This is a genomic window from Solibacillus sp. FSL K6-1523, assembly GCF_038005225.1.
GTDB lineage: Bacteria > Bacillota > Bacilli > Bacillales_A > Planococcaceae > Solibacillus.
This window is the reverse complement of record NZ_JBBOSU010000001.1, coordinates 2,820,560-2,935,902: the sequence shown is the minus strand read 5'-3', so window position 1 is coordinate 2,935,902 and position 115,343 is coordinate 2,820,560. Positions and strand designations below refer to the sequence as shown.

General features: G+C 37.3%; 116 protein-coding genes, 1 other RNA gene and 2 other annotated features (2 of these 119 running past the window's edge). Of the genes, 90 read left to right on the top strand and 27 right to left on the bottom strand.

From position 1 onward, the window contains the following. From MHI10_RS14170 to MHI10_RS14110, 13 genes are all read left to right on the top strand, one after another. Positions 1-1,288, top strand: the 3' portion of a protein-coding gene (locus MHI10_RS14170) for a carbon starvation CstA family protein (RefSeq protein ID WP_340786461.1). 164 nt of this gene lie to the left of the window's left edge; the window shows 1,288 of its 1,452 coding nt (coding positions 165-1,452); the start codon falls outside the window, past its left edge; the stop codon is at positions 1,286-1,288. 91 nt (positions 1,289-1,379) lie between these two features. Next, positions 1,380-2,465 carry a DmpA family aminopeptidase gene (locus MHI10_RS14165; RefSeq protein WP_340786459.1) on the top strand — a complete coding sequence of 362 codons (1,086 nt, stop codon included), beginning with the start codon at positions 1,380-1,382 and terminating at the stop codon, positions 2,463-2,465. A gap of 385 nt (positions 2,466-2,850) precedes the next feature. After that, positions 2,851-3,525, top strand: a complete 675-nt coding sequence (locus MHI10_RS14160; protein ID WP_340786456.1) for a M15 family metallopeptidase — start codon at positions 2,851-2,853, stop codon at positions 3,523-3,525. Then, a complete protein-coding gene (locus tag MHI10_RS14155; RefSeq protein WP_340786454.1) occupies positions 3,522-4,316 on the top strand; it encodes a M55 family metallopeptidase in 795 nt (264 codons plus the stop codon). Before MHI10_RS14160 ends, MHI10_RS14155 begins: the two co-directional genes overlap by 4 nt. 17 nt (positions 4,317-4,333) lie before the next feature. Continuing rightward, complete coding sequence (locus MHI10_RS14150) at positions 4,334-5,410, top strand: dipeptide epimerase (protein WP_340786452.1); 1,077 nt, start codon at positions 4,334-4,336, stop codon at positions 5,408-5,410. A gap of 53 nt (positions 5,411-5,463) precedes the next feature. After that, positions 5,464-7,314 carry a peptide ABC transporter substrate-binding protein gene (locus tag MHI10_RS14145; RefSeq protein WP_340786451.1) on the top strand — a complete coding sequence of 617 codons (1,851 nt, stop codon included), beginning with the start codon at positions 5,464-5,466 and terminating at the stop codon, positions 7,312-7,314. A 134-nt stretch (positions 7,315-7,448) separates the two neighbouring features. Further along, positions 7,449-8,393, top strand: a complete 945-nt coding sequence (locus MHI10_RS14140) for an ABC transporter permease (protein WP_340786449.1) — start codon at positions 7,449-7,451, stop codon at positions 8,391-8,393. Then, positions 8,393-9,367 (top strand): ABC transporter permease, encoded by a 975-nt coding sequence (locus MHI10_RS14135; protein ID WP_340786446.1) that lies wholly within the window; start codon positions 8,393-8,395, stop codon positions 9,365-9,367. The genes MHI10_RS14140 and MHI10_RS14135 overlap by 1 nt, the downstream gene beginning before the upstream one ends. A gap of 15 nt (positions 9,368-9,382) precedes the next feature. Continuing rightward, positions 9,383-10,429, top strand: a complete 1,047-nt coding sequence (locus MHI10_RS14130) for an ABC transporter ATP-binding protein (protein WP_340786443.1) — start codon at positions 9,383-9,385, stop codon at positions 10,427-10,429. Continuing rightward, complete coding sequence (locus MHI10_RS14125) at positions 10,422-11,378, top strand: oligopeptide/dipeptide ABC transporter ATP-binding protein (protein WP_340786440.1); 957 nt, start codon at positions 10,422-10,424, stop codon at positions 11,376-11,378. Before MHI10_RS14130 ends, MHI10_RS14125 begins: the two co-directional genes overlap by 8 nt. Further along, the gene (locus MHI10_RS14120; RefSeq protein ID WP_340786437.1) at positions 11,375-12,313 is read left to right on the top strand and encodes a S66 peptidase family protein; all 939 of its coding nucleotides are present in this window, start codon (positions 11,375-11,377) and stop codon (positions 12,311-12,313) included. The genes MHI10_RS14125 and MHI10_RS14120 overlap by 4 nt, the downstream gene beginning before the upstream one ends. Positions 12,314-12,316: 3 nt before the next feature. Beyond that, positions 12,317-13,090 carry a serine hydrolase gene (locus MHI10_RS14115; RefSeq protein WP_340786435.1) on the top strand — a complete coding sequence of 258 codons (774 nt, stop codon included), beginning with the start codon at positions 12,317-12,319 and terminating at the stop codon, positions 13,088-13,090. Between the two features lie 15 nt (positions 13,091-13,105). Next, a complete protein-coding gene (locus MHI10_RS14110; RefSeq protein WP_340786433.1) occupies positions 13,106-13,918 on the top strand; it encodes a C40 family peptidase in 813 nt (270 codons plus the stop codon). 259 nt (positions 13,919-14,177) lie between these two features. Here MHI10_RS14110 and MHI10_RS14105 read toward each other — a convergent pair whose 3' ends face one another. From MHI10_RS14105 to MHI10_RS14090, 4 genes are all read right to left on the bottom strand, one after another. Beyond that, positions 14,178-14,753 (bottom strand): hypothetical protein, encoded by a 576-nt coding sequence (locus MHI10_RS14105; RefSeq protein WP_340786431.1) that lies wholly within the window; start codon positions 14,751-14,753, stop codon positions 14,178-14,180. Between the two features lie 16 nt (positions 14,754-14,769). Next, positions 14,770-15,873, bottom strand: coding sequence for a flavodoxin-dependent (E)-4-hydroxy-3-methylbut-2-enyl-diphosphate synthase (gene ispG / locus MHI10_RS14100; protein WP_340786429.1), 1,104 nt, complete (start codon positions 15,871-15,873; stop codon positions 14,770-14,772). 128 nt (positions 15,874-16,001) lie between these two features. After that, positions 16,002-16,337, bottom strand: coding sequence for a hypothetical protein (locus tag MHI10_RS14095; protein WP_340786428.1), 336 nt, complete (start codon positions 16,335-16,337; stop codon positions 16,002-16,004). Between the two features lie 198 nt (positions 16,338-16,535). Beyond that, positions 16,536-17,045, bottom strand: a complete 510-nt coding sequence (locus MHI10_RS14090) for a DUF1189 family protein (protein ID WP_340786426.1) — start codon at positions 17,043-17,045, stop codon at positions 16,536-16,538. A 212-nt stretch (positions 17,046-17,257) separates the two neighbouring features. Between MHI10_RS14090 and MHI10_RS14085 the strand changes: the two genes are divergently transcribed. From MHI10_RS14085 to MHI10_RS14070, 4 genes are all read left to right on the top strand, one after another. Next, positions 17,258-17,737, top strand: coding sequence for a DUF456 domain-containing protein (locus tag MHI10_RS14085; RefSeq protein ID WP_340786425.1), 480 nt, complete (start codon positions 17,258-17,260; stop codon positions 17,735-17,737). 207 nt (positions 17,738-17,944) lie between these two features. Then, positions 17,945-18,550, top strand: coding sequence for a superoxide dismutase (locus MHI10_RS14080; protein ID WP_340786422.1), 606 nt, complete (start codon positions 17,945-17,947; stop codon positions 18,548-18,550). 177 nt (positions 18,551-18,727) lie between these two features. Continuing rightward, on the top strand, positions 18,728-19,168 hold the full coding sequence (locus MHI10_RS14075; RefSeq protein WP_340786419.1) for a DUF1801 domain-containing protein: 441 nt from the start codon (positions 18,728-18,730) through the stop codon (positions 19,166-19,168). An 83-nt stretch (positions 19,169-19,251) separates the two neighbouring features. Further along, positions 19,252-19,695, top strand: coding sequence for a universal stress protein (locus MHI10_RS14070; RefSeq protein ID WP_340786417.1), 444 nt, complete (start codon positions 19,252-19,254; stop codon positions 19,693-19,695). 49 nt (positions 19,696-19,744) lie between these two features. Here MHI10_RS14070 and crcB (MHI10_RS14065) read toward each other — a convergent pair whose 3' ends face one another. Beyond that, positions 19,745-20,089 (bottom strand): fluoride efflux transporter CrcB, encoded by a 345-nt coding sequence (crcB, locus tag MHI10_RS14065; RefSeq protein WP_340786414.1) that lies wholly within the window; start codon positions 20,087-20,089, stop codon positions 19,745-19,747. Positions 20,090-20,091: 2 nt separating this feature from the next. Next, positions 20,092-20,454, bottom strand: coding sequence for a fluoride efflux transporter CrcB (crcB, locus tag MHI10_RS14060; RefSeq protein WP_340786411.1), 363 nt, complete (start codon positions 20,452-20,454; stop codon positions 20,092-20,094). A 186-nt stretch (positions 20,455-20,640) separates the two neighbouring features. Here crcB (MHI10_RS14060) and MHI10_RS14055 point away from each other — a divergent pair, with 186 nt between their 5' ends. From MHI10_RS14055 to MHI10_RS14005, 11 genes are all read left to right on the top strand, one after another. Next, the gene (locus MHI10_RS14055; protein WP_340786409.1) at positions 20,641-22,851 is read left to right on the top strand and encodes a peptidoglycan D,D-transpeptidase FtsI family protein; all 2,211 of its coding nucleotides are present in this window, start codon (positions 20,641-20,643) and stop codon (positions 22,849-22,851) included. Between the two features lie 60 nt (positions 22,852-22,911). Then, positions 22,912-23,325, top strand: coding sequence for a response regulator (locus tag MHI10_RS14050; protein WP_340786406.1), 414 nt, complete (start codon positions 22,912-22,914; stop codon positions 23,323-23,325). Between the two features lie 250 nt (positions 23,326-23,575). Next, positions 23,576-24,538: a PstS family phosphate ABC transporter substrate-binding protein gene (locus MHI10_RS14045; RefSeq protein ID WP_340786403.1), complete on the top strand. Its 963-nt coding sequence runs from the start codon at positions 23,576-23,578 to the stop codon at positions 24,536-24,538. A gap of 75 nt (positions 24,539-24,613) precedes the next feature. Then, a complete protein-coding gene (gene pstC / locus MHI10_RS14040) occupies positions 24,614-25,558 on the top strand; it encodes a phosphate ABC transporter permease subunit PstC (RefSeq protein WP_340786401.1) in 945 nt (314 codons plus the stop codon). Between the two features lies 1 nt (position 25,559). Then, on the top strand, positions 25,560-26,438 hold the full coding sequence (gene pstA, locus MHI10_RS14035; RefSeq protein WP_340786398.1) for a phosphate ABC transporter permease PstA: 879 nt from the start codon (positions 25,560-25,562) through the stop codon (positions 26,436-26,438). A gap of 81 nt (positions 26,439-26,519) precedes the next feature. Continuing rightward, positions 26,520-27,263: a phosphate ABC transporter ATP-binding protein PstB gene (gene pstB / locus MHI10_RS14030; RefSeq protein ID WP_445683227.1), complete on the top strand. Its 744-nt coding sequence runs from the start codon at positions 26,520-26,522 to the stop codon at positions 27,261-27,263. A gap of 20 nt (positions 27,264-27,283) precedes the next feature. Then, positions 27,284-27,937, top strand: coding sequence for a phosphate signaling complex protein PhoU (gene phoU, locus MHI10_RS14025; protein ID WP_340789245.1), 654 nt, complete (start codon positions 27,284-27,286; stop codon positions 27,935-27,937). A gap of 129 nt (positions 27,938-28,066) precedes the next feature. Then, the gene (locus MHI10_RS14020) at positions 28,067-28,558 is read left to right on the top strand and encodes a sigma-70 family RNA polymerase sigma factor (RefSeq protein WP_340786397.1); all 492 of its coding nucleotides are present in this window, start codon (positions 28,067-28,069) and stop codon (positions 28,556-28,558) included. Continuing rightward, the gene (locus MHI10_RS14015) at positions 28,551-29,768 is read left to right on the top strand and encodes a hypothetical protein (RefSeq protein WP_340786395.1); all 1,218 of its coding nucleotides are present in this window, start codon (positions 28,551-28,553) and stop codon (positions 29,766-29,768) included. Before MHI10_RS14020 ends, MHI10_RS14015 begins: the two co-directional genes overlap by 8 nt. 227 nt (positions 29,769-29,995) lie before the next feature. Then, a complete protein-coding gene (locus tag MHI10_RS14010) occupies positions 29,996-30,424 on the top strand; it encodes a GatB/YqeY domain-containing protein (protein ID WP_340786393.1) in 429 nt (142 codons plus the stop codon). Between the two features lie 27 nt (positions 30,425-30,451). After that, complete coding sequence (locus MHI10_RS14005; protein WP_340786392.1) at positions 30,452-31,015, top strand: NUDIX hydrolase; 564 nt, start codon at positions 30,452-30,454, stop codon at positions 31,013-31,015. A 76-nt stretch (positions 31,016-31,091) separates the two neighbouring features. On the opposite strand, the gene MHI10_RS14000 is transcribed toward MHI10_RS14005, so the two are convergent. Continuing rightward, on the bottom strand, positions 31,092-31,961 hold the full coding sequence (locus tag MHI10_RS14000) for a hypothetical protein (RefSeq protein WP_340786391.1): 870 nt from the start codon (positions 31,959-31,961) through the stop codon (positions 31,092-31,094). A 145-nt stretch (positions 31,962-32,106) separates the two neighbouring features. Between MHI10_RS14000 and MHI10_RS13995 the strand changes: the two genes are divergently transcribed. From MHI10_RS13995 to MHI10_RS13980, 4 genes are all read left to right on the top strand, one after another. Then, positions 32,107-32,724 carry a nitroreductase family protein gene (locus MHI10_RS13995; RefSeq protein ID WP_340786389.1) on the top strand — a complete coding sequence of 206 codons (618 nt, stop codon included), beginning with the start codon at positions 32,107-32,109 and terminating at the stop codon, positions 32,722-32,724. Between the two features lie 291 nt (positions 32,725-33,015). Continuing rightward, complete coding sequence (locus tag MHI10_RS13990) at positions 33,016-33,237, top strand: phosphate-starvation-inducible protein PsiE (RefSeq protein ID WP_340786387.1); 222 nt, start codon at positions 33,016-33,018, stop codon at positions 33,235-33,237. A 223-nt stretch (positions 33,238-33,460) separates the two neighbouring features. Beyond that, positions 33,461-34,246: a hypothetical protein gene (locus MHI10_RS13985; RefSeq protein ID WP_340786386.1), complete on the top strand. Its 786-nt coding sequence runs from the start codon at positions 33,461-33,463 to the stop codon at positions 34,244-34,246. 164 nt (positions 34,247-34,410) lie between these two features. Continuing rightward, positions 34,411-35,610, top strand: a complete 1,200-nt coding sequence (locus MHI10_RS13980) for an iron-containing alcohol dehydrogenase (RefSeq protein WP_340786384.1) — start codon at positions 34,411-34,413, stop codon at positions 35,608-35,610. Between the two features lie 57 nt (positions 35,611-35,667). Here the strand turns inward: MHI10_RS13980 and MHI10_RS13975 are convergent, their stop codons facing one another. Beyond that, complete coding sequence (locus tag MHI10_RS13975) at positions 35,668-37,278, bottom strand: SH3 domain-containing protein (protein ID WP_340786382.1); 1,611 nt, start codon at positions 37,276-37,278, stop codon at positions 35,668-35,670. Positions 37,279-37,543: 265 nt separating this feature from the next. After that, positions 37,544-37,786 (top strand) — a binding site (T-box leader). A 111-nt stretch (positions 37,787-37,897) separates the two neighbouring features. On the opposite strand from MHI10_RS13975, the gene hisS reads away from it, so the two are divergent. The 4 genes from hisS (at position 37,898) to ssrS (ending at position 42,137) form a co-directional block, all read left to right on the top strand. Then, positions 37,898-39,166, top strand: a complete 1,269-nt coding sequence (gene hisS, locus MHI10_RS13970) for a histidine--tRNA ligase (RefSeq protein ID WP_340786380.1) — start codon at positions 37,898-37,900, stop codon at positions 39,164-39,166. A gap of 19 nt (positions 39,167-39,185) precedes the next feature. Next, positions 39,186-40,961, top strand: coding sequence for an aspartate--tRNA ligase (gene aspS, locus MHI10_RS13965; RefSeq protein WP_340786378.1), 1,776 nt, complete (start codon positions 39,186-39,188; stop codon positions 40,959-40,961). Between the two features lie 248 nt (positions 40,962-41,209). Beyond that, complete coding sequence (locus MHI10_RS13960) at positions 41,210-41,638, top strand: MarR family winged helix-turn-helix transcriptional regulator (RefSeq protein WP_340786376.1); 429 nt, start codon at positions 41,210-41,212, stop codon at positions 41,636-41,638. Positions 41,639-41,934: 296 nt separating this feature from the next. Continuing rightward, a non-coding RNA gene (gene ssrS / locus MHI10_RS13955) (6S RNA) lies at positions 41,935-42,137 on the top strand. Between the two features lie 152 nt (positions 42,138-42,289). Here ssrS and MHI10_RS13950 read toward each other — a convergent pair. Beyond that, the gene (locus MHI10_RS13950; protein ID WP_340786374.1) at positions 42,290-42,895 is read right to left on the bottom strand and encodes a copper amine oxidase N-terminal domain-containing protein; all 606 of its coding nucleotides are present in this window, start codon (positions 42,893-42,895) and stop codon (positions 42,290-42,292) included. Between the two features lie 313 nt (positions 42,896-43,208). Between MHI10_RS13950 and MHI10_RS13945 the strand changes: the two genes are divergently transcribed. Next, entirely contained in the window at positions 43,209-43,448 is a 240-nt protein-coding gene (locus tag MHI10_RS13945; protein WP_340786371.1) for a hypothetical protein, read from the top strand. A 55-nt stretch (positions 43,449-43,503) separates the two neighbouring features. Beyond that, a complete protein-coding gene (locus MHI10_RS13940) occupies positions 43,504-43,806 on the top strand; it encodes a YunC family protein (protein WP_340786368.1) in 303 nt (100 codons plus the stop codon). A gap of 59 nt (positions 43,807-43,865) precedes the next feature. Here the strand turns inward: MHI10_RS13940 and MHI10_RS13935 are convergent, their stop codons facing one another. Continuing rightward, positions 43,866-44,825: a c-type cytochrome gene (locus MHI10_RS13935; protein ID WP_340786366.1), complete on the bottom strand. Its 960-nt coding sequence runs from the start codon at positions 44,823-44,825 to the stop codon at positions 43,866-43,868. A gap of 300 nt (positions 44,826-45,125) precedes the next feature. Here MHI10_RS13935 and MHI10_RS13930 point away from each other — a divergent pair, with 300 nt between their 5' ends. From MHI10_RS13930 to MHI10_RS13880, 11 genes are all read left to right on the top strand, one after another. After that, on the top strand, positions 45,126-45,809 hold the full coding sequence (locus MHI10_RS13930) for a response regulator transcription factor (RefSeq protein ID WP_340786363.1): 684 nt from the start codon (positions 45,126-45,128) through the stop codon (positions 45,807-45,809). Between the two features lie 343 nt (positions 45,810-46,152). Beyond that, positions 46,153-47,760 carry a glutathione ABC transporter substrate-binding protein gene (locus MHI10_RS13925; RefSeq protein ID WP_340786359.1) on the top strand — a complete coding sequence of 536 codons (1,608 nt, stop codon included), beginning with the start codon at positions 46,153-46,155 and terminating at the stop codon, positions 47,758-47,760. 375 nt (positions 47,761-48,135) lie between these two features. Beyond that, complete coding sequence (locus tag MHI10_RS13920; RefSeq protein WP_340786356.1) at positions 48,136-49,059, top strand: ABC transporter permease subunit; 924 nt, start codon at positions 48,136-48,138, stop codon at positions 49,057-49,059. Positions 49,060-49,070: 11 nt separating this feature from the next. Beyond that, entirely contained in the window at positions 49,071-49,967 is an 897-nt protein-coding gene (locus MHI10_RS13915) for an ABC transporter permease (protein ID WP_340786354.1), read from the top strand. A 21-nt stretch (positions 49,968-49,988) separates the two neighbouring features. Further along, complete coding sequence (locus tag MHI10_RS13910) at positions 49,989-50,981, top strand: ABC transporter ATP-binding protein (protein ID WP_340786352.1); 993 nt, start codon at positions 49,989-49,991, stop codon at positions 50,979-50,981. Continuing rightward, on the top strand, positions 50,974-51,954 hold the full coding sequence (locus MHI10_RS13905) for an ABC transporter ATP-binding protein (RefSeq protein WP_340786349.1): 981 nt from the start codon (positions 50,974-50,976) through the stop codon (positions 51,952-51,954). Before MHI10_RS13910 ends, MHI10_RS13905 begins: the two co-directional genes overlap by 8 nt. A 3-nt stretch (positions 51,955-51,957) precedes the next feature. After that, positions 51,958-52,845: a sugar phosphate isomerase/epimerase family protein gene (locus MHI10_RS13900; protein WP_340786347.1), complete on the top strand. Its 888-nt coding sequence runs from the start codon at positions 51,958-51,960 to the stop codon at positions 52,843-52,845. Then, positions 52,842-53,903 carry a Gfo/Idh/MocA family protein gene (locus MHI10_RS13895; RefSeq protein WP_340786346.1) on the top strand — a complete coding sequence of 354 codons (1,062 nt, stop codon included), beginning with the start codon at positions 52,842-52,844 and terminating at the stop codon, positions 53,901-53,903. The genes MHI10_RS13900 and MHI10_RS13895 overlap by 4 nt, the downstream gene beginning before the upstream one ends. Positions 53,904-54,002: 99 nt before the next feature. Continuing rightward, positions 54,003-55,163, top strand: a complete 1,161-nt coding sequence (locus MHI10_RS13890) for an ROK family transcriptional regulator (protein WP_340786344.1) — start codon at positions 54,003-54,005, stop codon at positions 55,161-55,163. A 123-nt stretch (positions 55,164-55,286) separates the two neighbouring features. After that, on the top strand, positions 55,287-56,291 hold the full coding sequence (locus MHI10_RS13885; RefSeq protein WP_340786341.1) for an asparaginase: 1,005 nt from the start codon (positions 55,287-55,289) through the stop codon (positions 56,289-56,291). Positions 56,292-57,284: 993 nt separating this feature from the next. Next, a complete protein-coding gene (locus MHI10_RS13880; protein ID WP_340786340.1) occupies positions 57,285-57,449 on the top strand; it encodes a hypothetical protein in 165 nt (54 codons plus the stop codon). Positions 57,450-57,517: 68 nt separating this feature from the next. Here the strand turns inward: MHI10_RS13880 and MHI10_RS13875 are convergent, their stop codons facing one another. Further along, positions 57,518-58,027: a DUF3231 family protein gene (locus MHI10_RS13875; protein WP_340786338.1), complete on the bottom strand. Its 510-nt coding sequence runs from the start codon at positions 58,025-58,027 to the stop codon at positions 57,518-57,520. 355 nt (positions 58,028-58,382) lie between these two features. On the opposite strand from MHI10_RS13875, the gene MHI10_RS13870 reads away from it, so the two are divergent. After that, a complete protein-coding gene (locus MHI10_RS13870) occupies positions 58,383-59,144 on the top strand; it encodes a tRNA threonylcarbamoyladenosine dehydratase (protein ID WP_340786336.1) in 762 nt (253 codons plus the stop codon). Between the two features lie 93 nt (positions 59,145-59,237). On the opposite strand, the gene MHI10_RS13865 is transcribed toward MHI10_RS13870, so the two are convergent. Beyond that, the gene (locus MHI10_RS13865) at positions 59,238-60,695 is read right to left on the bottom strand and encodes a methyl-accepting chemotaxis protein (RefSeq protein WP_340786335.1); all 1,458 of its coding nucleotides are present in this window, start codon (positions 60,693-60,695) and stop codon (positions 59,238-59,240) included. A gap of 176 nt (positions 60,696-60,871) precedes the next feature. Between MHI10_RS13865 and MHI10_RS13860 the strand changes: the two genes are divergently transcribed. Together MHI10_RS13860 and MHI10_RS13855 are read left to right on the top strand one after the other, a co-directional pair. Then, positions 60,872-60,994 (top strand): hypothetical protein, encoded by a 123-nt coding sequence (locus MHI10_RS13860; RefSeq protein WP_340786333.1) that lies wholly within the window; start codon positions 60,872-60,874, stop codon positions 60,992-60,994. Positions 60,995-61,410: 416 nt separating this feature from the next. Next, positions 61,411-61,911, top strand: a complete 501-nt coding sequence (locus tag MHI10_RS13855; RefSeq protein ID WP_340786329.1) for a GTPase — start codon at positions 61,411-61,413, stop codon at positions 61,909-61,911. A 78-nt stretch (positions 61,912-61,989) separates the two neighbouring features. On the opposite strand, the gene MHI10_RS13850 is transcribed toward MHI10_RS13855, so the two are convergent. Then, positions 61,990-63,270, bottom strand: coding sequence for a replication-associated recombination protein A (locus MHI10_RS13850; RefSeq protein WP_340786326.1), 1,281 nt, complete (start codon positions 63,268-63,270; stop codon positions 61,990-61,992). Between the two features lie 117 nt (positions 63,271-63,387). Here MHI10_RS13850 and cymR point away from each other — a divergent pair, with 117 nt between their 5' ends. The 9 genes from cymR (at position 63,388) to MHI10_RS13805 (ending at position 72,033) form a co-directional block, all read left to right on the top strand. After that, positions 63,388-63,807 (top strand): cysteine metabolism transcriptional regulator CymR, encoded by a 420-nt coding sequence (gene cymR, locus MHI10_RS13845; protein ID WP_340786324.1) that lies wholly within the window; start codon positions 63,388-63,390, stop codon positions 63,805-63,807. 295 nt (positions 63,808-64,102) lie between these two features. Continuing rightward, on the top strand, positions 64,103-65,245 hold the full coding sequence (locus MHI10_RS13840) for a cysteine desulfurase family protein (protein WP_340789243.1): 1,143 nt from the start codon (positions 64,103-64,105) through the stop codon (positions 65,243-65,245). Positions 65,246-65,299: 54 nt separating this feature from the next. Further along, positions 65,300-66,421: a tRNA 2-thiouridine(34) synthase MnmA gene (mnmA, locus tag MHI10_RS13835; protein ID WP_340786321.1), complete on the top strand. Its 1,122-nt coding sequence runs from the start codon at positions 65,300-65,302 to the stop codon at positions 66,419-66,421. A gap of 57 nt (positions 66,422-66,478) precedes the next feature. Further along, positions 66,479-67,144, top strand: coding sequence for a tetratricopeptide repeat protein (locus MHI10_RS13830; RefSeq protein ID WP_340786318.1), 666 nt, complete (start codon positions 66,479-66,481; stop codon positions 67,142-67,144). A 159-nt stretch (positions 67,145-67,303) separates the two neighbouring features. Beyond that, positions 67,304-67,945 (top strand): ATPase, encoded by a 642-nt coding sequence (locus MHI10_RS13825; RefSeq protein ID WP_340786316.1) that lies wholly within the window; start codon positions 67,304-67,306, stop codon positions 67,943-67,945. Continuing rightward, positions 67,942-69,309, top strand: coding sequence for a hypothetical protein (locus tag MHI10_RS13820; protein ID WP_340786314.1), 1,368 nt, complete (start codon positions 67,942-67,944; stop codon positions 69,307-69,309). Before MHI10_RS13825 ends, MHI10_RS13820 begins: the two co-directional genes overlap by 4 nt. 73 nt (positions 69,310-69,382) lie before the next feature. Further along, positions 69,383-69,590, top strand: a binding site (T-box leader). A gap of 99 nt (positions 69,591-69,689) precedes the next feature. Continuing rightward, positions 69,690-71,084: an anthranilate synthase component I gene (trpE, locus tag MHI10_RS13815; protein ID WP_340786311.1), complete on the top strand. Its 1,395-nt coding sequence runs from the start codon at positions 69,690-69,692 to the stop codon at positions 71,082-71,084. Beyond that, positions 71,081-71,656 (top strand): anthranilate synthase component II, encoded by a 576-nt coding sequence (locus tag MHI10_RS13810; protein ID WP_340786309.1) that lies wholly within the window; start codon positions 71,081-71,083, stop codon positions 71,654-71,656. The genes trpE and MHI10_RS13810 overlap by 4 nt, the downstream gene beginning before the upstream one ends. A 2-nt stretch (positions 71,657-71,658) precedes the next feature. Beyond that, positions 71,659-72,033, top strand: a complete 375-nt coding sequence (locus tag MHI10_RS13805; protein ID WP_340786308.1) for a DUF5071 domain-containing protein — start codon at positions 71,659-71,661, stop codon at positions 72,031-72,033. A gap of 98 nt (positions 72,034-72,131) precedes the next feature. Here MHI10_RS13805 and MHI10_RS13800 read toward each other — a convergent pair whose 3' ends face one another. Beyond that, positions 72,132-73,589: a serine hydrolase domain-containing protein gene (locus tag MHI10_RS13800; RefSeq protein ID WP_340786307.1), complete on the bottom strand. Its 1,458-nt coding sequence runs from the start codon at positions 73,587-73,589 to the stop codon at positions 72,132-72,134. 443 nt (positions 73,590-74,032) lie between these two features. Here MHI10_RS13800 and MHI10_RS13795 point away from each other — a divergent pair, with 443 nt between their 5' ends. The 8 genes from MHI10_RS13795 (at position 74,033) to MHI10_RS13760 (ending at position 79,653) form a co-directional block, all read left to right on the top strand. Beyond that, positions 74,033-74,422: a GntR family transcriptional regulator gene (locus MHI10_RS13795; RefSeq protein ID WP_340786305.1), complete on the top strand. Its 390-nt coding sequence runs from the start codon at positions 74,033-74,035 to the stop codon at positions 74,420-74,422. After that, positions 74,419-75,108, top strand: coding sequence for an ABC transporter ATP-binding protein (locus MHI10_RS13790; RefSeq protein WP_340786302.1), 690 nt, complete (start codon positions 74,419-74,421; stop codon positions 75,106-75,108). The genes MHI10_RS13795 and MHI10_RS13790 overlap by 4 nt, the downstream gene beginning before the upstream one ends. Beyond that, positions 75,105-75,935: a hypothetical protein gene (locus MHI10_RS13785; protein WP_340786299.1), complete on the top strand. Its 831-nt coding sequence runs from the start codon at positions 75,105-75,107 to the stop codon at positions 75,933-75,935. Before MHI10_RS13790 ends, MHI10_RS13785 begins: the two co-directional genes overlap by 4 nt. 14 nt (positions 75,936-75,949) lie before the next feature. Further along, on the top strand, positions 75,950-77,152 hold the full coding sequence (locus MHI10_RS13780) for a hypothetical protein (protein ID WP_340786296.1): 1,203 nt from the start codon (positions 75,950-75,952) through the stop codon (positions 77,150-77,152). 226 nt (positions 77,153-77,378) lie between these two features. Then, complete coding sequence (locus MHI10_RS13775; RefSeq protein ID WP_340786293.1) at positions 77,379-77,516, top strand: hypothetical protein; 138 nt, start codon at positions 77,379-77,381, stop codon at positions 77,514-77,516. 94 nt (positions 77,517-77,610) lie between these two features. Next, a complete protein-coding gene (locus tag MHI10_RS13770) occupies positions 77,611-78,000 on the top strand; it encodes a sigma-70 family RNA polymerase sigma factor (protein WP_340786291.1) in 390 nt (129 codons plus the stop codon). Beyond that, the gene (locus MHI10_RS13765; RefSeq protein WP_340786288.1) at positions 77,993-78,334 is read left to right on the top strand and encodes a hypothetical protein; all 342 of its coding nucleotides are present in this window, start codon (positions 77,993-77,995) and stop codon (positions 78,332-78,334) included. Before MHI10_RS13770 ends, MHI10_RS13765 begins: the two co-directional genes overlap by 8 nt. A gap of 563 nt (positions 78,335-78,897) precedes the next feature. After that, positions 78,898-79,653, top strand: a complete 756-nt coding sequence (locus tag MHI10_RS13760; protein ID WP_340786287.1) for a hypothetical protein — start codon at positions 78,898-78,900, stop codon at positions 79,651-79,653. A gap of 247 nt (positions 79,654-79,900) precedes the next feature. Here the strand turns inward: MHI10_RS13760 and MHI10_RS13755 are convergent, their stop codons facing one another. After that, complete coding sequence (locus MHI10_RS13755) at positions 79,901-80,302, bottom strand: hypothetical protein (RefSeq protein WP_340786284.1); 402 nt, start codon at positions 80,300-80,302, stop codon at positions 79,901-79,903. 227 nt (positions 80,303-80,529) lie between these two features. Between MHI10_RS13755 and MHI10_RS13750 the strand changes: the two genes are divergently transcribed. After that, complete coding sequence (locus MHI10_RS13750) at positions 80,530-82,230, top strand: methyl-accepting chemotaxis protein (RefSeq protein ID WP_340786283.1); 1,701 nt, start codon at positions 80,530-80,532, stop codon at positions 82,228-82,230. A 286-nt stretch (positions 82,231-82,516) separates the two neighbouring features. Further along, the gene (locus tag MHI10_RS13745; RefSeq protein ID WP_340786281.1) at positions 82,517-84,694 is read left to right on the top strand and encodes a bifunctional diguanylate cyclase/phosphodiesterase; all 2,178 of its coding nucleotides are present in this window, start codon (positions 82,517-82,519) and stop codon (positions 84,692-84,694) included. 109 nt (positions 84,695-84,803) lie between these two features. Here the strand turns inward: MHI10_RS13745 and MHI10_RS13740 are convergent, their stop codons facing one another. Continuing rightward, positions 84,804-86,150 (bottom strand): GntP family permease, encoded by a 1,347-nt coding sequence (locus MHI10_RS13740; RefSeq protein ID WP_340786279.1) that lies wholly within the window; start codon positions 86,148-86,150, stop codon positions 84,804-84,806. Between the two features lie 13 nt (positions 86,151-86,163). Beyond that, positions 86,164-87,285 carry a glycerate kinase gene (locus tag MHI10_RS13735; RefSeq protein WP_340786277.1) on the bottom strand — a complete coding sequence of 374 codons (1,122 nt, stop codon included), beginning with the start codon at positions 87,283-87,285 and terminating at the stop codon, positions 86,164-86,166. Between the two features lie 118 nt (positions 87,286-87,403). Here MHI10_RS13735 and MHI10_RS13730 point away from each other — a divergent pair, with 118 nt between their 5' ends. After that, the gene (locus MHI10_RS13730; protein WP_340786275.1) at positions 87,404-88,477 is read left to right on the top strand and encodes a CdaR family transcriptional regulator; all 1,074 of its coding nucleotides are present in this window, start codon (positions 87,404-87,406) and stop codon (positions 88,475-88,477) included. 48 nt (positions 88,478-88,525) lie between these two features. Here MHI10_RS13730 and MHI10_RS13725 read toward each other — a convergent pair whose 3' ends face one another. Continuing rightward, complete coding sequence (locus tag MHI10_RS13725; RefSeq protein ID WP_340786272.1) at positions 88,526-89,074, bottom strand: glutathione peroxidase; 549 nt, start codon at positions 89,072-89,074, stop codon at positions 88,526-88,528. A gap of 320 nt (positions 89,075-89,394) precedes the next feature. On the opposite strand from MHI10_RS13725, the gene MHI10_RS13720 reads away from it, so the two are divergent. From MHI10_RS13720 to MHI10_RS13695, 6 genes are all read left to right on the top strand, one after another. Next, positions 89,395-89,625: a helix-turn-helix transcriptional regulator gene (locus MHI10_RS13720; RefSeq protein WP_340786269.1), complete on the top strand. Its 231-nt coding sequence runs from the start codon at positions 89,395-89,397 to the stop codon at positions 89,623-89,625. 2 nt (positions 89,626-89,627) lie between these two features. After that, positions 89,628-89,930 carry a hypothetical protein gene (locus MHI10_RS13715; protein WP_340786265.1) on the top strand — a complete coding sequence of 101 codons (303 nt, stop codon included), beginning with the start codon at positions 89,628-89,630 and terminating at the stop codon, positions 89,928-89,930. Positions 89,931-89,977: 47 nt separating this feature from the next. Beyond that, positions 89,978-91,282, top strand: a complete 1,305-nt coding sequence (locus tag MHI10_RS13710) for a serine hydrolase (RefSeq protein ID WP_340786263.1) — start codon at positions 89,978-89,980, stop codon at positions 91,280-91,282. 266 nt (positions 91,283-91,548) lie between these two features. Further along, the gene (locus tag MHI10_RS13705; protein ID WP_340786260.1) at positions 91,549-92,091 is read left to right on the top strand and encodes a DinB family protein; all 543 of its coding nucleotides are present in this window, start codon (positions 91,549-91,551) and stop codon (positions 92,089-92,091) included. A 151-nt stretch (positions 92,092-92,242) separates the two neighbouring features. Next, complete coding sequence (locus MHI10_RS13700) at positions 92,243-92,731, top strand: metal-dependent hydrolase (protein WP_340786259.1); 489 nt, start codon at positions 92,243-92,245, stop codon at positions 92,729-92,731. Positions 92,732-93,224: 493 nt separating this feature from the next. After that, positions 93,225-94,934, top strand: a complete 1,710-nt coding sequence (locus MHI10_RS13695) for a methyl-accepting chemotaxis protein (RefSeq protein ID WP_340786256.1) — start codon at positions 93,225-93,227, stop codon at positions 94,932-94,934. A 406-nt stretch (positions 94,935-95,340) separates the two neighbouring features. Here the strand turns inward: MHI10_RS13695 and MHI10_RS13690 are convergent, their stop codons facing one another. Further along, the gene (locus MHI10_RS13690) at positions 95,341-95,739 is read right to left on the bottom strand and encodes a TetR/AcrR family transcriptional regulator (RefSeq protein WP_340786253.1); all 399 of its coding nucleotides are present in this window, start codon (positions 95,737-95,739) and stop codon (positions 95,341-95,343) included. Between the two features lie 302 nt (positions 95,740-96,041). Here MHI10_RS13690 and kynU point away from each other — a divergent pair, with 302 nt between their 5' ends. The 3 genes from kynU (at position 96,042) to MHI10_RS13675 (ending at position 100,631) form a co-directional block, all read left to right on the top strand. After that, the gene (kynU, locus tag MHI10_RS13685) at positions 96,042-97,328 is read left to right on the top strand and encodes a kynureninase (protein WP_340786250.1); all 1,287 of its coding nucleotides are present in this window, start codon (positions 96,042-96,044) and stop codon (positions 97,326-97,328) included. Positions 97,329-97,355: 27 nt separating this feature from the next. Then, positions 97,356-98,750, top strand: a complete 1,395-nt coding sequence (locus MHI10_RS13680) for an amino acid permease (protein WP_340786247.1) — start codon at positions 97,356-97,358, stop codon at positions 98,748-98,750. A gap of 192 nt (positions 98,751-98,942) precedes the next feature. Further along, positions 98,943-100,631, top strand: coding sequence for a methyl-accepting chemotaxis protein (locus MHI10_RS13675; RefSeq protein ID WP_340786244.1), 1,689 nt, complete (start codon positions 98,943-98,945; stop codon positions 100,629-100,631). 173 nt (positions 100,632-100,804) lie between these two features. On the opposite strand, the gene MHI10_RS13670 is transcribed toward MHI10_RS13675, so the two are convergent. Next, positions 100,805-101,539 (bottom strand): glucose 1-dehydrogenase, encoded by a 735-nt coding sequence (locus MHI10_RS13670; RefSeq protein WP_340786240.1) that lies wholly within the window; start codon positions 101,537-101,539, stop codon positions 100,805-100,807. Between the two features lie 123 nt (positions 101,540-101,662). After that, positions 101,663-102,133: a glutathione peroxidase gene (locus MHI10_RS13665; protein ID WP_340786238.1), complete on the bottom strand. Its 471-nt coding sequence runs from the start codon at positions 102,131-102,133 to the stop codon at positions 101,663-101,665. Positions 102,134-102,390: 257 nt separating this feature from the next. On the opposite strand from MHI10_RS13665, the gene MHI10_RS13660 reads away from it, so the two are divergent. After that, positions 102,391-103,242, top strand: coding sequence for a DegV family protein (locus MHI10_RS13660; protein ID WP_340786234.1), 852 nt, complete (start codon positions 102,391-102,393; stop codon positions 103,240-103,242). 50 nt (positions 103,243-103,292) lie between these two features. On the opposite strand, the gene MHI10_RS13655 is transcribed toward MHI10_RS13660, so the two are convergent. Beyond that, positions 103,293-104,507, bottom strand: coding sequence for an MFS transporter (locus tag MHI10_RS13655; protein ID WP_340786231.1), 1,215 nt, complete (start codon positions 104,505-104,507; stop codon positions 103,293-103,295). A 129-nt stretch (positions 104,508-104,636) separates the two neighbouring features. On the opposite strand from MHI10_RS13655, the gene MHI10_RS13650 reads away from it, so the two are divergent. Further along, positions 104,637-105,512, top strand: coding sequence for a LysR family transcriptional regulator (locus MHI10_RS13650; protein ID WP_340786230.1), 876 nt, complete (start codon positions 104,637-104,639; stop codon positions 105,510-105,512). 295 nt (positions 105,513-105,807) lie between these two features. Here the strand turns inward: MHI10_RS13650 and MHI10_RS13645 are convergent, their stop codons facing one another. Both MHI10_RS13645 and MHI10_RS13640 read right to left on the bottom strand, forming a co-directional pair. Next, positions 105,808-106,287 carry a hypothetical protein gene (locus MHI10_RS13645; RefSeq protein WP_340786229.1) on the bottom strand — a complete coding sequence of 160 codons (480 nt, stop codon included), beginning with the start codon at positions 106,285-106,287 and terminating at the stop codon, positions 105,808-105,810. After that, positions 106,284-106,748, bottom strand: a complete 465-nt coding sequence (locus MHI10_RS13640) for a hypothetical protein (protein WP_340786227.1) — start codon at positions 106,746-106,748, stop codon at positions 106,284-106,286. Before MHI10_RS13640 ends, MHI10_RS13645 begins: the two co-directional genes overlap by 4 nt. Before the next feature lie 278 nt (positions 106,749-107,026). Here MHI10_RS13640 and rpmG point away from each other — a divergent pair, with 278 nt between their 5' ends. From rpmG to MHI10_RS13620, 4 genes are all read left to right on the top strand, one after another. Then, complete coding sequence (gene rpmG / locus MHI10_RS13635) at positions 107,027-107,176, top strand: 50S ribosomal protein L33 (RefSeq protein WP_053582877.1); 150 nt, start codon at positions 107,027-107,029, stop codon at positions 107,174-107,176. Between the two features lie 233 nt (positions 107,177-107,409). After that, entirely contained in the window at positions 107,410-107,973 is a 564-nt protein-coding gene (locus tag MHI10_RS13630) for a 5-formyltetrahydrofolate cyclo-ligase (RefSeq protein ID WP_340786224.1), read from the top strand. Between the two features lie 18 nt (positions 107,974-107,991). Continuing rightward, complete coding sequence (locus MHI10_RS13625; protein ID WP_340786221.1) at positions 107,992-108,204, top strand: YqgQ family protein; 213 nt, start codon at positions 107,992-107,994, stop codon at positions 108,202-108,204. 504 nt (positions 108,205-108,708) lie between these two features. Continuing rightward, positions 108,709-110,607, top strand: a complete 1,899-nt coding sequence (locus tag MHI10_RS13620; protein ID WP_340786220.1) for an LTA synthase family protein — start codon at positions 108,709-108,711, stop codon at positions 110,605-110,607. A 92-nt stretch (positions 110,608-110,699) separates the two neighbouring features. On the opposite strand, the gene MHI10_RS13615 is transcribed toward MHI10_RS13620, so the two are convergent. After that, positions 110,700-110,876 (bottom strand): DUF2759 domain-containing protein, encoded by a 177-nt coding sequence (locus MHI10_RS13615; RefSeq protein WP_340789241.1) that lies wholly within the window; start codon positions 110,874-110,876, stop codon positions 110,700-110,702. A gap of 186 nt (positions 110,877-111,062) precedes the next feature. Here MHI10_RS13615 and MHI10_RS13610 point away from each other — a divergent pair, with 186 nt between their 5' ends. Beyond that, positions 111,063-111,716 carry an MBL fold metallo-hydrolase gene (locus MHI10_RS13610; protein ID WP_340786219.1) on the top strand — a complete coding sequence of 218 codons (654 nt, stop codon included), beginning with the start codon at positions 111,063-111,065 and terminating at the stop codon, positions 111,714-111,716. Between the two features lie 149 nt (positions 111,717-111,865). On the opposite strand, the gene MHI10_RS13605 is transcribed toward MHI10_RS13610, so the two are convergent. Next, positions 111,866-112,108 carry a DUF2626 family protein gene (locus MHI10_RS13605; RefSeq protein WP_340786217.1) on the bottom strand — a complete coding sequence of 81 codons (243 nt, stop codon included), beginning with the start codon at positions 112,106-112,108 and terminating at the stop codon, positions 111,866-111,868. Positions 112,109-112,362: 254 nt separating this feature from the next. Then, positions 112,363-113,061 (bottom strand): helix-turn-helix transcriptional regulator, encoded by a 699-nt coding sequence (locus MHI10_RS13600; RefSeq protein ID WP_340786215.1) that lies wholly within the window; start codon positions 113,059-113,061, stop codon positions 112,363-112,365. Between the two features lie 221 nt (positions 113,062-113,282). Here MHI10_RS13600 and comGA point away from each other — a divergent pair, with 221 nt between their 5' ends. Both comGA and comGB read left to right on the top strand, forming a co-directional pair. After that, entirely contained in the window at positions 113,283-114,293 is a 1,011-nt protein-coding gene (gene comGA / locus MHI10_RS13595) for a competence type IV pilus ATPase ComGA (protein ID WP_445683226.1), read from the top strand. Continuing rightward, positions 114,274-115,343, top strand: partial view of a competence type IV pilus assembly protein ComGB gene (comGB, locus tag MHI10_RS13590; protein ID WP_340786210.1) — the 5' portion only. Its footprint extends 7 nt past the window's final position; only the first 1,070 of its 1,077 coding nucleotides appear in the window; the start codon lies at positions 114,274-114,276; its stop codon lies beyond the right edge, outside the window. Before comGA ends, comGB begins: the two co-directional genes overlap by 20 nt.

Sequence of the window (115,343 nt, the reverse complement as noted above, 5' to 3'; positions counted from 1 at the left end):
AATTCAGTTGTTAAACATTGCGGGAACAGGCCCGGTATTTGGTCCAATTGCAGGGGCGCTTTATGGTCCAGTTGCATTTGTTTGGATTGTAGTAGGCTGTATTTTTGCAGGAGCGGTGCATGATTATTTAACAGGAATGATTTCTATTCGTAACAAAGGGGCGCATTTACCGGAGTTAGCGGCAAAGTTTTTAGGAAAGGTAATGAAGCACGTCGTCAATGTGTTTGCACTTTTATTATTACTTTTAGTCGGCACAGTATTTGTATCTTCACCGGCTATGCTTATTCATACTTTAATCGATGGTAAGGTTGCTTTAGGAATTATTGTTGCAGCAATTTTTATTTATTATATTTTGGCAACGTTATTACCGATTGATAAAATTATTGGTCGCTTCTATCCGTTTTTTGGGGCTCTGTTAATCATTTCTGCTGTAGGTATTGGTATTATGCTAATTGTTACAGGTGCACCAATTCCTGAATTAACATTGCAAAATATGCATCCAGGTGCATTACCTGTTTTCCCACTGCTATTCTTTACGATTACTTGTGGTGCATTATCTGGTTTCCATGCAACACAAACGCCGATTATTTCACGTACGACACAAAATGAAAAACAAGGTCGTAAAATTTTCTATGGCATGATGATTGCTGAAGGAATTATTGCAATGATTTGGGCAGCGGCATCTATGAGTCTATTTAATGGCTATGGTGGATTAAATGAGATGATCGCAACAGGTGGTCCAGCATTAGTAGTAAATGAAATTTCATTAACGCTCTTAGGTGCTATTGGCGGAACGTTGGCTGTATTAGGTGTAGTTGTTTTACCAATTACTTCGGGAGATACAGCATTCCGTGCAGCGCGTATGATTATTGCGGATTATTTTAAGTTCCCGCAGATGAAGATTCTTAGTCGTATTTGGATCGCTTTACCGTTATTTGCTCTGTCGTTTGCGTTAACAAAAATGGATTTTAATATTTTATGGCGCTATTTCTCGTGGGCAAACGGTGTAACAGCAGCGATTGCTTTATGGGTGGGAGCGATGTATTTATTCTTGAAGGGTAAAAATCATTGGATTTCAACAATACCAGCAATCTTTATGACGAGCATGTGCTTTGTCTATATTGTTTATGAACCGACAATGGGCTTTGGTCAATCCTTAACGACTTCCTATATTGTCGGCGCTGGGTTTACTTTAATTGTTACAACGATCTTCTTTGTAGCAGCATTTAAGAAGCGCGGCACAGAATTTGAGTTGGATATTGACGTTTCAAACTATACAGCAAAATAATCAGTCTGTTCAACTAGGAGCTACCTGTGTAATTGGTAGCTCCTTATTTAGGAGAATTCTAATTACATAGGAATAAGGAGTGTTGAATTATATGAAAGCAAGGCAGCATGGCATAAAAATCGGACAGTTAATGCCTGGGAACAAAAATTGTATTACAGATGTAGTTGGTGTAAAAGTGGGGCATGTCACATTAGATCATCCGATAAATGATGATGGAGACGTGGCTTGTACCGGAGTCACGGCGATTTTGCCACATGGCGGTAATTTATTTCGCCAAAAGGTAACGGCAGCGAGTTATGTGTTAAATGGTTTCGGAAAAACAACAGGGCTTGTGCAAGTGAATGAGCTTGGCGTAATTGAGTCACCGATCATGTTAACGAATACATTTGGGGTACCGGCTGTCACACAAGGAACGCTCCAATATTTATTAAGTCAAAATGAAGAAATTGGCTTAACAACCGGCACCGTTAATACTGTCGTAGGGGAATGTAATGATAGTTATTTAAATTCCATTCGCCGGTTCCCAGTTACGCCAAACCACGCGATTGAAGCGATTCAATGTGCAACGGAAGGTACGACGGAAGAAGGAGCAGTTGGAGCAGGAAAAGGAATGATTTGCTTTGGTTATAAAGGGGGGATTGGTTCGTCTTCTCGTCTTGTTTCGTTGGAAAATACCAATCAATCTTATACAGTCGGTTGCCTTGTATTAAGTAATTTTGGTACGAGCAGTGAATTTATGAAAGAGCGTTATAAGAAAAATTGTACACAAGAAAATTCCACATTAGTACCTACGGATGGGTCGATTATCATCGTACTTGCAACGGATGCACCACTGAGTAGTCGACAGCTAACACGTGTTATAAAACGTTGTGGCATCGGGCTTGGTCGTATAGGGAGTCATTTTTCGAATGGCAGTGGTGATATCGTTATTGGCTTTACAACGGCACATGACATCCCACATCAAACGGATAATCATATAGAATCTCGTATACAAATTCGAGAGGATCATCCGATTATGAATCAATTGTTTATGGCAGCAGCTGAAGCGACCGAAGAAGCGATACTCAATTCATTAGCGCAAGCAACTACAACAGTTGGACGCCACGGCAATCAAGTTGAGCGATATATTTTTGACTATATAGGTTCAACTTATGAAACTAACATCCATTTAGAATGAATATTTAAATCAGGATACGTCGCCTCCCACGGCAGCGACGCACTCAATTGAGGAAGCTTTTATTAGAACGGAAAAATTTAATTTAGGGCTGGCCTTGCACAAAGCACACAGATGAGTCGTACAGATTTGTACAACAAAGCTGTGCGCCTCATGTGCTTAGCCAGCCTACACAAGTAAATACTTAATTAGAAGCTTTATTAGAAAACGCATATAAAGAAAAAACTACCAAAATAGTGTTAGTTATGATACTTTTATTAATAACTGAAAATTATAAAACTTCGGAAATTTCAATTCTTTATATATTTTCACAGGGACGGGGTGCATAACGATCTTAGAAAAACTATTAAAACCTATTCAAATTAAGAGCTCATCTAATGAAAAACCAGTGATTAAAGAAACAAATGAGCCGCTAGTTGAGTTGAAGCCGCTAAAAAATCGTTTATTTATTCGGTCCAGTTATTATGAACAGCAAATACCGAATAGTTTACAAGCGATTTATTTACGCCAAGGTGCTACTGAGCGATTGTATGAAGCATTAGCTCATTTGCCTGAACAATTTAGTCTCATCGTGTATGATGGCTTCCGACCTTTGCAAGTGCAACAGTTTTTATTTGATCAAGTACAGCAAGAAACTGCTTTGACCAATCCTAGTTGGAGCGAAGAACAAGTTCTAAAAGAAACATTAAAATATGTGGCTTATCCGAGCATTGAGGAAGGGTATCCAGCACCGCATTTAACAGGTGGTGCTATTGATTTAACTTTGGGGGATCCTGATGGCAATCCACTCGACTTAGGGACAGCTTTTGATGAAACAAATGCGAAATCTGCAACCGCTTATTTTGAGGGGCATGCTGAGGAAAATCTGGCTGCGGTTAAAAATCGTAGACTGCTATATAACTGCATGACTTGTGTAGGTTTTGAAAATTATTCCGAGGAATGGTGGCATTATGACTTTGGCAATGTGACGTGGGCAAGGAAAGCACATGAATCGACTGCCAATTACGGTGCTATCATTGCGACGATTGAAAAAAATGAACTGAAGGAGTATCGATACAAATGAAAGTATATATTAGTGCAGACATTGAAGGCATTACAGGGACGACACATTGGAATGAAACCGAGTTAAATCATCCGGAGTATCAGTATTTCCAACAGCAGATGACAAAGGAAGTACTTGCTGCGGTTGAAGGTGCAGTTGCAGGGGGCGCGACAGAAATTTTACTGAAAGATGCGCATGATTCAGCACGTAATATACTTTTAGAAGAGTTACCTGAAAATGTGAAAATCATTCGCGGTTGGACAATGGATCCGATGTGTATGGTTGCAGGTTTAGATGACACGTTTGACCGTGCCATTTTTATCGGTTATCACAGTGAAGGTGGCAGCGAGCATAATCCACTAGCACACACATTAAGCCTCGTTGCAGATATAAAAATAAATGATCAATATGCAAGTGAATTTATGATTAATACATATGCTGCTGCTCTTCATCAAGTACCAGTTGCCTTTGTAAGCGGGGACCGGGCGTTAACAGAGCATATTGCGAAAATAAATGATCAAATTGTCACATATGCAACGAAGGAAGGTATTGGTGCAGCTACGATTAATGTGAGCCCACAAAAAGCACTAAAAGAAACAAGGAAATTAATCGAACAAGCTATGCACGTGGAACGCGAAAGCATCCAAGTGACACTGCCTGAGAAATTTGAAATTGAGATTATTTACAAAGATCATATTAAAGCGTACCGCAATTCATTTTATCCAGGCGCTAAATTTAAAGCACATAATACGGTGTTGTTTGAAACAACTGATTTTTATGAAGTGTTACGAATTTTACAATTTCTAACATAAATATAGCAGGTGAGAACATGAAAATTACAAAAGTTAAAGTCGGTTTCGTCGAGGCGCCTCTTATTACACCATTTAAAACGGCTTTACGTACCGTGCATACGATAAAAAATGTGGCGGTGAATATTTACACAGATGATGGGCAAGTCGGTGTGGGAGAAGCAGCTCCTACCGCGGTCATTACGGGAGAGACCATTGCGTCAATCACGCATGCAATTGAACATGTCATAGCACCAGTCATTATCGGAATGGATATTAAAGAAATATCACTTATTTTAGATCGCATGGAGCAAAGCTTGTATAAAAATACGAGTGCAAAAGCGGCAGTAGATATGGCACTTTATGATTTATGGGCGAAAAAACAGAGGGCGCCACTTTATCAACTTTTAGGTGGATACCGTCATCAATTAACGACAGACATTACGATTAGTGTGAATGATAGTGAGGAAATGGTGCGAGACAGCTTACATGCCGTACAGCGCGGCTTTTCAATTTTAAAAGTAAAGGTCGGAAAAGATGCAAGGACCGATGTAGATCGTGTTGTCGCGATTCGCAATGCTGTTGGACCAAATGTTGTGTTACGTGTAGATGCAAACCAAGGATGGACGCCAAAGGAAGCAGTTCGAATTATCGGTCAGTTGGAGGATAAAGGGGTCAATATCGAGTTGGTCGAGCAGCCTGTCCATTACAGTGATCTATCAGGTATGCACTATGTTACAAATCATACGCAAACATCCATCTTAGCAGATGAAAGTGTTTTTTCGCCAAAGGAAGCACTGACACTCATTCACATGGGGGCAGCGGATTTAATTAATATTAAGCTAATGAAAACTGGCGGCATTTTCCAAGCGCAAAAGCTATGCAATATTGCAGAAGCGAGCGGAATCGAATGCATGATTGGTTGTATGCTTGAAACGAAAATTAGTGTTAGCGCCGCCGCTCATTTTGCTGCAGCAAATAAAAATATTACGATGGTCGATTTAGATGGGCCGAGCCTTTGTGTTGAAGATCCAATTGATGGTGGTCCAATTTTTGAAGGGGAAAAAATTCAAATGACGGATGAGCCGGGATTAGGATTTTTAATAGAAAATTCTTAAGGGGGATTCACTTGCAGGGCGTTTTAAAAAAGGGAGAACTAGGGGGTTTTTATGTGAAAAAATATTTATTGTTTTTAACATGTATGTTTGTACTTGTTTTAGCCGCTTGTAGTGATAAAACAGAATCGGGTACAGAAGGGGATTCAAACAAAGATTCAAAGCCGGTAGAATATAAAACGGTTTATTCTGGAGAAATTAAAACGCTTAACTATTTAAAAACGTCAGATACAAACGAATTCGCAGTGGCAGCAAACTTAGTAGACGGATTAATCGAATACGATGAGTATGGCATTGTTAAACCAAGTCTTGCAGAAAGCTGGGAATCAAATGCGGATGCGACGGTTTGGACTTTTAAACTACGTGAAGGCGTAAAGTGGATGACGCATGACGGCAAAGAATATGCCGATGTAGTCGCACAAGATTTCGTAGACGGATTAAATTATGTTTTAGATGCAAAAAATGAATCATCGACATCTTGGATTGCCACAGTTGTTAAAAATGGTGATGCTTTTAATACAGGTGCAATAACAGATTTCTCTCAAGTAGGTGTAAAAGCACTAGATGATTACACACTTGAATATACATTAGAGGGATCAACACCTTATTTCTTATCCATGTTAAATTATGTATGTTTCTTCCCAGTTAACGGCGCATTTTTAGCTGAAAAAGGGGAAGGTTTTGGTACGACACGCGAAAACTTCCTATATAATGGCGGGTATATCTTAGATAAATTCGAGCCACAAAATGAGCGTGTATTAGTAAAAAATGAAACGTATTGGGATAAAGATCAAATAAAAATTGACCGCATCCGCTACAAATACAATAAAGAAGCTGCAACGGTAGCACCAGAGTTATTCCTGCGTGGCGAAATTGATGCAGCGGCTGTACCAACTTCGATTTTAGATCAATGGTTAAATGATGAGGACAAGAAAAACTTAGTGCGTCAAAATACAAATAATTTCTATTCATATTTCTATGCATTAAACTTCAATCCACAATATGATGCAGAATTTGATCCGGAAAACTGGAAAGTTGCAGTAAATAATAAAGATTTCCGTAAATCGATTTACCATGCATTTGACCGCGTATCGGCAATGCTAACAAATGAACCATACAATCCAAAGGACTTAATATCAAATACAATTACACCGAAAAACTTCGTGGATGTAGATGGGGTTGACTATACACAATTAGAGCCATTAAAAGCGATTACAAATGAGGATTCATTCAATGCTGATGTAGCAGCAGAATATAAAGAAAAAGCAATGGCAGCATTAGCTGGAAAAGTAACATTCCCAGTTAAAGTCGTAATGCCTTATAACTCAGGAATGCCAGAGTGGGCAAATCGTTCTCAAGTGATCGAGCAACAAGTGGAAAAGTTATTAGGTACTGATTATGTAGATGTTGTCATTGAAGCAGGTCCATCAACAGGCTTCTTAGGTGAAGTACGTCGCCCAGGTAAATTCTCGATTATCGAAGCAAACTGGGGTCCTGACTTTGCAGATCCATCAACTTACACAGATCCATTTACTGAAGGTGGCACATACAACAAGCCAGAGCTTGCTGAAGGGTACCAAGAAGCAAATGGTAAAAACACATACCAAAACTTAGTAGATGCAGCAAAAGTAGAAGTAAATCCAGATAAACGTTTTGAGTTATTTGCAAAAGCAGAAGCGTTTTTAATTGAAGAAGCATTCGTTATCCCGTACGCAGTAGGTGGCGGTGGCTATGTCGCTTCTAAATTAAATCCATTCGAATCACAATATTCTCCATTTGGTGTAACGATGGAGAAATTTAAAGGTCAAACACTCCTAGAAAAGCCAATGAGCAATGAAGAATATAAATCTGCTAAAGAAGCGTGGGAAAAAGAGCGTGCTGAAGCTTTAGCAAATGCTTCAAACTAATCATAGTGAGAGCAGATTTTGTTGTAAGGACAGGAGATGACAGAAAATATTTTTTCTGCATCTCTTTTCTTATTTCAGAGCATAAGTTGTGAAGAGAACCTACAAAAAAAGAGAGTAGCGAGGAGGCGTTTACAGTGCTGAAATACATAGGAAAAAGATTAATTCAATCCATATTTACGTTATTTGTTATTATCACAATTGTTTTCTCCCTATTACGATTAATGCCTGAAGAAGGCTATTTAGGGGCAGCTGCTGAAAAAATGTCAGAGGCCCAACAGGAAGTCTACTTAACAAATTTAGGTTTAAGAGATCCGTTAATTGTCCAATTGGGGAATTTTTATAAAGATTTATTTCAAGGGGATTTAGGAAAGTCCATTACGTATCGTACGGATGTTCCAGTAGTAGATATTATTCAGGATAAAATGATGTATTCGATTTTATTTGGATTAGGTGCGGTAGTTCTTTCTTTATTAGTTGGTGTGCCACTCGGTATTTTAATGGCACAGTTTAAAGGGCGCTGGCTCGATCGGTTAGGAACAGGCTATATCGTCTTTGTTGTGGCGGTTCCAGCGATGGTGTACTTCCTTATGATTCAAATGTATGTGACGGGCTGGTTCGGCTGGCCGATGTTGTTTGATGAATACAATCCAATCAGTTTTATTTTACCACTCGTTTCAATGGCACTCGGTCCTATTGCGTCCTATGCGATGTGGATGCGTCGTTATATGGTGGATGAATTAAATAAAGATTACATTAAGCTTGCTCGTGCAAAGGGTGTGAAGGAACGTACGATTATGTTCCAACACGTATTGCGAAACGCCTTTATTCCAATGGCACAATATTTGCCGGCGACGATTTTATTTACGATTACCGGCTCGATTTATATTGAATCGTTGTATTCGATTCCAGGAATGGGTGGGCTATTGGTAGATGCGATTCAGCGCCAAGATAATCAGGTTGTACAAGGACTCGTTATTTTCTTTTCATCCCTTGGAATTATTGGCTTAATTTTAGGGGACTTATTAATGGCCATTGTAGACCCTCGTATTAAATTAGGGAAAGGGGACAGTGTACGCTAATGGGCTTATATACGAAAGAGATTCAGAATATTTCGGATAAATCGAATGAAACATTATTTGACTTTGCAGTGGCAGATGATTCAAAAGCAGAAGAAACGGCTTACTCCAATTATTCCTATTGGCGTTCTACATGGCGCTCTTTTCTAAAAAATAAAGTAGCAGTTTTCTTATTGTTTATGGTTGTTTTTATCATCGGTTTTACACTCATACAGCCGTATTTACCAAATCAAAAGTCACCAACTGAAATTTATATTAATCCCGACACAGGCATGCAAGATCGAAATGTCGCACCGAATGAGGAATATTGGTTTGGCACGAACTCAATTGGACAGGATTTATGGTCGCGTATTTGGGACGGGACACGAACGTCATTATATATCGGCTTTGTTGTTGCGATAGTCGAAGTGATTGTCGGCTTTACAATTGGTGCATTATGGGGCTTCTCAAGGAAACTCGAAATGCCGTTTACGCAGCTATACAATATTGTCGATAATATTCCAACAACGATTGTCCTTATTTTAATGTCCTATATTTTAAGACCAAGCGTTTCGACGATTATTATTGCGATGTGTATTACCGGTTGGGTAGAAATGGCGCGCTTTTTACGGAATCAGATTGTGATTTTACGTGACCGTGAATATAACTTAGCATCGAAAACATTAGGTACTCCTGGATATCGCATTATTTTGAAAAACTTATTGCCGTATTTAATCTCAGTCATTATGTTACGCATGAGTTTAGCAGTGCCATTTGCGATAGGAGCGGAAGTATTTTTAACGTATATCGGACTGGGGCTACCAGTAAGTGTACCATCATTAGGAAATTTAATTAATGAAGGGCGCGTACTTATGATGTCCCCGGATTTACGCTATCAATTAATTTTCCCAAGTATTGTTCTTAGTATTATTACAATTGCCTTTTATATTATCGGGAATTCATTTGCAGATGCTGCAGATCCAAAAAATCACGTGTAAGGGGGATGGCGAACGATGGAACAACAGCCTACATTATCAATACAAAATTTAGTCATAAAATTTAAGTTGCGCGGTCAAACATTAACGGCCATTCGAGATATATCACTTGATCTATATAAAGGAGAAAGCCTGGCAATCGTAGGGGAATCTGGATCGGGAAAATCGGTGCTAGTGAAGTCGATTATGGGCTTACTTGATAAAAACGGCTATATAGATTCGGGGAAAATTTTATATAACGGATATGATTTAGCGAAGTTTAAGACTGAAAAGGATTGGCTGAAAATTCGTGGTAAGCAAATCGCAATGGTGACGCAAGATCCAATGACGAGCTTAAATCCATTAAAAACAGTAGGCAAGCAAATTGAAGAAAGTGTCGTGCTTCATCAAAATTTAAAGGGCAAAGAAGCGTACGAAAAAACATTACAGCTTTTACGAGATGTCGGCATTCATGATGTGGAAAGACGCTATAAACAGTATCCACATGAATTTTCGGGTGGGATGCGTCAACGGATTGTCATTGCAATTGCGGTCGCCTGTAACCCGGATGTATTAATTTGTGACGAACCGACGACAGCACTTGATGTAACGATTCAAGCACAAATTTTACAGCTATTAACGAATTTACAGCAAAAATATGGGTTATCAACGATTTATATTACGCATGACCTTGGTGTCGTTGCAAAGGTAGCAGATCGCATTGCTGTCATGTACGCAGGAGATATTATTGAAGTGGGAAAAACCGATGAAGTATTTTTTAATGCGAAACATCCATACACATGGGCATTAATTTCATCGCTCCCTCAATTAGGGGTGAAGGGAGAAGAACTTTATTCGATTAAAGGGACTCCACCGAACTTATTTAAAGAAATAAAAGGAGACGCTTTTGCACCGCGTAATCAGTATGCGTTAAAAATTGATTTTGTCGAGCGACCGCCTTTCTTTAAAGTAACCGACACCCATTTTGCAAGAACGTGGCTGCTCGATTTAAAGGCACCAAAAGTTGAGCCCCCCGAGGTGTTGCAAGCATTTTTTGAAGAAGGGAGGCGCTATGTCAATGAGTAAGCATACAAAAGAAAAATTAATTGAAGTAAAAAATATTGATATTATTTTTGGCGGTGGAAAAAAACATTTTAAAGCAGTAGATGATGTGAGTTTCGATATTTATAAAGGGGAAACATTTGGTTTAGTTGGGGAATCTGGCTCGGGAAAAACGACAATCGGTCGTGCGATTATGCGCATTAACCCTGTTTCTAATGGCGAAATTCTATTCCATGGACAAAAAATAAATGGGCGTATTCCAAAAGCTTGGGATAAAGAAATTACGCAAAAGATTCAAATGATTTTCCAAGATCCAGGTGCATCACTTAATGAACGTGCCAAAGTGGACTATATCATTTCAGAAGGATTAATTAGCAATAAACGCTTTAAATCTGAAGAAGAACGCATGCAAAAAGTGAAAGATGCATTGCTTGAAGTAGGCTTATTGCCAGAGTTTGCATCGCGCTTTCCACATGAGTTTTCAGGTGGGCAACGTCAGCGTATCGGCATTGCGCGTGCGCTCGTGATGGATCCAGAATTTATAGTAGCGGATGAACCCATTTCTGCACTTGACGTTTCAATTCGTGCACAAGTGCTAAATTTACTTTCAAATTTACAAGAGCAAAAGGATTTAACGTATTTATTTATTGCTCATGATTTATCGATTGTACGTTTTATTACAGATCGTACAGCGGTTATTTATAAGGGGAAAATTGTGGAGCTCGGTGAAACAGAAAAGCTCTTTAATCATCCGCTTCATCCGTATACGAAAGCATTGATCGCGGCTGTTCCTGAACCGAATCCGCATAAAGAGCGCAAAAAAACGTTGCAAGTGTATGATCCAACACAGCATCGATATGAAGAAGATCCACCACAATTTGTGGAAATTGATGCAGGACATTTTGTTTTAGCGAATAAGGAAGAACAGGCGAGCTATCGTGAGCAGTTAGAAAAGAGGGGGAATCTTGTATGACAATGGTTATTCCAAAATCATTAAAAAAAGGGGATACGGTCGCATTAGTCAGTGCTTCTGGAGCAACGCCACCGGAGAACTTACAGCCTGCGATTGAAGCGGTTGAAAAACTAGGCTTTCACGTCGTTGTAGGTGAAACATGTCGGGCACGCCACGGTTATTTAGCGGGTAGCGATGAACTGCGTGCAAAGGAACTGAATGCGATGTTTGCCAATCCTAAAATTGATGGCATTTTCAGTATTCGTGGGGGCTACGGGGCAACGAAAATATTACCGAAGCTTGATTTGGAAACGATTAGGGAAAATCCAAAAGTATTCGCTGGTTATAGTGATGTAACAGCATTACATATTGTAATGAATCAACAATGCAATTTGGTTACGTACCATACACCGATGCCATCGACCGAATTTATTCGTGAAAAAATGGATGGCTACACATGGGATTATTTCATTAACAGCGTGACGAATACGCAGGGGAGCGACTATCAATTGGCGAATCCACCAGGAGAAGAAATGGTTACAGTTGTTCCAGGTACTGCGACAGGGCAATTAGTTGGTGGGAATTTAACGCTCGTAGTCGCTTCATTAGGTACGCCGTATGAGATTGACTTACAGGGCAAAATTTTGTTTTTAGAAGATATTGAGGAAAATGAACAACGTATTGATCGCATGCTAACACAATTGCAATTGACAGGGAAGTTAGAGGGCTTAGCAGGTATTCTGTTAGGTGCATGGACGGATTGTGGTCCTCCAGATCCAAAGCACCCAGAAAATAGTTTGCGTTTAGAAACGATTGTGGATGAAATTTTAACACCTTTAAATATTCCGATTTTAATGAATGTAACGTGTGGGCATGTATTACCAACGATGTCTTTACCACTTGGGAAAACGGTGAAGGTCGATGCAACAACAAAAACGATTACGGTCATGGATTAAATGATGTATAAAAACCAGCTGCAACAATTACTTGATGAAATTCCGTATCGTGTGCATGTAATTGTCCAAGAATATGAAACGAATCATTCGCTTGTAGAAAAAAATGCAGAAGCCGTTTTTTCAAGTGCGAGTGTCATTAAAGTGCCGATTTTGATCGCGGTATTACATCATCTTGAAAAAACGAATGGACAGCTTTCACAAGTTGTGCCAATCATAGATGCCAATATTGTTGATTTTAGTTTACTAACCGAGCAACAGCAAACGACGGCTACACTGCATGAACTACTACTTTGGATGATTATTACGAGTGATAATACGGCAACAAATGTGTGCATTGATTTTATCGGGATGGGCGCTCTAAATAATTATTTTCAGCAAATTGGGCTAAAATCGACATCAGTTCAGAGGAAAATGATGGATTTCCGGCGCCAACAACAAGGCTTTGATAATGTCACAACGGCTCGTGATATGCAGCATTTATTTCAACAAATTTATGATGGGACATTGCTCGCACCTAAGTGGAATAAAGTGGCGCTCAATATTTTATTGCGCCAAAGAAGTCATGAATCATTAAAACGATATTTAGATGATGATGTTAAAATTGCGCATAAAACGGGTGGTTTGGACACTGTAGATCATGATGTCGGCATTGTTTTTACGGATCAGGTGGATTATTTTATCGGCGTGTTTTTGACAGAGGTTACGGACAATGAGAAGGCGAAGCAATATATCGGACAAATTTCTAAAATCGCGTATACGCATTTTCAAAATGGATAGGGGGAACTTACTAAAATGAATGCTCTTATAAAAGTAGCTATTGCCAATTTGCAAGTAGAACCAAATACACAATCGGAAATAGCGGATGAAGCTTTATATGGAATGCCAGTTGAAATAATAGAACATATTGATGAGAAATGGGCGAAAATTCGAACATTTTATCGTTATGAAGGCTATTGTTTAAAAGAAAATATAGAAGATGATCAAGCGTTAAAAAACACGTGGATTGAACAAGCAAAACATGTGGTTATTCAAAGTTTTGCAGATGTTTTAGTAAATCCAATCATTCAAAGTGCTAAAATCATCACGTTACCACGCGGTGCTTTTATTCAAGAGATTGAAGATGCCGAAATAGAAAGTGACTGGACAAAAGTGCGTTTAGTTACGGGGGAGATTGGTTATGTACGAAGTGATTGGGTGCAAGAACGCACGCATGTGTACACTTTAAATCAAGCGTTATTCCGTGAGCAAGTAATCAAGACAGCCTTTAGCTATTTGGGTTCACCTTATCGCTGGGGTGGGAAAACGCCAGCTGGGATTGATTGTTCAGGACTTTGCTCGATGGCTTATATGTTAAATGGTGCGTATATATACCGAGATGCGAAAATCCTCGACGGCTTCCCGTTAAAGGCAATCGATCAAAAAGACATGCAACGCGGTGATTTACTGTTCTTCCCAGAGCACGTGGCGATGTATATTGGGGATGATCGTTACATTCATTCATCACTTGGGGGCAATGAAGTAAATGTCAACAGCTTAAACCCGGAGCATGAAAATTACCGGAAAGATTTAGCGACGACGATTACTGGTGTAGGGAGTTTGTTTTAGGGTATTTATAATCAAAAAGAAACAACTCAAGTTCCATGTGAACTGAGTTGTTTCTTTCGTTTAGTGCGTAATCAATTACGCCTCGGCGTAATTACGTCCAGATTTTTTCGAGCTCGCTCGAAAAACTTCCCTTAAAAATCTATGACATCCGCCGGGGCTTAACTTGATTCAGCAGGGGTTTGAACCCCCACTGAATAGAATTGCCTTTTTGGCATTCATCCCCCCACTTATCGAAGTAGGGGATTTCTGCTGAATTAAGTTAAAAGTTTTTAGAAATCCAATGATTTGCTTCTACCCAATTATTTACGCGGATAACGTTCGTTGGAACCGCTTGTTGGTTATAAGGGGTATTAAATAGAATTACGGGAATGTTTAATTCCTCTGCGATTTCTACAGCGTTATCATGCTTATCCTCAAAGAAAGCTTCTACTTGATGCTTTTTGGCAATCGCAATTTTATTATGACTGCCGATAAGCTCAATATGATCGTATGGCACTTCAAATTGATTGAACCAATTTTGCGTTACGTCGAACACATTCGTCCCGCGTGCTGAAATATAATAAAGCTCATACTTCGGCTGCCACTGCTGTAAAATTTGTAGTGCATTTTCAGCTAACTCACTTACCTCGTACATAAATGGCTCATTTTCCTTAAACCAAGCTTGGAATTCATCACGGTTTACAGGATGCGGAAAACCACTTAAAAAGTCATATTCTGTTACATCTGCTAATTTCATATTAATGTTATATTGCTTATTAATATGAGGGAGTAATGTTCCGGGACAAGTGACGGTCCCATCAATATCAATGCCAAATCGATGTTTTAAAGTAGACATTCCCTCATCTCCTAATCTACGCATTCGCCTCGGCTTCGCGTTTTTTAGCCATTTCATCTGCTAATTTATCAATTTCTTTTTTCAGTTCTTCTACCATTGTTTCCTCAGGCACTTTACGAACTGTTTTGCCCTTCATGAATAACAGTCCTTCACCACGTGCACCGGCAATACCGATATCCGCTTCACGTGCTTCACCTGGACCGTTAACTGCGCAGCCAAGTACGGCTACTTTTAAAGGCACATTTAATTTAGAAATATATTCTTCTACTTCATTGGCAATCGAAATTAAGTCAATTTCAATACGTCCGCAAGTTGGGCATGAAATTAATGTTGCCATATTTGAAGCTAAGGCGAATGATTTTAATAATTCACGTGCTACTTTAATTTCTTCCACTGGATCAGCTGAAAGAGAAATACGTAATGTATTACCAATTCCTTTTGATAAAATGGCACCTAAACCAGCTGCCGATTTTACAGTACCAGCAAATAATGTGCCTGATTCTGTAATCCCTAAGTGAAGTGGGTAGGCAAAAGCTTTAGCTGCTTTTTCGTACGCTTCAATCGCAAGGTTTACGTCTGATGCTTTCATCGACACGATAATATCGTGGAAATCTAAGTCTTCTAATATTTTAATGTGATGAAGTGCGGATTCGACCATACCATCAGCTGTTGGGTAGCCGTACTTTTCAAGGATATGACGCTCTAATGAACCGGCATTTACCCCAATACGAATCGGAATGCCTTTTGCTTTAGCCGCGTTAACAACCGCCTCGACTTTTTCGCGACGCCCAATATTACCTGGGTTAATACGAACTTTATCAATGCCGCCTTCAATTGCTTTTAATGCTAATTTGTAGTCAAAGTGAATATCCGCAACAAGTGGGATATTGATTTGTTTTTTTATTTCTGGAATCGCATCTGCAGCACGCTCATCAGGAACAGCGACGCGTACAATTTGGCACCCAGCTTCTTCTAAACGTTTAATTTCAGCGACAGTCGCTTCAACATCATGTGTTTTTGTCGTACACATACTTTGAATTACGACTTCATTATTGCCGCCAATTGTTAAATTACCGACACGCACAGGACGCGTTTTTGTTCGGTGAACGATTTCACTCATGAAAATTCTCTCCTTCTCAGGCTTGTGAATGTGTAGTTGAATGGATTCAACTATTCTTTTTGTAAGCCGTCACTGTCCCTTATTTTATCAGTGTCTGATTGTAAGGACAAGGAAGAACCGCTACGATTTCAATTTGTGCAATTTTTTTTCGCAATTGTTTGCATAGGCATTAATATTTGTTCTCCTGGGACGAGTGATTGAAGTTGTAAGTGTGGGTTGAGTTGATAAAATTTTGCAAGGCGATCTGGGTAAGTCATTTTAGTCGGAGAAGGGGTTGCTGCAAAAAGGCTGTACATCGTATCACCTTCCATTACTTGCACAGTCACATATGTAAGTTCCTCTCCATTTTTGCATTCTGAAGTCGGCTCATAAAAGGATGCGAGTGGCAATGTGCCTTCCTGTAAATCGATCTTAATAACAAAGGCAATGGCAACGATGATGATCGAGGCAATTAGAAATCGCAAAAAAATCCCTCCGTCCCTCTTTTTCATAGAATCAATTACGCCTCAGCGTAATTGCGTCCAGATTTTTTCGAGCTCGCTCGAAAAGTCCTTTAAAAAATCTGTGACATCCGCTGGGGCTTAACTTGATTCGGCAAATATATTTGCTGAATCAAGTTAAAACTACCTTATAATCTATATATGTGAGACAGAAGGATTCATTCATTTTTTTTCTAGTGGATATTTCGTTAACGCGAAAATAATAAACGCCATCGTAATAAAAATGCTAATAAGTGTGAGGACTGTTGATGAAATTGGTAAGAGACTACCAAACATTGAAAGTAAAGTTGCCCAAGTGCTAGCAAAAACAGCTGTACGCCACACTTGACGGTATTCACCACGGCGTTTCATCGGCTTTACTAAAAATTGGCCAGCAAGCGCATATAAACTAACTTTCATAAAATAAATAGCTGTGCTCATCACAAATAAAAAAACAACTGCAATCGGATAAACAATCCATTGTATGTCCGCAACGTATTGTTCTATGTCAGCATAGCTAAATACAGCATCGGCCCCAGTATTCACAAATTGACCAAACGAAAATGCCGTTAATAATGTAATGAGCAAAAACGCAAATTGCATCACTTTTCCGATAGATAAAATGCGATAAGCCCCTAATTTTTTAGGGTTCGTTAAACTATCGATTAATAATTGCATGTGAGAAATTTTCATATGTAATAGCTCCTTTGAAAAGTATTTTAACACGAAAAATTATAGTTTTGTAGAGTCATAAATTATTCGAAAGCTACCTAAAATAAAATGACCCTCAGAACTAAATGAAACTTTTAACTCCCATATCCCGTATATTTGTAAAGGATTTGAATAGGTAAAAGTAAGGAATTAAAAAAGAGTAATTTTCAAAAGTAGAAAGGAAGTGTTGTAGTTTGGACATTGTAGCATGGATTATTATTATCGCGTTATTTGCCATCGCGTTTATTGGACTCGTCTATCCGATTATCCCATCGGTCATTTTTTTACTGGGTGGTTTTATCGCGTATGGCTTGTTTTATAGCTTTGCTGATTTACCGTGGTGGTTTTGGTTAATTGAAATTTTATTCGTCGTTTTATTATTTGTTGCCGATACAATATCTAATATAATTGGTGTCAAAAAGTTCGGTGGATCAAAAGCAGGTATGTGGGGAAGTACAATTGGCTTGTTAATCGGCCCTTTTGTTATTCCGTTTGCGGGAATTATTGCAGGCCCATTTTTAGGCGCAATTATTGGAGAGCTCATTGTGGAACGCACATCAATTCAACAAGCGATTAAAGTAGGAGTCGGATCAGTCATCGGATTTTTAACATCAGTCGTAACAAAAGGTATCGTTCAGGTAATTATGATCATAATATTTATTGTTGCTATTTGAGGTGCGATTATTTGAAAAGATGAGTTGCTTTATCGTACACTAGATATGGAAAACATTACTAGAGTACAGCACAGCAAAGAATTACAGTGCTTCCGTCAAAAGACTGAAATGTTAATATTACTATTTTTTTCGTTGAATGAAGCACGTATATTTGATAACCTAGTAGTGTAATCAACATTAAATATTTGTTCCAGGGAGGAAATTACAATGGCTTTCGAATTACCACAATTAACTTACGCGTACGATGCATTAGAACCACATATTGATGCAAAAACAATGGAGATTCACCACACGAAACACCACAACACTTACGTTATGGGTTTAAACGCAGCAGTAGAAGGTACTGAATTTGCAGGCAAAGATCTGATCGAGTTAATCTCAGACATCGATGCTCTTCCAGCTGACAAACAAACTCCAGTACGTAACCACGGTGGCGGACATGCTAACCACTCATTATTCTGGGAATTAATCGCTCCAGGCGGTTCAACTACTCCAGTAGGTGAAGTAGCTGCTGCAATCGATGCAAAATTCGGTTCATTTGACGCTTTCAAAGAAGAGTTTGCTAAAGCTGCAACAACTCGTTTCGGTTCAGGCTGGGCTTGGTTAGTAGTTGACGGTGACTCAGTTGCTGTAACTTCAACGCCAAACCAAGATTCTCCATACATGGAAGGCAAAACGCCAATCCTAGGCTTAGACGTTTGGGAGCACGCTTACTACTTAAACTACCAAAACCGTCGTCCAGACTATATTGGTGCTTTCTGGAACATCGTAAACTGGGATGTAGTAGAAGCTAAATTCCAAGCTGCGAAATAATAAAAATTACTTTTGCAATTTTGATTATTTCTGTACTGAAAGCGAAGCGGCAGGTACAAAATAATAATTAAATTAATTCAAAGGCATGTTAAGTTTAACTTAGCATGCTTTTTTCTATGCCTTTTTTTACTGTTATACTATAAAATATGTACAAATAATCGAAAATGAGGTGGCACCATGTTTGAAGAATTTATCGCTGAAATAGATGAAAAGTGGCATGATGCATTTGTAAAGTTAATGACAACTGTAGATGAAAATTTACCTGACGGATTTGAAAAGACACGGGATCGAAATATGATTGCCTATAGTGTACCGCTCACAACTTTTCCAAAAGGTTATCATTGTACACCAGGTGAACCGTTACCATTTTTAAGTATCTCCCCACAAAAACGCCATTTAGCGCTTTATCACCTTGGTATTTATGCTGATCCGGAGTTGTTACACTGGTTTCAAGAGGCTTATCAAGAAATTGTACCGACGAAATTAAACATGGGGAAAAGTTGCATTCGGTGGACATCTACAAAACATATCCCTTACGAACTAATCGCAGAACTTTGCCAAAAAATGACGGTTGAAAAGTGGATCGCGCTATATGAAATGCAACTTGCGAAAAAATGATTTTACAACAATGGTTTCAATTTCAATAGAAATAGGGTATTTATAATTAACCGCGTTCAAATAATTTTGAGAGGGGATAAAAAATGACATTAACATACAAAAATATTTTAGTCGCCGTTGATGGTTCAAATGAAGCAGAACTTGCATTTCAGCGTGCCATTCAAGTAGCGATAAATAATAAAGGCGCAAAGCTTTATATCGTACATGTTATTGATACACGCTCATTTGCGATGTATGAATCCTATGACAGAAGTATCGCAAAACGAGTTGTTGAATTAGCAGAAGATATGCTTTCTAAATTTGAAAACAATGCGTTACAAGCAGGCGTTTCAGAGATTCATAAAATAATTGAGTATGGTTCCCCAAAGCAAATGATTGTCAAGGAACTACCCCAAAAACATAATATTGACCTGATTATTTGTGGTATTTCTGGAATGGGCGGCGTTGAAAGGTTTTTACTCGGCTCTGTCTCAGAAGGTATTGTCCGCTATGCCCCGTGCGATGTATTAGTCATCCGAAATATGTAAAGGAAATACGTGCTGCTCTTCATTAGAGGGCAGCACGCATTTTGTTGACTCAATTGCTTAATTGAAAGCCAATCATAGCAAATAAAATACCAAGTAAAACAGAACTTATCAAATACAAGAGCGCTCTTTTCACTTCATTTTTTTCAAGTAATTGAATGATATCAAATGAAAAGGTGGAAAAAGTCGTAAATGCACCTAAAAAACCAATGACCGCAAAAAGATGAACCGATGTTGAAAAGCCTTGTCCGACAGCAAATCCAATAAGAAATGAACCTAAACTATTAATTAAAAAGGTCGCAATTGGATAAGCTGTATTAAAAATCGATTGAATGAATTGGCTTAACCCGTAACGCGCAATTGCCCCGAAAAAGCCACCAAGTGCAACAAAAATCAAACTTATTTCCCCCTTTTGGCAAATCGAAATCCGGTATAACTTGCCAATACGCAACCAATGCTACTGCAAACGATATAAATAAGGGCGCTTCCATACAATTTTTGCTCTAATAACAAAAAAGCTTCCAAACTAAATGTAGAAAAGGTCGTAAAACCACCTAAGAAGCCTGTCGTTATCGTTAATTTTACTAGTGGATTGCGAAAGATTGTTTGTCGTGTAAGTAAATAGGCTAGCAAAAAACTTCCTACTAAATTAATACTTAATGTCATGTACGGGAAGCCATTTGAAACAATTAGCCATCCACTTAATGAATAGCGCACCAATGCACCGAAAGCGCCGCCAATCCCAACTGCTAAAAAAGTCAATTACTCACCTCAAATAAACGATTTTTTTATTAGTGTGAACGAATCTATCTAAAATGGAAACCTTTATTTTTTTCAAACCGTCTTAATGTAAACTACGCCCTTTTTTCAAAGCAATCACAGTGTTATACTAAGAGGCATGACTATGTTATAAGTTTAAGGGATTACAATAAGAAAGGGGAGTTTTTATTGCGAAAAATACCGCAAAATCGTACATCGAATCCAAAGGCAATGTATCGCGCAAGTTTAACTTTTCGAATGAACGTCCTTTTCTTTTCAATATTTTTACTGTTTTCTTTATTAATTTTCCGTCTCGGTTATTTACAAATTGTCAAAGGCGAAGATTATGTACGTGAATTAGAGAGTAAAGAAGAAGTACGGGTAAATACAAGTGTACCGCGTGGCCGAATTTTTGACCGCTATGGGCGAATATTAATTGATAATCAGCCAGAAAATGCAATTACTTATACGAAAATGCAAACGACAAAACAAGCGGATATGCTCGATGTTGCGAAAAAGTTAGCCCATTTAATCGAACAGCCTACTGATAAAATAACGCAGCGCGATCAATTGGACTTCTGGATCCTTCTAAATAATGAAGATGCGAAAGCAAAAGTAACAGATGAAGAAATGGAAGAGTTTAGAAATGAGCATGAAGAATTAGATAAAAAGGAATTTAATGCAGAGTATGATCGACGAATTCGTGAACGTATAACGGATGCAGAGCTTGCCCAGATGACAGATTTTGAACTGGAAGTGTTAGCGATTTATCGTGAAATGATGACTGGGTACAATTTATCTCCGCAAATTATTAAAGGGGAAAATGTGACGGCCGATGAATTTGCACGTGTTTCCGAAAATTTAACGGACTTACCAGGTGTGAATACGACAACGGACTGGAAGCGTGTTCGATTGTCCTCGCTAGCCATTTTAGGACGAACGACGGTGCCGAGTAAAGGGGTACCAAAATCTGCTTTAAATCACTATTTAGCGCGCGATTATTCACGAAATGATCGGGTTGGAGAAAGTTATTTTGAAGCACAATACGAAGAAATTTTACAAGGCGAAAAATCAGTCGTTAAAAACTTAACGAATAAAAAAGGTCAAGTCGTTGAAACGGTTACAACTTATGACGGTGAGCCCGGAAAAGATTTAGTTTCGACGATTGACATTGAACTACAACAAAAAGCGGATGAAATTTTAGAACGCCACTTACTAGATTTAAAAGCTAAAGGCGGCTCCGATTTATTAGATCGTGCTTTCATGGTTGCTATGAATCCAAAAACAGGTGAACTACTATCCGTTGTTGGAAAGAAAATTGAAAAGGATAAAGAAACAGGCAAGCCGTATATTGTCGATTATTCTTATGGTACTTTTACAACTGCATATGAAGCGGGCTCTGTTGTAAAAGCTGCAACGGTTTTAATGGGCTATAATGAGGATGTCATTACACCGGGAACAAGAATGCTCGATGCGCCGATGCGAATCGGGAATATTACATTAAACACTTTATTCAATAAACATGGCAGTGTTATTTTAGATGATTTAACCGCGCTAGAGCGTTCTTCTAATATTTACATGTTTAAAATTGCGATGGGTGTCGGTGGACGAACGTATTCACCAGGCATGCGATTTAGTTTACCAAAAGGTACATTACAAACGATGCGTAATGAATATGCACAGTTTGGATTAGGTGTCCCTACTGGTATTGATTTACCTGGGGAGGCGATTGGTTATCAGGCGGACCCAGATACAGATGTTAAGTTACTCAACTTAGCAATTGGTCAGTTTGATACGTATACGACAATGCAATTAGCGCAGTATATTTCGACGATTGCCAACGGTGGTTATCGCATACAACCACGTATGCTGAAGGAAATTCGTAAACCATCTAAAGACGGCGAAAATTTAGGCCAAATTGTTGATGAAGTTACTCCAACGATTTTAAACCGTATTGAAAATAGTGAAAAAGAAATTCAACATGTTCAAGAAGGTTTGCGTCGCGTTTATGCTGGTGCGAATGGTTCGGCACGTAGGCAATTTGCTACAGCAGGATATACAGGAGCTGGTAAAACGGGAACAGCCGAAGTAGTTTATTACGGACCTCAAAAGGAAAAGTATGGAACAAATACGATTAATATCGTTCATGTAGGTTATGCACCGTTCGAAGATCCAGAAATTGCATATGCGATTCTTTTCCCATGGGCAACGACGATTTTTGATAATAACTACTTACCACAGGCGAATTTAGCAGCGAGAGAATTAGTGGATTCATATTTTGAATTAAAGCAAAAATACGCCGAAGAAGGATTATCTGCTAGTAAAGTAGAAAAACCAATTATTAAAGATTCCGATGAAAAGTTAGAAGAGACAGATGAAGTAAAAATAGTGACTGAGTAAAATTTAATCCCGTAGTGAATAGCGCTACGGGATTTTTGTTTGAGGAATGGGAGATTAAAGATGAGAAATAAAATATCGCACGGAATCGTTTTTTTAGGTGCTATTAGTAATGCCATTATATTAGCATCTATGAATATATCCATTTGGATTATCATTTTAACAACGGTTATTTATGTTTTTATTTTTGAATTAATTATTTATTCATTAGGACCGCGTTTAGTGCGTGCTGAGCGGGAACGTAATGTGACGACATATCCTTTTTTACGTGAGCTAGTAGGCGCGAAAAAAGCAACTGTAACATTAAAGGATGGCACTATTATTTACAATGCTAAATTTGAAGGCTATGCAAATGTAAAAGATGCAAAAACAATTTTAGTACATATTGCGACAATCAAAACAAAAAAGGAACCATCAAAAATACAAGAACAAGAAATCAAATTAGCCGATATTGCTAGTGTGAAGAAAATACAATAGAGACTATTTTCCGAAAGTCTTAAAATCTGGAATCCACCACTTTGAATGTTAAAGTGGTGGATTTTTAAGGTGTAAGAAACAAATTATCATGTCATCGAATCCCTCCGAATAACAATTCCCCCCTCTCCATTTACAATTCGAACAATCCTTTACATATCCTTAACGAATCAAATACATCCTCTCAACAAATTGTCATTATAGTGAGAACTGTAAGAAAAATTCATTTTAAAAACAAGCGGAGGAATTACAAATGAAAAAGTGGCAGTACTTAACATCAACAGCATTACTTGGCTCAGCATTACTATTAGGTGCGTGTGGTGGAGAAGATGATACAACACAACCAGCAAAAACAGGTGCAGATCAAGCGCAAGCAGGTGATGCGCAATTAGCAGGTACAGTTGCAGGTGATGGTTCATCTACGGTAGCCCCAATTACAGAAGCGTTAGTTGAAGAATACGCAGGAGTACAAAAAGATGTACGCGTATCTGTTGGTGTATCGGGTACAGGCGGCGGATTCGAAAAATTCATCAATGGTGAAACAGATTTCACAAATGCATCTCGCCCAATTAAAGATACGGAAACAGAAAAGTTAGCGGCAGCAAACATTGATTTCACTGAATTTGAATTAGCCTACGACGGTTTATCAGTAGTAATTCACCCAGAAAATACATGGGCAAAAGAATTAACAGTCGATCAATTAAAGAAAATTTGGGTTGAAGACGGTACAAAGAAAAAATGGTCAGATATTGAACCTTCTTGGCCAGCAGAAGAAATCGTATTTTACTCACCGGGTGCTGACTCAGGCACATATGACTACTTTGATGAAGTTATTTTAGACGGTGAAGATATTGTAAAAAATGCGACTTTATCTGAAGATGACAACGTATTAGTACAAGGAATTACAGCAGATAAAAACGCAATTGGTTACTTCGGCTATGCGTATTACTTAGAAAACAAAAACAAGTTACAAGTCGTAACAGTTGATGGGGTAGAGCCGACGAACGACACAATCGAATCAGGTGAATATTCACCGTTATCTCGTCCTCTATTCATTTACTTTAAAAACAGTGCAATTAAAGATAACGAAGCAGCTTATGACTTTATGAAATTCTCTTTAGAGCATGCAGGAGAAATGGCTGAAGTCGTTGGTTATGTAAGTCTACCAGAAGAAAAATATGAAGAAGGCTTAAAAAAATTAGAAGGTTTAAAATAAATAGCTAGATAAAAGTGTAGGGTAGATGTCCTGCCCTACATTTTTCCTCTTCATGAAGGAAGGAGTATTTGATACATGACTTCTAAGCAACATGAGTCATCACCAGTCCAACAGCTGATTGCACAGTCTCGCAATCGCAAAGGAAAGAAAGTAATCGAAAAAATAATACCAATTGGCCTTTTTTTAGCAGCATCCATTTCGGTACTTACGACTTTTGGGATTGTTTTCACATTAATATTTGAGACAGTAGAATTTTTTACACGTGTATCCATTACGGATTATTTATTCGGTAAAGAATGGCTTCCGTTTTCAGGGAAAGAGCCACTTTACGGAATATTACCACTTATATTAGGGACGTTTAAAGTAACATTAATTGCTATTTTAGTCGCTGTTCCATTTGGTTTAGGTGCAGCTATTTATTTAAGTGAATATGCTTCTGAGCGCGTTCGCAAAACGATTAAACCAATATTAGAAGTGCTAGCAGGTGTTCCTACTATTGTTTATGGGTTCTTTGCATTAACATTTGTTACACCGATTTTACAAGCTCTTATTCCTAGTTTAAAAATATTTAATGCAGTAAGTCCAGGAATTGTGGTCGGCATTATGGTATTACCGATGATTGCTTCGATGTCTGAAGATGCGATGAGCTCTGTCCCAAAATCAATAAGAGAAGGGGCACTTGGTTTAGGCGCTACGAAACTTGAAGTATCACTAAAAGTTGTTTTACCTGCTGCATTATCAGGTATTATTGCATCGATTGTACTTGCTGTGTCTCGTGCAATTGGGGAAACAATGATCGTATCATTAGCAGGCGGATCAACACCGAGATTTGATTTTGGTGTGACGGATTCGATTCAAACGATGACAGCTTACATCGTACAAGTAACAACGGGTGATGCTGGATACGGTACGACGATTTATTACTCGATTTATGCAGTAGGTTTCACATTATTTATCTTTACATTAGTCATGAACTTACTAGCTAGCTATATTTCAAAACGATTCAGAGAGGAGTATTAAAATGCGCTATTTACAACAAGAACATGTGATGAAGCGAATGAATAAGCGCCTCGTATGGAATCGGGTTTGGAAAGGTGTATTTATTGCGGCGACAAGCTTTGCATTAATCGCACTCGCTATATTAATATACCGAATTTTTTCACAAGGAATGGGTTATTTAAACTTCGACTTTTTAACAAACTTTGCATCGCGTATTCCTGCAAATGCAGGGATTAAAGCAGCATTAGTCGGATCGCTTTGTTTAATGGCAGTCGTAGCGCCTGTTTCAATCATTTTAGGTGTAAGCACAGCCATTTATTTAGAAGAATATGCAAAGAAAAATAAATTGAATGATTTTATTCGCATGAACATTTCTAACTTAGCAGGTGTTCCGTCGATAGTCTTTGGATTACTTGGTTTAACGATTTTCGTTCGTATGCTTGGTATGGGGAAAAGTATTTTAGCGGCAGGATTGACGATGAGTTTGCTCATATTACCGGTCATTATCGTAGCGGCACAAGAGGCTATCCGTGCTGTACCGAAAGAGCAACGGGAAGCTTCGTACGGGATGGGGGCAACAAAATGGCAAACGATTATTCGTGTTGTCATACCAGCAGCCATACCAGGTATTTTAACGGGGAGTATTTTAGCGCTATCACGTGCCATTGGGGAAACGGCACCACTTGTTGTTATCGGGATTCCAGTTATCCTACAATTTTTACCGACAAGTATGCTCGATACATTTACTGCATTACCAATGCAAATTTTTGACTGGGCAAAACGTCCACAAGAAGAGTTCCAGTACGTAGCATCTGCGGGGATTATCGTTTTAATGGCAGTACTGATCTTTATGAATTCTATTGCGGTTTTCATTCGAAATAAATTCCAAAAACGTTATTAGGAGATGGAAAAATTGGTTCAAATGTTAGAAAAACAACAATCGAAAAGTCCAATTATTCAGCTAAATGAGCGTTCGTCTGTTATGGAATCAAAGGGCTTCAATCTTTGGTACGGAGAGCATCATGCACTGAAAGATATTAATTTAAATATGAAGGAAAATGAAGTAACGGCGATTATTGGTCCTTCAGGCTGCGGGAAATCAACGTATATAAAAGCGTTAAATCGTATGGTTGAGCTTGTTCCGATTGTTCGTACAAATGGTGAAGTGAACTATCGTGGGCGTAATATTTTCGAAAAAGGTTATGAAGTTGAGGAATTGCGTACAAAAGTAGGGATGGTTTTCCAAAAGCCAAATCCGTTTCCGAAATCGATTTATGACAATATTGCCTATGGACCACGCATTCATGGCATTAAAAATAAGAAAATTTTAGATGAAATTGTTGAAAAGTCATTGCGCGGGGCAGCGATTTGGGATGAAGTAAAGGATCGTCTCAATCAAAACGCATATGGCTTATCAGGTGGGCAACAACAGCGTATTTGTATCGCACGTTGTTTAGCAATTGAGCCAGACGTTATTTTAATGGACGAGCCAACAAGTGCACTTGATCCGATTTCAACATTAAAAGTTGAAGAGCTTGTGCAAGAAATGAAAGAAAATTATTCGATTGTTATAGTTACGCATAACATGCAGCAGGCAGCTCGTATTTCAGATAAGACGGCATTTTTCTTAAACGGGGAAGTCATTGAATTTGACCAAACCGATACAATTTTCTCAACTCCGAGCGATCAACGTACGGAAGATTATATTTCTGGTCGATTCGGCTAAGGGAAAGGTGAGTGGAAACAATGGTTCGTGAGCGTTTTGAACATGATTTAATTGCAGTACAGCAAGAGTTAATGGAGCTTTGCGATAAAAGTGTCGATGCATTAGAGCTTTCATTTAAAGCGTTTATGACGAAAGATATTGATTTAGCGTTAGCTGTCATTGATATGGATTCGCAAATTAATCATTTAGAGGAAGCGATTAATGACCGTGTAATATTGTTGCTTGCTAAGCAGCAGCCGGTCGCTACGGATTTACGCCGATTAATTGTTGTCATTAAAGCAGCTTCCGATATGGAGCGAGTAGGTGACTATGCTGTAAATATCGCGAAAGATACGATACGCATCGGAAAAGATCCATTTATCACAAGCGTCGAGCCGATAGAAGAAATGTTCCATAAAACGGTGTCGATGCTACGCCATATTATTGAAGCATTCATTGAAGAAAATATGGTAAAAGCAAAGGAAATTGCCGAGCTAGATGATCAGGTCGATGAACTATACGGCAGTACGATTAGTCAGTTAATGAAGCTCAACGTTTCGAATGAGCATGTCGCACAAATTACGAATTTATCGTTCATTTGCCGCTATGTAGAACGTTGTGCAGACCATGCAACGAATATCGCCGAGCATTTATTTTACTTAGTCAAAGGCAAGCATTATGAATTAAATAATTGACGGACTCAAGTATAAGGGGATATTTCTTCTTATGCTTTTTTGTTTTGCATGTAAACTAATAGAAAATACATATTTTTGAAACGTACGGCCTGTGACAATCGTTTAACAAGTAGGAAGGGGGAGACAGATTTGGAATTAGAGCAAATTATCGAGGAATACAGCAATCATTTATTACGACTTGCCTATTTTTATACGAAAAATCAAGCGGCTGCTGAAGATGTTGTACAAGATGTACTAATCAAATTTTATCAATCTAATTATGAAGAACGTGGACAAGTAAAGGCATATTTAACGACGATGACGATTAATAAAAGCAAGGACTACTTAAAAAGTTGGGCATATAAAAAAATTCAATTGCAAACAAAATGGTGGATGAAAACGTCGGACCCAGATCATGTTGTGCAGCAAGAGGAACGTTCAAAAATTGGGGCGGCCATTTTAAAACTTCCATTAAAATACCGTGAGCCAATCATTTTGTACTACTATGAAGAGTTGCCAATCCAGCGAGTAGCGGAACTGTTGGAGTTACCAGAAAACACAGTGAAAACCCAATTACGACGCGCACGCGAGCAGTTACGACCTACATTAGAAGGGGAATGGGAGGTGCTGAACCATGAATGATTATAAACGTGCTTTAAATGAAGTGGCAGGGGATATGAAAGAGAGTGAACAACGGTTAAAGAATAAATTACTGCATAACAAATCACCAAAACGAAAAAAGCCATTTTATTTGGTTCCAGTGGGTATTACAGCACTATTTATGATGTTAATGGCGAGTTGGTTTATGATAGAGGTCAAAGTCGATACGAAGCAGGCGAATTCAAGCATTGAGGAAAATATGATTTTATTTGATTTTTATATTGCAGGGGAGCAACTATCGTTCAGGGAGAGTGGCTTTAGCAGCTATATACAAGCACTCGGTGTTTTTGAACTTGCAAAAAAATATAAGCTGTCTTATACCGACGAAGAATACAAAAAACAATTTGATCAATACAGCCAAGACCAAGATCCAGAAAATATAGGGCACCAACTATTAGAGATAGCCAATATTAGTCAGCTCCAATTTGAGGAGCGACTATTTCCAATGCTGATTGAATTAAGAATTTATCGGGATAAATTGAAGGAGGTATGGTATGAAAAATTCCCAGTCATGAATGATTTGATTGTCGAGGCATATACAACCCAGCAAGCAGAGCTTTATATGGAACAGCATTTTGCAAAAGAAATCGAACAGTTTCAGCAGGAGCATCAAATAGTAAGTATGGCCTATGGAACTATGCCAATAACTGGTGTTGTCGCGGCGGTAAATGAAAATGTGTTTTATTTTATTAAAAATATGACTGCTCAGGAACTTGCGACACTTTCAGAAGAGCAAATATTTAATCAGCCTGAAGATAAGCTAGCTACTTGGATGATGAATGGTAAAGAAGTACCTGTGCAAGTGGGGGACTATATTAAACTGAAAAATTATGGTACGAGTGCTGCGGATGATGAAAATGAGCTCGCAATTTCGGTCAATGAAGATATTGAAGTACTTTTACCTAATGAACGGGCAAGTGAAATCCAAGAAGTGACATTTGCAGATGATGCACGCCAACAAATGGAAGACTTACTTGAAAATGCTGCTTGGGAAGATCTTAATTTTACCCCTATTAAAATTTATGACAAACCAAAATACATCGTCCACGTTAATGATGCTTCCTATACAATTTGGGAAAATGCAAGAAAACAATTCATCGTAATGCCATTTGGTCAACCTAAAGTTTGGATCATGTATCAAAAGAGTAGCAAACAATTGAAAGCACTAATCGAAGAAAATGTCACAAAGTAATTTATTCCATGTTTAACTTGATTCAGCGGGGATTTATCCCCCCGCTGAATCAAGTTAAAGCTTCCGGCGGATGTCACAGATTTTAAGGGGAGCTTTTCAAGCAAGCTCGAAAAAATCTGGACGCAATTACGCTAGGGCGTAATTGATTTTTCGTGCTACAATGTGAAAGAGTAAAGTAATAACAGGCGGGGATCATATATCACCCGTAAGCAGAGGAGCAAATAAACATGATGAAAACAGAAGTATTTGAACAATTAAAGCAAGCGATGAGAGATAAAGACGCTTTAGCAAAAGGTGTTTTAACATTAGTGAAATCGGCATTGGATTTAGCGGAAAAGGAAAAAGGGGCGGCGCTTTCTCCAGAAGAAGAAATCGCTATAGTGAATCGTGAAATTAAGCAAACGAATCAATCACTTGAAGGCGCACAAAAAGCAGAGCGTGCGGATTTAATTGAAAAAGAGGAAGCGAAATTAACGATTTTAAAAAATTTCTTACCGAAGCAATTTTCAGAAGATGAGATCATTGCGGCGTTACAAGAGGCGGGAATTGCTGCTGGCATGAGCATGGGGGATGCGATGAAAATTGCGAAGCCATTATTAGTAGGAAAAGCAGATGGTGCGGCTATTTCAAAAGCAGTGAAAATGTTAATTTCTTAATAATCATTCATACTAGGAGGGTTCCTTATGAATTTACATGACCAAATTACATTATATGAACCGTATAATGAGCAGGAAAAAAAGGATCGCGAGTTAATTTTACGGGCAATGGATACATCTGTGGATGTGTTAACGCGCAATAATGAAATTCTTCATTTTACGGCATCAGCATTCGTATTTAACCGTGCACGTACACATGTCCTTATGGTGTATCATAATATTTATCAATCTTGGAGCTGGACTGGTGGGCATGCGGATGGCGAATCTGATTTACTAAAAGTTGCTAGGCAAGAAGTGATGGAGGAAACAGGTGTTTCAAAGGTTAACGTCTTAACAGAACAAATGATTTCTTTAGATATTTTGACAGTTATCGGACATGTGAAAAATGGGAGCTATGTAGCACCTCATTTACATTTGAATGCAACGTATGTATTTGAGGTGGCAGACGATGAAAGTTTACGTGCAAAGCCAGGTGAAAATAGCGCGGTCGGATGGATTCAAGTAGATGAATTAGCAGAAAAATGTGCTGAGAAGCATATGGTACCTCTGTATGAAAAAATCATTCGAAAAGTAAAAGAATTAGAACTTTAAACGAAAAAAGGTATTTTGACATAAAACATCAAAATACCTTTTTTCGTTTTTTTTAGTAGAGATCTATTGCTGTTATTTAGGCATTCATACCTTCTTCAAAATTCACTTTTCGAATACGCATTTGATCATGAAAGCGTCGTGCATCTCGGTAAGTTAGTGTCCGTGCCGGTGTGCGTAAATCGTCTACATTCATTTGGAAATGTTCAATGCGGCCCTTTGGCAAATAAATTAACCGCTGGAAAGGATTAATTGCAAGTGCATTTGAATATTTACCAAAGGCAGTGAGATTATGTCCTGGGTCAAAGTATAAATTAAGTAATGCCCGATTATGAGCGATTGCATGAGGGGTATCGCAGCTATACCAAACGTCCTTAAATGTAACACCAAGCAATACAACATATTCCAAAGCCTCTTGAATAGGAATTTGAATCGCATCGCCAGTCTTCTCATTATGGAGTTGATAAACTTTTATATTTGAATCAAAAGCATATAGCTCATGATAAATGAGAGGAATAACCGGTATTTTTACTCGATCCTTTAATACTAAGTTTAAAGGTGGTTTTTTTGCAGTTAAAAAAACATGGTTTCTTGAAAAATAAGAAAGATCTTTTCCAATTACCTGCTGGAATTGTGTATTTTCATTAATCACCGCATAATACATGTCATAAAATTGGACAATGCGAAATTTGTTTTTGTCATAGGGGCTCGTATGGATATAATCGATGCATGATTCTATTGTGTCAAAGCCTTCATAAAAATGATAGCTGTTATAAATAGATAACAGCCATTCACGGCACAAGCTATCTTCTGTTTCGAAACCAAGTGTTTCACCGGCAATTGATCTGGATGTAATTAATTTTCCGTCAAAAAGTCGTAAAAAACGAATCTCAATTAAATGTTGAACAAGGCGGATATCATAGTCCACCTGTGAAATGTTTGGTAACAATTATATCTTCCTTTCAAAAATTACTAGGCATGTATCATTATAGCATATCTGTTCATTCAAACTATTGAAAAGACTTCTATTCTATGTTAAAATTATCTCGAATTAAAGATAAAAAAATACGAGATAATATAGGTGGGATGAAATTATGGAATTTTCAAAACTAATTGACAAAAGACGTTCGGCAGGAAACTTTATTGAAGGGGTAAAGTTAACAGCGGCCGATTTAAAGCCTGTTTTTGATGAAGTTAAACTCGCACCTTCAGCCTTCAACCTTCAACATACAGAATATGTCGTTGTATTAGACGAGGAAAAAAAAGAAAAAATTCGTGAAGCAGCTTACGGGCAATATAAAGTACATTCAGCTTCTGGTGTCATTATCGTCACAGCGGATCGCTATGCTTATAAACAAACTGCATGCATCAATCAAGGAATGGTGCATTTAGGTGTCATTAACGAAACACAATTGCAACAAACGATAGATGAAAACACAGCGTTTTACGAATCTCGCGGCGAAGAATTTATGAAAGAGGATGCGGTTCGAAATGCGTCACTTTCTGCTATGATGTTCATGTTAGCTGCTAAAAATCGCGGCTTAGATACATGTCCGATGATTGGCTTTGATAAGGAAAGGGTACGTGAAATTTTAAACATTCCAAATACACATGAAATTGCTTTAATGATTACGATTGGTAAAGAAAAAGAAAGCAGCAGAAATTTACGAGGTTATCGCAAGCCGACAGAAGAATTTGTAAAGTTCGTTTAACTTGTTTCAGCTGAAGTCCCCCTACTTCTTATAAGTGTAGGATGTATGCTAAATATACAATTCTATTTAGTGTGGGTTCAACCCGCAGCTAAATCAAGTTAAGCCCCGGCGGATGTCACAGATTTTGTTAGGGGAGTTTTTCGAGCAAGCTCGAAAAAAATCTGGACGCAATTACGCCATAGCGTAATTGATAATGGTTAGCAAAACAATTAGAAATTTAAATATATTTTACAAAATATCATATGGCTATGCTAAAATAACGTTGTATAACCAAAAGGGAGGCTGTTTTTAATGGCAAAGAAAGTAAAAGAATATACAATCGCACCTGAGCGTGTGGAAGAAGCGTTAAACGTTCGTGACCGTATGATTATTGAATTATTAGTACAAGTATTAGATGAGCAATTAGTAATTGAGCGCCCAGTTTTACAAGAGCGTTTACAAAACTTAATTGAACTATCTAGCCATGACCGTGAGTTAAAAGATACATTACACGGCTTAACAAAAAAACTATAATTTGATTTAATTACATACAGGCAACTTGTATGGAACGGCATCTGATTTGATAGATGCCGTTTTTGTATGCAATCATTCAGCTATTCATAGGAACGGAATATTTCACACATTTGATTTAATTTGTTTATTTTTGCTCACTTTTAGGTTTGAATCCCTATTTTTCAACACATTACTTCGGTATACTAGTTTTGCTTCATGAAAAAATTAAGTAGGAGTGTTTCACATGACAAAAGAGTGGCATACACAAATAACTGATGAAATCCTTCATTTTTTATATAGTCATTTCGCGTTTCAAGCTTTACAAGAGCATGAACAGCAGCAGTTTATTACCCAATTTCAGCACAATGCGCAATTTATAGAAATCGTGGAAATTGCCAGTACATTGCAGGAATCAATTTTTGAACTCGAAGCAATGATGCCAAAAATACAGGACAAAGATATTTTATTGCCTCCAGAATCGTACGAACAATTGATGAAGGAACAAACCGTTGTTTCGGACAATATTTATTATGTACCATTTGGGCAAAATGAAAAACTGTATTCACCGATCGTCATTGCTCTTCAACAATCAGATGCGATGAAAGAAATGGACGCGTTTTGCAAAGGGACTATTTTGCCTATTTTTAATTTAAGTGCGCGTCAAAAACGTGATTTAGTCATTATTCCATTTGGTCGAACTGTTGAAAAGCCGCTTTATTTTCATCATGCGCACCTACAACCGTCACTTTTTGCTGAATTTATTGGAGAGTTTAAAGGCGGGGAGGCGGAAATCCTACCTGTTTTAAACACAGCGTTTGAATTATTGCAGCAAAATCCGATTAAAAATGAAGCAGAGCTCATGATCATTACAGATAATTACTTTACAGATTTTGCAACGCTTTCTAAAAGTGAAATCGGACAAAAACTGAAACAATTAGGCGTCGAAGTATCGGTCGTTGCAATGAATGAAAAAGACTTCGACGCCCAACCAATCTCATTTGCCGATAAAGTCTTTTTTGCAGAATACTAATTTATGCGAACCCTCCTATATGTGGGTTCGTTTTTTTCGTCTAATGAACAGTTATGGGGGGCTTTAAGGGAAATGTCTAAAATTAGCGACAGAAAGGTATTGAAAAATTTAGGGAATTAGTATATAAAAAGTTAAATACTAATTTTTGGAAGGGTGCGGATTGTATGTATCAAACGTATTGCAGAACTTTTCAAAGCTCTATGAAAGTAGGGATGAAATTTTTAAATTGGCGCAAACCCGTGCTGCTAGAAGGTCCAGATAGCCTGTTAAAATTACCTGAATTAGTTAAGGGCCTTCAGTATGAACGCGTACTAATTGTCACAGATGCAGGGATTTTGAAAGCTCAGCTAATAGACACGCTTTTAGAAGCGTTCAATGCGCATGGAATTTATTATTCGATTTATGATCAAACCGTAGCAAACCCAACAATTCATAATGTAGAAGAGGCGGTCATGTTGTATCATGTGGAGCAATGCGAGGCAATCATCGCATTTGGTGGGGGTTCACCGATTGATTGTGCAAAAGCAGTTGCCGCGCGAGTAGCAAGACCAGATAAAGAGCTATCGCAAATGAAAGGCTTGTTTAAAGTCCGTAAAGATACGCCGACTTTATTTGCTGTACCAACAACTGCAGGTACTGGGAGTGAAGGGACGGTTGCAGCGGTCATATCCGATAGTGAAACACATGAAAAATATGCGATTAATGATCCTGTTTTAATCCCACATTATGCAGTATTGGATCCTTTATTAACAGTAAATTTACCAAAGAACCTTACATCTACAACAGGAATGGATGCTTTAACACATGCCGTAGAAGCGTATATTGGACGGAGCAATACAGAAGAAACTCGAAAATTTGCACGAGAAGCGGTAAAAATCATTTTTAAATATTTATATAAAGCGTATGAGGATGGCAGTGATTTAATCGCCCGAACGCAAATGCAACGTGCCTCTTATTTAGCTGGGCTGGCTTTTACGCGCGCTTATGTCGGCAATGTTCATGCGATTGCCCATACACTCGGCGGTTTTTATAATGTCCCACATGGCTTAGCAAACGCGGTTATCTTACCGCATGTGCTGAAATTTTATGGTGATTCGGCAACAACGCCATTGGCAGAGTTAGCTAATTTAGTAGGGATTGGTCAATTTGGCGATAGTGATGAAAAAAAGGCTAGTTTGTTTATTGAAGCAATTGAACAATTAAATAAAAGTATGGGCATTCCAACAAAAATTGAAGGTATTGTGAATCGTGATGTCCCGTTAATGGTTGAGCGTGCGTTAAGTGAAGCGAATCCGTTATACCCTGTACCGAAAATTATGAATAAAGATGAAATGTTTTATATTTATCAAATAATTCAAGCGTAATGAAACAAAAGCCCCTTCTAAAAAAATTGAAGGGGCCTTCGTATTGAGAATCTACTCTTATTTATCTAATTGTGCATCAAAGTAGTTGAGTAAACCTTGATAAATGCCAAGTGTCGCTTGCTCACGATAATAATCTGTCGTAATCGCACGCTCCTCTGTTGGATTACTTAAATAACCTAACTCTAGTAAAATGGCGTTTTGGCGGTTTTCACGCAGTACTAAATAATCGCCAAAGCGTGCACCACGATCTCTTAAAGACACTTTTGAAGCGATCCCACCATGTACATATTCAGCTAATTCTTTTTGATAGCCATTTGTGTAATACGTTGTAAAGCCGTGTACCGAGTTATCTTTAATCGCGTCATAATGAATGCTAATGAAAGCATCGGCATCTGCTTGGTGCGAAACTGCAACACGTTTTCTAAGGTCGATAAATACATCGGATTCGCGTGTCATGACAACGTCTGCCCCAGCAGCTTGAAGTTTGGACTTTAATAGTTCGGCTGTCAAAATTGTAATATCTTTTTCAGCAGTTCCCCTTGCGCCTGTTGTACCCCGATCATTCCCACCATGCCCCGCATCAAGTACAATCGTTACACCTTTAAGAGAACCTTTTTTGCGTTCGGCTTTATCTTTTTCTTTATCGCGAGAAGTTTGAATGACCTCGGTATTTGTTGTGACTACCCAATTGGCAACGTACGCTTGTTGTCCATCGTCGAGTGCAATTTTATACCATTCATCCTGCGTTTCTAAAATAGAAAACGTTTGCCCAGCGTCTACACGAGCGACAACATTGGAAGCAGTAGAGGCTGTTTCACGTAAATTTGTACCGTTGTAAATGATTGTAATTTTTTCGGCTTCTTTAGTCGTACTTTCTAAATCTTGCTGCACTTCTTGTTTTGTAAAAGTACCATAAAAGCTGTAAACCCAACCTTTTTTCTTTTTCTCATATTCAATTTGCACCCAATTATGGTCGCGGCTAATCACTTTGAATTGCTGCCCAATTTTCGCCGTTCCTAATTTTTTGGCCATTAAATCTGCCTTTTTACGAATGTTCACTTCATTGACCGTAATGGTAAACGTATTCGGATCATTTTCACTAAGTGTTGTCGGTGCGTTTTTTGGTTGTTCTTTCTCTTCTGTTTTTGAAGTAGGCATATCTAAAACCGTTGCATCCTTGACCGTCACATAATTTGCCGAAACCCACCCTGTATAGTCACCAACTTGAATTTGTATCCAATCGGGCTGCTCTTTTATAAATTGTGCTTCTGTACCAGATGCTAGCTTTGTTAAAATCGCAGCAGATAAGGAAGGCTCCGCACGTAAATTGAGTGAATCTACCTGTGCAATGACTGTTTTTTGTATCGACGCAGCAGTAGGCTTTTCTGATGATTTCACAAGCCATGAAGCGACCCAACCCTCCTGCTCGCCAACACGTACTTGAAGCCAGTCATCCTGCTTAGAAAGTGCCGTTAATGGTTGTCCATCCTTCAATGTTTCGATAATTGGATAAGATAATCCGGGTCCCTCACGTAAATACAAAATTTCAGCATTGACAATGAATTCTTCGTCATTTGCGAATACTTTATGTATTACTTGCGTGTTTGGGAAGAATGTTGTCAGTAAAAGGATAAAGATGAGGCTGATCGCTAACTTTTTTTTACGCATATCTATCCTCCTTGAATTTTTCTTATCATTATTTTTGCTTATACGCACATCTCTATTATAAAATCAAAAGCACTATAAATATATAGATTTTGTGAAATAGTTGACAACTCGTGTCGACATCATTAAGATTAACGTTAACTTGCTTCTTGTAAGAAGTAAATTAATGCCCCGGCGGATGTCACAGATTTTAAGAGGAATTTTTCGAGCATACTCGAAAAAATCTGGACAAGAGTTAGCCTTGGCGTAATTGAATTAAACAATTGAAACAATGCCAATGACCAAATAAGTAGCGGCTACCAATGCTGACTAGAGAGGGAAAGACACAGGCTGAAATCTTTCCTACAGTATGTAACATGTGAACAACACTTGAGAGGCGTTTTCCCGAAATTTCGACAATTGAAATCGTAGGGAAAAACGGAATCGGCCGTTATCCGAATTCGAGAGGATGTAGCAATACATCAATTAGGGTGGAACCGCGGAACTCATATTTTGAGCTTTCGTCCCTTGCAATTTTTGCAAGGGGCGAGAGCTTTTTTTATTTTCTAATAATTATCTACGTATCCGCAAATGTGCTTTTCTTAAAAGATTGGTCAAAACAGTTATGAAAGGAGTGCTTTATATGAATTTTAAAGTACCTAAAGGAACACAGGACATTTTACCGGGACAATCGGAAAAATGGCAAAAAGTAGAACAAACTATTCGTGAACTATGTAATGTTTACCGCTATAAGGAAATTCGTACGCCAATGTTCGAATCAACCGAGCTATTTCAACGAGGTGTTGGTGATACAACAGATATCGTACAAAAAGAAATGTACACTTTTATCGACAAAGGAAATCGTTCCTTAACATTACGTCCAGAAGGTACAGCTTCAGCGGTCCGTGCGTATGTGGAACACAAAATGTTTGGTAATCCAGATCAACCTGTAAAGCTTTATTATACAGGTCCAATGTTCCGTTACGAGCGTCAGCAAGCAGGTCGCTATCGCCAATTCGTACAATTTGGTGTGGAAGCAATCGGTTCAGCAGATCCAGCGATTGATGCAGAAGTAATGGCACTTGCAATGGATGTGTATACATCACTTGGTTTAAAAGATTTAAAATTAGTCATTAACTCACTTGGAGATAAGGAAACACGCGATGCGCACCGCACAGCGTTAATGAACCACTTTACTCCGGTAGTTGGCGAGCTTTGCGGCGATTGCCAAAGCCGTTTAGAAAAAAATCCTTTGCGTATTTTAGATTGTAAAGTCGACGCGAAGCACCCAGCAATGGCAACTGCTCCAGCATTAACAAATTATTTAACGGAATCCTCTTCAGAATACTTTACAAAAGTAAAAAGCTTCCTAGATATTTTAGGGATTTCTTATGAAGTAGACCCGAACTTAGTGCGCGGGTTAGACTACTATAACCACACAGCATTTGAAATTATGATTACAGGCGATGGTTTTGGTTCGATTACCACACTTTGTGGTGGTGGTCGTTATAACGGCTTAGTAGAAGATATTGGTGGTCCTGAATCTCCTGGTATCGGTTTTGCGATGTCAATTGAGCGTTTATTATTAGCGCTTGAAGCGAAAGGCATTGAGCTAGAGACGGAAGATGCATTAGACATGTATATTGTCGCAATGGGAGACGAAGCAAAGTTAAAAGCAGTAGAATTACTAAGCTCATTCCGTGCAAAAGGTATCTCAGCGGATATTGACTATGCAGACCGCAAAATGAAAGCACAAATGAAAGCGGCCGATCGTGCAAATGCTAAATTTGTCATAGTACTAGGTGAGTCAGAAATAGAAGAGCAAGCAGTTAATGTGAAAGCAATGGCAACAGGGGAGCAGCAAAAAGTAGAGTTTGGTCACCTTGTTCAATATGTTTTAGAAAACAAATAGTAAGCGGAGGAATAAAAAAATGGCACAAAGAACACATGCGTGTGGCGAAGTAACGGCTGCACATGAAGGACAAGAAGTAGTATTAAAAGGTTGGGTACAAAAACGCCGTGACCTTGGTGGATTAATTTTCGTTGATATGCGTGACCGTGAAGGGATTGTTCAAATCGTATTTGGTGATCAAGCAAAAGACGCATTAGAATTAGCGAATAAAATTCGTAATGAATACGTAATCGAAGTAACTGGTAAAGTTGTATTACGTGATGCATCTCAAGTAAACCAAAATATTAAAACTGGTGAAATCGAAATTTCAGCGACATCATTAACGATTATTAATGAAGCGAAAAACCCACCGTTTGCGATTGATAATAATGTAGAAGTTTCAGAAGATTTACGTTTAAAATACCGTTATTTAGACTTACGTCGTCCAGTGATGTATGACACATTTAAAATGCGTTCAGATGTTACGCGCACAATTCGTAACTTCTTACAAAATGAAGGTTTCTTAGAAGTGGAAACACCAATTTTAACGAAATCAACACCTGAAGGAGCACGCGACTATTTAGTACCATCTCGTGTTCATGATGGCGAATTTTACGCATTACCACAATCTCCACAATTATTTAAACAATTATTAATGGTCGGCGGATTTGAAAAGTACTTCCAAATCGCACGTTGCTTCCGTGATGAAGATTTACGTGCAGACCGTCAACCTGAGTTTACACAAGTCGATATTGAAACTTCATTCTTATCAATGGATGAAATTATCGCAATGAATGAGCGATTACTGAAGCAAGTAATGCAAGATGTAAAAGGAATCGAAGTGGCGACACCATTCCAACGCATGAGCTACACAGAAGCAATGGACCGTTTTGGATCGGATAAACCGGATGTGCGCTTTGGCTTAGAGTTAAAGCAATTATCGGATATCGTGAAAGATAGTGCATTTGGTGTATTTGCTAATGCAGTAGCTGGCGGTGGCGAAGTAAAAGCGATTAACGTTAAAGGTGCTGCGGCAAACTATTCTCGTAAAGATATTGATGCATTAGGCGAATTTGCGGGAGTTTACGGAGCAAAAGGTTTAGCTTGGTTAAAAGTAACGGAAGAAGGCTTAAACGGTCCAATCGCGAAATTCTTTGAAGGAGAAGCTGCGACTGCCATTTTAGAAGCAACAGAAGCAACTGCTGGGGACTTACTATTATTCGTAGCAGATAAATCATCTGTCGTGGCAGATGCATTAGGTGCGCTACGATTAAAACTTGGTAAAGAATTAGAGTTAATCGACGAATCAAAATTCGAATTTTTATGGATTGTGGACTGGCCATTATTCGAATACGACGAAGCAGAAGGACGCTATTATGCAGCGCACCACCCATTCACTCGTCCATTCGATGAAGATCTTGAACTAATGAACACAAACCCACAAGCAGTGCGTGCACAAGCATATGATATCGTGCTAAACGGTTATGAGCTTGGTGGTGGATCATTACGTATTTATGAGCCTGATTTACAAGCAAAAATGTTTGAGTTACTAGGATTCTCTGAAGAAGAAGCGAAAGCACAATTCGGTTTCTTATTAGAAGCATTCGAATACGGTGTTCCTCCACATGGTGGTTTAGCAATGGGTCTTGACCGCTTAGTAATGCTACTAACAGGACGTACAAATTTACGTGATACAATTGCATTCCCGAAAACAGCATCTGCAAGCTGCTTATTAACAGCTGCGCCATCAACTGTTTCGGATGCACAATTAGAAGAATTAAGCTTAAAAGTAACAGCTGTAAAAGCAGAGAAATAATGGATGAAAAGCGTAAAATCACATGGCTGATTTTACGCTTTTTTTGTACAATTCTCCCACATTGATAAATAAAGAAACTTAAGCTTTCCCTAATGAACGAACTTATGGAAATCTGGATATGTATTAGCTAAGTCGTAATCGATTTTAAATTTCAAATATATGGCTGCATTTTTCAAAGATGAAATTTATAATTTTTATATAAGATTTAATTGTCAATGACAAGTACTTTAAGGTAGGCGGGATGTTTTTTGAATTTAAGTAAGCAAGTATTTTTTGATATTATGTTAACCTTTCATCCATTTGGTAAACAGTTGAATCAATTTTTAGAGGAATACGAATTGCGTCGACCAGACTGGGCTGTTTTTCAATACTTGGTTACTGAACCGCAATTAAGCCTTTCAGAAGTAGGGGAACTTTTAAATTATGATCCTGCAAATGTGACTCGCGCTATCAAATATTTAACGAAAATCAACTTAATAGAAATTCATCCTTCAACCATTGATCGGCGTAAAAAAAATATTCAAATTACGACAAAGGGGCAACAAACATATGAAGTGCTACAACAAAGAATTACACAATTAGAAGAAAGGTTAGTGTACGGATTTTCACAGGATGAATTAGAAATTACGCATCGAACGCTTCAAACTATTCGTCATCGATTACTAGAGAAAGAGTAGGTATTACGATTATGAGTCATGTAAAAGAAAAACTTTGGACCAAAAACTTTATTACATGGGCGGACAGATCATCTCCTTGCACAATAGAGTGGCCAATTAGATTGCGCCTAGAAACTAAAAAAGTGATGGAAATGGGCATGTTTTTTTGTGATTAGGTAAGTGGATCTAATTTTTGAAAATGAAATTATGCTTTTTTTAACGATAAATGTAATTTATCTAGTAATAAATTAATATTTTTCAAGAAGATGAATTTGTGATTGAATTTTCAGAATAATGGTGATAAGATATATTTAACACGAATCCTAAGATGTTCGTTTGAAATGTTATTTTACGCTTTTGACCGAACAATTAATCGTTGGGAGCTTCTTATTACCGCTAGAGCAAACATGCCCCATTATTTTGACGGAGCGGGACGTTTAACGTAGCGACTAGGGCACCCACCTACAAGAATGTGGGATCAAAAACGATGTTGGTAACATACGGCATAGTTGGGATTCGTCCATTTCCTTGTCTTAAGCCTATCTAATTGTAGATAGGTTTTTTTGTGTTGTTTGTGAGTAAAAAGATTTAAAGTTGTAAAATGGAGCAAAAAATCCTAATAACAACAGCAGCATCAAAATAAATGATGCTGCTGGCCAGATGTTGCGGGGATTATTTTGTTGAAATATATACGATTGATGCTGCTGTGTTAAACGTAATGTTTGCACCGAGTGATTGACTTACAAAACGTAACGGAACCATCGTAGTACCTTGATGAACTTCAGCTGCGTGAGTTAAATCAATCCCAGTAGTAATACCGTTTTCTTCAATATAAGCTTTCTTATTTCCAACGCCAATAGCTATTGTTTTGTTGTCTTTGTAGGCTGTTACTTTTTTCGTTGCATTGTCGTAAGTAAGCGTTGCGCCAAGAGATTCAAAAATTGCTTTCATTGGTACTAAAGTAGTGTTGTTTTTAATATAAGCGCCTGGATTGTAATTTTGCGCCACGTTATTAATATAGACATCGGCCGTAACTAGCACTGGTTTTGGTGCACTTACATATGTTTGTTTAGGAGCTGTGTACTTTGGAGCGCTTGAAGAACTTGATCCGCTGCCCCCGTTGTGATAATGATACCCCGTACAAAGTCCTTTTGCTTTAGACTTTTCAGAGCAGTTATGACCACCGTTACTATCCGTTCGTCCGGAATGTGCATCAGCTACTAATGATGGTGATAATAATAGTGACAACATTGCAAAAAATAAAACTAGCTTTTTCATATTAATCCTCCTATATGTCAAATATGTAAACATTATACTCTATTGATAGGATAATAACATTGTTTTATGGAAATAATGTTTTTTATGAAAAAATAGTGCATATGCACAGTCGTTATTAAGAAATTGTATGAATCAATTTTAAAAAAAAGGTAAAAATATTAAATGGTATAATGTAGTTCTCGGATATAGGAACGTTAAAATTATTGTACAAATAGATATGTGTTATCGTACTTTAGTAAATCCGAGAATTACGTCATATTCATACATAACTCCATCCAATCCGTACATCCTATTGTTGGAGGAGGTGTTTTTGATGAACGAACCGAATGTCACAAAAGCAGGTACAAATATTGATGCGGTCAAGAAATTAAATGCTGCGTCAGGACTTTCCTACAACGATGTGAAGGCAATGCTCGCACAGGCAGCACAAGTGGAAACAGCAGATGAAATTCCACTGGAAGAATTAAGAGCGGCTGCGCAAGCGGAAAGTAATAATCATAGATTAAATCAAGCGACAGGCAGTATTCATTTAAAAAAAGATGGGCCAACATAATATAGAGTCATCCACACACTTTTTGTCATATGTATAGATAGAAGGAGTGATGTGGATGATTTCGTGGGAAAATATTGAATTGCAAGGGCGTAAATTTTCGGCAGTTACTGTAAGACTTCCGAAAACAACATTACTTACTGTTTCCAATCATGTTGGTTATATTATGTGTGGCGCTTTAGATGTTAATCTGTTAAATGAAAAATTAGCGGACCGTAAAATTATCGCGGGTCGAGCGGTCGGAGTGAAAACGATTGAAGAGCTACTTGAAGCACCATTAGAGTCGGTTACAACTGAGGCTGAAGCATTTGGAATTATTGCAGGCATGCGAGGTATTGAAGCGTTACTTAAAATGAAATAACAATAACTTAACAAAAAAAGTCACAGCTCATTTTACAGAGCTGTGACTTTTTAGTCTGTTTATTTAAAACCTGCTGTAACTTCATCCCAATTAAGCGTGCCATTTTGTGCTTGTTTACGACGATCTTCAGTCATGATATCTGAAGGGGCACCGTTTGCCCAATCTTTATCATGATTTTTCCAAACTGGGCGATCTTGCGTTAAAATGAAAGCTGCTAAATCTGCTGCTTCTTGATCTGATAACGATTTTTCTCCGCCAATTGGCATATAAGCTTGGATATAACCAGCCATTTTTGATAAACGTGCTAAACCAGCACCATCATTAAAGGATGTGTCTCCCCATAAAGCGGGACCAATATTCGGACCATTACCTGAACCGTCTGCTGCGTGACAAGCGATACAAGATTTTTGGTAAAGTGCTTCACCATCTGAAACGCTTGGCGTAGGAATAACTTTCATATCTACTGATTTTGCATATGGTCTTTCTCCGCCAATCTCGGCACCTTCAGAAATATATTTAAAATAAGCGACCATTGATTTTAATTCTTTACTGTCTGTTTCAAATTTTTCGCCGTTCATACTACGTACCATACAACCGTTAATACGTTCTTCGATTGTGATGATATCATTTGGGCGAGGCATGTATTTTGGATAGTCCGCCATTACGCCGACAAGCGTCGCGACTTCTGTTAATCCAGCACCAGCGTGACAGCTCGTACAAGATAAATTTGCGCCCACTTTATCAGAAGCGGTGCTATGTGTTTCATTGACTAAATCATAACCGTATAAAATAGCTTCTTTCATAGGCCCATCTGGTACATCATCCATACTAGGCGGGTTAAATGCTGTTTTATTGGAAGGAGCACCAGTATTAACTTGTTGACTCGTAACCTCTGAGACTTCTAAATTCGGTGCTTGTTGACTGATAGTAGCTGAAACAAATTGATTATAGACAAAAACGCCGCAACTTATTGATATAATAATTCCAATGACTGACATGAATAAGGATTTGATATTCATGCTACTCACTCCCTTCTTGTTACCTTAATTTTATATTTTGTACTAAAAATTTGCTGTGATAAAAATCACAATTAAGCGTAAAAAAATCTGGAAAATGAAATTGATACAAAAAATTCACAATTAAGATTGGATAGGTAATTATTTTGATATTGTGAAAATGACGTTAAATTAATGAGAGTCGGTGTTATTTATTATATTGATATAACTTCATAAAAACTTAACATTCATTTGTTATAATAGAAGTTAAATGAAAAAATAAAGAAATCGAATACATCAAATAACTATCAAAAGGTGAAGAGGATGCGTCAAAAAGTTTTAGTAGTTGAAGATGATTTATTATTGCAGAAAATGATGAAAGATGAATTAGCACTGGCTAGTTTTGATGTCATAACGGCAAATGATGCTGAAAAGGCGATGGATTTATTTTTAATGGAATATCCATGCATAATTGTACTAGACTTAATACTCCCGGGAATGTCGGGAGAAAATTTTTGTGAATGGGTACGTGAGCAAGGAAGAAATGAAGTATCAATCATTATGGTCTCATCCAAAAATAAAGTAGCTGACAAAGTGCACGGTTTAAAAATTGGCGCAGATGCATATATTACAAAACCTTTTGAAATGATTGAGTTAACCGCTAAAATGGAAGCAGTTTTGCGTCGAACAGGTTTATACTGTCAAAAAATCGTGGATCGCGGTTTATGTATTAAGCCGAGGAAGGGTGAAGTTATTCTTCACGATGAAGTCATCCATTTTACGAAACATGAATTTTTATTGTTGTATCATTTTATGGAGCGCCCTAATGTGATTTTTAGCCGCCAAGATTTAATTGATTATTTGTATGGTTACCATGAGAAGGATGTTCTTGATCGGACAATTGATGTTCACATTAAAAAAATTCGCTCAAAAATTGAAGTGAATTCAAGTAGACCAACACGTATTCAAACTGTTCGTGGGATAGGTTATAAATATGTAAACGAATAACTTTTTCAATGTGGACTAGTTAATTAAAAATAGGCTCATCAACATTTGCTATGTTGATGAGCCTATTTTTGATGCGGAATAATTTTGGGTATCGGTGCATATTAAGAAAAGAGCACGAATAAAATAATGAATGGGCGGATGTGTGTCTAGCTATACCAATTCTTTATTAGCCTTAATAATACAGCTTTTGCAAGTATTACAAGTTCATGCGCGACAAACATTCCACAGGGGAATATATTTTTTAACTACTTATTTTCACCATTGGAGAAAATAAAAGGATAGAACTATTTTCTTTTATCATAAAGGAAATATTTTTATAAATTTTACAAAGGGAGCGAAACGAATGAAGGGATTAAAATATTTTATATTTCTTTTTGCGATGATTTTTGTGTTAGCAGCATGCTCTAATGATGATTCAACTGAGCCAGCGAATGAACCAACAAATGAATCAACTGAATCTAGCACCGCTGGAGATAGTAATACACCAACTAGTGAGAAAGCTCAAGAATTAGTAATTGCTGTGAATGAGAACTTTATTTCAATGGATCCCCATAATACGGGAGATACAAATTCAAACTCTGTGCAAGCAGCGATGATGGAAGGATTATTAGGGTTTGATGCAGAAGGTCAAATTATTAAAGTATTAGCTGAGGATTACACAATTAGTGAAGATACAATGACGTATACATTTAAGTTGAAACAAGGTGTTACATTCCATGACGGGGAAGCGTTTAATGCGGAAGCTGTGAAAACGAATATTGAACGAATTACAAATGATAGTAGTTTGCGTTTATATTCACGTGGATTTAGTTTAGTAAATGGTATTGAGATTTTAGGAGATTATGAAATTAAAGTTACTTTATCTGAGCCATACGGTCCAATGGTGACACGTTTTGCCGTTGCGAAAATGATGAGTCCAAAAATCATTAAGGAAAACAGCGCGGATATTCCGAAAAATCCAATTGGAACAGGCCCATATAAATTTGCGAAATGGGTGCAAGGTGATTATTTAACAATTGAGCGTTTTGATGAGTACTGGGGCGGCAATGACCGTGTTGAAAAAGTTACGTTTAAACCAGTACCTGAAAATGGTTCACGTGTAGCGATGTTAAAAACAGGTGAAGCGCATGCCATTTATCCAGTACCTGCACAAAACCAAGATGAACTTTCGAAAGCAAAGGACGTAAAGGTTAATTCTGTGCCATCAACAATAGCGCGTTATGTATCTTTAAATACGTTTTCAAAACCACTTGATGATATTAGAGTGCGACAAGCGTTCAACTATGCGGTAGATAAAGATGCGTTTTTAAAAGTGGTTAATTCTGGATTAGGTGTACCACTGGATTCAATTATCCCATCTAAAACGCTTTATTATAAGCAGCAACAAGTATATAACCAAGACATTGAAAAAGGGAAGGCCTTATTAGCGGAGGCAGGATATCCAGATGGATTGGAAATTGAAATTTGGGGTAATACAAACTCTGACACGATGAAAGGTATGCAATTTATCCAACAACAATTAAAGCAAATTGGTGTTACGGTCATCATTAAATCAATGGAAGAGGCTACACTTTCAGATGAAATTTACGGTGCACAAACGCCGGAAGAAGCGAAATTGAAAATGTGGTATGTGAGCTGGTCATCGTATGCATCGGATGTGACGAATGCGACAAAACCATTATTCCATAGTGAATCATTCCCACCAAACAGTGCGAATACAGCTTATTATAACAATCCAGAAACAGACAAAATGATGGATGAGGCGAACTCGATTTCCGATGAAGCAAGAAAAACAGAGCTTTACGCCAACTTACAAGACACAATTTATAAAGATGCACCATGGATTTTCTTAGGCGTCGATGAAATCTTATACGGTGTTCGTTCAAATGTAAGCGGTGTTATTGTGAATCCAACGGGCGGTTTGGACGTTGCAAACGCGAAGATTGACTAAATTCAGCAATCATTCCCTACTTCTATAAGTGAGAGATGAATGTCAAAATGCAATTCTATTCAGTGGTGGTTCGAACCACAGCTGAATTGGGGAACAAAGGCTAAACCTGTCACGTCCTGTGACAACGCCTTTGTGACCAACATCGTGTTGGCCTAAGCCCCGGCGGATGTCACAGATTTTAAAAGGTAGATTTTTAAAGAGGAAGTCTGCCTAAGGACGTCACATCGTGTGACAACGGCTGACTGACCCACGTCCTGTGGGCCCTCGAAAAAAATCTGGACGCAATTACGTCGAGGCGTAATTGATTAAAAGAAAAGGTGGCTTCACAATGTAGGGGATCCACCATTTTTTAACAAATTGGAAAGGGGAGAAAAAATGCTGAAATATATTGTGAAACGAATTGTTGAAATGATTCCGATATTAATCGTTGTTTCCATATTGACGTTTTTATTCATCCATCTAATTCCAGGAGATCCTGCTCGTTTAGTTGCAGGAAAAGATGCCACATTAGAGGAAGTTGAAAACGTTCGAAAAAGCCTAGGCCTTGATCAACCAATTATTGTGCAGTATTTCAGCTATATGAAAAATTTAGTGACCGGGGAATTAGGAACATCGCTAACAACCGGCTTACCAGTCATTGATATGTTTAAAACGAGGTTTATGCCATCCATTTATTTAACGTTTTTATCGATGTTTTGGGCGACGATTATGGGACTTATCATCGGGATTTTCTCAGCCATTAATAAAAACAAATGGCCAGATTACCTAGGCATGATGACAGCAGTATCAGGTATTTCTCTTCCTGGATTTTGGTTAGGATTAATTTTAATTCAAATTTTTTCAGTCACTTTCGGTATTTTACCTACAGGGGGACTGAATGGTTTTAGCAGTTATATTTTACCGTCCATCACATTAGGGGCAGGAATTATGTCGATGATTGCCCGTTTTACAAGGTCTTCGATGTTGGAAACGATGCAATCTGATTATATTCGTACCGGACGAGCGAAAGGCTTAAAAGAACGAACAGTCGTCGTGCAACATGCGTTAAGAAATTCACTTATATCGGTTGTTACCGTAGCAGGACTTCAGTTTGGTTTTTTACTAGGGGGATCAGTTGTAGTGGAAACGGTGTTTAGTTTTCCTGGAATGGGCAGGTTGTTAATTGATTCGATTTCATTCCGAGATTATCCGGTTATTCAATCTGCTCTATTATTATTTGCTTTTGAATTCATTCTTGTGAATTTGATAGTGGATATTTTGTACACCAAATTAAATCCAAAAATTCAACTTCAATCATAGGGGGAGAGGATATGCAGTCTTCATCACTTGTAAAACAAGACGCCATTCACGTGAAAAACGCAAAATACTCTCCAGTAAGAGAATTTTGGAAGGCATTTAAAAAACAAAAAGCAGCGTTAATCGCGAGTATCTTCATTGTGTTGTTAATTGTTACTGCATTTATCGGACCATACATAGTGCCGTATGATCCTTTTGAGCCAGATTATAATGTGATTTTAGAAACGCCAAGTAGCAAGCATTTAGCTGGCACTGATGAATATGGTCGGGATATTTTTAGTCGGTTAATCGTTGGTTCGAAAATTTCGTTAACGGTAAGTTTCAGTGCTGTATTTTTAGGGTTAATTCTCGGGACGATTTTAGGGTTAATTAGTGGGTATTTTGGAGGCTGGATTGACAAAGTCATTATGCGTACTTGTGATGTACTATTTTCATTTCCAGATTTGCTATTAGCTATCGCCATTGTTGCGATATTAGGACCGGGCATTAATAACGTAATCATTGCGGTCATGATTTTTAGTATCCCATCGTTTGCGCGCTTAGTACGGGGGGCGACGCTGAATGCGAAAGAAAATGTGTATGTAGAAGCAGCTAAATCAATGGGGGCTTCACATAGTCGAATTATTTATAAGCATATTTTCCCTGAAACAATTAGTGAAATTATTATTTTCGTTACAATGCGTGTTGGAACGGCCATTCTTGCGGCATCCAGTTTAAGTTTTTTAGGACTTGGCGCGAGCCCTGAAATGCCAGAATGGGGTGTCATGTTGAGCAGTGGCAGAGATTATTTAGGGACGGCAACACATGTTGTTTTAATGCCTGGGATCGCGATATTTTTAACCGTACTTGCCTTTAATTTAATCGGCGACGGTTTACGCGATGTATTAGATCCGAAAATCAAAAATAATTAAACAAAGTGGGGAGGAGGAGCAATGAGAGAAAATGTTTTAGAAGTGACGAATTTAGAAACGGTATTCAAAAGAGATCAACAAGAAATCAAAATTTTGCGTGGTGTCCATTTTTCGATTCAAAAAGGGGAAGTACTCGGTCTCGTTGGAGAGTCAGGTAGCGGGAAAAGTATTACCTCCTTATCCATTATGAGATTATTCCATGGCACGACGGGAAAAATTAAAAACGGTTCGATTTTATTTCAAGGAACCGATTTAACAATGCTCGATGAAGCGGCGATGCGTCAGTTGCGTGGGAAAAAAATAAGCATGATTTTTCAGGAGCCGATGACGTCATTAAACCCCGTCTTAAAAATTGGGAAGCAACTAACGGAATCGATTGAAATGCATATGAAATATTCGCGGAAACAAAGTAAAGCGCATGCAATCAGCATTTTGAAAAGTGTTGGAATTGGTCGGGCAGAAGAGCTGATGAATGAATATCCTCACCAATTATCTGGTGGAATGCGTCAAAGGGTGATGATTGCGATGGCGATGGCGTGCGAGCCAGAACTATTAATTGCGGATGAACCAACGACAGCACTCGACGTGACCATTCAAGCACAAATTTTAGAACTGATGAAGCAATTAAAAGAAAAGAATGACACCGCGATTTTATTAATTACCCATGATTTAGGGGTGGTTGCCGAAATGTGTGACCGGGTTGTTGTTATGTACGCGGGGCAAGTCGTGGAAGAGGCGGATGTGTTTGAGTTATTTGCGAATCCTAAACATCCGTATACGAAGGGGTTGATCAGTTCGGTTCCAAAAATCGGGGAACGAAAAGAAGTGTTGGATTCGATTCCTGGAAATGTACCGTCACCGCAAAACATGCCAAATGGCTGTAAATTTGCACCAAGATGTTCGAATGCGATGAAAATATGCCATGAACAAGATCCACAAATTGAGAAAGTTTCGGACGCTCATTTTTGTAGTTGTTGGTTATACGCAAGTAAGGATGTGGCTCTGCATGGATAATACACTATTACAAGTGAAAAATTTAAAGAAACAGTTTCAAATCGCAGGTGGCCTCTTTGAGAAAAAAGAATATGTCAATGCCGTCATTGATGTATCTTTTGAAATAAAAGAAGGTACGACATTTAGTTTAGTTGGGGAAAGCGGTTGTGGAAAATCAACAACGGGCAGACTCATTACAAGATTGATTGACCCGACTTCAGGAAGTATTACGTTAAATGGCAATGAAGTAGGTTATTTAAAACAATCCGAATTAGGCGATTTACGGGAAAATGTGCAAATGATTTTCCAAGATCCATATGCTTCATTAAATCCGAGAATGAAAGTAAAAGAGATTATTGAAGAACCATTAATTATTCATACGAAACTTTCTAAAGGGGAACGTGAAAAACTCGTTCTAGAAATGCTAAATATTGTTGGGTTGAACACAGAATATGCGTATCGATATGCCCATGAATTTAGCGGGGGGCAACGTCAGCGAATTGGAATTGCCCGGGCATTAATTACAAAACCGAAGTTAATAATTGCCGATGAACCCATTTCAGCACTTGATGTTTCGATTCAATCGCAAATTTTAAACTTATTAAAAAAGCTACAACAGGAATATCAGCTTTCCTATTTATTCATATCACATGATTTAAGTGTAGTTGAGCATATAAGTCATGAAATTGGTGTTATGTATCTCGGTTCAATCGTGGAAATTGCAACGAAAGAGGCGTTATTTGAAAGTCCATTACATCCGTATACGAAGGCGTTAATTGCATCTGTTCCGATTGCCAATCCTTTACTCCGTCGAGAAAAGGAAACGTTAAAGGGCGATATACCGAATCCGAAAAACCCTCCGACTGGATGTACATTTCACACGAGATGTCCACTCGCACAGGAGCTATGTAAATTAGAAGTGCCAAAAATGCGACAAATTACTGAGCAGCAATCCGTTGCTTGTCATTTTGTAAAAAAAATAGAAGAGGTGTAGACAATGAAAATTGGATTAAGTACTTATAGCATGGTTAAAAAAATGAAAACAAATGAAATGTCTGTATTGGATGTATTAGATTGGGTGGCGGAAAATGGCGGGGAGCACGTTGAATTAGTACCTTATGAATTTTCGGTTGTCGATAATCATGAACTTGCTACAGCTATTCGAGACAAAGCAAAGGTATTAGGGCTGGAGCTATCGGCGTATTCGTTACCTGCCAATTTTGTACAGGAAACAGAAGAGGAATTATTAGCTGAAGTAGAAAGACTGAAAAAGCATATCGATGTTGTGCATCATATGGGCATTAAAATCATGCGCCATGATGTCACGTTATTCACAATGCCGAAAGAAAATATGACTATCCATTATTATATTGAGAATTTTGATAAAATGGTGCGCGGTTGCCAGTTGTTAGCGGATTATGCCAAGCAATTTGGGATTACGACGACGATTGAAAACCATGGATTTAACGTCCAAACGAGTGACCGTGTGCAACAGCTCATTCATGCAGTAAACCGCGATAATTTTAAAACGACGCTCGATGTTGGGAACTTTTTATGTATTGACGAAGATCCATTAGTTGGCGTAAAGAAAAATTTACCTTACGCAGCAACGGTTCATTTTAAAGACTTTTATATTCGTCCTTTTTACGAAAATCCAGGTGGCGGCGAATGGTTTACAACGGTACATGACAATCGCATTCGTGGCGCGATTGTTGGCCATGGCGATTTAAATATTCGACAACTCGTTAAGCTTGTAAAAGAATCGGGCTATGACGGCTATTTGACGATTGAATTTGAAGGCATGGAAGATTGTCAAGTTGGTTCAAAAATTGGGATGGACAATGTGCGTAGATTTTGGGAGGAATGCGAGGTCGTGAAAGCATGAAACAATTAAATGTATGTGTTATAGGAGTAGGTTCGATTTCAGATTTTCATTTAAAATCATATGAAAAAAATGAAGCAGTTCATTTATATGGTGTATACGATTTTTCACTCGCTCGTGCACAGGAAAAGGCGGATCACTATGGCATTGAAAAAGTATTCAGCTCCATTGAGGAATTATTAGCAGATCCTAAAGTTGATGCGGTCAGCATTTGTACATGGAATAATACTCATGCAAAATACGCAATGGCAGCGCTCGAAAACGATAAGCATGTTTTAGTAGAAAAGCCATTATCCATGACATATGAAGAAGCGGTAGAAATTCAAAAAGTAGCGCAAAAAAGTAACAAAGTATTTCAAGTTGGATTCGTTCGCCGTTTTGGAACGAATACAACGATTTTAAAGAAGTTTATTGATAACAATACGCTCGGTACAATTTACTTTGCAAAAGCAACATGTCTTCGCCGCATCGGAAATCCAGGTGGTTGGTTTGCGGATAAAGATAAATCAGGTGGCGGACCATTAATTGATCTCGGTGTGCATATTATTGATATTTGCTGGTACTTAATGGGTAGACCAAAAGTGAAACGGATTGTCGGGCATACGTATCATCATTTAGGGAATCGAAGCAATATTGAAAACCTATCTTTTTACAAAACAGCAGACTATGATGCAACGAAAAATTCAGTAGAAGATATGGCCAATGCACTCATTACATTTGAAAATGGTGCATCCTTACTTGTTGATGTGTCGTATACACTTCATGCCGCGAAGGATGAACTAGCGGTTAAACTATATGGAACGAATGGTGGGGCAGAGCTAGAGCCTGAACTTAAAATTGTCAGCGAAGCAAATAATACGATTGTCAATATGCATCCGCAAGTGGATTATTTATCCTTTGATTTTGAACATGCTTTTGAAATGGAAGTAAATGCTTTTGTTAAATGCTGCGTAGAAGGAAAAACGTCCGAAGCTCCTGTAGAAGATGGCGTAGAAATCATGAGAATTTTGGAGGGCGTTTACGAATCCGCACGCCTCGGAAAAGAAATCGTTTACGAATGATAAGATGTGTGTCAATAAATTCCCGCTAAAATAAAAATATAGCAGTTGTGCTACCTATGATAAAATAGTTGAAATGTTTTTTTTAGGGGCTGAATGAAATTGAAAAAGCAAGATCAAATGCAAATGAAGAAACAAAATAAATACATTGTATTAGATGCGATTCGCCAAATGGCACCTGTATCCAGAATTCAATTATCCAAATATACAAAAATGAGTCCAACAACTATAACGAGAATTGTTCAAGAGTTAGAGCAAGAAGGATTTTTATATGAAGGGCTAACAGAAGAAACGTTAATCGGAAGAAGGCCAACGCTCATTCATCTTCGTGGCGATGCTTTATTTACAATTGGCATTGAAATTGATTGTTTTGTCATTAAAATAGGCATTGTCGATTTTATCGGTGAAATGCTTGATTTTAAAGAAGTGAAATGTAATGTAAAAAAACGCTATGAAGATGCGCTCGATATTATCCAGCATAGTGTCAATGAGCTGCTGGTGGAGAATGCCGTTTCCATAGAAAAACTGCAAGGAATTGGGATTGGAATTCCAGGGGTTATCAATCATGATGAAGGAATCGTCCTTTCTTCGGAGCAACTACTGTGGAAAAATTGCGGAATTGCCAGTGATTTGAAGGAAAGATTTGACTGTGATGTCGTCGTGGATAATGAATTAAAAATGCAAATTTTGGCTGAAATCGGTGATATATATGCACCTACGTTTTCCAATTGTATTTTAGTAGGCATTGGTACTGGGATTGGGGCTTCGATTTTACTAGACGGTGAACTTTACCGAGGTACGCATAATCGTGCAGGTGAAATTAGTCATATTACCGTCAATTTAGATGGCGACGGGGAGGTTTGTCATTGCGGCAAACGTGGTTGCTTATCATTATATATTTCTGAAAGTGCCCTTTTAAAAAGAGCGCCTGAAAATATTGATTCAATCGAACAACTAGCGTTAAGCATGATTGCAAAACAACAATGGGCACTCGCAATCCAGCAGGACGTGGCTTTGTATTTAGCGGTAGCGATAAATAATTTAGCATGTTTATATGAGCCAGAAGCCATTATTGTAAGTGGTGAAATGGTGGAACAAAATGAACTTTTCCAACAACAACTGCATGAAATGTGTTCACAGTATATTTGGTCAGACATTCAGCAACACTTTGATTTACGATTTTCGAATCAAGCGAAGGTCGGTGTTGTGAAAGGGGCAGCACTGCAAATACAGAAGCAAATAATCAATTACGCCTCGGCGTAATTGCGTCCAGATTTTTTTCGAGCTTGCTCGAAAATCTACCTTTTAAAATCTGTGACATCCGCCGGGGCATTAACTTGCTTCGCGAAAGCAAGTTGACTATTGAATAGAGGATTGTGATGTATTGTGGGCTTCGAAACGTTTGTAAAAGAATATCGCGGTGGCATTTTGGAAAATATTCATATCGGTCAACTTAGCTGTGTGAATGAAGCGAAAGAAGAAATTTACTCGGTTGGGCAAAATCATGAACCCGTTTATTTTCGATCCGCATCGAAACCATTTCAAGCCATTCCGATCTTTTTAACTGGCGCAATTCAGAAATGGGGCATAACGCCAGAGGAAAGTGCGCTTTTTATGGCTTCACAGCGAGGCGAAATCTATCATCAAGACCGATTACAATCACTGTTGAAAAAACTGCCATTTAAAGAAGAACAGTTAATTTGTGCCGCTTCTTATCCATTGAATGAAAGCGCAAAAGAGCACTATATACAAGCGCGGTACGAAAAAAGGAAATTATATCATAATTGTGCAGGGAAACATTTAGGCTTTTTAACGGCTTGCTTGGCGAATGATTATCCACTAGCAAATTATTGTGACATCAATCATCCGTTGCAGCAACAAATAAAAAGTTGCATTATGGAATTGAGTGAAGTAGGGGAAGAACAGCTAATTATAGGTGTGGATGGTTGTGGAGCACCGAATTTCGCTATCCCACTTCGAAATATGGCGATTGCTTATTTAAAGTTAGCGAATCCCCATTTAATAGAAGATGAAAAAATGAGAAGCGCAATTAGTCAAATTGTAGATGTAATGAACGGCTATCCAAATATGATTGCGTCTGAGAACTTTATATGCACTACTTTGCTAATGGACTCGAACATTGTAGCAAAAGGTGGCGCACAAGGGGTCTATTGCTTTTCCTTAAAGAAGGAAAAATTGAGCTTTGTATTTAAAATTATGAATGGTTCAGAAATGCCTTGGTCGATTATCATTGCTAATTTATTAGAACAAATTGATTATGCGAATAAAGAGACAATCGAAAATGTAAAAGCAATTCGCTCAAAACATATTAAAAATGACGCGGGCGTTGTGGTCGGAGAAGTTGTCTCATCCATCCAGCTCACTACGTAACGGATCATATATACTATTAATTTCAATGAGAAAAAGCTGCTCTATAGTTCTTCCTTGTAATTTGGGGTTGCTTATTATTTGGGTACGGAGGCGTTTCCCGAGCATAGTGCTCATGCATTATGATTTCGGGAATAGCCGTCTCTCTGCCCCAATGAATCTGTCAACTTCAACTTATGGAGAAGATCCATAGTTATTTTTCCCCTAATATTTGCGATTGGACGAAGCAACCGGCTTATTCCAATCGCTTTTTTTGTGTGCAGGTATTAAATTGCTTAATTAAGCTTTCAAGAACATGCTAATAGTAGCAATCACAAAATCGATTTGTAATATATCGTTTTTATCATGTAACGGATTTAAAGTTGTCAGAAGATTTTTATCATGAATTAAACACACTGACAATTAGTCCAAAAGTTGATTAAGAACAATTACGTTACCTATCTATCGTAACAGGGAGAAACGAAAATCACGCCATTTTTTGGTTTAAAGTAGTTTACTCACGAGGGCAAGGGTTCAATGGCCGAAATGCTTGGAAAGGCAGTGAAGTCGCATGATGCCACTGTGAGTATGATGAACGAATTAGCAGTATGTTTGCAAAATGAAGGTGTACCAATAAAACGCTAGAAATAAAATGAGTAGGAAATGGTAGGGGGGAAATTATGAACGATTCAATCGGTTAAACTTAATGGTGAATATGATGCAAGACATGGGTATCACTAAAACACTCAACAGCACACGTAAAGTAATGGATTGGTTAAATTTCGAAGAAGGTTTTAAATGGATCAATGAGCGTAAACAAGATTGGACATCCCCAGCGCTAGGGATATTTTTATAACTCACAAGTCGAAAGAATAAAAAATGTGCAGTATGGAAGGGTTTGATATTTTGTCAAAAGTAAGCAGTAGTAAGAAAGTAATTTTAAATGCGAATTAGCTTTAATCCTTGCAAGAATAGATTACTCCCAAATGGTTAATTTATTAATTGGAGGTGATAAATATGAAAAAAAAGAAGGACAATAAAAAAGAAATAACACGTGAAGAATTTGGTACAGATTTAAGTCCCGATGATTTAGATATCCGTGAAGAAAACGATTTAACAGAAGAACAGTATCAGAACTCAAATCAAGTAAAAAAATCCGACAATACTCAAAATAATAAGTAAAAAAATCCCCAGTTTTTAAACTGGGGAACTAATTATTTAGGGGGATAACGAGGCGTAATAAACACTTATTACTTTTCTGGATGATTTACATGTAATGGTGGGGGTACTAGCCAACCTTTTTCCTTATTAAGGCGTAATAGCTTTGCGCCAAGCAGTGCTTTAGCTGTATGGAATTGACCATACATTAAACCAATGTCTTCTCTAATAGACATACCCATTGCTTGACTGCATGCAACTAAACAAGCAGCAGCGTCTAATGATAATGCAGCACTGATTTCGGGATCATTAAATTTTGCACCAGGAGGGATATCTTCTAGTTTTGCATCTGGACGTTCAGGAGGTGCGGGAGGTAATGCAACGCCATTTACTTTTAGAATCTTTTCTAAAGGCTTAACTTCCTCTTTGGCACCTTGAATAAATTCTTCTATAATTATTTTCAAGTCTTTATCACCAGCATGATTATAAAATGTTTGATACCCAGCAATCATGCCATAGTTTGCAGCAAGATTTGTCCAAATACTAAATACCTCACCATAATGTAATGGCTCGTCTTTTGAATTACCGCTTAAAATACCCATACTTGCACTTCCTTTTCAATTTTATTTCGCCATTTTTTGAACGAGTTTAGTATGAGCTAAAATAGAAATATAATTCTTTAAAAAATTATTTTACTGAACAATATGTAGTAATCAAAAACAATTAAAATAGGTTTTCCACCATTTGTCGAGAAAACCCTTTAAAAAAAAGATTGAAACAAGCTGGTCTGACCCATGCGCTTAGCCAGCTATACAAGCATGCACTTTTTCAAAATCGATAATAGAAAACCTATAACAATATGTTAGAACCTTTTATATATAGCTAATCTATACTTGCAACCAAGAATCGATATCGTTATAATTCCTAGTAGCATGATATAGATTGAGGGGTTAAAGGATGTTACATCAATTTTCGCGTAATGAATTGGCGATTGGTACAGAAGGATTAGAGCAATTAAAAAATAAAACAGTTGCGATTTTAGGAATTGGTGGCGTTGGGTCATTTGCGGCTGAAGCTTGTGCACGTAGCGGAGTGGGGCGTATCGTATTAGTTGATAAAGACAATGTTGATATTACGAATGTCAATCGTCAACTTGTTGCCTATTTATCAACAGTTGGAAAATCAAAATCAGGCATTATGAAGGAACGAATTGCCGACATAAATCCAGCGTGTGAAGTGATTGATATGCATATGTTTTATACAGATGAAACATACGAGCAATTTTTTGAATTAGGCATTGATTATGTCATTGATGCTTCCGATACAGTGATGTATAAAATTCACGTTATTAAAGAATGTTTAAAGCGTCAAATTCCAATTATCTCAAGCATGGGTGCAGCAAATAAAATGGACCCGACGCGCTTTAAAATTGCGGATATTTCAAAAACGCATACCGATCCACTTGCGAAGGTGATTCGTACAAAGCTTCGTAAAGAGGGCATTCCAAAAGGCGTGCCAGTTATCTTTTCAGATGAATCGCCAATTGTCGTTCGTCCGGATGTAGTGGAGCAAGTAGGGAAGCCGGATGCACAAATTCGCAAAGCCCAAATGCCACCTTCGTCAAACGCATTTGTTCCGTCTGTAGTAGGTTTATTTGCGGCGAGCTGGGTTATTAATACGATTTTAAAAGATGTCAAAATTACCCGCGTTGGAGATTAATCGAATAGCGAAATAGGAAAGGCAGAAATGTTGTGAAAAACCAAACCAACATTTCTGCCTTTTTCATGGATAAAATTTTTAAAATTTCTTTGATTAAGCAATAATTTTAAGTGCTTGTTGATAAGTGTCCTCGATATTATCGGTAATCATGTGTTGCTCTTGGTTAACTTTTTCAAGCACAATACTTAACTCGTCAATCGCAACGGAGCTTTGTTCAATGATTGCCGCAAACTCATTCGTTGCCGTTTCAATGGACTTACTATTCATCTCAATGGACTCTGCACTGCTTGAAAATTGTTCAAGTCTTTGCTGTAAATTTTTCATTGCGCTAAACAAATCGGTGAACGTTGAATTCGAATGTTCCACCATTTGCACTTGATTCGCGATATGAGCAATTCCACTTTGTAGACGATTGAGCGTTTCCTTATTAAATAAATTAACTTGCGCTAAGTTTTGATCGATTTTGCTGACCGTATCATCTGTAATGCCCGCCAGTTTTCGAATTTCTTCAGCTACAACAGCAAAACCTTTCCCGTGTTCTCCTGCTCTAGCTGCTTCAATCGATGCGTTTAATGCGAGTAGATTCGTTTGCTCGGTAATTTTTTGAATCGATGTGGCAAAATCATTTGTTTCCGTAATTTTTCCTGAAAGAGATTGGAATGATGTATTTAGCTCATCGAAAAACTCCGTAAATTGATCAATTTCATTTTTTAAACGATTCATCACATTGGCACCGTCCACGGCACTTTTACTCGTATGCTCAGCTTCATTAATAATCCCGCGGAGTTCTTCACCCATATTTTCAATTTCAGATGTAGTTGCTGCTGTATTTTGCACAATCGATCCAACATAATCCGATTGTTTATGGGAACCGACACTCACTTCTTTAATCGAAGCCATCATTTGCTGATTGGAAGCACTTGCATTGTTCGTACTATCTGTAATAAGTGCTAATTTGGAAGTAATACCTTGAACTGAGGCTTCTAATCGTTGGTGTAATGCGACTTCATGTACCGCACGTTCATTTGCATCTTCCATAAGCTGTTCGACATTGACAAGCATTTTCTTATTTTGACGAACTTGTGAAAGGAGAGCTACTGCCATTAATGTTTGCACGACAAAAACATTGGCAGGATCCACCGCGAAACCACCTGTATCCATTGTAAAATTAAAAATTAAACCGATTGTTGAACCAATATAGCCAAATATTAAAATAGTAATTTTATTATGAACACTGCCTAAAATAAGGATAAAAATACTTAAAACAATTGTAGCGAGCGTCACTTTGTTTGCGATGATTGTCCCGTAAATCGAGACTACGCCTGCAAGTAAAACGACATATGGGAAATATGGTCGTAATACATGAATTTGTCGTTGGATTAAGAAATAGACAAGTGCAATAAAACCAGGGATGAATAAAGAGAGTGCAATACCGATTGGACGGTCGAGAATAAGTTGTGCAATTCCTCCTAAACCTGCAGCAATTCCGTAAACAATCATTAAAATTGTATTTTTCTCATAAAGGTCCTTTTTCTTAAGTTCATCTATCATTTTCATCGCCTTCTTTCAAATTATGAATTCCAATTCATTTAATATATACATTAAAATCATTAATTTGTCATGTTACTTTTGAATGACTATTCATTTTGTGTTTTGATTATTTATTATTGCGATAAAATGTCAATTCGAATGAAAAGGAGAATAAAGAATATAAGGGTTTGATCTTAATGGACCAAGTAGGAACGGTGGAACTCACTATAAAAGCTGAGTTGAAAGTGATTCATGTTTATGAACCTGAGCAAATTGTTGACTCTAAATACGATATCCAACCAAAAGTAATTACTGATTAACTGTTGTTTTTTTCAAGATAATCAATGTTTTATGGTAAAAACAATTATTGGGGGGATATAGAGAAATAATTTCAGTTTGAGATGAGGTCATATACCTGGATTTTTAAGGTTCTATAAATGCTGTCAAAGCATATAAAAGTAAAGTGATGATTTTTGTACCATCCGTTGAACTTCCACAATTGAATGAACATCAATTAATGGATCAAGGTTATTATCCGAAATATATATTTCGATTATTGTCAGAATAATGAATGATTGAAATACGGAAAATTCTATTAAAAGTTGGAAAATGGTAAGAAAAATACTAAATTTTAATGATTTCCTCGTTTTTTTAGAAAGGCGTTTTTTTTTTGTTATAGTAAAGATACGTTTCGTATAAGGGACGTATGGGGTGTTAGTAGGGGAGGAATCGATGGATGAATATTGAAGTTAAAAATGAGTTGCTAAATTTGCCAAGCTTGAAATTTACAGTGGATGAAATAGTATTTGATCATATTGATACAAAACCGAATTGGTCAAAAGCGTATTCAATGTTAGACGAACTTTTACAAAAAATGGCAAATAATTATAATACGACCATTCAAAGAAATAATGGGGAAATTCCAAAAAGCTCAACGTACTGGGTACTTTATATGGATATTGCGGCAAAGCTTATTTATTTCACAGGCTTATCACACGCACATTTAATTGATGAACAGGATGATGAAGCGAAATTGCATATTGTCAAACTGTATCAAAAAAGTGCTGCTTGCTTGCCAAACGCTACATTAGAAAATAATGAAGAGTTTATCGAAGAGCTACAAAAAAGTATTGAGGAAATTATTCCTCAAAAAGATGTAGCAACTGAAATCACGACAAATCACTCAATTGAAGAGTGTTTAGCAGAATTTTATACATTAACGAAAACATACGAATAATCCAAAACCCATTTTCTATTCATTTGAAAATGGGTTTTTTATCTTTTTTTATTCGTTTAGTAGCATGTATTGCCTGTTCTAGCGTTTAAATGCCTTCAATTTTTCATAGATGGCAGCCATTCGTTTTTCCTCTCCAGCAATGACTGGTTTGTAAAATTCCATACTTATAAGTTCATCTGGTAAATACTGTTGATTAACCCAACCACCAAATGTCCCGATTGGCGAATCATGCGGATACTGATAGCCGACATGTCCTAGTTCCTTTGCCCCTGCATAATGTGCATCTTTTAAATGGTTTGGAATGGCGCCAGTTTTTCCTTCATGAATCGCTGAAATCGCTGCATCTAATGCTTGATAGGCAGAGTTAGACTTATCGGATAAACACATTTCAACAACCGCAGTAGCAAGTGGAATGCGTGCCTCAGGTAGCCCGAGCTTCACAGCTGCTTCCGTTGCCGCTTGTACATTTGTACCCACTGCTGGATTAGCTAGCCCAACATCCTCATATGCCATGACGAGTAAACGTCTGCAAACGGCTATTAAATCGCCATTTTCTAATAGATGCGCTAAATAATAGAGAGCCGCATTCACGTCACTGCCACGAACCGATTTTTGCAATGCAGATAATAAATTGTAAAAATGGGAGCCACCTTTATCTCCAAAAACACCAATTCGTTTTGCTAATGCATCAATCGCATTATCGTTTAATTGCGTTACGCCGTCTACTTCATCTGACGCATAGTAAACGGATTCTAGTAATGTTAACGCTTTTCTTGCATCTCCGTTGGAAGCATTAGCAATCCGTTCGAGTTGCTCGTCAGTCGCATCAATGGCAATGTGACCAAGTCCGCGTAAATCATCAGTAAGCGCTAATTTTAATAAATCAAGGACATCCACTGTCGTTAACCGTTCAAGCTGTAATATCTCTCCACATCTTGAACGAATCGCTGGATTGACATCGTGAAAAGGATTTTCAGTTGTAGCGCCGATAAGCACAATAGAGCCATTTTCCACATGCGGCAACAACGTATCTTGCTGGAGTTTATTGAAACGATGAATTTCATCTAAAAATAAAATAACTTTTCCACTCATCCGTGCATCCATCACAATTTGTTCGATATCCTTTTTTCCAGCGTGTGTCGCATTTAAAGAAAAAAAGGGCAAATGGGAGCTGCCTGCAATGGCATTGGCGATCGATGTTTTTCCTACACCGGGAGGGCCATACAATAACATGGAAGGAACATGTCCTTTTTCAATCATTTTAAAAAGCGGGGTTTCAGGACCGATAATTTGTTGCTGTCCAACGATTTCCCGTAAATTGCGTGGCCTCATTTTATATGCGAGTGGCTCGTTTTGCATTGAATTTCGCCCCTTTAGTGAATTCTTACATTAATGATAAAGTATTTCCGAGTGGAATAAAAGGAGATGTGCTATAATAATGCATATAAAAAGGATAAGAATAATAGAGGTGTTATCATGAAAATTTCGACAAAAGGCCGTTATGGTTTAACGATTATGATTGAATTAGCTAAACATTACGGAGAAGGACCGACTCCACTCCGCCAAATTGCTGCTGACAAAAAATTATCCGAAGCTTACTTAGAACAACTTGTGTCGCCACTGCGAAATGCGGGATTAGTAAAAAGTGTTCGTGGAGCATACGGGGGCTATATGTTAGCACATAAACCAGCCGATATTTCTGCCGCAGACGTTATTCGCGTGTTGGAAGGACCGATTCAACCAGTAGAGGGAATCGAAAATGAGGAAGCACCTCAGCGTGAATTATGGGGAAGAATTCGTGATGCTGTGAAAAATGTACTCGATACGACATCTATTGAAGATTTAGCGAAATATACCGATTCAGATGTAATGGATGGTTATATGTTTTATATTTAACTTAATTCAGCAGAATTCCCCTACTTCTATAAGTGGGGGATGAATGCCAAAAAGGCAATTCTACTTGCGTGGGGGTTCAAACCCCGGCTGAATCAAGTTAAGCCCCGGCGGATGCCACAGATTTTTAAGGGAAGTTTTTCGAGCGAGCTCGAAAAAATCTGGACGCAATTACGCCGAGGCGTAATTGATTACCACGAAAAGAGTTATGAATTTCAAAAATTTAGATTTAATTATGCCACTATGGCGTAACGGATATTTTTAAAAGAGTTTTGTACAAAAGGGGTTTTCACGTTTGATGAACACAATTTATCTTGATCATGCAGCCACATCTCCAGTTGCGCCAGAAGTAATTGAAGCATTCGCAACATCAATGGCTGAACTACACGGAAATGCATCAAGTATCCATACAGATGGGCGCAATGCACGAAAAGCACTGGATGAGGCACGTGCATCATTAGCGAAAAAAATAAATGCTAAAATGACGGAAATTATTTTCACAAGTGGTGGTACGGAAGCAGATAACACCGCTATTTTTGGGACAGCCTATGCGCGCGCTGCGGAAGGCAAACATATTATTACAACACAAATTGAACACCATGCCGTATTACATGCTTGTGAAAAGCTGGAGCGTGAAGGGTTTGATGTGACGTATTTACCGGTTGATGCAACAGGGCGTGTTCGTACCGAGGACGTTCAACAAGCACTGCGCGAGGATACGATTTTAGTGACAATTATGTTTGGCAATAATGAAGTTGGAACGATTCAACCAATTGCTGAAATTGGGGCACTATTAAAAGACCATCCTGCAACATTCCATACCGATGCCGTTCAAGCTTTTGGTTTAGAAGCAATTGATGTAATTGCGATGCATATTGATTTATTAAGTGTATCCGCCCATAAAATGAATGGACCAAAGGGCATTGGTTTTTTATATGCAAAGCAAGATGTGAAGTTCGCAAGCTTTATGCATGGCGGCTCACAGGAGAAAAAACGTCGTGCGGGTACTGAAAATGTTCCAGCGGCAGTCGCATTTGCAAAGGCAGCACAGCTCGCTAGTGAAAAACAGGCGAGGCGTAACGAGCAATACAAGCAATTTAAAGCAATTTTAATCGAAGAATTTAAAGCGGCAGACATTTCTTTTCAGGTGAATGGGCATCCGACTGAAGCATTATCGCATGTTTTCAATGTGACTTTCCCAGGAACAGATGTTGAATCTTTTTTAATCAATTTAGATATGGCAGGAGTGCTTGTATCAAGTGGTTCGGCTTGTACAGCAGGCTCCATTGACCCATCACATGTATTAGTTGCGATGTTTGGTACGGAGGCGCCAGAACTTCGTAGTTCCATTCGCTTCAGTTTTGGGTTAGGATTAACAGATGAAATCGTTCGCGAAGCAGGTAAGCGTACAGCGGCTATCGTGAATCGACTTCTGAAATAAAGTAAAGACTTCGCGCCTTTTACGCGAGTTTGTCTAAGAAAAGGTGAATAGTAAATGGTAGAAACAAGAGATCCATCACAAATCCGAGTAGTCGTAGGTATGTCTGGCGGGGTAGATTCCTCAGTAGCAGCTTATTTATTAAAGCAACAAGGCTATGATGTTATCGGAATTTTTATGAAAAACTGGGACGATACAGATGAATTTGGTGTATGTACAGCGACGGAAGACTATGAAGATGTTATCGCCGTATGTAATCAAATCGGAATCCCTTATTATGCAGTGAACTTTGAAAAACAATATTGGGATAAAGTATTTACTTATTTCCTAGAAGAATATAAAGCAGGACGCACACCGAATCCAGATGTAATGTGCAATAAAGAAATTAAATTCAAAGCGTTTTTAGAGCATGCAATGAATTTAGGTGCGGATTATTTAGCAACGGGGCATTATGCACGTGTGGATCGTACAGAAGACGAGGTATTCATGCTGCGCGGTATCGATAATAATAAAGACCAAACGTACTTCTTAAATCAATTGACACAGGCACAGCTTGAAAAAGTTATGTTCCCAATCGGTCATTTACCAAAACCAGAAGTGCGTAAAATTGCGGAAGAAGCAGGTCTTGCAACAGCTAAGAAAAAGGATTCTACAGGCATTTGCTTTATCGGAGAACGCAACTTTAAAGAGTTTTTAGGTCAATACTTACCAGCACAGCCTGGCAATATGGAAACATTTGAAGGGCAACTGATGGGCAAGCATGATGGACTTATGTATTATACTTTAGGGCAACGTCACGGCTTAGGTATTGGTGGAGACGGTGAACCTTGGTTTGTATTAGGGAAAGATTTAGAACGCAATGTGTTATATGTGGGACAAGGCTTCCATCATGAAACGCTTTATTCAGAAGCGTTATCTGCAGTGAAAATGAGCTATACAACGAAAGCGCCAAAGTCAGGTACATTCAGCTGTACAGCAAAATTCCGTTATCGCCAAGAAGATTCTCCAGTAGAAGTAACAATGCGCGAAGATGGGACAGCCTATATTGCATTTGCTGAACCAGTCCGTGCGATTACACCTGGACAAGCAGTCGTTTTATACGACGGAGATATTTGTTTAGGTGGCGGTACAATCGATGAAGTATTTAAGAATAACGAAAAATTAACATATGTAGGTTAAAAATCAACGGACGTTCTTCTGTGTAAGAACGTCTAAATTTTTGTTTGAGGTGACAGCATGAAAGTAGATTACAATGAAATCGGTATTAAAGCATTCCAAGAAAAACGCTATGAAGATGCAGGGCAAGCATTCACGCAAGCAATCGAGGAAAACCCGGAAGATGCGGTTGGTTACGTTAACTTTGGGACATTATTAGCGGCGATGAATGATGTGGAGCGTGCAGAGCGATTTTTTCAAAAAGCGATTACCGTTGATGAAAAAGCAGCAACTGCTTTTTATGGTTTAGCAAATCTTTATTATGAAGCAGATCGCTATATGGAGGCGGCAAAATTATATCAAAAAGCAATTGATGCTGGTATTGAAGGCGCAGATGCTTACTATATGTTAGCGAAATGTTTTGAGCGTGAAGAACAATACAAATTAGCTTTACCGTTTATGCAACGAGCGGCTGAACTGGCACCGAAAGATATTCAAATTCGTTTAGCCTATGGTATTTTACTATGCACATTAGAAATGTTTGATTTTGCAAAACCAGAGCTTGAATTTGTCATTGAAGAAGACTGGAATAATGCAGATGCCCATTATAACTTAGGTGTCCTTTATGCTGTTTCGACGCAAGATACTGAAAAAGCACAATATCATTTGAAGCAGGCCTTTACGCTGCAACCCGAGTTTGATCAAGCACGTTATATTTATGACATGATTAGCCAGCGCGTAAATTAATAAAAATCCACTATTTCAGCTCAATTTGAAATGGTGGATTTTTTCTTTCTATTTCTTTTGCTATTTTTAAAAAGGGGTATTGTAAATATATGTTATGTGGCAAGTTTATGATAGAATATAATAACAATATTACGATTTAATTGGGAATGGTGGGGTTTTATGTACAAGGATGTAAGAAAAGAGGATTGTTTATTTTTAAATTCCGAACAACAATTTAATCAATTTCTTGAACTGGCAGATGAATTAGAATTGTTCACTTTAATTCTTCCTATAAAAAAATATTACCTCCATAAAGCACAACTATTATATGATATTTGGTGCATTCTATCGAAGCCTAAAGAAAAGAGAATTGAAAACCCCGAAAATGTGATGATTTTCTGCATTAGAAATAGTTTTATGAAAATGATTGAAAATTATCCAATGAAACGATATATCCAAAAAGCGGCGTTAGAAAATGGAAGGTTGGCTTATGTTTGTGCTATTTATATTTTAAAAGCAGTAAATGATTATTTTACAGTAAAAATCACCTCTAATGAAAGTTTGGCTTCCAATTTTGAAATGATTGAAAGTTACAAATCCAGAGGTATTCGAGCATATTATAATGAACAATATCAAGGTGCTGGAAAATATCCAAAAGATTTAGCGCGATTGCAAAGAAAGATTACAACGGAAATCAATGAAATTTATCAGATTAATATGCAAAGTTTCCACTGGTATATGAATGAAATTGTAGATGAGGCGGAAAGAGTTTACGAAGCTGTATTTGGGTTGGTTAATGATTGGGGGGGAAGAGTTCCATGATTATTTACAATCAAATCGAGCATTTGAAAAAATTAAATGAAAACCTGCAATATAAAGAAGTGATCCAGTACGCGAAGATTACATTACATATTACATTAGAAAAAAAGCGCTATGCAGAGGCATTGAGTTGTTATGAATTGCTAGCGAACGCGGCGTATGGCGTAGGAGATATTGCTAATTTTTGCAGAACGATGTTGGAATACGAAAAACTATGTCTCATCCATGGCAAAAAAGAAAATAAAATGACTTATTTTTATTTATTAAGTACATTAAAAAGCGTAGAAAATAATGAAGAGTCGATTGAAGCGTCCAAAAAATCCATTCAATATGCAAGTGCGTTGAATCAATTAGAATTTTTAGCGGTGAATTACGCGAATATCGCTGCACAATTAGCTATTCTTGATCAATTTGACCAAGCAAAAATTGCAGCCCAATTAGCCAACTATTATAAAATGAAAATCCGTAATACAGGTTCGCTTAAAGTAAAAGTGAATATGGGATTAGTGTATTATTATGCAGTTGTCGGTGATAGCCACCAATTTAAATTAGTGAAAAATGAATTATTGCAGTTTATTAGGGAAGGCCAATTAATATATCATGCACAAATTGCCTTTTCTGAGGCAACTATTTTAGCACAACAGCAGGAATTTCACTTGAGTGGCATCAAGCTGCAAAAGGCATATGAAATTTATAAAGAACAAAAAAATACGATTAAATTACGCATACTTAGCGAAATTATTCAACGATACCAATTGCAAAGTTATTTCAAATGTTATGATGAATTGCTGACCATCATCCATGAAGTTGATGTAGGGGCTATTCTTTATAAGCAAATTCAAAGTATTTCATCTGATGACATGGAGCTTGATGTTGTAAGTGCTACATTCGCTTATAAATATCCGAAAATTCATACAAAAAAATCGATGGAAGCATATGTGAATGAATTAATGCAAGCGAATAAAAATGTTTACTGCTTGCATTGGTGTTTTATTACAGATGAAATAAGTGAACTGTTTGGAGCGCTATTTGTGGAACAACTGCTATTTGAATTATTCGACTCCATTTATAAAAAAGTAACTGCATACAGAGTCGAATTTTTAGTTTATTCCCATAAAGAAGGGGAATTTATTGTAGAAGGAATTTCAAACGAAGAATTTTTTACTCTCATTATGGAATTAGAACAGCAATTACAGTCAAGTATTGTCCATTTAAAGATGGGGTCTGTTGGGATACCGATTCATTTTGGATTTGCTTATTCTGAAGAGTATTCTAAAGATGAATTGACTTATGAAAGATTAATTGCCCATGCAGATGCACGATTGTATTATGCAAAATCACATGGTCAACTGTATATGTATAGCTAGACTTGAAACGCATGCTTTCGCGGCGAAAAAATAAATTGAAAATTCCACTTACTTAACGTACAATAGTCGTATAGGAAAAGCGAAGATGAAAAAGAGTAGTAAGCGATTGATTTTTTAGAGAGCTAACGGTTGGTGAAAGTTAGCAAACAATGCTTATGAATGGACTTTCTAGCTGCACAGAGGAAATGCTGTGCCGTAGCACTCACGTTACGAGTAATGAAGTGGACTATTGTTACATTCAGTAGTCAATGAAGGTGGCACCACGGCTCTCCGTCCTTTAGTTGCGGAGGGCCTTTTTGCGTCTAGAAAAGTAGAGAATGAGAACATCCACAAAGCATCTATGCAGAAGTGGAAAACAGTTGAGCTGAGGAGAGATTTATATGAGAGTAGAGATGCAACAACATTTTGTTATGAAAAAAATTACGGGAGATACAATGACACCGATTTCCGTGTATATGGCTTTGAATGGGAAAAACAAGGTGCTGTTTGAATCCAATGCGAAATTTAGTGAGAGCGGTCGTTATTCCTTTATTGCGGTAAATCCAGTTGGGGAGCTAAGAGGGGATCAGTATCAAAGTTCATTTTTTAAGAACAATGGCGGCGAGCAAGTGTTTGAACAGCCGGTCCTTCAAACATTAAAGGATCTATTACCAATTCGCGATTCCGAATCCTATCCATTTGCCTTTTTCGGAGGGGCGATTGGTTATTTTGGTTATGAAACAGCGTATCATTTTGAGGGAATTGGCGATATTGTCAATGATGTTTATGAAATGCCAGATGTGCATGTCTTTTTTTACGATACGTTTATTGTGATTGACCATTTGCTTCAACAAGTAACGATTGCCGCGATTGATTTATTTCAAGATGGACGTACAGTGGATGAGATGCAAAAGGCAATTGATGAGATTGAAAAAACAATCGGGCAGCCATTTATGGAAAGACCGTGTGAGTCGACAACTGCTCATTTTACACCAACGCTTTCGAAAGATCATTTTATAAATATGGTTGAAATGGCAAAGGAACATATTCGGAACGGAGATATTTTCCAAGTTGTACTATCACAAACATTTGAAGCGAGCTTTGATGAACAGCCACTTGAGCTTTATCGTAAATTGCGTACGTCTAATGCATCGCCGTATATGTACTTTTTAGATTTCGGGACGTACACGATTTTAGGGACTTCTCCTGAAAGTTTAGTAAAGGTGCAAAATGGGCTCGTAACAACGAATCCCATTGCGGGAACAAAGCCGCGCGGGAAAACGGTGCAAGAAGATGCAGAAATTGCGAATTCCTTATTGGCTGATGAAAAAGAAATCGCGGAACATAAAATGCTCGTAGATTTAGGGCGCAATGATGTCGGGCGAGTGGCGCAAATTGGTTCAGTTCAGGTAACAAAATACATGCAAATTGAGCGCTATAAATACGTCATGCATATTGTGTCAGAGGTGACAGGAAAACTACTTGAGGACGCGCATGTAATGGATGTGTTAGCAGCTAGTTTACCAGCAGGAACCGTTTCGGGTGCTCCGAAAATTCGTGCGATGCAAATTATTAATGAATTAGAACAGCGGAAGCGCGGCATTTATGCAGGGGCAGTTGGTTATATTTCGACAACAGGTAATATGGATTTAGCACTAGCTATCCGCACGATGCTTGTAAAGGACGGTAAAGCTTACGTACAAGCGGGGGCTGGTATTGTGTTTGATTCGGTACCAGAGCTTGAGTATGAGGAAACGCTAAACAAAGCCCGTGCGTTATTGGAGGTGCGTGTATGATTTTATTAATCGATAATTACGATTCGTTTACGTATAATTTATATCATCAAATTGCTGCAACGGGGGAAGAAGTGCAAGTCGTACGCAATGATAAAATTACGATTTCAGAAATACAGGCACTCCATCCAAAGGCTATCATCATTTCTCCAGGGCCAGGAACACCTGAAAAAGCGGGGATTATTATTGACATGATTCAGTCTTTGTATAAAGATTTCCCGATTTTAGGGATTTGTCTAGGGCATCAAGCAATTGGACAAGCATTCGGGGCAAAGGTAAGTCGCGCAGACCATATTATACACGGGAAAACGAGTGAACTGAATTATGTCGATCAAAGTTTATTTGCCGAATTAACTGGGGCGGTAGAAGTGATGCGCTATCACTCGCTTATTATTGAAAAAGAGACGTTGCCTGATGATTTTGAAATCTTGGCTACCGCTAAAGATGATGGAGAAATTATGGCAATCCAGCATAAAACATATCCGCTGTATGGCTTACAGTTTCACCCTGAATCGATTGGGACGGGGGAAGGAGATAAGATGATCCGGGCGTTTATTCAAAAAATAGAGGTGTAAAGATGATTCCGAAAAATAAACATGATCTAGAGGCAGTGAACGAACTACATCAAATGCCTGAAAGCGAGGTAATTCCATTATTACCTCAGTTGCTCGAATGGATTCAAGATATGAATTGGCCGGTAGCTGAGTCGGTACTGGAAGTGTTGTTACAATACCCGACTGAGCTCACACCGCATGTAGAAGAAGTGCTACTTGGAGAAGATGATATGTGGATTTACTGGTGCTTAGTAAGGGTATTTCCGGAACTTCCGTATTTCTCGAAGCTCGTACTTGCGAATGCTGTGGAGCAATTGGCTATGCAAAGAATTACGCCATTTAATGAGGATAATGTAGAAGCAGCAAAAGAAGCGCTACGTAGCTTGGAAACGCTATAAGATTGACTAAATTTGCCGATAATACGCAACTAGTGGATAAAAATAAACCACGTATTTTGAAAAGTTTATTCAAAATACGTGGTTTTATATGTTTATCCCTATTTATTATTTAATCTTAATCGATGATAAATTCTCAAAGTTGTGAGTGTGAATCCGATGATGAAAACGATTGCTAAAAAGATCATCGCAGCTGGCCAAAGTCCGAATGCATCCATTGTGGTTGAGCTGTTATTTTGTAATGATGGAACAATAAATAATAACCATCCAATACCTAAAACAGGCGCCAATTGCGGTATTAAACGCAGACAGAATTTCCAAGTTGGTTGCTGTTTACGTTTCGCCGTCCATTTTTGACTTCTTATGATGCCTCTGACTCCTAATATCAAGTAAATCAATGTAATAACACCAAGTGATAAATCGATTATTTTAGGTAGGGGAGCCTTTAATTTAGGTACCTTTCCCTCAGTCAATTGGATAATTCCACTACTAATCTCATAGGGATGTTCGAATGTAGTGGTGAAGCTATTGAGTAAAACTGCAACCGCATAGCCGCTACTTGGAATGATATCTTGTTGAGATTGAAAAGTAGATTTTGAACCACTATGAGAAATACGAGCTGGCTTAATACTTGGAGAGCTTAATGACCAGCCAAGTCCATATTTTTCATTTCCGAATTGTGGTGAATAGGACTCTTTCAGTAATTCGGGTGATATTAATTGCTCTTCTTTTCCGTTTTTCCCCTCGTTTGTATGCATAGATAACCATTTTCCCATATCGCTAGCTGTCGTAAAGATACTCCCTGAACCACTTAACATTTGTTCAAGCTCAGTCCATGGCATTGTCGTGCCATATAACGAGACATATCCTTGAGGGATTTTTAATTTTTTTGTCATATCCCCAGAGTTAACTAGTGAGATGGAATTGTTCATTCCAAGCGGTGAGAAAATATACTGGTCTAGATAATCATTAAACGCCATCCCACTAATTTTTTCGACTAAATATGCTAATATCCAATAATTTGCATTACTATATAAATATTTGTCTCCAGGAGTTGATTGTAGCTTCCAATCATGAAGTCGCTCTACTCCTTCATTTAAAGTATACGAAGGGGCTACAATGGTAGGGTTAGGTATTCCAGAAGTATGGCTTAATAGTTGCCGTACCGTTACTTGTTCCCATCTATCGTCATCCATTTTTAATTCAGGAAGATAATTTGCAATAGGGTCATCGAGTTTAACTGTACCTTCATCAACTAATTGTAAAACTGCAAATGCAGTAAATGGCTTCGTCCCAGAAGCAATACCAATAATAGAGTTTTCCGTCAGTTGATTTCCATCAGAATCATGACCAAATCCTTTTTCATATAGTACGTTTCCATCTTTAACGACGACAATAGCTGCACCAGGCAGTCCGTTTTTTTCGATATAATTTGTAACATACTCATCAACCTTTGTTGGATCAAATGAATTAGTAGCCCAGGCTGATATAGGAGCATGTGACAAATGAATAGAAATAATAAATATTAAAAGAAAAATAACCCTTTTACTTTTAAACATAAACTTTATCCCTCTTTTCATTTAATAATCGTATTCTTCAATATAGCTCATCACGCCCAATGAAATGATGCTGCTACATTAGTCCAATAGAAGAATGATTTACCTTAACCAGCTTAAATTACGCATACTTTTTAGCGTGTATATAAGAAAGGTAAGCGTAATTATACCAATTATCCAGACTAAAAAGCTAAGCAAGAGAAGAAATAATTTCGTTAGATTTATACTAAACCATAATTATTTCCAAAATTATGATTGACTTGGAAAGTGTACTAAGCCTATAATACATTTTAAGTAGTGTGTTACGCCGTTAATACATTTTTTTGAGGGTAGTGTATTAATTGGCTAGTACATGGTTTTCTTTCTTAAAAGGAATCACCTATTTTTATGACTAATGTGTATTAAGTGTTTAATACACAAATGTGAAATTAAAGGAGTTGAATGAGTTGGATGTAAAGTTTAATAATCGCGATCCGGTTTATGTACAGGTAATCCGGCATTTTAAAGAACAAATTGCCAAGGGATTTTATGAAGCAGGTCAGGAAATTCCATCTAGAAGGGAACTAGCCAACCTGCTAAAAATTAATCCAAATACTGCACAGCGAGCTTATAAGGAAATGGAGGAACAACGATTGATTTATACAGAAGGAAATTTACCGAGCTGCATTACGAAAGACGGAGAAGTGCTTAAAAATGTTCGTGAGGAATTGATTGTCGAAGCGGTTGACTTATTTGTCAGTTCTATTAAATCAATCAATGTACCGTTATCTGAAGTATTGGACCTAGTGCAGAAAACGCATGATGCCGAAAGCGGAGAAGCGGAGGAATCCAAATGATCGAATTAAAAAATGTTAGGAAAAAATACGGCAGGAAACACATATTAAAAGGTGTATCCTTTACCGCAAACAAAGGTGAAATTACATGCCTAATCGGTATAAACGGCGTAGGAAAAACGACGATCATGAAGTCGATTATGGCGCTCACACCAATTAATAGCGGTGAAATTTTAATTGATGGGGAAAAAATACGAAAAGAAAGCTTCGAAAAGATTACGTTTATTCCAGATACGATTACGATGCCGCAACAAATGAAAATTAGTGAAGCTTTTCAATTTATGGCGGACTTTTATAAAAGTTGGAATCAGCAAAGGGCACAAGAATTACTGCAATTTTTTAAGCTTGATGCAAACGACCGCATTGCCAATTTATCAAAGGGAAATACGGCTAAAGTGAATATGCTGCTAGGTTTGGCATTGGATGTAGATTACTTGCTGATGGATGAACCATTCTCGGGTATTGATATTTTTTCGCGCGAACAAATTGCCGAAGTATTTACGAGCCATTTAATTGAAGACCGTGGCGTTATCATTACTACGCATGAAATTAATGATATTGAACATTTAATCGATAAAGTCGTGCTCATTGATGAAGGTGAAGTTTTACGAGAATTTAACGTGGAAGAAGTTCGCGAAAACGAAGGGAAATCTGTTGTTGATGTGATGCGGGAGGTGTACCAGAGATGAATAACTATTTAAAACTTGTCAATTTTGAAATGAACCGATTTTTTAAATTGTATGTCATATTGATTGGAATAACGATTATAAGCCAACTGCTAGGTGTTGTCGTTGAATCGAAATCATATTTAGAAAATACGAAGCGGGTTATGTTTGAAAATCAGTTCACCTTTAGTAAATTTTTAGAGGAGGGTTATAGTTCTTCACCATTTCTACAATTTGTGAATTCTGGATGGGCTTTGCTTCCAATATTTATGTGCATCGTCATTCTCATGCTTTATGTGTTTTTCATTTGGTATCGTGATTGGTTTGCAAAGAATACATTTATTTATCGATTATTACAATTGCCGACAAATAGATTGACGATTTATTTTGCCAAACTGACGACAATTTTGCTATTCGTATTTGGTTTAATCGCTGTGCAATTGATCTTAATTCCGATAGAAATTCAAATCATGAAAAGTATCATACCAGTAGATTACCGAACGTATTTTTCATTTAATGATCTTATGTATTTTGATTTATGGACAATATTATATCCGACATCGGTTGTTGAATTCGTCATAATATACGGGATTGGGTTAATTTTTGTAGCCGTACTCTTTACAGCAATTTTAGTAGAGCGAAGTTTCCGATTGAAAGGGATTTTCTACGCCATCGTTTACGGAGGACTATCATTCGTCATCATGATTGTACCGATAATTATTATGAATCTTTACCCAAATTATTTTTATCCACTTGAACTATTGATAATTACATTGATAACAAGCGTAATCGTTTTAGGAAGCGCTATTTGGCTAGCATCCTATTTACTAAAATATAAAATTACAGTTTGATAGGGGGAAAGATTATGAAACGATATTGGAAAACGCTATTGATCGGTTTGATTAGTGTAATAGCAATTGGATTTTACTATACCCAGCTCGCCTTCGCTTCAAAGCAAGATCTCACTTTTAAAATTGAAACAACGAGCGGGAATGAGATGGAAATTGAAAATATTAGTTTAGAAGCGTATTTTAACCGAGATAATTACCATCGTCAAATAATCATTACAAAGGATGGTTCAACTTTAACTAAGGGAAATAGATCTCAAATGGACTTTATGTTTAATCCATATGTTCCCGAAAAAGTGCAAAAATATATGCAAGAACACCGCCAATTTATGCGTGGTAAACAATATGATGAAAATAACTATTTTAAGGACGAGAATTATTTAGTTTACGCGGCAATTCAAGATTTTGATCAAGTACGCCCAGGGGACCTTTTAACGGCAGATGTCGATGTTCTTGAACTAAAAACAAATGAGCGTTCATCATTTGAAATCCAGATTCCTGTACATGAAAGCTATTATTGGATGGGCGTAAGAGATGTTTATAAGCAAGATGGAAAAATAAAAGTTGTAGTAACGGGCTATCTTACAAATAGTGGTGATGAAATGCGTATCTATACGGTAGATGAAAAAAGTAAAGCATTAGAAGTTGATGAGCTTATTGCAAAAGTCGCACCGGAAAATGGAATTGACGCGAACCTTCACTTGTTATCTAATGCTAATGAAACGCTAAATGATAACTATTATTTGTATGAGATAAAGAAATATAAACAGACGAGGTACGGTCCTTCAAATGAATACCTTTCACATCAATTGTATGCTTTTAATAAGTTGAATAGTGAAGTGGAGGAAATCGTTATTCCTTCTGAATTAAAATCTGAAATGGGAATGACTTTCCTCTATGGTGCACAATTATTCGTGCCTACTTATTCAGCGAATGGTTTAGAGCTACACCATTATAGTATTGAAACCGGGCAATGGGAGGAACCTTTGCATTACGATTTTCCAATTACCGTTAATGGGGAAGAGCATCCTCTAGTGCAAATAATGGATGAGAAGCTATATATAGTAAATCGTGTTGCAGAGGGGCATATGTTGTATATTGGAGATTTACGTACAGGGGAATCGTTATATGTAGGGAAAATTCCTGCTGATAACGGCCATACACCAAATGCATATACCAAAATTCTAATTTCGAATATAAAAAATAATTCGGATAACTAATGTTTCGAGTTCACGAATTAAAAGGTTCTTCATGGTAAATTGCCGTGAAGGACCTTTTATATATCAAATTAAAATTTTGAAAGAGGATTCTACATGAAATAGAAATTTTCCGTATAAATTTCGCTTCAAAGGTTTGAAGTCATGAAAAATTAATATAAAGAATTCAAAAATTTTGCGTCCATCTTGATATTCATTCCGTCTATATAGGTGAAAGAAGGGCAAAAAGATGGACATAGAACAATGCATTCATACATATAGCGATTATTTATATCGCATCGCCTTTATTTATACGAAAGACAGATTGTCTGCCGAGGAAGTCGTGCAAGATGTGTTTATCTTCATTCAGCAAAAGATGTCTGAATGAAGATAAAGCAGCCCCGGCAGATGTCAAGAATTTTGAAGGGAGGCAATTGTGCAAGCACAATTCAAAATTCTGACGCACTTACGCCGAGGCGTAAGTGATTAACTATTACCGAAAATCGCATCAATTCCAAGGAGATGCCACTTTAAAAACATACTTAGTAAAAATGACAATAAATCGAAGTTATGACTATTTACGAAGCTGGAAAAATAAAAAGCACATTATTCTTGAACTCATCCAAGGAACAGAAAAAGGAACAGAACAAATTTATGTTGAAAAAGAGTTGCGCGGAGAGGTAACAGCCGCTGTGTTAGCGTTACCGGTAAAGGACCGAGAAGTGTTGCTACTTTATTATTATGAGGAAATGACCGCTACAGAAATTGCGGCATTGTTAGAGCTTGCTGTTTTCATCGCCAAATCAAGATTGCAACGCGCGCGTGAAAAACTAAAACCGAAACTACAAATGGAGGTGATAGCAGATGAATAAAGAAAAATGGCAAGCTGAATTGAAACAGCTACAGTTAACAGAAAAACAGAAATCAAGTATATTACAACATGTGAGATCACCCGAAAAAAAGAAAGTAAGTGGGATGTATAGACTAGCTGTACCAACTTTTGCGGTGTTATGTGCATTGTTTTTATTTTTAGTAATGGGTGATGAAAGTTCTGTCCTTGTCTTGAATCATGGTGCTGTACAAGATGTTGCGATGGATCATCGTGAATATATAATGGAAACACTTATTTATTTTGCAGTTGCTCTCAGCTTATTTGTCTTCAATTGCATTTTAGCTTTTTGGATTGTAAAGAAAACGATTCGCTAGCAAGGAACGATTGCGCATTATCGTGAAAAATGAAGAAGTTATACTTGGCTGTTCGTTTGTTTTATGACAACTTTATTCATTGCGGGTGCATGTAGTTTATGGCTCATTTGCTCGACGCAATTCGGGTCGGAAATCATCATTTTTATCCTTATTTTAATGTTACTACTATTGCTCCACCTTTATTTAGCACGCAATATATAAAAAACTTTGCTGTGTCCAGTTTGTCAACGGACGTATTCGACACACGAAACAAGAAAAATCGCGTTTTCATTTAAGTTAGAACAGAAATGCCCTGTGTGTGAAAAGCCTGTTTACTTTACGAAAGCTACAAGAAATAGATCCGGTATAGCATCATTACTAATAGGGCTTCCTTTTCTTGTAATAATCTGTGTTTTGATACCTTACTTTTTAATTGTTTGGTGCTTTATATGGCCGCTTTATATTGAATTAGAGGATAAAGAAACACCGATGTGGTGAACCGGATATATGAAAGTTACAAAATCTCAAGTATTACCAACTTGTGTATAATGAGATTAAAAATGGGATGCGTGAGGGAGATGGAAATGAGGAATGAATTAATTTTGGTCATTATTTTTAGCTTATTTGTTGTTGGTTTGTCTGGCTGCCAAAAAGAAAATGGAAAAGTAAAAAATCTTGTTATTGAAAGTTCTTCGGTTGAATTTGGTTCATTACTTGACCCGGACGATAGGAATTTACATTTTCGTGTGCAAATTATCGATTCTGGAATGGAGCCACAGTTAGAATATAAAGTTAGATTTAATATCCAAAATGAATACATTCGTCAATTGATTGAAACGGACATAATCGAAATTCCTAATACGTATAAAACTAACAAATTTCAGGAGAATGGTTCGAGTGGTCTTGTTACGGGGAGTTCTAAGGTGATAAAAAAAGAATTTGATATTGATCAAATAAGGAAAAATCTTAAAAACCCCGCCGCAGTTACTGTTGAAATTTATGATGGGAATCGTATTATTGCACAAGATGAAGTTATCCATTTGAAAGAAAATATTCAGCCATTAGTGAAAAATATCCAAAATGAAAAGTTGGAAACTATTGATTTAAAGGAAGTAGAAACTAGAGAAATTTTCACTAGAGCCATTCATCATGCAACAAAAGAAACAGGTATTTCTTTTATTGCACATCCTAAATATTCATTTAGCTTGGATGGTGAAACCTATTTGCTTTGGATTACAGAAGCCGAAGCTAGAATAATGAAATTTAAAGATCCGTATACGATTTACTTGCTTTCAAATCGTTCATTTAATGAGATTAAACTATTGGTTGATAATGTTTAGATTTCAATAGGCATGCTAAAAGATGGATTGATGATTTCTGCAATTCTTTTATAAAAACAGGAAGAATCATCACTTTGTACAAAGTGTATAAATAGAAAGATTCCCCCACTGCTATCATAGAATGGGGGAATCTTTTTTGTACTTTAGAAAAATTCCTTGTATAAAGAAAATTGGGATTAAATATTTTAGCTGTTGGGTACAGATAAACAAAGTATTCGTATTTCGAGATGAATTTACACAAAAACGGTTACCACCCTAAATTGATCGTCAATCCGCAGCATGCAATATCAAAAAGATGAACTTCGATACCGCTTGGTGTGAATTTTGTATCGAATTGAACCGTGATGCCTAATGAGGTGATTAAGCGATCTACTTCTTTTTTGTTTGAGAGCTGTGCTGCATTCATGAGCTCTTGTGAAAATTGTTCGGAAGCGGCAATTTTAGTAGTAAGCAATTGAGCCTGTTGCATAATGACTTGCATGCTTTTAACTGAAGTTTTCAGTTTACTCGTATTGACAGTTGGAAATGGGCTGTTATTTGTCGGCATGGCTGTTTGTTTAGGAAAGGACGGGGGCGAAGTGTTATTTTCCGCTAACCACAATGGATATACATTTGAATTCACATAATAAGGATGATAATTGTAATACAATGGAATACCTCCTATTAAAGCTAATGTTCTATCTTATGAATTAATATGATTTGTGGTGTATTGATGCGTGGAATAACAAAAAAGATTAAAATATATAGGCGATTAATGTAAAAGGTGGTAATAATAAAGTGCTTTTAACTAGTAAACAATTATATTTTTTTGTCGATGTATGAAAAGTAATAATAAATAAGTATTATTATTTTCAATATATTTAGGAGGAACAAACCATGAAGTGGACAATAGGAAGAAAAGTTGGAATCTCATTTTCAATTATTATGCTCGTAATAATTATGATGGTTGTTACATCAATTAGAGGCGCTTTAACATTGAATTCCAATACATCGACATTAAATAATGTTATTATTCCAGAAATAGGATTGCTTAATAAAATAAATGCTCTAACGGACCGTATGTTTATTAATACGCAAAAAAACTTATTATCTGAAGATCAACCATTTAAAGAAAAGTATTCAGAAGAGATTTCGGCTATTACGAAACAAATTGACGAATCTTTGAAATCGTACGAAGTTTATGTGGTGTCGGAACAGGGAAAAGCCGAATTTGCAACGTTTAAATCGAACTGGGAAAATGTATTCGAAAAGAACAATGAGGTAATTCGTTTAAACAATGCAGGTCAAGAGAATCAAGCGACTCTCGCATATTACGAAGTAGAGCCTCTTTATGAAAAAATGCAGAAGAATATGGATGACCTACTCGTTTTATTAGACGAACAATCAGAAAATATCCACAATGAGGGAATGACTGAATTTAAGAGAACGGTTACTTTCATAATTGGAGCAAGTGTGATTGCTTTCATATTAACAATAAGCATTATTTTCTTCTTTATTCGTGTTATTAAAAAGCCAGTTGAATTACTGTCTGAACAAGTGAAGCAATTAGCAGATGGCAATTTAGCTATTGAACCGATAATCATCAAAAATCAAGATGAAATTGGTCAGTTAGGGTTGGATTTTAATAGTATGTTAGCTAATCTTAAGGGCTTAATTGGCGGGTTACAAACGCATATTCAAACGGTTGCTGCGACATCAGAGGAGTTGTCTGCGAGTGCCGAAGAAACAAGTAAGGCAACAGATCAGATTACTGCTGCAATGGTTAATGTTTCAGAAGGGGCAGATCAACAAGTACATGGTGCGAGAACGAGCAACGAGGCGATCACAGAAATGGTAACAGGGATGGATCATGCTACATCGTCGGTGCAGTCTGTTTTTGACTTAGCCGTTTCTACAAAAGAATATACATCTGTCGGGGCATCTATGATGGATCAGGCAATGGAACAAATGAAGAATATCCAAAATACATCAAATGAAACATCGAAAATTATTTTATCTTTAGGAGAGAAATCGACAGAAATTAGTCAAATTGTAGGGCTTATTACAACCATTGCGGATCAAACGAACTTACTGGCATTAAATGCAGCGATTGAGGCAGCAAGGGCTGGTGAATATGGAAAAGGCTTTGCGGTCGTAGCTGATGAGGTACGGAAATTAGCCGAGGATTCTTCAATTGCAGCCAATCAAATTCGTGATGTCATTGTATCCGTTCAAAAGGAAGTAGCTGAAGCGGTCAATGCGATGGAAAAATCGACGAATAATGTCAATGAAGGGATTGCGCTTGTGAAAAATTCAGAAGAAAATTTCCAAGGTATTTCTTCAATGATTGGCAATGTATCCTCACAAACAGAAAATATTTCGGCCATTATCGAACAACTAAGTGCGAATACAATTAGTATTAAAGGTCAATTAAATGAAGTCTCTATTTTATCAGAGAGTTCATCTGATCAAGCGCAAACCGTTGCAGCAGCTGCTGAAGAGCAAAATGCAACGATGGATGAAATTTCAAAATCTGCCTATGCATTAGGTGAGTTATCTTCAGAGCTTCAAGAAATGGTACAACAATTTAGAATATAAGTGCGGTTACAAACAGCGTTACATATCGTTGGCTCTCACAATGTTGGAGAACTAATGGATATGTAGCGCTTTTTATTTACGTTCGAACGTCTGTTGCAAATGGATGTACAAACGATAAACAGAACTATCTATAAGCTTATTACTAAATGGAGAAGTATATGTTTAAACTATTTTCCTTCATACTGATTACAATAAAGGCGTTTAGTGGTAGTATAGTATTATTATGGCTATAAAACATACGGGAGAATTATCTGTTTTATGCAAAAAGGAGAGGAGGTTTGTATTGATGCAGAAAAAAGGTGCAAAAATTCCTTTTTACAAACAGCTAGTTCAATTCGTACTTGTATCTATTATTTTACTTGCAATGCTTATTTTTTGGAGTGAAGGAGTATATGGTGTCTTTATAGTGGATAATTATGTAACGATCCACTTGCTAATTGAAATTTTTATTATTGTTGTGTCACTGACCATTGCGATTCAGTCTTGGTTAATTTCACCATATATCTTATCTAGTGTACGTCTTTGTTTAGGAGCCTTGTTTTTAACTGTTGGTTTACTTGAAATGATACATACTCTATCTTATAAAGGAATGCCATTTTTTCTTACGGAGAGCATGACCTATGCTCCAACATGGTTTTATATGATATCTAGGCTAATATTGCCGATAGGTGTTATCGTAATATTGACTGTCAAGGAAAAAACAATTAGCGCATCTTACCGGTGGATTGTATATAGCATATCTTTGCTTTTCTCAATAGGTTGTGTTGTTCTTGTCTATGCTCAAATGCCTTGGTTACCGTCACTTGTTCAAGAAGGCAGTGGACCGACTGTTTTGAAAATAACTTTACAGTATGCCGCTATTTTTCTTCAATGTATCGTGCTGCTATTTTTGATGTATTACTTTAAGCGGGCACCTAGAATAATGTTTTATATGATATGTGGTTCCGTCTATTTAATAATGAGCGATGTTCTTTATACAACTTACAATGATGTGTATGATATTAAAAATTTTGTGGGACATATTTTGCAATTATTGGCGTCCTACTTATTTTTTAGAGCGATTTATTATTCTTCCATTGAAGAGCCGTTTCAGCAATTGACCGAGACGCAAAAGCATTTGAAAAATTCTCAAGAAAAAATGCAATTTATGGCTTATCATGATGATATTACAAATTTACCGAATGAACGCTATTTGATGGAAAATTTAAAGAAAAGAATATACATAAATGATTCACAAAGTGCTATTTTAGCCATAGAAATTGATCGTTTTTCAACATTTAAAGCATCACTAGGAAAGACGTGCGCAGACCAAATGTTAGGGATGACTGCGAAAAGACTACAACAAATATTACCTGGAAAATATGTACTTAGTATTTTAAGGGATGGGTCATTTATACTTGTTATAGATGATATGAAAAATACTCAGTATTTGATGCAGTTAGCTCTACAATTGCAGCAAATTATGAAAGAGCCTTTCGATATACAACACTTTTCGCTGAAAGGAGTTTTAAATATTGGAATTGCTCTGTATCCGGTAGATGCGAAAAACGAAGAAGAGTTCGTGATGGCTGCAATATATGCGATGGATGAAGCGAGGAAACACCCTTCACGTATTAAGTTTTATGAAACAACAATGTCCTATGGTATGGCGGAAAAAGTTATTTTAGAAAACGATTTACATAATGCACTCGAAAATGATGAGTTATTTTTAGAATATCAACCACAAATCAATATACAGACAGGAGAAATTGTATCTGTCGAAGCACTTGTGAGATGGCAACATCCTAAAAAGGGATGGATATCGCCAAGTGTATTTATCCCAGTTGCAGAAGAATCGGGTTTAATCATTCCGATTGGACAATGGGTATTGGAAACCGCATGTATGCAAGTAAAGCAGTGGGAGCAAGAAGGTTTGCCACCATTAAAAATCGCTGTCAACTTATCAATTGGTCAGTTATTCCAACAAGATTTAGTGGAGATGGTACAGAAGGTGCTTGAAAAAACAGCACTTCAACCGCAATATTTACAATTAGAAATTACGGAAAGTATGACAATTAATATTGACCATATGAGCGCTGTTTTACAGGATTTAAAAAAACTAGGCATCACAATAGCAGTGGATGATTTTGGAACAGGCTATTCATCTTTAGCTTATTTAAAAGATTTTTCCATTGATTGTTTAAAAATAGATCGATCCTTTATGCAAAAAATCCAGACTAACTCTACGGACGAAGCACTTGTCGCTATGATTATATCAATGGCGAAACATCTGCAATTAAAAGTCGTTGCGGAAGGAATTGAAGAGGTTGAACAGCTAGCCTATTTAAAAGGTAGTCATTGTGAAACGGTGCAAGGATACTTATTTAGTAAACCGATTCAACCAAAGTTATTGCAGGAAAATTATGGAGAAATTCGCGACAATGCGCAACGTATATTAAAGCAACTGGCATTGATTGAAGCATAAAACAATACTAATCTTTTATGTAAAAAGAGAATCCCACTGAGCTGAAAATGAGCTTAGTGGGATTTTCTACCTAATATAAGTGATTAGCTATTTTCATCGGAACTTCAAGTTAAACAAAAATTAGCCATAAAACAATAGAAATCGAGATAGTTGTTAAACCTTGTAATAAAGTTGCCATTGTTTGTGCTTTGTAAGCTTGTGTGACTGTCATGCCACTATATTGTGCAATGACCCAGAAGAAGCTGTCATTGACATGTGAAACAGTCATAGCACCTGCACCAATAGCCATCACAACAAGTGCTAATGGGAATGCGCCCTCTACTCCAGCTGTTACAAGCATTGGTGCGATTAAAGTAGATGTAATAACTAACGCAGTTGTGGATGAACCTTGTGCGGTTTTTAGCGCAGCTGCAATTAAAAACGGTACGAGTAAAAATAATGCGCCTTCTGATAAAGATCCTAAATCCATTTTTTGTAGCATTTCGCCAACGCCTGTTTCTTTAATTATTGTTCCGAATGAACCACCCGCAGCTGTAATTAATAAAATCGGCGCAGCATCTTTTAAGCTATCACCAACCCAGCCCGTCAGCGTTTCTTCTTTGAAATTTGGCATTAGTGGGAATGCTGCTAAAACCCCCAATAATAATGCGACGATGGGACTACCAATGAAGCGTAAAATCATATTGAATGTCGATTCTGAATCCCCGACAAGTGTAGCAATCGAACCGATCCCAATTAAAATAATTGGTAGTACGATTGGAAAAAATGCGCTAAATGTAGAAGGCATCTTTCCAAATGATTTGATGACATCTTCGTAATCCATAGCATCTTCTTTATCTAACGGAACTTCAATTTTACTGGCTACTTTTACAGCCCATAAATAACCAACGAATGTTGCTGGAATGGCAACAAGTAAACCAACAAGTATAATTGTCCCTAAATATTGTGAAGCACCGATATTTCCTGCCGCTGCAATTGGACCTGGTGTTGGTGGAACAAGAACATGCGTTGCAAATAAGCCTGTTGCTAAGGCAACTCCCATAGAGGCAATTGTTACTTTAGCTCGCTTAGCTAACGATTTTTGTAAGCTTGATAAAATGATGAAGCCTGAATCACAAAATACAGGAATGGATACAATGTAACCAATAATAGACATCGCTAATTGCGGATGCTTTTCCCCAACAAGGCGCAGTACGACTTCAGCCATACGATACGCAGCACCTGAGCGCTCTAAAATTACTCCAATCATCGTTCCTGCCACAATCACAATCCCGATGCTCGTCATCAAACTGCCAAAGCCCGTATTAATATTTGTGACAACGTCTAACAGTGGCATCCCGCTTGCAATACCAACAAAGAATGAACTAAAAATTAATGCTAAAAATGGATGAAGCTTCAACTTAGCCGTTGCGAATACAACAAATAATACCCCTAGTAAAATAATGAAAAATAACATTCTCACTCACTCCCTATAGTTTTGTATGGGTAAAGAAATTTGCGACACATTGTTCCAAAAGCTTAGCTGGCATTGAAAGGGCTTCATCTATTGTTACTTTATTATTGACAATAGATGTCATATATTGAAAGTTACCCTGTAGTTGCTCAAAGTCTTCGATAATTGCTGATACTAAAAGCGTAGGGATTTGATGTGCTTTCGCCATTTGTGCGACGCCGTACGGGGCTTTCCCGTGCAATGTTTGCGCATCGGATTTACCTTCGCCAGTAATAACTAAGTCCACATTGGTTAATTTTTGTTCAAGTGCTACTTGTTGTAATACGAGGTCAATACCTTGTTGAAATTGTGCCTGACAGAAAGCGATAAGTGCACCACCCATCCCGCCAGCCGCACCAGCTCCTTTTCGTGTATGCAAATGAATGCCTGTCGTTTGTTCAACGATATCAGCCCAATGTTGTAGGGCCCCATCAAATAATGGGATGTCTTTTTGTAATACGCCTTTTTGTGGACCAAAAATAGCGGTCGCCCCATTTTCACCAATAAGCGGATTATCTACATCGCAAGCGACGATGAAGCGTGAGTCAACAATACGTGAATCCCACGTGGAAAAGTCGAAACTAGCCAAACGTTGTAAACCAAATATAGATGCTTCAACTGGATTTCCTGCCTCGTCATTTAACTGTAATCCGAGTGCGCGGAGCATGCCGACACCACCATCATTTGTAGCGCTTCCACCGATGCAAATAATAAAATTACGATAGCCGTCGTTTAGTGCATGTTGGATAAGTTCACCTGTTCCAAAGGATGAAGCAATATGTGGTTTTTTTTCGCTGTTGTGTAACAGGGTAATCCCTGAAGCTTGGGCCATTTCGATGACACAGGTTTGGTTATTACCAAGAACTCCGTACGTCGCTTCATGGGGGCGATGCAATGGGTCATGTACAAATCGCTGTACAAAATGGCCATTCGTAGCTGAAACAAGTGCTTCCATAGTGCCTTCTCCACCATCTGCAATTGGTAGTTTTTCTGTCTTACAACGAGGTAATGCTTGCTTGACACCTTTTTCTATAGAATCTGCAACTTCAGATGCAGATAAGGTACCTTTGAAAGAATCCGGACTAATCAAAATATTCATTTTATTCCTCCCTTTAAGCGCTTACATTTATTATAAAAATATCTCGAACATATATCATTATGTTTACTGTATAATTAAATTGTATTATTACAGATTATTTTTTATACGAGGTGTATAAATGCTATCTATAAAATTGGCAGAAGAAATTGTGAAACAAACTTCTATGCGTCTGCATTATAATATCAACGTAATTGATTTAGATGGAGTTATTTTAGCTTCTGGTGAAAAAAAACGTATCGATTCCTTACACGATGGCGCGTTAGAAGTAGTTAGAAGTCAGCAAGTTGTAATGATTGAAGAAAATCAACATGCCGAATACCCAAACTGTAAGCCAGGCATTAATTTACCATTGACTTACAACGGAAGGATTGTAGGGGTGATTGGGATTACAGGTAAGCCAAAAGAATTAGAAGAAATTGCACAACTTGTCCAACTAACAACAGAAATGATCATCCATCAGGCATTTATGGAGACGGAAAGTGAGTGGCAGCAGAAAAATAGTGAGCTGTTAGTGAAGGCGCTTCTTGAAACGACAACGCTCACTCCAACATTATTGCACAGAATTAATAAATTGCCATTTCCACTTGTAGGCCCGTTTCATTTTTTACTAATAGAAGAAACGATGATGACTGCATCCAATAAAATTTACTTGAAGCTCGAAGAAATGCTCTATCGTCAGCCTGTGCTATTTGGTCAGCTAAATTTAACGACGTATTATATATTAGTCGGCCACACATACCCATTGAATCAATTCATCAAAAAGCTCTCTAAAATTCAGCAACTGTTTCATGTACCGATAGGAATCAGCATGGCGATTGAGGAAATTTCCATGCTGAAAAAAGCTTATGAGGCTGCCAAGTTTTCGCTTGCTTTTTCGCACCAGCGTAACGCAATCGTGACATTTGAAGAAATTGAGATATATACATTGCTTCAGCGTAAAAAATCTGAGCAAGTAGCTATTTTTCATGAAAAAACGGTCGAACAGTTGGATGCCAAATTAATACATACGTTGAAGAAATTCTTTGAGTGTAACTTAGAAATATCGACCACGGCAAAGGAACTAGACATTCACCGTCATACGTTAAGTTATCGTTTGAAAAAGGTGGAGCGTTTAATTGGTTACAATCCTCAATCTTTTAAAGATGCCAGCATAATTCAGCTCGCCTTTCTATTAGCAGAGCAGCCGGTATAAATGAAGAAAAGGAGCTACTCCGTAAATGGGTAGCTCCTTTTCAACGAATCAAGCGAATAATTGTTGAATCGCATGTTCAATATCAAGCATCGATGCATTTGGCTCAAATCGAGTGATTACTTTACCATGCTGGTCAACTAAAAACTTGGTGAAATTCCAACGAATATTATGTCCGAGTAAATAATCGGGGTGCTCTTCCACAATTCGGTTGTACAACATTTTTTGTTGCATCGTGTCTGTTGCCATTGGGGTTACATCGACTTCATGCTTTAAATAATTGAATAAAGGATGTGTCATTTCACCATTCACTTGCACTTTGTCAAAAATAGGGTAAGTTACACCGAATTGCCCTTTGCATTGTGCCGCGGATTGTTCACCGCTTTCAGGATTTTGATTGCCAAACTGATCACAAGGGAAGGATAATATTTCTAAACCTTGTGCTTCGTATTTAGTATAGAGTTTTTGCAAATCTTCATATTGATATGTAAATTGACACTGGCTCGCTGTGTTCGTGATCAACATAACTTTTCCACGATATGTTTGCATAGATAAAATGTCACCATTTGCTTTTTTAGCTAAATAATTATAAATACTCATAAAACACCTCTAGTAAGTAATATTATTCTATTATAGCGAAAAGAATATTGGAAGTCTAAAAGACTGTTCTTACACATGGATATCTTTCTGCAACGGGTGAATATAGATCTTTGGAAATTGTGATTTAGGGTTATATTTTAGTAGTGCTGGCTTAAAAATTGTCTCACGTGCATTTCGCGTGAGGCTTTTTTTATGTTGTGTGGTGTCTAAAATTCGATTGTACGTGTTAGATGATAATTGAACTTTCAAATAATTAGGTAATATATTCTTTACATAAGGTAAAAAATATATTACACTCAATTTGTCAGTAGGAGGTAATGATGGTGATAAATGGAGAAAGAAAAATTCAAAATCGAATTGTTGTGTTAAGAGCTGAAAGAGGATTGTCCCAAAGAGAAATGGCAGATAGATTAGGCGTGAGTAGGCAGACAATTATTTCTCTTGAAAAAAATAGATACAACCCTTCGTTAAAATTAGCATTTGATATTTCGCTCATGTTTGGAGTGGATTTGCACGAAGTTTTCCAGTATGAAATAGAGGAGGAAAAGTAGGTATGGCTATTTTTTTAGCAAGTTTATCCCTTATTTACGTATTAATTTTCTTTATTGCTGTTTTTATTTCGTTAAAATTTGAATGGAGTGAAGAGAACAAAGATGAGCGTGGAAAAAGCATTTCAAGTAAATCGTACGGTATCGTATTTCCTTTAATGCCTTTAGGTTGGTTTTTACTTGAGTTATATGACCGATATATTGGTTCACTCAGTTATGATGCATATAAATTAGCTATTTGGTATTTACTTACAGGGTTAATGATTCTTCAAGTAATTATCTTAAGCGTTTTAAAAAGGAAATATTAAGTTGAACGCTGTTATTCACCAAATAATAAACATTAGGGAGCTGCTGTATGAATATTTACGCGTGGATCGGGACATTGGGTATTATTTTTCTTACACTCTTGCCGTTACGCAAAAAAGCGAACAGGACTAAAGAGGGAATTCGAAAGGCAATTATCACAGTAGTCATCGTGCTTGGAATCATCATTGCTGTGTTGGTTTTTAATATGAATTATCCATTTGCATTCATTGTTGGTGTCATCGCTATGATCCTATTCGATAAAAAAACATATACGAAGAAACGCTTGCTCATTTATAGTTCGATAATTGTTGTTATTGGGATTGCAGTTTATTCCGTTTTCCGAGATAATCCCGATTATGTTTTGGATCATTTAAAGGAAAATCCACAAACAACTTCCCTTTACGTAGCGGAAAACGGTATGGAATTCATTACATATCAATCGGATATAGTGAGGCCGCTCGCAAGTACAGTGAAAATGCTCGTTGCCGTTGAATACGCAATGCAAGTCGATGCAGGCATTCTTTCTAAGGACAGTACCGTGTCGCTAGATAGTTTAAATCGTTTATATTATAAAAATTCGGATGGCAATGGACATGAATCATGGTTGGAAGCGATGGACATTGAAGGGAAAAATACTGTCGTTACATTACATGATGTTGCAAAAGGAATGATTACTTACAGCTCAAATGCCAATACAGATTATCTTATTCATATACTTGGCATAGAAAAAATCAATGAGCGCGCAAAACTTCTAGGTCTGACACAGCATGAAAAAGTATATCCAATAGGCAGTGCACTTTTAATATCAAAAATGGTAGAAACTTCGTTGTTAAAGGAACAGCAGTTAATTGAAAATCTTAATGAAATGCCAATGGAAACGTATCGTTCTACAGCAGAACAATTAAGTGAACGAATGAGGGAAAGAACCATCAAAGTTGAAGAAATTCCTTTTGATATACCTATGAATTTACAGAGAGTATGGTCGGATCGGCTCATAGGTGCATCCGCTAATGATTACGGGAAGTTGTTGGCAATCATATCGAATGACGAACTTCCGGGTGGGGCATCCGACATCGCAAGGGACTTACTCGAATGGCCAATGCAATTAAACAAAGGAAATCAGCAGCGCTTTGCCCACTTTGGTGCAAAAGGTGGCTCGACTGCATTTATATTGAATGACGCTTTGTATGCAGAAGATCATAATGGGAATAAAATCGAATTCGTCATTTTGACAGATGATTTGAACCTCTGGCAAGCCCAAATGCTTCTATATAATATGAATTCCTTTGAATCAAAAATGCTTGGCGATAAAGTTTATCGTCAAAAAGTCCAAAAAGAGCTATCTGAATCATAATGTAATAAAGTAGCTTTGAACAGTTCCTTCTGGCGCAAAATACAAGTAGTATAAGCCTTGAACTGCAAGTGTAGTTCATCGATTTTTGCTTGATGATGGGCGCCTTTTAGAGTATACATCCTTAATAATTCTTGTTCGTTTAAGCAAGTGTTAGTATCCACCATGACACAATATAGAAGGAAGCGCTGTGGAATACTTCTAACTATAAGGAATATAATAGGAAGGTGAATCTTTAACACTTATTAGAGATGGGATGGGGAGAGAATATGAGCAAAATAGGCAATGACCATTTAACTGAAACGAGAGATCATTTAATAAACGAAATTGATTCATTAAGTGAGAGTCAATTAAATTGGAAGTCTAATTTAGAAAGCTGGAGTATTGCTCAAGTTTGCCATCACCTCGTTTTGGTCGAAGAGTCGACTATAAAAGCAATTGCCTGGGGGGTAAAAGCAGGTGAACCTACGCAATCAGAGCGTAAAAAAGTAGAGCAACACATTTTAGATAGGACGAAGAAAATAATTGCCCCAAAAATCGTTGAACCTGATACGAAATTATTTGAAATGCAGCAAATAAAAGATTTGCTAAATGATTCACGAATAAAATTACATTCGTTACTTAGCACGGTAGAAGATAAATCGATGCTAGCGAAAAAATCAGTGAAGCACCCAGCTCTTGGTGAATTGCGACTAGATCAATGGATTGAACAAATTTATTTACATGAGCAACGACACATCGAACAAATAAAAGAGATAAGAAGTCTTTATGAAGAATTGACTGAAGCTTTTTCATCGGATCACATTCAATAACCAACCTATTTTGTAAGTGTGGAATGGACCTTGTATTATAGAAGTCTAACTGAATCTGAACATGCATTCGGAATGTACGTTCTCTTTTTGCTGAAACTGTGTTAAATTTAAAGTGTATAATTTATCAACAGGCAAGGAGACTTATGGACTTATGCTAGGAAACACACACATCGCAGGGGGCATCACAGCAAGTCTTGCTTTTGCACAAATTTCAACTAATAATCCGTTTATATTGGTAGGGGCAGGCATTATCGGTGCATTGCTGCCAGATATATGCCACGGCGGGAGTAAAATTGGGCGGGCATTTCCCATTAGTTCGAAAGTCGTCAATAAATTATTTGGGCATCGATCTTTCACGCATAGTTTGCTTTTTTTATTTTGTATAGCGATGCTTATGAATACTTTCGTCCCATATAAAACGTTCACAATCGGTTTATTACTAGGGATGATCAGTCATTTGATTCTTGATATGGGAACGAGGCAGGGAATTAAATTATTTTTCCCAATCAAAATTAGAGTCCGTTTGCCCCTCACGATTAAAACAGGTGGCAAAGTGGAACAGGTTATTTTTGCAGCGCTCTGTGTATTATCCCTGTATTTTAGTTACGAGATGATTATGGATATAGTGAAAATTACGTAAGCAATACAAGCGTTCTATTAAATTATCAAAATGAAACAGGTATAGAAAAATGACTCATTTTTCTATACCTGTTTTATTTTATAAAAATAGAAGTTTTCCATTTACATAAGTAGGGGATGAATATAAATATGGATGCTAAATTAGTATTTGTATACAGTATTAAAAATGATAATATCTCGAACGGAAGGACTTGAAAAGAAATAATTGTTGTAAAATGATCGGATTAGTTCTTTGGTAGTAGTATCTAAATACCCTTTTATTCGGCAAAAAATCCTATATATTGAAATGGGTAGTAGTGCTATGTTATGATTAAAGTATAATAAGAATATAGTTAATATTATTGCTTATTGAGGAGTTTTTCGATAGATTTACACGTTTTATTATTTTTAGATTACTAAAATAGAGCCGTAAGAAGAAAACCAAAAAATAATATGTATAGGAACTGTATGGAATACTAGCCAACAGTACATTGTGAAAGGGGAAGCTATTAACTATGGGTTTACGCAATGCTAAAATAGGAAAAAAACTACTTTTCTTAATATCATTTTCAATTTTAACCTTTTTCCTAATCGGGGGAACAGGATTTTATTACATGAATGATATGAAGAAATACTCTGAGCAGATGTATGAAGATGCGCTACTTCCTATAAAGTGGCAAGCAGAAATCCGTACGAATAACCGAGCAATCGATGGTTTTACGTTGGAAATGTTGTTGTCAACTGATACGAAAGAGCAGCAAGCATTAAAAGTACAAGTTGTAGATCGATTAAACCGCAACGCTGAAATAATTGAAGGTTTAGAAAAAGGTATATTATCAGAAACAGAGTTAGAGAGACTAAGTACGTTTAAGATTTTATATGAAAAATACGAACAAGACCTACAAAAAAGCATGGGCTTAATTATAGCTAAAGATGCTAGTTTTGATTATCAAGATTACCAGGAAACACTTAAAGAACCAATCGAGAGAAGCAATGAAATTTTGGATGAACTAAAAGTTTACTTAGAGACGTATGCAGATGATTTGGATGAGACGATTACAAAAAGTGTGAAAATGAGCAATATTATCGTTGTAACAGTCATTATCGTAGCGCTTTTATTTAAAATTGCTATGGGGATTATAATAGCCCGTATGATTATCAATCCATTGAAAGATATGGAAACGTTAATGATCAAAGCAGAAAATGGTGATTTAACTGTTGAAGGCAAGTATCGTTCGGCAGATGAAATCGGCGTACTAACAACTTCTTTTAATAATATGGTATCAAAATTAAGAGAATTGATGGGGCAAGTAAATAGTACTTCTGAGCAAGTAGCAGCTTCTTCTGAAGAATTAACAGCGAGTGCTGAGGAGTCTAGTAAGGCAAGTGGAGATATTGCACAAACCGTACAAGACGTTGCAACGGGTGCAGAGCGTCAAGTAGAAGGAACGCAAGAAAGTAAGGCAGTAGTAGAGGAAATGGTCACTAGTATTCAATTAATTGCATCCAACACACAAGAGATTTCTGAAAATGCAATAGAAGCTTCACAAAAAGCATTAGAAGGAAACGAAGCAATACAATCTACTATTGAACAAATGGGCTCGATTAATACGACAGTTGCTCAATTGTCCCAAGTTGTAGAAGGCTTAGGTGTACGCTCTCGAGATATCGGAGAAATTATTGAAGAAATTACTGACATTGCAACACAGACGAATTTATTAGCATTAAATGCAGCTATTGAATCTGCAAGAGCAGGAGAACATGGTAAAGGCTTTGCCGTTGTAGCAGATGAAGTTCGAAAATTAGCCGAACAATCCGCACAATCCGCTAGTAGAATTGCAGAAATGATTTCATTTATACAAAAGGAAACACAAATTGCTGTAGAGTCAATGGAACAAACAACAAATGAAGTAACAAATGGAATAGAAGTAGTAAATCAAGCAGGCGAATCCTTTGGACAAATCCGTATGTCAGTAGACAATGTTTCGGATCAGTTACAAAAGGTGTCTGTTGCAGCACAACAAATTACAGTAGGCGTTAATCGTGTCCTGCAATCTGAAGAAAGATTAGCGGAAATTGCCCAAGATGCGGCAAATGGTACACAAAATATCGCGGCTGCTACTGAAGAACAGTTAGCATCTATGGAAGAAATTGCAGCTTCTGCAGATTCATTAGCAAGCTTAGCAGAAAGCTTACAAGAACAAATTGAATTCTTTAAAGTATAAACCATCAATTCAATGGAATACTTTGAATTGCCCGCCAATGATATTCATTGGCGGGTTTTTGCTGTTTATAAACGATCATGTTCTTTCGGTGATTTCAAATACCAACACCTTTACTTCGTTCATCCCCAGCGGCTGCTTTCAAAAATCATCTAGAGAAAGAGGACTAAAATATTAGTATTCTTTAAAATCAAGATAAAGTCCATCAACATACATTGTAGTAATGGTCCAGGCGATTTCCTCTATTGAAGATGTTGTTTTATTTTGAATGATATCCCATTGATAATTTTCATTTGTATAAAACCAAGATTTAGCGACTAATTCAGCTTTTAAATCTGTTCGAGCTAACCCCATCGTTTGAGCGTAAGTAATATCTTTTGTAATGAAGTGAATATTGGCTTGTCGAATTTTATTCCATTTTGTATGGACGGAATGGGATAAACCAATTGCTTCTGAAAAAAACCTTCATTATTTTTTCGTTGGACTTAGCCATATTTAGAAAGGCTGTTACTTGTTTGAGGATAAGTTGCCTTGCTTCTCTTTTTGATGTAGGTAAAAAAGGTGTATTAGCCATGTCTAAAAACTCCTGCATCACATTTTCCATTAACATAATTAATAGCTCATCTTTGCCCTTGAAGTGTACATAAGCCGTACCGTAACCTGTTTTTGCTCGTTTAATTATTTTTGAAATAGTCGTTTTTTCAAATCCTACTTCATAAAATAATTCACGCGCCGCATCGAGTAGTTTCTGGCGCGTCATAATAGAACGTATATTTCTTCCATCTGTTGTTTTTTCTTCATTTCTCATGTGACGAGACCTCCTATTGTACAAGTATTTCATAGGGGAATGCACTGTGTTTTGTAGTTCTTTCTGATATATTCGAAATAATTTTGTATTAGAACAATTTGACTTAAAGCCTTAGCACGATATCAGGGACAAATATATAACGTAAGTATAAGGGGGGCTTTATATTGAATTTTTGTGTTTATTTTATCTACCAAAATAATTAAAAGAAAAATATTTTTTTAAACATATTGACACGATGTCAGTATTATAATGAATTACATCAAAATTCAGATGACTTTAACCATTAAAAGGGGGCGATGTTTTTGAGTAAAGAAATTAGCTTACTCACACGAGAAAATGCACAACAACAAGATTTACAAGACGAATTTTATCCATATCGTGAGGAATTTTATTTACAACCAGGTGTTATTTATCTTGACGGGAACTCATTAGGGCTCATGTCAAAACGTGCAGAATTAAAAGTGGCAGAACTGATGGAATCATGGAAAACGTATGGGATTGAAGGGTGGACAAAAGGGGAGTATGCATGGTTTTTCTTATCTGAAAAGCTAGGCGAAATGTGTGCACCACTTGTAGGAGCTTTAAGTGAAGAAGTGATTGTAAGCGGTTCCACGACATCGAATATTCATCAACTTATTTCAACGTTTTACAAGCCAAAAGGAAATCGAACGAAAATTGTTGCGGATGAACTAACATTTCCATCGGATATTTACGCGCTTCAAAGCCAATTGAAACTAAGAGGGTATGATCCAGCAGAGCATTTAATACAGGTGAAAAGTCGTGATGGTAAAGTTATTTTAGAAGAGGATATTATCGCAGCCATGACGGAAGAGGTCGCGTTAATTTTCCTGCCAACTGTGTTGTATAGAAGTGGTCAGCTATTGGATATTCAGCGCCTAACTGCTGAAGCACATGCCCGTGGAATTTGTATCGGATTTGATGCGTGTCATTCCATTGGGGCAATTCCGCATACCTTTAGTGACTGGGGAGTTGATTTTGCCGTATGGTGCAATTATAAGTATTTGAACGGTGGACCGGGATCGGTAGCAGGTATGTATATGAATAAAAAACATTTCGGTATACAACCTGGATTAGCAGGCTGGTATAGTTCGAAAAAAGACAAACAGTTTGATATGGAACACACTTTACATGTAGAAGAGTCAGCTGGGGCGCTACAATCGGGAACACCGCATGTCCTAAGTTTGGCGCCAATCATTGGTTCTTTGGAAATATTCGCTGAGGTAGGCATTGAAAAAGTGCGTCAAAAATCCCTGCATATTACACAGTACATGACAGACTTAATCAATCAAGAGTTGTCAGGGTTAGGTTTTACAATCGGTAATCCGAGTGAGGATGCTAGACGCGGTGGACATATTAGTTTAGAGCATGACGAAGCTGTACGAATTTGCAAATCTTTGGTGGAAAATCGAATTATTCCAGATTTCAGACCGCCAAATATTATTCGTTTATCACCGATTGCATTTTATACATCTTATGAGGAAGTATGGCAAACAATCCAAACGATCAAGACAATCGTAACTGAAAAGCACTATGAGAAATTTGATAATAAACGTAATGTTGTCTCGTAATCTATTTAGGAACGGGAGGAGTTCGTTATGAAAAATGACAATAGTTTTCAAGATATTATCGAACGGGAAAAAGGGTTAAATCGTAGTTTAACGACAGGTCAATTGACGATGATTGCTATTGGTGGTGCAATCGGAACTGGGTTATTTTTAGGGAGTGGCTTGGCTATTGGTTTGGCGGGTCCGAGTGTCATCATTAGTTATGCCATTGGTGCATTGATTGCACTATTATTAATGGGCTGTTTGGCAGAAATGACAGTGGCTCATCCTGTTACAGGTTCATTTGGGGCATATGCAGAACGTTATATTAACCCATGGGCAGGTTTTAGTGTTCGCTATTCTTACTGGTTTAGTTTAGTTTGTGCAATTGGAACAGAAGTCACGGCTGTTGCGGTATATATGAAATATTGGTTCCCTACAGTTCCTGCAATTGTGTGGATTATAGTATTCGCAGCTATTTTAATCTATGTCAACCTAACGAGCGTTAAGATGTTTGGAACTGTTGAATATTGGTTTTCGGTAATAAAAATCGCAGCGATTGTTGGATTTATTATTTTAGCGGTTTATGTAATCGTTGGTGCGGATAGCTCATCAGCGATAGGTATCCAAAATTATTCGAATGATGGCGGATTCTTCCCGAACGGACTGTGGGGAATGTGGATTGCTGTATTTATTTCGTTATTTAGTTACTTAAGTATTGAAATGATTGCAGTTAGTGCGGGAGAAGCAAAGGATCCAGAAAAGGCAGTTCCAATTGCGCTTCGTTCAGCAGTTGTCCGTCTCGTGTTATTTTATTTGTTAACACTATCGCTTATGTTAATGATTGTTCCTTGGGGTGCGGCTGGGGTGGATAAAAGCCCATTTGTTAAAGTAATGGAAATTGTAAATATTCCAGGTGCAGCAGCCATTATGAATTTCGTAGTCCTTGTGGCGGCACTTTCAGCTATGAATAGTCAATTATATATTTCTACACGTATGATGTTTTCATTGTCTCGTGGTGGCTTTGCTCCGAAAATACTTGGAAAACTAAACAAGAAATCTGTGCCATCTATTGCATTATTTACTTCCGTTATTGGCATTGTCTTCGCAACAATTTTCACCGTGGTAAAACCTGATTCGGCTTTCGCCTTAATGATTTCACTTTCTAGTTTTGGCGCCATGTTTGCTTGGTTTATGATTTTTGTCACACATCTATTTTTCAGACGGAAATGGAATGCAACGAATGGACGTAAATTACCGGTGAGAATGATTGGATTCCCTTATTTAACGATACTTGGAGCTGTTCTTCTAGCTTCAGTTGTTTTATCAACGTGGTTTTCACCTGATTTTAAAGCCACATTAACACTCGGATTCCCGTGGCTGCTCTTTATCTCAATTTGTTACTTTATTTGGAAGAAAGCCAACGTAAAGAAGATAAATGAGTAGAAGAAGTGGAAGGCGATAGAGCAAAATAAATCCTGTATGGTGGAGCAAGTTTGACCGCTATACAGTTTTTTTCTTGAATCGGTTAAAAATGTTGGAAAAAGTACTAATTTACCCCTTTTTAATCTCTCTATGTGCGTGTATGGTTTAGAAAGAGATGTTAATCTACTTAGAGAGAAACGAGGAGTGAATACCTTGACTATTAAAGTAAGAAGTATTGTAGCTTTCGGTTTGATCGTATGCCTCGTCATTTTGATGGGCTTTTTGCAACAACAAAATTCAAAATCACAACTTGCACATATTCAACAAATGAAAGAAGAAACGCTTCAAGCTATGTTACTAGCAGACGAGATGAAATTAGCGGTAGTGCAAGTACAACAATACTTAACAGATATTAGTGCAACACGTGCTCAAAATGGTTTAGATGATGGCTTTGAACTTGCGGAGGAGTACAGTCAAATTTTTAAAAATAATTTGGCTCAACTTCAAAGCTTGCACCCACAAGATAAGGGAAAATTAGAAGAAATTTTAGTAGCTTTTGATGCGTATTATGCGACTGGAAAAAAGATGGCGAATAGCTATATTGAAATGGGTCCGGAACTAGGCAATCAAATTATGTTAGAATTCGATACGACATCCATCGAAATTAATGAAAAAGTAACGGTTTTTCAGCAAAAAAATATTACAGAAATGCAAAACTCATTAGAAAATGTTGAAAACCTTATTAACGATAATAAGAATTCATTTTTAGTGATATTTTCTATTATTTTAGTCGCTTGTATCATTGTTGGCATATTATTCGCGCGCTCAATTATTGTACCGATTAATAAAATGGCTGCGGCGGCGGAAATCATTGCAAAGGGTGATTTACGTCAGGGAGATATCGAAGTTAAAACGAATGATGAAATTAAAAATTTGGCAGGGTCATTTAATTTGATGAAGGGCAATTTACAAAAGTTTATTCACAGTGTGACCGCGAATATAGAGCATTCAACATTAGCTACGGAAGAATTAGCAGCAAGTACGGAAGGGATATCACACACTTCACGTGACATTGCCAAACGTGTAGAAATGATGGCAACGCGTAATAACCAAGCAGCTGCGACTGGACGTGAAAGTTCGATTGCGATGGATGAAACAGCACACGGTGTCCAACGTATTGCAGAAGCTACACAATTACTGCATACGAAAGCTATTAATACACAATCCATTGCACATGAGGGAGAAAAAACACTACACACTGCTGAAGACCAAATGAAGATTATTCAACATTCCTCTCAAGAGACAAATGAGCGTATTCAACAACTAAGTGCCCAATCCGTTGAGATTGTTACGATTACGAAAGTTATTACAGACATTACAGAACAAACGAATCTTCTGGCGCTCAATGCAGCAATTGAAGCGGCTCGAGCAGGTGAGCATGGTAAAGGATTTGCGGTTGTAGCCGATGAGGTTCGTAAGCTAGCAGAACAATCAAAGAGCTCTGCCAATCAAATTGTCGAGTTAGTCACGAATATTCAGCACAACACGAAAGACGTGGAAAATGCTGTACAAGTAACAGTGCTTAATGTTAATGAAGGTGTCCAATTTATTCAAAATGCAGAAACTGCCTTTGCTGAAATAATGGGTGGAATTGAAGAAATGACAGATCAAATTGAAGATGTTTCTGCTTCTACGCAACAAATTTCTGCAAGTACAGAAGAGGTGGCTGCATCTGTCAATGAACTGTCTTCTTCAGCAAATATAATTGCTAAACAATCGGAAGACATTACCGCTACTGTAGAAGAACAAGCAGCAACGATACAAGAGCTAAGTGCTGTGGCAAAAAGTTTGAGCGAAGAGGCACTGTCTGTGAAGGACGAAATAAATAAATTTAACGTGTAAATCAAAAATAAAAGATCAACCCGAAATATAACGGTGTTGATCTTTTATTTTTCAAAGCAAATTTAGAAAATGAAAATAATGTACACACGCAATCAAAATAAAACAGCCAGTCCCCAATACAAGATTGGGAACTGACTGTATAACAATTCGATTTTTTGATGATTTCGAAAAGATTATTGAGCTGAAATCCCGCCGTCAATAACAAATTCAGAACCTGTAGAGTAGCTTGAATCATCAGAAGCTAAGAATGCTACCATGTTTGAAACTTCTTCTGGTTGTGCAACGCGTTTTAATGGAATGTATTTAGCGAATTCTTCAACAGCTGCTTTTGTATCTTCTTGAACAGTCATTGGCGTAGCGATAACACCTGGGTGTACAGAGTTTACGCGAATGCCTTTTGGCGCTAAGCTGATTGCCGCTGATTTAGTCATACCACGAACTGCGAATTTCGTATCTGTGTAACCAATTGCACCAGCTACTAAACCGTTTAATGAAGAAATGTTAACGATTGAACCGCCGCCAGCTTTCTCCATTGAAGGTGCTACTGTTTTCATACCTAAGAATACTGATACTTGGTTAATGTCAACGATGCGACGGTATTCTTCAACTGATACGTCGAACATGCTTTTCGCCATTGTAATACCAGCGTTGTTTACTAATACGTTTACTGGACCGAATGCTTCTTCAGCTTTAGCAACAACTGTCGCCCAATCTTCTTCACTTGCAACGTTTTGTTTAACGAAAATTGCGTTTTCGCCTAGTTCAGCAGCAAATGCTTGTCCTTTTTCTTCATTTAAGTCTGTTAAAACAACTTTTGCCCCTTGTTCTACGAAAAGTTTTGCGTGAGCAGCACCCATACCTTGTGCTGAACCTGTAATAATTGCTACTTTATTGTCTAAACGACCCATAAATAAACACTCCCTAATTACTAAAATTTTTATATGAATTACTCTTCTATTACGAAGATAAGTTCATTATAGTATACGAGTATACTACCGTCAAAGTATTAAGCTTACAAATTTGAAAGCGTTTTATAATAATTCGACAATTTCCTTCTCAGCCACAAAGGGAGTATCGACAGGAGCATAACGTTTTATAACATTGCCTTCGCGATCGACTAAAAATTTTGTGAAGTTCCATTTAATAGCTTGTCCTAAAAAGCCTTTTTTTTCCGATGTTAAATATTGAAATAGCGGATGGGCATCAGGTCCATTTACCTTGACAATTTCATGCATCGGGAATGATACGCCGTAATCGAGGCGGCAAAACTTTGCAGCTTCTTCGCCAGTTTGAAATTCCTGTTTAAATTGATCAGATGGGAAGCCTAAAACGGTGAAACCTTGGTCTTTGTATTTTTGGAATAGCGCCTCTAATTGTGTAAACTGCTTCGTAAAGCCACATTTACTGGCAGTATTCACGATGAGCAGGACATTACCTTTATATTTTTCTAATAAATATTGCTCATGATTTGCAGTGCGCACTGCAATATCATAAAGATTCATTCGATCCCTCCTCGAAAATAAATTGACCGATGATTTAGTAAAAAAAGAATACATACTATGATTATCGTACCCAATTTCATCCAAACTGTAAAATAATAAGGCGAATATATCAAATTCTTATACTGTAGAAAAATGTCGAAAAAATGTCCTTCTCCTCGAAAGATTATTTGAATATGACAAATGTCACTATGGTGAAAACGTTTTCTCCTATACATTTTGTGGAGAGTTAAAATACATATTCAAGGGGCTCACGATTTATGGCAAAAAAGATTGCATGGGTTACAGACACAGCAGCGTTATTAACAGAAGAATTTATAGAAAAACATCATGTCCATGTATTGGCATTAAATATTATATTTGAAGAGGGCGCTCTACGTGAAACAGTTGATATGACACATGACGAATTTTATCATAAATTGCGTAATGCAAAACAACATCCAAAAACATCACAGCCTGCATTTGGTGACCATGTTGCCTTATATGAAAAATTGAAGGAAGAGGGCTATGATTGTGCCATCGCCATCCATACTTCTGAGCAATTATCAGGCACGGTTGTCAGTTCTCCAATGGCCGCTGAGCAAGCAGGGTTCAAAACCTATGCGATTGATTCGAAAATCGGTTCTTATCCAATGCAAGTAATGTTGGAAAGAGGAATGGAACTTGAAAAACAAGGCCTTGAACCAGAGCAAATTGTGCAGCAAATTGAAGCGCTATGTGAAAAATCAGAGTTAATGTTCATTCCAGCGAGCTTCGAGCAACTACATAAAAGTGGTCGTGTATCAGGAACGGCGATGTTTTTAAGTAATTTGTTAAACATCAAATTAGTCATTGCCTACAATGAAGCAGGCGGAGTAGAAGTGATTCAAAAAGTTCGAGCAGACAAACGCGCTAAGAAGTTTGCGGTTGAGCGTTTGCAAGAAGCGATTATAAAATCACCCGTACTAGAAGTGGCGGTTATTAACTGTAACAATGAAGCTGGTGCGGTAGAGTGGATAAAGGATTTGAAAGTTCAATTTCCGACAATTAACTTTACACCAACACCACTTTCAGCTTGCGTTGGCGTACATGCTGGTGAAGGAACACTAGGACTTACTTGGGTTCGACAATAATAAGAAAAAATGCAGGTTCATTCGGATAAGAAGAATGAACCTGCATTTTTTTATGTTTGGACTCTCGTTTGAACCGTTTCCTGCGATTGATTGATATAATGGATGACGGCAGCAAGTGTAAAAGTGATAGTTAACGCGCTTGTAATGTACACGATTATGCCAATCCAGCCGTAGCGCACCCAAAAGACACCACCTAAAGTCCCCCCAAAACTTGATCCCAAATAGTAAGCAAATAAATAAAGCGATGAAGCTTGAGCTTTGTCTTTTATGGCGCGGCGACTCACCCAACCACTGGCAATTGAATGCGAGCCGAAAAATCCGAATGTAAACACGGTAATGCCAATTATTTTTACGTATAAGCTTTCCGGTAATGTAAGTAACCCACCGCTCATCATTATGAAGATACCGATGTAAAGAACACGTTGTCGACCAAAACGATCGGATAAGCTACCAAACCATGCAGAACTCCATGAACCAACTAAATAAACGATGAAAATCCATCCGACAACAGTTGCACTTAAATTGTATGGCGCATCAAGAAGTTTAAATCCAATATAGTTGAACATTGTAACAAAGCTGCCCATAAGTGTAAAAGCAATACCGAATAAGCAAATGAGACTTGGATCTTTTACATGTTGCCATAATGATTGCGTCATCGCTTTCAATTGAAGTGGGCGCGGCTTAAAGTGTTTCGAAGGCGGCAAAGCCCAAATGAAATAAAGACAAATGATTAAGCTAAGTAATCCTAAAAAAATCATGCCCATTTGCCAATTAAAGAAGTCTGTCATCATGCCCATAATGACACGCCCAGAAAGTCCCCCAATCGCATTCCCGCTAATGTATAAGCCCATTGCCACACCTAGGCTAGCCGGTTCCATTTCTTCCCCTAAATACGCCATAGCAATTGCTGGCACACCTGCAAATACAAAGCCTTGTATAATTCGGAGCAGTAATAATATTTCAAATGTTGGAGCGAAGGCAAGGGTGATTGTAAGAAATGAAGTGGCAATGATGGAAACAATCATTAATTTTTTTCGCCCCCAAGCTTCTGATAATGACCCAAACAGGATTAAACTAAAGGCTAGTACGCAAGTAGCAACAGAAAGTGATAGACTTGCAACAGCTGGAGATACATCGTAATCATGTGCAAACTGTGGTAATAAAGGCTGTGTTACGTAAAGATTGGCGAAAGTTATAAATCCAGCTGCAAATAAAGCTAAGTTCGTAAGTGTAAATTGTTTTGTTCCTTTTTGTATGTAATTCATCAACGAACCCTCACAATCCATACTAAATTTGGTAATCTATTCACTTCAGTATAAGGAACGTGTCATAATAAGGATAATTCATTGTTTTTATGTCGCTTATAAATAAAAGTAATAAGGGGAAAATGAAATATGGAATTATTACCGTTAATCTATTTTAAAACGGTTGCGCATTATGAAAATATGTCACGAGCAGCAGAACAACTTCATATTACACAGCCAGCCTTAAGTAAATCGATTTCCCAATTAGAGGACAGTCTAGGAATTCAATTATTTGACCGACAAGGCCGAACAATTCGATTAAATCGTTACGGACGCTTTTTTTTAGAACGCACAGAGCAACTATTGCGCGATTATGATAAGGCGCGAGAAGATTTACACAATATCATCTCACCAGGCTATGGGGAAGTTGCAATTGGCTTTATGCATACACTCGGTCTTAAAGTTATACCAGCTTTAATGACCGATATTCGGGCTGTTTATCCGAACATGAAATTTCAATTGACGCAAAATAATTCAGGAGTATTACTAGAAAAACTTGAAGATGGGCAATTGGATTTATGTTTGATTTCCTCACTTGATTATAAATCGCATATTTTTTGGGAAAAGTTATGGGAAGAGGAATTATTTTTAATTGTGCCGAAAAATGATGCCCTAAGCAAAAAGAAGTCAATCAAGGTTGAGGAGTTTGCTCATCGTCCATTTATTACAATCAAAAAGGGGAATTCTTTGCGCAACTCAGTGGATGAGCTATTTCAACAAGAAGGTTTTTCGTTAAATGTGGCGTTTGAAGGGGAAGAGGTACATACGTTAGCTGGGCTAGTGGAAAGTGGGTTAGGTGTTTCTTTAATTCCATCTATTAAAGGGATCGAACAATATGAGGTACAAATGATTCCGGTGGATGCGGAAAATTGCAAACGCGCAATTGGTATGGTCTATTTAGACAATACAAAGAAATCATCCGCAACCGAACAATTTATTTCATTTGTTAGGGATTATTTTAACTAAATTTAGTGGGGGCAAAACCCCTACTAAATCTAGTTAAGCCCCGGCGGATGTCACAGATTCTTTAGGAGGCCTGCGTGATGCAGGTCAGTTAGCCGTTGTCGGATGGACGCGACGAACTTAGGGCTCGCTCGAAAAAAATCTGGACGCAATTACGCCGTTGTGTAATTGATTTAATGAAAAAAACGCATTCGAAATGGATTTTTTCGAATGCGTTTTTTTAAAATAGGAAACGGTATCTTAATGGTCTTACTTCTTCGATTAAAATAAGAAATGCTATTATTATGGACGGACAATATTAGTCCAATTTTTTACCCGTCAGTGTTTTAGCAATTTCATCGATCGTCATATCGGAGTGTAAATCAAATGCACCTTTTTGGATGGAACGTGAAAACTCAGGCTTTGACAAGTAGAGTTCGATTTCGCGCCCATTTTTTACGATTTGCTCTGCTTCTAGTTGCTGACCAATTTCATAAAGCGACATGTTTTCGTATATGTAAATCGTGCGCGTAATGATATCTTTTTCTTTTGAATCGCTATCGGTCGGCTGCTCCTTTTTTGCATCATGATTTTCAGATTCTTTTACTGTAGAGGTTACCGTGTTTTCTTTTTGGAGCTGCTGTTCTAGACTGTCGATTTGTTGTTCGTATGCGGCAATTTGTTCTTCATATTGGGAAATGTCTTGTGTTGTGGCACTCGGTCCGAATTTTTCGTACAACGTAAAACTTGCGCCAGCTAGAAATAAACCGATCCCAAATGCACGTAAGGAAGTTTTCATAAACGGCCTCCCGTAGCAAGAATGGATTGGATTTGTGTATGCGTTAATGTGGAGCGTATACTAATTTCTTCAATCGAATGACCCTGTTCATTTAAAGCAAGCACTTGGCTTACTAAAATCCCATTAATCGGTTTTGTTTCTTGTGTTATCGGCGCGGGTGGTGTCGTTTGGGAACCGTATACTTGAGCGGCCTTTACTTGGGCAGCTACTTGTTGAAAGGTCTCCATTGCGTCCTTTTGTCTCGCAGGCGATTTTTTCTTCGGTTGAATTTGGAAGTTTGGTTCGACTAAAAGTTCCTCTTCTACTGTTTTAATACGTCGCTTTAGTGCATTTGTTTCTTGATAAATATTAATTGATAAGTCTTCTAAATCGTTCTCTATTTTATGTGATTTATCTTTTAAGAACATGGAAATAATAATAAAAACGATTCCGATTATCATAATAATTGTTGAGATATCCACTTTGAGTCCTCCTAGTATTGAACGTTTCTAACATCTATTTTATCATATTAATGGCACCTCGACGTTATTTCCTGCAATGATTGTTTGAACGTCAATGAAGTAGTTAAACAGCCAATTGCACTTTCTACTTATTATAAAGGACAATTTTTCTTAAAAAAGTTTAATCAATTATTAAATAACAACTGGATTTATTTATAAAACATGTTATAATGGGTAAGTCGTATAAATCATGCTCAATTTTAAATTAGAATTCTTGAATTAGAGTGGGAGGGTTAATGATGCGCGTAAACATTACTTTAGCTTGCACAGACTGCGGCGAACGTAACTATATTTCAAAAAAGAACAAGCGTAACAATCCAGAGCGTCTTGAACTTAAAAAATATTGCTCACGTGAGAAGAAATACACTACTCACCGTGAAACAAAGTAATTGCTCAATTAGCCAGAACCACTTGTTGGTTTTGGCTTTTTACTTTCAATTTGTCTCATTTAGACCTTTTTTATGAATAGAAGAGTAGACTATTTCATAGATATATACATAGAAGAAAGTACTCAACTCGCGCCAATTGAGCAGGAGTTGAATTTTTTGGATTCATATATACTATAGGGGCTTATCTTTTGAAGGAGAGCCGTTGTGTAAACTTTTGAGAGTAGGGGAATCGTATGGAAAAGAAGCAGCTACGCATTCGGGTTATACAACAGTTAAACCAAATGTCGACAAGTGACTATCGAAACCGTTCGCTTGTAATTGCCAAAAAGTTATTTGACGAGCAAGTGATTCGAAATGCAAAAACAATTGCCATAACAATTAGCAACCAACCAGAAGTAGATACAACGGCTATTATCGAGCAACTTTGGCAATTAGGAAAGCGCGTAGTCGTTCCAAAATGTGAACCAGCAGATCGTACAATGGCATTTTATGCAATTAACAGTTTTATGCAAACGGAGCGTGTCTTTAAAAATATTTTAGAGCCAATACCTGCGCAGACGGAACTTGTGGAAAAAAATAAAATTGATGTTATTATAGTACCGGGTGTCATTTTTGATAACAGTGGTTATCGCATTGGCTTTGGAGGCGGATATTATGATCGCTACTTACCATCATTTCAAGGTGAGTTAATATCCTTAGCTTTTGAAGAACAATTAATGGATCAAATTCCGAAAGAACCACATGATATTCCGATTCATATACTAATTACGGATAAAGGACGATTGAACTTTCAATAGTTCACAGGGGGAACAATTATGCAATCAATGTTAGATATTATTGAGTTATTAAAACGATACGGTATTTATATATACACGCGTGACCGCATTGGTGATTTGTATTTAATGGAAGATGAAATAAAAGAATTATACAAGGCTAATTTTTTAGATCTTAAAGACTACCAAATGGCGATGTTAATCTTACGCCAAGAGGAAAGAAAGATAAAAGAAGCCAAAACAAATCAATTGTAGTATAATAATAGAGATTGTGATAGGGAAGTTTCAGTTGAATAAGGAAATCCCGATGCCATCCATAAAATATAAATTACTTTAACTTAATTCAGCAGAAGTCCCCTACTTCTATAAGTGGAGGATGAATGCCGAAAATGTAATTTTACTTGCGTTGGGGTTCAAACCCTGGCTGAATCAAGTTAAGCCCCGGCAGATGTCACAGATTTTTTAAGGGAAGCTTTTCGAGCGAGCTCGAAAAAATCTGGACGCAATTACGCCGAGGCGTAATTGATCTTATTTTTGATTGTATGACCATAAAACAGCGGAATTTACCGCTGTTTTATGTTTTGTCATGAAACCTTTTTAAAAGTTAAACGTACTTATTACTAGAGTAATTTTCAAAACAAAATGATTGATAAAATAAATAAAAAAGATTAAGATATATTTTGTTTCATTGAAAGTTACTATTTTTAAATAGAAATATACTAAATAACGAGTTTGATTATGAGGAGAGGATGTTAGGAAATGAAATCTTTTAAATGGCCTAAACATTCGATATTAGCGATTGCTGTAATAGCAACTTGGATTAAAACGGTTATCGTTTATGAGACAAGTTTTGATATGAAGTTAGAAAATATGATGCAAACTTTTATTTTGTTCATTAATCCAATTAGCTTCTTATTATTCTTTTACGGCCTTTCATTATTTTTCAAAACGCAAAAGACGAGAAATCGCTATATCGTAGGTGGGAGCATTGTGCTCGCATTCGTACTATACGGAAACGTAGCATTTTATCGTTTCTACAATGACTTTGTAACTTTGCCAGTTCTATTCCAAACGAGCAACTTTAGTGGACTGGGAACGTCCGCAATGGAAATTATTAACCCGATAGATATATTATACTTTATGGATGTATTTATTTTGTTAATCGCAGTTAAATTTATTCCAAAAAATGATGGTGATTTGTTACCAATTCGTAAAGATGGACGTAAAGCTTATTTCGTAATGGCCACTGCTGTTTTCTTTTTAAACTTAGGGTTAGCAGAAACTGAGCGTCCACAGCTATTAACACGAAGCTTTGACCGTGAATTATTAGTGAAAAACTTAGGGACGTACAATTATCATCTATATGATATTTATATCCAATCGAAATCTTCTGCTCAACGTGCATTAGCGGATGGCAGTGAATTAGTTGAAGTGAATAACTATGTACGTGCAAATCAAGCAGAGCCAAATGTAAAAATGCTTGGTAAATACGAGGGACGTAATGTCATTGCAATCTCGTTAGAATCGTTACAAACGTTTGTCATTAACAATGAAATGAATGGAGAAGTAATCACACCATTCCTTAATTCATTAACGCAAGATAAAGACACTTATTATTTCAATGATTTCTATCATCAAACGGGGTTAGGGAAAACATCTGACTCTGAATTTATTTTTGAAAACTCGCTATTTGGTTTAGGCCGAGGGGCGGTATTCTTCACACATGGTGGGAACACGTATAATTCATTTGCGGAGCGACTAGGAGAAAATGGTTACTTTACAAATGTCATGCATGCCAATAACAAGTCGTTTTGGAACCGTGATATGATTTATCAGTCATTTAACATCGATAAATTCTATGATGTGGAGTCGTATGAGGTAAAAGAAGAAGAGTCTGTAAACTGGGGACTGAAAGATATTCCGTTCTTTGATCAATCAGCAAAGCTTATGGCGGAAATGCCTCAACCGTTTTACAGTCGTTTAATAACATTAACAAATCACTATCCATTCTACTTGGATGAAGAGGATATTTTAATTCCGGAGTTTGATTCAAATTCTGGCACATTAAATCGTTATTTCCAAACCGTTCGTTATTTAGATGAAGCGGTTAAAGAATTCTTTGATGATTTAAAAGAGCAAGGAATCTATGAAAATTCAATTATTGTGATGTATGGTGACCACTACGGAATTTCAGAAAACCATAATAAAGCAATGGCGCAATATTTAGGTAAAGAAGAAATTACACCAATGGACAGTGCTTTATTACAAGCAGTTCCATTTTACATCCATATTCCAGGTTCTAATGATGGACAAGTGATGGATACAGTATCAGGACAATTAGATATTCGCCCAACGATATTGCATTTACTTGGTATTGATACGTCGAAGGATATGCAACTTGGGGCAGATTTATTTTCTGAGGAACATGAGGATTTCGTTATTTTCCGTGACGGGCGCATCATCACAGACGAGTTAGTTTATGCGAGTGAGGCTTGTTATGACCGTGCAACGGGGGATGAAATTGAAGTGGAAAACTGTCAGCCGTATATCGATCGTGCTACGAAAGAATTACAGTATAACGATGCGATTATTAACGGAGACTTACTTCGTTTCTATGATGAAAAAACAGGGAATTTAAAAATCGATTCTGTTAAATAAAGAAAAGCGTCTCTTAATTGAGGCGCTTTTCCTGTTTCTTTAGAAAAACAAAAAACGTACCGCTATAAAAGCGATACGTTTTTTGCCATTAATTAGTTAGTTGGTGGATAGCCTTGGTTTAAAACCGTCATGATTACGAACCAACCAAATACACCTGCAGCTGCTGCGTTAAAAGCAATTGCTAAAATGTTTTTTTCTTTGATTGATTGGAATATGCCAACTACGCCTAACAATGCAACTAAACCGAAAATAATCATTAATAAGTTCATTAAAATTGCCACTCCTTTCGACATTAACAAATAATGTCGCAAACAATATTCCTCCTTTATTGTAAAGGTTTCCAGTTCGTTTGTCGAGAACTAAAAATGACGTTTATATGAACGAATGTTTTCATTGAAATAGATAATTGATATAATTGAAAAGATGTAATAACTGATAAAGTAGGAGGAATTATGATGGTTAACTATAATGTCCGTGTTTACCCACTTGGACCAATACAAACAAATTGTTACATAGTGAGTAATAAAAAGAAAGAATGTTTAATTTTTGATCCAGGTGAACAAGCGGACTTTTTAATAAGTACGTTACGCAAAAACGGATTAAAGCCTTTAGCAATTTTATTAACGCATACCCATTTTGATCATATTGGTGCTGTTGACACGGTAAGAGAAGCTTTTGAGGATCTTCCGCTTTATGTGCATGAAAAAGAAGTGAGCTGGCTTGCAGATCCGTTAAAAAATGGCTCAGGGAAATATGCTGAGCTTCCAAATTATGTTGTAAAGGCGCCAAATGAAGCGCATATCCTCCGTCAAGAAGGACCACTTACAATTGGTGATTTTACATTTGAAGTAGTGCATACACCAGGGCATTCACCAGGAAGTATATCGTTTATTTTTAAAGAGGATGGATTTGCAATTGTCGGGGATACGCTATTTGAACGCAGCGTTGGGCGTACGGATTTAATCGGGGGGTCGATGAAAACATTAGTGCAGTCCATTCATGATAAATTATTGTCTTTACCAGAGGATACGATTATTTATCCAGGTCATGGTAATTACACAACACCAGCAGCTGAAATGGATGCAAACCCGTTTCTTAATGGTTTTTAGGCCAACACGAGGTTGGTCACAAAGGCGTTGTCACAGGTCGTGACGGGCTTAGCCTTTGTTCCTTAGTGAGCTGGTAGTACTGAGTAGTTGTTCAAATATGAAATCAAAAACCGACTAGCCAATTTGACTAGTCGGTTTTGTGTTGCGTATTAGTGTCCTCCACCTGGAGTGTGTAAGAACGTTGTATAGTACGTAAATCCTGCAAAGAAAACTGTTAAATACGCACCGAAGATGTACATGTACATGCGCTCTGAAAGATTTAAGAAGCCTAATAATAAGAATAAACCAGTATTACCTAAGAATAATAGCGAAACCTCATTCATACCACCAAGGTAGAACATAACGGCGAAAATAGCAGTCCAGAATGCCATAACTTTATACATATTGCTCATTGAAGAATTCCCCTCCTTTTGCATAAAATCGAATAATCTCCTATCTATTATAAAACATGATGCGCTATAAAGTAAACTGCAAGTTATGGAATTGTTGTGACAAACAAGTGGAATTTTTTACATATTAAAGTACCGCGCTATCAAGAAATGTCGATTCCCGTTTCCCCACTTTTTTTAATGTCATCTTTCCAATATTACATTCAACGTAAATTCGTATTAAAAGTTTCTATTTTTGACCGCATAGTGATGTCTAATTATTCGTGAATGGAAATTTTATAGTTGCAGAAGTCACATGAATGGAGCATGCTTTCGAACTGAGAAAATACCTTTGTTTTGAATAATACTTCTACTTGACCGCGTAAATACGATTCGTGTAGCGAACAAACAATCTTTCCATGTCGGGCAATTTGATCGTGGAATGGGCAATTATAAATGGAGAAAATAATTGTTTTTGTATTGTCATGTTCTTTTATTTCTGGAATATAGCCAATAAGCTTTGCGGAATTCGTTAAAATTTTGATTTTTTCTTCAAATGGAAGTGGTAATCGATGTTTTCGTTCGCTTAGTAATTCCTGAATAAACAATTTGCCATCCTCATAGCTAAGCTGATTTGCTTTTTCTAACGCAACCTCACCTAACTCAGCGATTAAATCTAATGACCATTTTAATAAAAGAGAATGATCACGGCGGGGGAAGCTAATCGTGATGCCGTCTTGTTTCACTTTGTATACACGACCTGGGCGACCGCCTTTTCCTGTTTTTAAATATTCCGATGAAATGGCGCCAATTTCCGCAAGTTTCGTTAAATGTAGTCGAGCAACATTGGAGTGGATTTTAAATTCGTCTGCGATATTTTGTACAGTAAAGTGTTTTTTATGCTGTAACATATATTCATAGATGGAAAAACGCGTTTCATCTGCTAATGTACTTGTTATTTTGATAGGATGTATCATTGTTATCACCTCACTTATTCTTCATTTATATATAATGAATTATATTTTAAATCTTAGGATTATTTTACCATATTTTATATCGGAATGGTCGATTTCAATTGAAAATAATGTGCAAAAAGAAACTTTTTATCATTCGATAGGTTTTCGTATTTTTTCAATATATAATAACGCTAAGATAGTTTTGCGGTATCCTTTATGAAAAAAAGATGAAGAGAGGCGTTATTATGGAACAAGAATCTATTATAAAACATAAGTGTGAGCAGTTATTGTTAAGGGCGAGCCATTTTGATGCATCTGATTTGCATTTACTACCAGGGGAACATCAGTACAAAATTATGTTTCGGAAATATGGACAGTTTATTCATGCTGGTGAACTTCAGAGTGATATTGCCAAAAGAATGATTTCTTATTTCAAGTTTTTATCCTCCTTAGATATTAGTGAGAAACGTAAACCTCAAAGTGGTGCTTTTCAAAAACAGCTTAATGACCATTTCTATTCCTTCCGAATTTCCACTTTGCCATCAGCCTTTCAAAAAGAGAGTTTAGCCATTCGTTTATTACGTCAAAATTACACACTTCCCATTTCAACTCTATGTTATGACACAAAAACTGCAACGGAGCTATGTGAGCTTATTACGCAATCGCAAGGTTTATTGCTAATAAGTGGTGCAACCGGTTCTGGAAAAACAACTTCTCTGTATTCGCTTGTACAATATTGTTCCAACGAGTTATCTCGTCACGTTATATCACTCGAAGACCCAGTAGAAAGTAGCCAGGAGCAACTGTTACAAATTCAAGTAAATGAGCGCGCAGGTGTTACGTATGCAGCGGGGCTAAAGGCGATTTTACGCCATTCTCCGGATGTTATTATGGTTGGAGAAATTCGTGATAAAGAAACCGCGAAAATTGCCATTCAAGCCGCATTTACAGGTCATTTAGTCATTTCAACGATTCATGCCAAGGATACAATCAATTGTTTGTACCGCTTGATGGATTTAGAGGTTTCAGTGGAGGAGATGCGTCAAATGCTCATTGCCGTTGTTTCGCAAACGTTGATCAGTACAGAGCAAGATGAGCAAAAAGCGTTGTTTGAAATACTTTCTGAAGCTACGCTAGAAACCGCTTTAAATGAAATCGCCCAGCACCGAAAATATACGCTTCCCTATGAGCAAACATTAGCTGGTCAAAGGGCAAAATTAGGGGTGAAATTGTATGAACCTACCTCTTCTTAGGGGGCGTGTTGCAAATTTTAGTGTTATAAGTTTTCGTAAAGCAAAAGTGTCAGATTTTCCAACATTTTTAGAACGAATAGGGGATCTTCTAAAAGAAGGTTATACATTCGCGCATTGCATTCAAATGCTGTTACCGTTTCATATGAAGCAATATGAAGAAATGCAAGAAAGTGTGAAAGAGGTACTTCATGATGGTGGAGGTGCTACACAGGTTTTAAAACTTTTAGGCTTGGAAAAACAGTATTTGGTGTCGATTGAATTAGCAGAATTGACGGGTCAGTTAGCGGAAACTGTTCAGATTGTTTCCCAGCAGCTAACATTTCAACAAGAAATGAAATCGAAATTAGTGAAGGTGCTATCCTATCCCGTTTTGTTATTTGTATTTTTAATGGGATTATTTCTCGCCTTCCGGACATTTTTTTTACCAAATATCTCAACAATGGTTACATCCAGAGCTCAAAATGATACGTCGACAAGTGTGCAATGGTCTAAATTCTTTTTGCATATGCCTGATTATATCATTGTATTAGTAGCAATTTTATTAAGTGTGGTAGCCGCTTTTATTTTTTATATTAAACGAAAACGTGTGGATCTTCAGTTATCTCTCCTCTTTAAAATCCCTTTGCTTGGCCACTTTTGGAAATTATTATTAACCCGGCATTTTTCAAGAGTATTAGGAAATTTACTACTTGCAGGCTTTTCCTTACAGCATGCGCTCGGCCATTTAAAAAAACAGGAACACCAAATTCAAATAGCTTATGTCGCGCAAGTACTACAAGAAAAAGTGGTTTTAGGAGATACATTAGCGGAAGCAGTTCAAATCGATGGCTACTTTTATCCAAAGTTTGAGCATTTTATCGCACACGGGGAATCGAGTGGCATGCTTGGGCGTGAATTGATTTTATATTGTGAGCTATTAGATACTCGTTTACAGGTGACAATCCGCTTTTTGATGACAATGATTCAGCCACTATTATTTATGATTATTGCAGCCTGTGTAATTGCTGCGTATTTGAGCATATTGCTTCCGATGTATGACGTATTAGATTT

What these genes read in the sequence shown, in the direction of transcription:
- MHI10_RS14165 (WP_340786459.1), top strand. Translation starts at nt 1,380, where the DNA reads ATGAAAGCAAGGCAGCATGGCATAAAAATCGGACAGTTAATGCCTGGG.
- MHI10_RS14155 (WP_340786454.1), top strand. Translation starts at nt 3,522, where the DNA reads ATGAAAGTATATATTAGTGCAGACATTGAAGGCATTACAGGGACGACA.
- MHI10_RS14150 (WP_340786452.1), top strand. Translation starts at nt 4,334, where the DNA reads ATGAAAATTACAAAAGTTAAAGTCGGTTTCGTCGAGGCGCCTCTTATT.
- MHI10_RS14135 (WP_340786446.1), top strand. Translation starts at nt 8,393, where the DNA reads ATGGGCTTATATACGAAAGAGATTCAGAATATTTCGGATAAATCGAAT.
- MHI10_RS14130 (WP_340786443.1), top strand. Translation starts at nt 9,383, where the DNA reads ATGGAACAACAGCCTACATTATCAATACAAAATTTAGTCATAAAATTT.
- MHI10_RS14125 (WP_340786440.1), top strand. Translation starts at nt 10,422, where the DNA reads ATGAGTAAGCATACAAAAGAAAAATTAATTGAAGTAAAAAATATTGAT.
- MHI10_RS14120 (WP_340786437.1), top strand. Translation starts at nt 11,375, where the DNA reads ATGACAATGGTTATTCCAAAATCATTAAAAAAAGGGGATACGGTCGCA.
- MHI10_RS14115 (WP_340786435.1), top strand. Translation starts at nt 12,317, where the DNA reads ATGTATAAAAACCAGCTGCAACAATTACTTGATGAAATTCCGTATCGT.
- MHI10_RS14110 (WP_340786433.1), top strand. Translation starts at nt 13,106, where the DNA reads ATGAATGCTCTTATAAAAGTAGCTATTGCCAATTTGCAAGTAGAACCA.
- MHI10_RS14105 (WP_340786431.1), bottom strand. Translation starts at nt 14,753, where the DNA reads ATGTCTACTTTAAAACATCGATTTGGCATTGATATTGATGGGACCGTC.
- ispG (WP_340786429.1), bottom strand. Translation starts at nt 15,873, where the DNA reads ATGAGTGAAATCGTTCACCGAACAAAAACGCGTCCTGTGCGTGTCGGT.
- MHI10_RS14090 (WP_340786426.1), bottom strand. Translation starts at nt 17,045, where the DNA reads ATGAAAATTTCTCACATGCAATTATTAATCGATAGTTTAACGAACCCT.
- MHI10_RS14080 (WP_340786422.1), top strand. Translation starts at nt 17,945, where the DNA reads ATGGCTTTCGAATTACCACAATTAACTTACGCGTACGATGCATTAGAA.
- MHI10_RS14075 (WP_340786419.1), top strand. Translation starts at nt 18,728, where the DNA reads ATGTTTGAAGAATTTATCGCTGAAATAGATGAAAAGTGGCATGATGCA.
- MHI10_RS14070 (WP_340786417.1), top strand. Translation starts at nt 19,252, where the DNA reads ATGACATTAACATACAAAAATATTTTAGTCGCCGTTGATGGTTCAAAT.
- MHI10_RS14050 (WP_340786406.1), top strand. Translation starts at nt 22,912, where the DNA reads ATGAGAAATAAAATATCGCACGGAATCGTTTTTTTAGGTGCTATTAGT.
- MHI10_RS14045 (WP_340786403.1), top strand. Translation starts at nt 23,576, where the DNA reads ATGAAAAAGTGGCAGTACTTAACATCAACAGCATTACTTGGCTCAGCA.
- pstC (WP_340786401.1), top strand. Translation starts at nt 24,614, where the DNA reads ATGACTTCTAAGCAACATGAGTCATCACCAGTCCAACAGCTGATTGCA.
- pstA (WP_340786398.1), top strand. Translation starts at nt 25,560, where the DNA reads ATGCGCTATTTACAACAAGAACATGTGATGAAGCGAATGAATAAGCGC.
- pstB (WP_445683227.1), top strand. Translation starts at nt 26,520, where the DNA reads ATGGAATCAAAGGGCTTCAATCTTTGGTACGGAGAGCATCATGCACTG.
- phoU (WP_340789245.1), top strand. Translation starts at nt 27,284, where the DNA reads ATGGTTCGTGAGCGTTTTGAACATGATTTAATTGCAGTACAGCAAGAG.
- MHI10_RS14015 (WP_340786395.1), top strand. Translation starts at nt 28,551, where the DNA reads ATGAATGATTATAAACGTGCTTTAAATGAAGTGGCAGGGGATATGAAA.
- MHI10_RS14010 (WP_340786393.1), top strand. Translation starts at nt 29,996, where the DNA reads ATGATGAAAACAGAAGTATTTGAACAATTAAAGCAAGCGATGAGAGAT.
- MHI10_RS14005 (WP_340786392.1), top strand. Translation starts at nt 30,452, where the DNA reads ATGAATTTACATGACCAAATTACATTATATGAACCGTATAATGAGCAG.
- MHI10_RS13995 (WP_340786389.1), top strand. Translation starts at nt 32,107, where the DNA reads ATGGAATTTTCAAAACTAATTGACAAAAGACGTTCGGCAGGAAACTTT.
- MHI10_RS13990 (WP_340786387.1), top strand. Translation starts at nt 33,016, where the DNA reads ATGGCAAAGAAAGTAAAAGAATATACAATCGCACCTGAGCGTGTGGAA.
- MHI10_RS13985 (WP_340786386.1), top strand. Translation starts at nt 33,461, where the DNA reads ATGACAAAAGAGTGGCATACACAAATAACTGATGAAATCCTTCATTTT.
- MHI10_RS13980 (WP_340786384.1), top strand. Translation starts at nt 34,411, where the DNA reads ATGTATCAAACGTATTGCAGAACTTTTCAAAGCTCTATGAAAGTAGGG.
- MHI10_RS13975 (WP_340786382.1), bottom strand. Translation starts at nt 37,278, where the DNA reads ATGCGTAAAAAAAAGTTAGCGATCAGCCTCATCTTTATCCTTTTACTG.
- hisS (WP_340786380.1), top strand. Translation starts at nt 37,898, where the DNA reads ATGAATTTTAAAGTACCTAAAGGAACACAGGACATTTTACCGGGACAA.
- aspS (WP_340786378.1), top strand. Translation starts at nt 39,186, where the DNA reads ATGGCACAAAGAACACATGCGTGTGGCGAAGTAACGGCTGCACATGAA.
- MHI10_RS13950 (WP_340786374.1), bottom strand. Translation starts at nt 42,895, where the DNA reads ATGAAAAAGCTAGTTTTATTTTTTGCAATGTTGTCACTATTATTATCA.
- MHI10_RS13945 (WP_340786371.1), top strand. Translation starts at nt 43,209, where the DNA reads ATGAACGAACCGAATGTCACAAAAGCAGGTACAAATATTGATGCGGTC.
- MHI10_RS13940 (WP_340786368.1), top strand. Translation starts at nt 43,504, where the DNA reads ATGATTTCGTGGGAAAATATTGAATTGCAAGGGCGTAAATTTTCGGCA.
- MHI10_RS13935 (WP_340786366.1), bottom strand. Translation starts at nt 44,825, where the DNA reads ATGAATATCAAATCCTTATTCATGTCAGTCATTGGAATTATTATATCA.
- MHI10_RS13930 (WP_340786363.1), top strand. Translation starts at nt 45,126, where the DNA reads ATGCGTCAAAAAGTTTTAGTAGTTGAAGATGATTTATTATTGCAGAAA.
- MHI10_RS13925 (WP_340786359.1), top strand. Translation starts at nt 46,153, where the DNA reads ATGAAGGGATTAAAATATTTTATATTTCTTTTTGCGATGATTTTTGTG.
- MHI10_RS13920 (WP_340786356.1), top strand. Translation starts at nt 48,136, where the DNA reads ATGCTGAAATATATTGTGAAACGAATTGTTGAAATGATTCCGATATTA.
- MHI10_RS13915 (WP_340786354.1), top strand. Translation starts at nt 49,071, where the DNA reads ATGCAGTCTTCATCACTTGTAAAACAAGACGCCATTCACGTGAAAAAC.
- MHI10_RS13910 (WP_340786352.1), top strand. Translation starts at nt 49,989, where the DNA reads ATGAGAGAAAATGTTTTAGAAGTGACGAATTTAGAAACGGTATTCAAA.
- MHI10_RS13905 (WP_340786349.1), top strand. Translation starts at nt 50,974, where the DNA reads ATGGATAATACACTATTACAAGTGAAAAATTTAAAGAAACAGTTTCAA.
- MHI10_RS13900 (WP_340786347.1), top strand. Translation starts at nt 51,958, where the DNA reads ATGAAAATTGGATTAAGTACTTATAGCATGGTTAAAAAAATGAAAACA.
- MHI10_RS13895 (WP_340786346.1), top strand. Translation starts at nt 52,842, where the DNA reads ATGAAACAATTAAATGTATGTGTTATAGGAGTAGGTTCGATTTCAGAT.
- MHI10_RS13880 (WP_340786340.1), top strand. Translation starts at nt 57,285, where the DNA reads ATGAAAAAAAAGAAGGACAATAAAAAAGAAATAACACGTGAAGAATTT.
- MHI10_RS13875 (WP_340786338.1), bottom strand. Translation starts at nt 58,027, where the DNA reads ATGGGTATTTTAAGCGGTAATTCAAAAGACGAGCCATTACATTATGGT.
- MHI10_RS13870 (WP_340786336.1), top strand. Translation starts at nt 58,383, where the DNA reads ATGTTACATCAATTTTCGCGTAATGAATTGGCGATTGGTACAGAAGGA.
- MHI10_RS13865 (WP_340786335.1), bottom strand. Translation starts at nt 60,695, where the DNA reads ATGATAGATGAACTTAAGAAAAAGGACCTTTATGAGAAAAATACAATT.
- MHI10_RS13860 (WP_340786333.1), top strand. Translation starts at nt 60,872, where the DNA reads ATGGACCAAGTAGGAACGGTGGAACTCACTATAAAAGCTGAGTTGAAA.
- MHI10_RS13855 (WP_340786329.1), top strand. Translation starts at nt 61,411, where the DNA reads ATGAATATTGAAGTTAAAAATGAGTTGCTAAATTTGCCAAGCTTGAAA.
- MHI10_RS13850 (WP_340786326.1), bottom strand. Translation starts at nt 63,270, where the DNA reads ATGCAAAACGAGCCACTCGCATATAAAATGAGGCCACGCAATTTACGG.
- cymR (WP_340786324.1), top strand. Translation starts at nt 63,388, where the DNA reads ATGAAAATTTCGACAAAAGGCCGTTATGGTTTAACGATTATGATTGAA.
- MHI10_RS13840 (WP_340789243.1), top strand. Translation starts at nt 64,103, where the DNA reads ATGAACACAATTTATCTTGATCATGCAGCCACATCTCCAGTTGCGCCA.
- mnmA (WP_340786321.1), top strand. Translation starts at nt 65,300, where the DNA reads ATGGTAGAAACAAGAGATCCATCACAAATCCGAGTAGTCGTAGGTATG.
- MHI10_RS13830 (WP_340786318.1), top strand. Translation starts at nt 66,479, where the DNA reads ATGAAAGTAGATTACAATGAAATCGGTATTAAAGCATTCCAAGAAAAA.
- MHI10_RS13825 (WP_340786316.1), top strand. Translation starts at nt 67,304, where the DNA reads ATGTACAAGGATGTAAGAAAAGAGGATTGTTTATTTTTAAATTCCGAA.
- MHI10_RS13820 (WP_340786314.1), top strand. Translation starts at nt 67,942, where the DNA reads ATGATTATTTACAATCAAATCGAGCATTTGAAAAAATTAAATGAAAAC.
- trpE (WP_340786311.1), top strand. Translation starts at nt 69,690, where the DNA reads ATGAGAGTAGAGATGCAACAACATTTTGTTATGAAAAAAATTACGGGA.
- MHI10_RS13810 (WP_340786309.1), top strand. Translation starts at nt 71,081, where the DNA reads ATGATTTTATTAATCGATAATTACGATTCGTTTACGTATAATTTATAT.
- MHI10_RS13805 (WP_340786308.1), top strand. Translation starts at nt 71,659, where the DNA reads ATGATTCCGAAAAATAAACATGATCTAGAGGCAGTGAACGAACTACAT.
- MHI10_RS13800 (WP_340786307.1), bottom strand. Translation starts at nt 73,589, where the DNA reads ATGTTTAAAAGTAAAAGGGTTATTTTTCTTTTAATATTTATTATTTCT.
- MHI10_RS13790 (WP_340786302.1), top strand. Translation starts at nt 74,419, where the DNA reads ATGATCGAATTAAAAAATGTTAGGAAAAAATACGGCAGGAAACACATA.
- MHI10_RS13785 (WP_340786299.1), top strand. Translation starts at nt 75,105, where the DNA reads ATGAATAACTATTTAAAACTTGTCAATTTTGAAATGAACCGATTTTTT.
- MHI10_RS13780 (WP_340786296.1), top strand. Translation starts at nt 75,950, where the DNA reads ATGAAACGATATTGGAAAACGCTATTGATCGGTTTGATTAGTGTAATA.
- MHI10_RS13775 (WP_340786293.1), top strand. Translation starts at nt 77,379, where the DNA reads ATGGACATAGAACAATGCATTCATACATATAGCGATTATTTATATCGC.
- MHI10_RS13765 (WP_340786288.1), top strand. Translation starts at nt 77,993, where the DNA reads ATGAATAAAGAAAAATGGCAAGCTGAATTGAAACAGCTACAGTTAACA.
- MHI10_RS13760 (WP_340786287.1), top strand. Translation starts at nt 78,898, where the DNA reads ATGAGGAATGAATTAATTTTGGTCATTATTTTTAGCTTATTTGTTGTT.
- MHI10_RS13750 (WP_340786283.1), top strand. Translation starts at nt 80,530, where the DNA reads ATGAAGTGGACAATAGGAAGAAAAGTTGGAATCTCATTTTCAATTATT.
- MHI10_RS13745 (WP_340786281.1), top strand. Translation starts at nt 82,517, where the DNA reads ATGCAGAAAAAAGGTGCAAAAATTCCTTTTTACAAACAGCTAGTTCAA.
- MHI10_RS13740 (WP_340786279.1), bottom strand. Translation starts at nt 86,150, where the DNA reads ATGTTATTTTTCATTATTTTACTAGGGGTATTATTTGTTGTATTCGCA.
- MHI10_RS13735 (WP_340786277.1), bottom strand. Translation starts at nt 87,285, where the DNA reads ATGAATATTTTGATTAGTCCGGATTCTTTCAAAGGTACCTTATCTGCA.
- MHI10_RS13730 (WP_340786275.1), top strand. Translation starts at nt 87,404, where the DNA reads ATGCTATCTATAAAATTGGCAGAAGAAATTGTGAAACAAACTTCTATG.
- MHI10_RS13725 (WP_340786272.1), bottom strand. Translation starts at nt 89,074, where the DNA reads ATGAGTATTTATAATTATTTAGCTAAAAAAGCAAATGGTGACATTTTA.
- MHI10_RS13720 (WP_340786269.1), top strand. Translation starts at nt 89,395, where the DNA reads ATGGTGATAAATGGAGAAAGAAAAATTCAAAATCGAATTGTTGTGTTA.
- MHI10_RS13715 (WP_340786265.1), top strand. Translation starts at nt 89,628, where the DNA reads ATGGCTATTTTTTTAGCAAGTTTATCCCTTATTTACGTATTAATTTTC.
- MHI10_RS13710 (WP_340786263.1), top strand. Translation starts at nt 89,978, where the DNA reads ATGAATATTTACGCGTGGATCGGGACATTGGGTATTATTTTTCTTACA.
- MHI10_RS13705 (WP_340786260.1), top strand. Translation starts at nt 91,549, where the DNA reads ATGAGCAAAATAGGCAATGACCATTTAACTGAAACGAGAGATCATTTA.
- MHI10_RS13700 (WP_340786259.1), top strand. Translation starts at nt 92,243, where the DNA reads ATGCTAGGAAACACACACATCGCAGGGGGCATCACAGCAAGTCTTGCT.
- MHI10_RS13695 (WP_340786256.1), top strand. Translation starts at nt 93,225, where the DNA reads ATGGGTTTACGCAATGCTAAAATAGGAAAAAAACTACTTTTCTTAATA.
- MHI10_RS13690 (WP_340786253.1), bottom strand. Translation starts at nt 95,739, where the DNA reads ATGAGAAATGAAGAAAAAACAACAGATGGAAGAAATATACGTTCTATT.
- MHI10_RS13680 (WP_340786247.1), top strand. Translation starts at nt 97,356, where the DNA reads ATGAAAAATGACAATAGTTTTCAAGATATTATCGAACGGGAAAAAGGG.
- MHI10_RS13670 (WP_340786240.1), bottom strand. Translation starts at nt 101,539, where the DNA reads ATGGGTCGTTTAGACAATAAAGTAGCAATTATTACAGGTTCAGCACAA.
- MHI10_RS13665 (WP_340786238.1), bottom strand. Translation starts at nt 102,133, where the DNA reads ATGAATCTTTATGATATTGCAGTGCGCACTGCAAATCATGAGCAATAT.
- MHI10_RS13660 (WP_340786234.1), top strand. Translation starts at nt 102,391, where the DNA reads ATGGCAAAAAAGATTGCATGGGTTACAGACACAGCAGCGTTATTAACA.
- MHI10_RS13655 (WP_340786231.1), bottom strand. Translation starts at nt 104,507, where the DNA reads ATGAATTACATACAAAAAGGAACAAAACAATTTACACTTACGAACTTA.
- MHI10_RS13650 (WP_340786230.1), top strand. Translation starts at nt 104,637, where the DNA reads ATGGAATTATTACCGTTAATCTATTTTAAAACGGTTGCGCATTATGAA.
- MHI10_RS13645 (WP_340786229.1), bottom strand. Translation starts at nt 106,287, where the DNA reads ATGAAAACTTCCTTACGTGCATTTGGGATCGGTTTATTTCTAGCTGGC.
- rpmG (WP_053582877.1), top strand. Translation starts at nt 107,027, where the DNA reads ATGCGCGTAAACATTACTTTAGCTTGCACAGACTGCGGCGAACGTAAC.
- MHI10_RS13630 (WP_340786224.1), top strand. Translation starts at nt 107,410, where the DNA reads ATGGAAAAGAAGCAGCTACGCATTCGGGTTATACAACAGTTAAACCAA.
- MHI10_RS13625 (WP_340786221.1), top strand. Translation starts at nt 107,992, where the DNA reads ATGCAATCAATGTTAGATATTATTGAGTTATTAAAACGATACGGTATT.
- MHI10_RS13620 (WP_340786220.1), top strand. Translation starts at nt 108,709, where the DNA reads ATGAAATCTTTTAAATGGCCTAAACATTCGATATTAGCGATTGCTGTA.
- MHI10_RS13615 (WP_340789241.1), bottom strand. Translation starts at nt 110,876, where the DNA reads ATGAACTTATTAATGATTATTTTCGGTTTAGTTGCATTGTTAGGCGTA.
- MHI10_RS13610 (WP_340786219.1), top strand. Translation starts at nt 111,063, where the DNA reads ATGGTTAACTATAATGTCCGTGTTTACCCACTTGGACCAATACAAACA.
- MHI10_RS13605 (WP_340786217.1), bottom strand. Translation starts at nt 112,108, where the DNA reads ATGAGCAATATGTATAAAGTTATGGCATTCTGGACTGCTATTTTCGCC.
- MHI10_RS13600 (WP_340786215.1), bottom strand. Translation starts at nt 113,061, where the DNA reads ATGATACATCCTATCAAAATAACAAGTACATTAGCAGATGAAACGCGT.